Consider the following 114,030-nt stretch of genomic DNA (forward strand, 5'->3'; position numbering starts at 1 on the left):
GGCGACGTCCGCACGCTCTACTTCCGGAACGGCGACCTCGGTGCCACCGCCGCCCACCACGTGGCCGGCGGCGTGGGCGCCGTCGTCCTCTCCTTCACCAGCCCCTGCCTGGACCACCCCGAAGACCACCGGATGGTCCGCTCCGAACAGGACCCCGAGTACGGGATGAACAGCCAGTATTACGACGACGGCGCCTGACTGTCATCCCCTTCCTGTGGCGCGCCTGAACCTCCCATACCCTCCCGTAAACAGAACACGCGGGAAAATAGGCGTGAGTCTCCCCACTTAACCGGGTAACCTTCCTCACTTAATCCATGTGCTATACGCGCGCAGGCGGCCTAATTCCTGCTCTTGCTAGCGTCTAGAGTTGCCCTCACCCGGCGAAGACAACAGCGAGACCGCAACCAGCACTCCTACGATGCGAGGTACGAGACCGATATGAGTACGCCGCCCGAAACCGGCGAGCCCACGCTCGACGACGAACACAGTAAGCGCCCGGCGCCCGGATCCGCCCCGCCGGAGCCTCCCCCCGGCACCGCCGCCGCACCCGAGCCGCGGACACGGGTCAACTGGACCGTCTTCATCGGCTCCGCGGCAGGTGTCCTCGGCATCGCGCTGTGGGCCATCCTCGACCGAGAGTCCGCAGACGCGGTGATCGGAACCGCCGTCGCATGGGTGGGCGAGACCTTCGGCTGGTGGTACTCGCTGATCGTCGTTGCGGTCCTGGCCTTCGTCCTCTTCGTGGCCGTCTCCCGCGTGGGCAAGACCCGGCTGGGGCCGGACCATTCACGCCCCACCTTCAACATCTTCACGTGGACCGCGATGCTCTTCGCCGCGGGCATCGGCATCGACCTGATGTTCTTCTCGGTCGCGGAGCCGGTCACCCAGTACCTGGCTCCGCCCACGGGCGACGGCTCCACCGTAGAGGCCGCCCGGCAGGCCGTGGTCTGGACCTTGTTCCACTACGGCATCCTCGGCTGGGGTCTCTACGCCCTGATGGGGCTGGCCCTAGGCTACTTCGCCTTCCGGCACAACCTGCCGCTGAGCATTCGCTCGGCGCTCTACCCGATCCTGGGCAAGCGCATCCACGGACCGGTGGGCCACGCCGTCGATATTGCCGCCATGCTCGGCACCATCTTCGGCATTGCCACCAGCCTGGGCATCGGCGTCGCACAGCTCAATTACGGCCTGAGCTTCCAGTTCGGCATCCCGGAAAACACGGTGGTGCAGATCGCCCTGATCGCCGTCGCGGTGCTGATGGCGACGATTTCGGTGCTCACCGGGATTGAAAAGGGCATCCGCCGGCTGTCCGAACTCAACGTCGTCCTGGCGATCTCCCTGATGGTCTTCATCCTGATCACCGGTTCCACCCGCTACCTGCTGGACGGGATCGTGACCAACATCGGCGACACGCTCTCCCGCTTCCCGTCGATGGCCCTGGACACCTTCGCCTACGACCGGCCGGGCGACTGGCTGAACGGCTGGACGCTGTTCTTCTGGGCCTGGTGGATCGCCTGGGCGCCCTTCGTGGGCCTGTTCCTGGCGCGCATCTCACGGGGACGCACGCTGCGCGAGTTCGTCATCGGCGTGCTGGTGGTGCCGTTCGCGTTCATCCTGCTGTGGATCTCGATCTTCGGCAACAGCGCCCTTGAGATCGTGATGAGCGGCAACACCGCCTTCGGCGAGGTGGCCATGAGCCAGCCGGAGCGCGCCTTCTACGGTCTGCTGGAGCAGTACCCGATGGCCCCGCTCAGCGCCGCGATCGCCACCTTTACCGGGCTGCTGTTCTACGTCACCAGCGCCGACTCGGGTGCCCTCGTGATGAGCAACTTCACCTCATACCTCAAGGACGCCGATTCCGACGGCCCCAAGTGGCTGCGCGTTTTCTGGTCCGTCGCCACCGGCCTGCTGACCCTGGCGATGCTGCTGGTGGGCGGGGTGCCCACGCTGCAGAGCGCCACCGTGATCATGGGCCTGCCGTTCTCGGTGGTGCTGGTCTTCATCATGCTGGGCCTGTACAAGGCGCTGCGGCTGGAGACCGCACTGGCGGACAGTTACCAGGCCGGCCTGCACGCCGTGCTCAACTCCCGCACCAACGTGCCGCACGGGGCTGACGGCCGGCGCGGCTGGCGCCAGCGCCTGGCGCGGGCCATGAACTACCCGGGCCGCCGGCAGGCCCAGCGCTTCGTGTCCGAGGTCGCCGTTCCCGCGCTGTCCGACGTCCGCGCCGACCTCGCCGCCCGCGGATTGGAAGCCACGCTGAAGACCAGCACCGTGGAGGCCTTCGGGATCGACACCGCCGACCTCTGCGTGGAGCTCGACGGCGAACGCACCTTCAAGTACCAGATCTACCCGGTGCAGAACGACGTCCCGTCCTACGCGCGCTCCTCCGCCGCCGGCGGCAAGTACTACCGGATCGAGGTGTTCTCGCTCGAGGGCAGCCACGGCTACGACCTCATGGGCTACAGCAAGGACGAGGTCATCGCGGACGTGCTGGACCACTACGAGGTGCACCTCGAGTTCCTGCACCAGCACCGCGCCACCCTGCCCTACAGCACCGCCGCGGAAAACGTTCCGCCCAAGGCGGACTGGGAAACCGACTACGACACCGTCGACGAACCCGTCGCCGCACTTCCGAAGGAGACACCATGACCACAACCGCCTCCACCTTGTTCATCAACGGCGCCTGGGAGCCGGCCGCCTCCGGCGCCACCCGCGAGATCCGCAACCCGGCCGACGGCCAGGTCGTCGCCACCGTGTCCGAGGCCGGCCGGGCCGACACCGAACGCGCCATCGCCGCGGCCCGCGCCGCCTTCGACTCCGGCGTCTGGGCGGCCGTCCCGGCGCCGGAGCGCGGCGACTTCCTGCTCAAGGTGGCCGCCGGGCTGCGCGAGCGCCGCGAGGAGTTCGCCCGCGCCGAGTCGCTGGACACCGGCAAGCGGATCATCGAAAGCCGCATCGACATGGACGACATCGCCGCCTGCTTCGAGTACTTCGGCAAGATCGCCTCGCAGCAGGCCGGCCGCGTAGTCGACGCCGGGGACCCCGCCGTCGTCAGCCGGATCGTCCACGAGCCGGTGGGCGTCTGCGGCATGATCACGCCCTGGAACTATCCGCTGCTGCAGGCCGCGTGGAAGATCGCGCCCGCGCTGGCCGCCGGCTGCACCTTCGTGCTCAAGCCCGCCGAGCTCACCCCGTCCACGGCCATCCTGACCATGGAACTGCTCAAGGACCTGGGCCTGCCCGACGGCGTGGCGAATCTGGTCACCGGCGCCGGCGCGGAGGCGGGCGCACCGCTCTCCGAGCACCCCGACATCGACCTGGTCTCCTTCACCGGCGGCCTGGTGACCGGCAAGGTAGTGGCGGCGGCCGCCGCCGGCACCGTGAAGAAGGTGGCACTGGAGCTCGGCGGCAAGAACCCGAACGTGGTGTTCGCCGACGCGGACTTCGACGTCGCCGTCGACAACGCGCTGAACGCGGCCTTCGTCCACTCCGGGCAGGTCTGCTCCGCCGGCGCGCGCCTGCTGGTCGAGGAATCAATCGCGGAGCGCTTCGTGGACGAGCTGGTCCGCCGTGCCGAGGGCATCCGCCTGGGCGGTCCGTTCGACGAGGCCGCGGAAACTGGGCCGCTGATTTCGGCCGCACACCGGGAGAAGGTTGACGCCTACGTGAAGCGCGGCGTGCAGGAGGGCGCGCGGCTGCGCTGCGGCGGCGCCGCCCCCGAGGGCTCCGAGTACGACGACGGCTTCTACTACCTGCCCACCGTCCTGGACCGGGTGGAGCGGGGGATGTCCGTGGTGGTGGACGAAGCTTTCGGCCCGGTGGTGACCGTGGAGACGTTCCGCGACGAGGACGAGGCAGTGGCCACCGCCAACGACACGATCTACGGCCTGGCCGGAGCCGTCTGGACCCAGGACGCCGGCAAGGCCCAGCGCGTGGCCGGCCGACTGCGCCACGGCACCATCTGGATCAACGACTTCCACCCCTACCTCCCGCAGGCCGAATGGGGCGGCTTCGGCCAGTCCGGCGTCGGCCGCGAACTCGGCCCCACGGGTTTGGCCGAGTACCAGGAAGCCAAGCACATCTACCAGAACACCAGCCCGCAGGTGACCGGCTGGTTCGCTGACCACGGCAAGGAGAACTGATGCACATCGACAACGTTGAGAATCTCATCGACCGGGAATTCGACTACATCGTCGTCGGCGGGGGATCCGCCGGCGCAGCCGTCGCCGCCCGCCTGAGCGAAGACCCCGCGATGTCCGTGGCGCTGGTCGAGGCCGGCCCGGACGACCGCGGCGTGCCCGAGGTCCTGCAGCTGGACCGCTGGATGGAGCTGCTCGAATCCGGCTACGACTGGGACTACCCGATCGAGCCGCAGGAGAACGGCAACTCGTTCATGCGCCACTCCCGGGCGAAGGTCATGGGCGGCTGCTCCAGCCACAACTCCTGCATCGCCTTCTGGGCCCCCCGCGAGGACCTGGACGAGTGGGAGTCCAGGCACGGCGTAGCCGGCTGGAACGCCGAGGCCGCCTACCCGCTGTACAAGCGGCTGGAGACCAACGAGGACGCCGGACCGGACGCCCCGCACCACGGCGACTCCGGCCCCGTGCACGTCATTAACGTCCCGCCGGCCGACCCGACCGGCGTCGCCCTGCTGGACGCCTGCGAACAGGCCGGCATCCCGCGGGCCAAGTTCAACGACGGCACCACCGTGGTCAACGGCGCCAACTTCTTCCAGATCAACAGCCGCTCCGATGGCACCCGCTCCTCCAGCTCGGTGTCCTACATCCACCCCATCATGGAGCGCGAGAACTTCACCCTGCTGACCGGCCTGCGCGCCCGCCAGCTGGTGTTCGACGCGGAGAAGCGCTGCACCGGCGTGGACATCGTGGACTCGGCCTTCGGCCGGACGCACCGGCTGTCCGTGCGGCGCGAGGTCGTGCTGTCCACAGGCGCCATCGATTCGCCGAAGCTGCTGATGCTCTCCGGCATCGGCCCGGCCGCTCACTTGGCCGAGCACGGCATCGAAATCCTGGTCGATTCCCCCGGCGTCGGCGAACACCTGCAGGACCACCCCGAGGGCGTGGTCCAGTTCGAGGCGAAGCAGCCCATGGTTGAGACTTCCACCCAGTGGTGGGAGATCGGCATCTTCACGCCCACCGAGGAGGGCCTGGACCGGCCGGACCTGATGATGCACTACGGTTCGGTGCCGTTCGACATGAACACCCTGCGGCACGGCTACCCCACCACGGAGAACGGCTTCAGCCTGACCCCGAACGTCACGCACGCCCGTTCACGCGGCACCGTCCGGCTGCGCAGCCGCGACTTCCGCGACAAGCCCATGGTCGATCCCCGGTACTTCACCGACCCCGAGGGCCACGACATGCGCGTGATGGTCGCCGGCATCCGCAAGGCCCGCGAGATTGCCGCGCAGCCGGCCATGGCCGAGTGGGCCGGCCGGGAACTGTCACCGGGCATCGAAGCGCAGACGGACGAAGAGCTGCAGGACTACATCCGCAAGACGCACAACACCGTCTACCATCCGGTCGGCACCGTGCGCATGGGCCCGGACGACGACGCCATGTCGCCGCTTGACTCCGAGCTGCGGGTCAAGGGCGTCACCGGCCTGCGCGTCGCCGACGCGTCGGTCATGCCCGAGCACGTGACGGTCAACCCGAACCTTACCGTCATGATGATCGGCGAACGCTGCGCTGACCTCATCCGCGGCAGCTTTGCTGCGGAAACAACGACGGCGGCAGCCGGCTCCGGCGCGGCGCACGCCTGATCGGTGGCGCAGCGAGGGTGGCGGAAGCGAACACTGCTTCCGCCACCCTCTGGTTTGTGACAGCTGTCCCAAGTTCTACGACTGAGGATCAAGCTGGTGTTCGACAGCACAAGCCTTTTGATTGCTCTTGCTACCCGCTATGAGGCGAGAGGAATTCGAGTCGATTACCGTTGTTGTCCCACAGGTAGAACCGGCGCATTCCAGGGAAGTTGTCATCCCAGTCGGGAGCATGCCCATGAGCTTCTATCCGCCGGGCCAGTGCGTCGATGTCCTGCACGAGGATCCCGGGATGCGCCTTCCGCTGAGGACGGAAATTCTCCTCGACTCCTAGATGAATCTCTAAGTTATCGGCGCGCACCCACAGCCCACCACGCGCAGCCAAAATCGGTGGCTTTTGAACCTCCGTGAGCCCAAGGACTTCCACGTAAAACTTTCGGCAATCATCCTCACCACCCGGCGGCAGTGCGAGCTGAATGTGGTGTATTCCGAAACCAAAGTCGGTGGCTCGAGGTATTGCCTCGTATGGTTCAGTGACCATGCACCTCTTCTCCCGCGGTACGCGTTGTCCCCTTGAACTTACCGCGGTCGGAGGAACCACCCATCAAGGAGCACCGCGAATATCTGCGGTGAAATACCGGACCGCAGCAGGTTCACTTGAGGAACTTGGACATCCGCCGGTCCGCCAGCAGCTTCCCGCCGGTCTGGCAGCTGGGGCAATACTGCAACGAGGAATCCGCGAAGGACACTTCCCGGACCGTGTCCCCGCACACCGGGCAGGGCTCGCCGGTTCGGGCGTGCACGCGCATGGCCTTTCGCTTGGAATCCTTCAGCTCGCTGGCCGGACGGCCGGAGGCGTGGTCAATCGCCGACTCGAGCACCTGGTGCATCGCCCAAAACAACCGCTCCACGTCCTCGGTGTCCAGCTTTGAGGCGTTGGCAAACGGGGAGAGTTTCGCCGCGTGCAGGATTTCGTCGCTGTACGCGTTCCCGATGCCCGCAATGGCCGACTGGTCCCGCAGCAGCCCCTTGATCTGGCCCGAGTGCGAGGCGAGCATGCGCGCAAAAGCCGCGTGGTCGACGTCGAGCGCGTCAGGTCCCAGCCGGGCGATACCCGGCACATCCATCGGGTCCTTGACCACGTAGGCGGCCAGCGATTTCTTGGTTCCGGCTTCGGTCAGGTCGAACCCGGGCTGACCGGCGCCATCGGCGGCGACGAACCGCACGCGCAGCGCGATGGGACCTTTGCCGGGCCGCAGGGGTTCGGGCTTCAGCGCATCCGACCAGCGGAGCCACCCGGCCTTGGCCAGATGCATCACCAGGTGCGTCTGCCCTGCGGTGATGACGATGAACTTGCCGCGCCGCGTCACCGCGGACACCGGCTCGGCTGCCATCATCTCCGGCGGCACGTCCGCCGTCTTCAACACGGAAAAGGACAGCACCTCCACCTTGGCCACCTGGGCCGGCGGGGCGCCGGGCGGGATGAGCTTCAGCCGCAGGAAGTCGACGAGTCCCTGCACTTCGGGCATCTCGGGCATGCCCTAACGATAACGGAAGCTTGCTCCTATGACCGAGCGGATTGCTCCCGGCCTATTCCCGACTCGATGATCATGCGGGCAGCCTTGCGGGCATGCGTGACCGGATCGGCCGGGGCTCCCCGCAACATGCTGCTGAGGACACCGTTGTAAAGCAGCAGCAGCACGGAGGCGACGGCGTCCGGGTCGGGGCACCCGGCTTCCCGCGCCAGCCGCGCCAGCCGCTCGGTGACCATCCGCGTGTCCTGGCGAATCAGGGCGAAGACCGGGTCCTCCTGTCCGTCCTTCGGGGCGGGGCGTTCCGACGCCGTGGCCAGGAAACTGCACCACTGGGTCGGGTTCGCTGCCGCACGGAAGGACTCGACGGCATCGAAAACCGCGAGCAGCCTTGCCTCCGCGGATGTAGCGGCCGCTACGGCGTCGTCCCAGTGCTGGGTCCAGGCCTCGAGTCGGCGGGAAAGTACCTCGCGCAGGAGGTTGTCCTTGGCACCGAAGTGCTTGTATAGGGTCACGATCGCCACCCCGGCCGATGCGGCTACGCGGTCCACGCCCGTGACGGCAATGCCTTCTTGAAAGAAGTGCATTTCGGCGGCATTCAGGATGCGGTCCCGGGTAGTCAGGAGGTCAGACATGGGGCTAGTATAACGGTCGTTATGGCGTAACGGGCGCTATGGTAGGAGGTGCCGAGGCATAGGCAGGACCATGGTGGGTCGCCGAGCCGGCTCCGGCCTTGGCGTGGCGCTAGCCGGAATGCTGTTGATCGCCGCCACCTATGGCATGGCCCGGTTCGGGGTCGGCCTCTTCGCCCCGCTCTTGGCCGCGCAGCGGCCGGAACTTACCGAGGTACTGGGATGGGCGGCGGCAGCGCAGTTCACCTCCTATTCAGTGGCCGCCGTGGCGGCCGCCCGATTCGTCGACCGCGCTCCTCGGGTCGGCATCCTTCTCGCCGGAGGCACTGCGACCCTGGGCTGCTTGGGGGTGGCTGTTGCCTCATCTCCGGGCATGTTCGTGGCGGCTGTCTTCGTCGGCGGCATGGGCGGGGGCTTCGCCTCACCCGCATTGGTGCCGGTTATTGACGCGCTCGTTGCACACCGCACCAGTGCGACAGCGCAGTCCCTGGTGAACTCCGGAACGGCGGTCGGGGTGGTGGGAGCTGGCATAGTCGCCTCGGTGGCCGCTTCGATTGCCGGGGCATGGGTGCTCATGGCGCTGGTCTGCGCGGCGGCGGCGGTCGCGGCGTGGTATCCCGTCCGGGCACGGGCGGATCTTGGCACCTCTGCCCGCCCAGCCTGCGCGCCGGCTTCGAGCCCCGAACGCCGTCATGGCCCGTGGCATCTTCTCGTCGTCCCCGCCGGGGCCGCGGTCATTGCAGGCGCCGGCTCGGCCTTGGTCTGGACGTTTGGGCCGTTGCTGGTTACGGATGCCGGTTCCGTTGCTGCCGCTCGGGTCGGATGGCTGTGGATCGCCTTGGGTCTGGGCGGGGTCCTCGGCATACTCACCGGGGCTTTGGTCCGGCGCATGGGCATGCGGGCCGCATGGTGCTTCTTCGCCATTGTCCTGGCCCTCGCCAGTTCAGGGGTCTCAATATCGGTAGCCTCCGGCAGCGCTTGGGTCGCTTATGCCGGCATGGCCGTATTCGGTGCCGGCTACATGAGCCTGTCCGGCGTGCTCATCCTCTGGGCGCGCAGCGTGTGGCCCGGCAGTGCGGGAGCAGGGACTTCGTGGCTCTTTATCGCGCTGGCCATTGGACAGGCGCTGGGGTCGGCCGGCTTTGGACTGGCCTATGGGGCCTTGTCCCCCGTTGTTCTGGCGGCCCTGGCCGCGGGCCTCCTCGTCCTGGGCGGCATGACCGGACTAGCCCGGATGCGCGACTACGCTGGGAGATCCGCATCCGCACGGATCTCCTAGCGGACGCCCTGTAGGTCCCGAAGCCCCCTCAACGGGCAGCATCGGTTCCAACCAGCTGCAAGTCCGGCGGCCTGGAGCCGCCAACTGTTGTCAGTCGGCGAGCTCGACAACCTCGAACTCGAGCAGCTCTGACCCACTGGCCACCGGGGTCTTCGAGCCGTGATCGCGTGCCGCACGGTTGTCGCGCCAGTTCTCGAAATCCTCACGCGTTGCCCACTGGGTGTACACGAAGTAGCGGTCTTCGCCCGCGACGGGACGCAGCAGCTGGAAGCCCTCGAACCCCGGAGCAGAGTCGACGGCGTGCTTGCGTGCGGCGAAGCGCGCCTCCAATTCGGTGCCCGAGCCTTCGGGGACCTTGAGCGCGTTAATGACAACGATGGACACGATGCTGTTCCTTTCGGGTCCGAACCGCCCGGACCATCACGCGTCCACGCTATCGCGTCCGGGCCGTCTTGTTGCCGCACATGCGCAGGTTACCGCTGCTGCCGACCAGGGCGGGCTTCAGGAAGCCCGGAAACCGCTCGTTGGATTTAGTGATTCGCTGCACATAGGCTGCGTCCAAGGGCATGACGCCGGGCCGGCGCGGCCGGTCACCAGGACTGACCGCCTGGTTCGCGGAGTTTGAGGAGCAGGCGAGTGACGGGCAAGAAGAAGACGGTTCTCGAGGCGACGCTGGAGATGTTCCGCGCACACGGGATAACCACGATTTTCGGCAATCCCGGGTCGAACGAGCTTCCGTTCCTCGCCGGCCTGGGCGGGGACTTCGACTTCGTCCTTGGTTTGCACGAGCAGGTGGTCGTCGGCATGGCGGAGGGCTACGCGCGTGCCACGGGCCGGCCGGCGCTGGTGAACCTGCATGCCGCCTCCGGGTCGGGCAACGCCATGGGCGCCCTGACCAACGCCCATTACGGGCACATCCCGATGGTCATCCTCGCCGGCCAGCAGGTCCGCCGCACCGTCGGCCAGGAGGTGATGCTCGCCAGCGCCGACGCCTCGGCCCTGCCGGCACCGCTGGTCAAGTACTCGCACGAGCCGCTGGCCGCCGCCGACGTGCCGCGCACCCTGTCCCAGGCCGTATTCGAAACCTGCACCCAGCCGCGCGGACCGGTCTACGTCTCGGTCCCCCTCGATGACTGGGCCGAGCCCGCCCTCGACGACGACGCACTGCTCACCGACCGCTCGGTCGCCACCGCCGGCGGCCTCACCGAAGACCTGGCCCGGGAACTGATCGCCGCGATCGACGGCGCGAAGAACCCGGCCCTGGTCGTCGGCCCGCAGGTAGACGCGGCAGCGGTCGAGGACCCGGGCGTGTTCGATGCCGTGGTGGCCTTGGCGGAGAAGGCCGACGCCTCCGTCTACGTCGCCCCTTCCCCCTCCCGGGGCCCGTTCCCGACCACCCACCCGAACTTTGAGGCGGTCCTGGTCCCGGGCATCAAGTCCGTGCGCGACCGGCTCGCCGGCCACGACGTCGTGCTCGTCCTCGGCGCCGCCGTCTTCAGGTACCACCGCTGGGAGCCGAGCAACTATCTCGAAGAAGGAACCCGCATCATCCACCTCACGCAGGACCCGCGCGAGGCGACCCGGGCACCGTTCGGCCGGTCCGTCGTCGCCGACGTGGCAGGCGCAGCCAAAACCCTGGCCCACGGCGTGAGGGACCGGGGCAGGCGGCGCGGCGAACCCGGCTCCCGGCAACTGCCCGCGGCCAAGACCTCCCCGGACGGCATGACCGGCACCGAAATCCTTGAAGTCCTCAACACCCACGTCAGCGACTCCGTCGCCTACGTCAACGAAACCACTACCCTGGACCTGGACTACCTCGAACGCATCGCGATCGACCGGCCGGGCATGTATCACTTCCCGGCCTCCGGCGGCCTGGGCTTCGGGCTGCCCGCGGCCGTGGGCATGTCCCTGGGCGACCCGGAGAAGACGATCGTCGCGACCGTGGGCGACGGCTCCGCGAACTACGGCATCACCGCCCTCTACACCGCGGCGGAACGGCAGACACGGACCGTGTTCGTCATCGTCAACAACTCCGGCTACGGCGCCCTCGCCGGCTTCGCCCAGCGCATGGGCGTGCCCGACGTACCCGGCCTCAAGCTCGGCGGCATCGACTTCGTCTCCATCGCCGAGGGCTACGGCGTCCCCGCCGAACACACCAGCACCCGCGAAGAATTCGAAGCCGCCTACCAAAAAGCACTCACCGCCAGCGGCCCGGTCCTCATCGACGCTCACGTGGTCGCCGGCTGACCTCCCGTCGGCCGGGCTACTGTCGGTCGGTCTACTGTCGGCCGCCTACTGTCGGTGGGTCTACTTCAGTTCGATCTCGACGAACACAAAGACGTCGTCGGACTCATTGACAACGTTGTGTTCGCTGCCAGCCTTGCGCGTGTAGGAAACGCCCGCGGTCAGCTGGCTGGCCGATGCCCCCTCGCTGGTCTCCAAGGTGAGGGAACCGGTGCTCATGGGGACCACGACATAGTCCACCGGATGCACATGCCAACCGGTTTCCGCGCCGGGAGGAAACCGCCACTCCGTGACCGTCACCCGGTCGTTGTCGATCTGCACGGTGGCCACCGCGGGCGGGCGTCCGCCTGCCGTCTGTGGGGCCACGAAACCGGCCTGCACGTCGCGTTGCATGTTTCTCCCTCGGTCAGGAAATGGTTGTCCGTGGCCACCATATCCGGCGCCTCGGCCATCCTGCAGCAGCGCTCCAGGACGGTGCCCCTCCCCTGGCCAAAACAGGGTAGGCCAGCCTCTACCGAACGGACTTTTGAGCTTCTACCATTTTCTCTACTGCTCCATTGCGGGGAAGGAGGGGTGTGGGAACCATCGTCCGGGAATGCTCCCCAACGCCCCGCCCGAAGGCTGCGCGCGGATGCATCCGTCACCTGGATTTCCCGCATAACGCATCATGTGGCCCTTTCGACGAAACAGGTTTGAACAGGTCGATTTCGACGAGCTGATGGCGTCTGCCCGCCGTCCGAAGAAGAAGCTCCGGCGTCGGCGTCTCGACTTGTGGCTGGTCAGCGTTGCCGTCGCGGCCTTTGGGGCCGGCGCGCTCGTCGCACCGGCGGCGGTCGGCGTGTCCGCCGTCGGCAATTCCGTCCTGGACATGTGGCAAGAGCTGCCGACCGATCTGCCGATGGAGCGCCCGCTGCCGCAGCACACCGTCCTGCTGGACAAGGACGGTAAGGAATTCGCCCGGCTCTACAGTGAGAACCGGATCGACGTTGAGCTGGACCAGGTTTCGGAGGCCTTCAAGGAGACCCTGATCAGCACGGAGGATGCCCGCTTCTACGAACACCGCGGAGTCGATCCCCTCGGCATCACCCGCGCGCTGATCAACAACGTCACCAGCAACGACGTTCAGGGAGCTTCCACCATTACCCAGCAACTGGTGCAGAACATCCTGGTCAACCATGCCCGCAATGAAGAGGAAGACAAGGTCGCCGTCGGCGATACCTATAACGCCAAGCTCCGCGAGATGAAGTATGCCGTCGCCCTGGAAAAGCAGCTGCCCAAGGACGAGATCCTCACGCGCTACCTGAACGCGGTCTATTTCGGCAACCGGGCCTACGGCGTCGAGGCCGCCGCCCGCGTTTACTTCAGCACGACGGCGGCGAAACTCGACCACGCGCAATCCGCCCTCTTGGTCGGCCTGCTCAAGGCGCCGGCCGCGTACGACCCGTTCACCCAGCCGGATGCCGCCAGCGCGCGGCGGAACACCGTGGTCAAGGTGCTGGAACAGGAGGGAGTCCTGTCCGCCCGCGAGGCGCAGACCGTCCGCGAGGCCCCGCTTGGGGTCAAGCGCGGCTCCGTGCCGTCCAGCTGCGGCGGGTCCAAGTATCCGTTCTACTGCGAGGTCGTCCGGGAAGAAATCCTGAGCAACCCGGCCTTCGGCAAGACGCCCGACGCCCGGCAGGAGCGCTTCTACGTAGGCGGGCTGAGGCTGACAACGGCGCTAGACCGGAAGGCTGCCGACGCAGCCCAAAAGGCAGTCGAGCGGGCGCTCGGCAACGACAACCGCGCAGCCCTGGGAACCGCCATCGTGCAGCCGGGCACCGGTCATGTAGTCGCCATCGCGCAGAACCGGGTTTGGGGCAAGGGGGACGGCAAGACCCAGGTTGTCTACGCCAAGCACGCCTTCCAGGTCGGTTCGGCAATGAAGCCGATCGTGCTCGCCGCCGCGCTCCAGCAGGGCATCCCCACGTCCCAAAAGTTCCGGGCCGACGGCCCCTACCGCTCGCGCAGCCTGGACAATCCGCGGGGCGGGTACATCAACTACGACAACGAGGACTACGGCGTCATCAATGCGTACCAGGCTATCCGCGCCTCGGTGAACATCTACTTCATCCGCCTCGTGGAGCGCGTCGGCGTCGTCAATGCCGCCAAGATGGCCAACACCCTGGGCATCACCTCTATCGACCCCGAGAAGCTGGGCGGCAGGGAAGGCTCCATCGCCCTCGGTGCCTACGAAGTCACCCCGCTGGAAATGGCCAACGCCTACGCCGCCTTCATGAGTGACGGCACGGTGTGCAACCCGGTCACGGTCATCAAGGCAGTCCGGACCGACACCGATGAAGAGCTGCCGGTGCCGGACCCCGGCTGCCGCGACGCCATCGATCCGAAGGTCGCGGACACCGTCGCGGACGTGCTCAAGGAGCCCTTCAACCCGAGGGGCACTCTGGGACCGCGCATTGAGCTCGAGGGCAACCGGGAAGCCGGCGCCAAGACCGGAACGACGAACGACTTCGCGGCCAACTGGATTGTGGGCGGAACTCCCCAGCTCATGACCGCCGTCTGGCTCGGTGATCCCCGCGGCGGGGCGGAGTACCCGCTCACCCGTCTCACGGCCTACGGCAACACCTACACAGACCTGACCGGCTCTGAAGTCGCCGCCCCGGTCTGGAAGGAAACCATGGAGGGCGCGCTCAAGGGCGAAAAGAAAGTCCCGCTGCCCGAGGCCCACCGTTCGATGACCAAATGAACCCTGTTGCAGGCCTCCGCGGTCAGCGCTCCCTTGGCCGCGGGGCTATCCTGTCGAGCCGATCGCGCAGCTCCGGAAAACCAACCGACACCGTCACCCACAGCGCTTGCTCATCGACGCGGTCGCAGTGGTGCACGATGAAGTCCCTGTTCCTGGCCGCCTGCCGCCAAAGCGAATCGGAAAAGGTCACGGAATCCGCGGTAACGAGCCTCTTGCACAGGTTTCCGACACGGTTGCACAAAGCCTCAAAGGCCAGACGAAGCGCTGGATCGGAGTCGAACGCTTCGCGGCCCCGGTTCACGAGCTCAGCCGCCAGATCCAGGTTGACCACCAGGTCTGCCAGCCTCGTTGCGTGCGATCGTGAAGGTCTGTCACAATGGCACAGCTTCAGCCAGGATCGTCGCGTCGCGACGAGGATCAAGCCCACGGCGGGAGAGGACATCCACCCGGCGGGATACCAGTTGCTCCATATCCTCGGCGAACTGCGCCAAATCGAACGGACTTGCGGCATCCTGCGGATCGACCAGTAGATCCAGGTCGCTGTCCGGCTTTTCTTCCCCGCGGGCGGTCGACCCGAAGACGGCGACAGCTTCAATTCGGTTAAGCGTGGCTAGACGGGAAATCAACCGGCGACGCTGCTTGAGGAAATCGAGCATCGGCATCGATTCGCCGCCCAGGCCGGCGCCCATGCTGCGGTAGAGGCGGATCGGCACAATCGCGGCATCAGCTTTTCGATGGGGTCCAACCAGTACGGGGCGCGCACCCGGGACCGTTCGGAAGTGCCGCAACGTTGCCGGCAAGGCGGCGCGAGCCTCAGCTACGGTCAGGACGTCAGCGTCCGGCTGACCATTCAGCTGTTTGCAGCAGCCTTCAGGTCATTCCGCATAAGGCCAGCCTAGTTTCGGCAGTGGAAGATGAACATAAATCTGTACATCCTTCAACGCGCGGCGCATTGTCGCGAACTTGTCGGAGAGGCTCCGGCCGCCGAAGCTAGGCAACATCGCGTCCTGCATCACCCGCGGGCTCGCCCCTCGGACCCTAAGGCAGGACTCGGATCACCGCGTCCGATGCATCTGCAGCCCCTCGAGCAGCGTATTGATGCCGAAGAGGAACGCTTCGCCGTTAGTGTCGGAATCAGGGCCCGGTTCCAGCAGGCCGGATCGGGCAAGCTCGGCCCGGGTCTGCTCCTCCGCCACCGCGCCGAGGATGTAGTGCGTCAGGCTCTTCGCCCCCCAGCGCGCGTGCAGCTCGCTCAGTCCACTCTCAGCCAAGAGCGCGGTCATCCCATGCAGCGGGGTGAGGGACTCCGGCGCCAGCGCCTGCGCGAGGGAAACGACGTCCGAGCCGTCGCGCACGGCAAGGAGCGCCGCGCGCAGATCCTGCGCGGACCGCCGCACGGCACCCTCCGGGTCGCCGCCGGCGTCACCCACTTCTACTGGCTCCAGGATTCGCTCGGCCAACACCACCAGCAGTTCCTGCTTGTTCTTAATATGCCAATACAGCGCTCCGGGCTGCACGCCGAGATCGCGCGCAAGCCTGCGCATCGAGAGATCGGCCAGACCGTACGAGCGCAAAATTTCCAAGGCCGTATCGACAATCTTCTGGCGCGTCAGGGCCACGTCGGCCTCCGTCCTCTCCGTCTCCAGCCGATGTCACGTTATCGCGTCCATCATGCACCATCCTTGACAACCACTCCGGCCGCATCCACTATTGAACGGTGTTCAATTCCTTCCAAGATCTGGCCGACCGGCAGCTGGCCGGCGGCACCCTGACGCGCGACGATGCGCGTGCCATCCTCGCTTCCGACGATTCACAGCTGCTGCAGCTGACGGCGGCAGCAGCGACGCTGAGGCGGGCCCACTTCGGCAATACCGTCAAGGTGAACTACCTGGTGAACCTCAAGTCGGGCCTCTGCCCGGAGGACTGCACCTACTGCTCGCAGCGCCTGGGTTCGGCCGCCGAAATCCTCAAGTACACCTGGCTCAAACCGGAAGAGGCCGCCGAACAGGCCGCCAGCGGCATCCGCGCCGGCGCCTCCCGGGTCTGCCTCGTGGCCAGCGGCAAGGGCCCAACGGACCGGGACGTGGATCGAGTGGCCAACATGGTCGCCGGACTCAAGGACGAGCATCCGCAGGTGGAGGTCTGCGCCTGCCTGGGCATCCTCAAGGACGGGCAGGCAGACAAGCTCAAGGCCGCCGGAGTGGACGCCTACAACCACAACCTGAACACCAGCGAATCCAACTACGCCGACATCTGCACCACCCACGAATACGCGGACCGCGTTCGCACTGTCAACCATGCCAAGGACGCCGGCCTCTCCCCCTGCTCCGGCCTGATCGTGGGAATGGGCGAGAGCAACGAAGAGCTGATCGACGCGGTCTTCGCCCTGCGCGAGCTGGAGACCGACTCGATCCCGGTTAACTTCCTGATGCCCTTCGAGGGCACCCCCCTGGAGGGCACCTGGCTGCTCACCCCTGCACACTGCCTGCGGATCCTGGCGCTGGTGCGCTTCGCCTGCCCTCCCACCGAACTGCGGATGGCCGGCGGCCGCGAGATGCACCTGCGCTCGCTACAGCCGCTGGCCCTGCACGTGGCCAACTCGCTCTTCCTCGGCGACTACCTGACCAGCGAGGGCCAGGCCGCGAAGGCGGACCTGGAGATGATTGCCGACGCCGGCTTCACTGTTCTGGCTCCCGCCGGCCCGGTGCCCGCTGCGGCCGCTGACGACGACGGCGCACCGACAGAGATTTCCATCCGGCGCCGCGGCGCGGGGACGGAGCTTGCCCCCAATGCCTGAGGCAGCGCTGTCCGGCGCTGCGCTGCTTGCGCGTGACCGCGGCCTGCTCTGGCACCCGTACGCCCCGCTGGACGGCCCCACGCCTTACGCGGTTGCCGCCGCGGACGGCGTGCGGCTGCAGTTGGAAGCCGCGGACGGGGCGCGCTTCGAGGCGGTCGATGCCATGAGCTCTTGGTGGTCCGCCATCCACGGCTACCGGCATCCGGCCCTCGACGACGCAGTACGCCGCCAAGTGGAGCGGTTCAGCCACGTGATGTTCGGCGGCCTCACGCACGAGCCTGCCGTCCGGCTGGCCGAGCAGCTGGCGGAGCTGGCCCCAGATCCGCTGCGGCACGTGTTCTTCGCGGACTCCGGTTCGGTCTCGGTGGAGGTCGCGCTGAAGCTGGCCATCCAGTACCAGGCCGCAGCCGGGCGGCAGGGCCGGCACGCGTTCCTGGCCCTGCGCGGCGGCTACCACGGGGACACCTTCGGTGCGATGAGCGTGTGCGATCCGGTGGACGGCATGCACTCGGCCTTCCCATCCCTGCCGGTCCAGCATTTCCTGCCCCGGCCGCCGGCCGCGCGGCTGGACGGCGGCGGCAGCCTGGACTCCGACGACGCAGCGGTTGCCGCCTGGACCGCGGAATTGGAGGCCGCCGTCGCCCGGCACGGGCACGAGCTGGCCGGAATCATTGTGGAACCAGTGTTGCAGGGAGCCGGCGGAATGCACGCCTACCCGCCCGAATGCCTGCAGGCCCTGCGCCGGGTGGCCGACGCGCACGGGCTACTGCTCGTCTTCGACGAAATCGCTACCGGCTTCGGCCGCACCGGCAAGCTCTTCGCCGGCGAATGGGCAGGGGTGGTCCCGGACGTCATGTGCGTGGGCAAGGCCCTCACCGGCGGCTACCTGACCCTGGCCGCGGTGCTGTGCTCCACGACGGTCGCGGAAGTCATCACCGCCTCCGAATTCCGGGCCCTACTGCACGGGCCGACCTTTATGGCCAACCCGCTGGCATGCGCGGCGGCCTTGTCCTCGCTTCAGCTGCTGGAAAGCGCCGGTTGGCAGGAGCAGGTGCGAGGCGTCGAAGCCGGCCTGCGCGCGTCCCTGGCCTCGGCATCCGGCCTCGGGTCCGTCCGGGACGTGCGGGTGCTCGGCGCCGTCGGCGTCGTCGAACTTCACGACGCGGTGGACATCCCGGCCGTGACCCGCGCGGCCCTGGCGCACGGGGTCTGGGTGCGCCCGTTCCGCAACCTCGTCTACACCATGCCGCCATATATCTGCACGCCGGCTGACGTGGCGGCGATCGGCGCCGGCATTAGTGCCGCCGTTGAAGAGGTGCATGGCTGATGGGCTCCATGCAGGACTGGCTCGCCGCCCAGGCCCGAGTGCGCGCCCGGCGCGGCATCATCCGGCACACGGTACCGCGGACCGGCACCGTGCTCGACCTGGCCTCCAACGATTATCTGGGCCTGGCCGCGGACCCCCGGTTGCAGGCCGCCGCCGTCGCCGCCGTCGAACGTTACGGCACCGGCGCCCGCGCTTCCCGCGTGGTCACCGGCACGCACGCTGTGCACGAGGAGCTCGAGGCCGAGTTGTCCGCGCTCACCGGCCGCCGCGCGGCGCTGGCCTTCTCCAGCGGCTACGCCGCGAACCTGGGCATCCTCACCGCTCTCGGCGGCCCCGGAACCCTGCTTCTGACCGACGAGCACATCCACGCCTCGCTGATCGACGCCGCCCGGCTCTCCCGCTCCCCGGTCGAGGTCTTCCCGCACGGCGACCTGGATGCCTTGGAGCAGCGGCTGGCCGCGCGCAGCCAGCCGCGCGCCGTCGTCGTGATCGAATCGATCTACTCGGTGCTCGGGGACGCCGCCGACGTGTCCGGAGTTGCGCAACTATGCGCCGACCACGACGCGCTGCTGGTGGTGGACGAGGCACACGGGATCGGCGTTGCCGGCCACGGCCGCGGCGCCGTATACGCCGCGGGGCTGGCCGGAGCGGAGCATGTGGCGGTTACCGCCACGCTGTCCAAGGCCCTGGGCAGCCAGGGCGGGGCCGTACTCGGCTCCCCGGCGCTGCGCGAGCATCTGGTCAATACCGCGCGGAGCTTCATTTTCGACACCGGGCTGGCCCCGGCCGCGGCCGCTGCTGCCGCGCAGGCCTGCCGCATCATTGCCCACGAGCCGGAGCGCGTGGCCGCCGTCGGCCGCAACGCGGCGCTGATCGCCGCCGGTTTGGGCATCGAGCAGGCTGATGGCGCGGTGCAGTCCGTGCCCGCCGGCTCACCGCGGTGCGCCGCGGAACTGGCCGCCAGGCTGGAGGACGCCGGCGTGCTGGTCGGCTGCTTCCGTCCGCCGAGTGTGCCGGACGGGATCTCGCGGCTGAGGCTGACCGCCCGCGCGGACCTGGCCCCGGAGCAGTTGCGGAACGTCACCGACCTTATTAATACGCTGCTGTCCCAAATGGAGGTGCCCGCGTGAGCGAGGGCACGAGCTATCAGGTCATCAGGGACCCCGAGCAGGTCCGCCAGGTGCTGCGCCGGGTGGATGATTTCCTGCCCACCAACGCCTTGACCTCGGTGGTGCCGCTGAGCCCTGCGGCTCTGCGGATCCTGAGCCGCAGCCGGTTCGCCCTGCCGCCGGTGCTGGCCTCGGCCACCGGGGAGCTGCACCGGACGGTGCGTTCGGTGGTAGCAGGGTTCTTCACCCCCGCCAAGGTCGCCGCGATCGGCCCGCGGGTGCGCGAGCTAACGCGCAAACATGCCGAAGCCGCCGCCGCGGAGATCGCGCACGGCCCGGTGGACCTTGCCCGGGCTGTTGGCGCCCACATTCCGCCGGTGATCATGCAGGAACTGACCGGCTTCCAACTGCCGGATCTGGAAGTGCTCAAGCGCTGGAGCCGGGATTCACTGGAACTTTTCTGGGGCTGGCCGGATCCGCAGCGTCAGGTGGAACTCGCCGAAACCGCCGCCGAGTTCTACGCCTGGCTGCGGGCCGAGGTCGTCGCCAGCCACGGGCGCGACAACCTCTTCGGCGCACTGCACGCGGCCGGGCTCCGGACCGCCGAGGTCTGCTCGCTGGGCTACTTCCTGCTCATCGCCGGGCAGGAAACCACCGCGCTGCTGATCGGCACAGCCTTGTACCGGGCGCTGCAGGATCCCGCTTGCTGGCAATCGCTGGCCTCCGGCGGCACCGGATCAACGCTGGTGCGCCGGGTGCTGGCCGAGGAACCGTCCGTGCACACCTGGCGCCGGGCCGTCCCGCGCGATACCGTCCTGAACGGCAAGGCGCTGCCCGCCGGATCCGAAATCCTGCTGGAACTGGCCGGCCACCACCCGCCCGATGCTGGCCCCACGGCCTACTCGCTGGCCTTCGGCTACGGGCTGCACCGCTGTCTGGGGGCGAGGCTTGCCGAACTCGAAACCGTCCTGGCCCTGGAGGAAACAGCCCGCGCCTTGCCTGATATACGGCTGATTGGGCCGGAACCGGACTGGCTGCGGCTGTTGTCCTTCCAGGCGCCCCTGTCCGTCACGGTGGAAGCCGCGTCACCGGAAAGGAGCAACCGGTGAGGCACCCTGACGCGGGCCTGCCCGCCCTGCCCCGGATCCTGTTCGTGACCGGCACGGATACCGGCGTGGGCAAAACGATGACGACGGCGGCGCTTGCGGCGGCGTTGTCGGCGGGTTCCCGCGCGGCTTCCGCGCGCAGCGGCCGCCCCTCGGTCGCGGTCTATAAACCCGTCCAAACGGGGGTTTTGGAGGAGGAGGCCGGGGACATCGAGGAAGTCCGCCGGCTGGCCGGGATCGACCACGTCTTAGAAGGCGCCCGGCTCCGGTTACCGATGGCCCCGGTCGCCGCAGCCGCCCGGGAGGGCGCTCCCCTCCCAAGACCTGTGAAGCACACCGAGACCATCCGGAGGCTAGCCGAGGATTTCGATCACGTGCTGGTGGAGGGGGCCGGCGGACTGCTCGTTGAACTCGAACCGGGTTTTTGCCTCGCGGATCTGGCTGCTGGCTTCATCGACGGGACATCGACGGCCGGCGCCGGCGACAGCCAGCGAACGGCGGGCATCGTCGTCGTGTGCCGCAGCGGACTGGGGACGTTGAACCACACCCTGCTGACCCTCGAGGCGCTGCAGCGCCGGTCGCTTCCCGTCGCGGGGCTGGTGATCGGTGCCTGGCCGCAGGAGCCCACCGACATTGAGTTGGACAACCAGCGGTACCTGAGCGATCTTCCCGTCCCGTTTCTGGGGATGGTCCCTGCGGGAGCCTCGGCGCTGCATCCGCAAGAATTCCGCGCCCTGGCTTCCGGATGGTTCGGCGGACCGGACTTGGCCTAAACATCTCCACCCGGCGGTGCGCCATCGCGGCCGAGTGCTCGGCGTTGCGGTCCAGCACGGCCAGCACGTGCTCGGCCAGTTCCAGCGTGGGGCAGCGTCAGGAGTACTGGATCTGCGCCACCCGCGCCGGCAGGTTGTCCGCCGTCGCCTGCGCGGAGCCTAGGATCGCGTCCGAGCGGCTTCAGGCATCGAGGCTGCAGCCCAGACGTACAACTGGGAGTTCCGTTGCTCTTGTAGTCCCCGGTGCTGCAGGTTCGGAGCGATAAGCCCGAGCGTCAGACAGCTATTTGGGCCGGGCGGCGAGGGCTTCGGCGAGCGCGCTGGCAGAGGCTTTGCTGCTGTCGATGCGCCAGTCTGTTTCCTTGTTGTAGTGGAACCAGACCAGGGCCGTGATGTCGGGCTGCTGGGACAGGTAGTAGACAAGGTCCTTGTTCCAGGCTGCCTTGGAGCCGCCCTCTTCCGCGGAGGCTGTTTCGGCGATGAGGATGGGCTTGCCCGGGGCCAGTGACCGGAGCTGTCCGAGGCCGTCGGCGAAAAGCGCCCACGGCGGGGTCCAGGTGCTCCACGCTGCGGAGGTTCCCCAGTTGTAGCCGTCCAGGGCAACCGCGTCCACGTAGCCCGCGCCGGGGTAAAGCCCGTCCAGGAGCGTTGATCCGGCGTAGGGGACGTTCGGGTTCCACACCCAGGTGATGTTCTGGGCGCCGGTGGAAGAGACGACGTCGTAAACGTGCCGCCAAGCGGCGGCATAGTCACCCGCCGTGTTGCCGTTGATTCCTTCGGACCAGGGGTACCAGTTGCCGTTCATCTCATGGCCGAAGCGCAGCATCACGGGATGGCCCCACCGGGCCAGAGCCGTGCCCCACTCGCGGAGGTAGGGGTCGAAGTCTCCGGCGGTGATCCGGTCCAGGGAGTAGGCGGGCTGTTCGGTGCCGCCGCCCCAGGTCCAGGGCTCCCAGGTGAGCAGGGTAACCGCACCTCGGGTGCGGACCGCTTCCAGTTCCGCGATGGGCGGGGCTTGGTTGAAGTCCTTGTAGGAGAGGATGATCGACGGGGCTTCGCCGACCAGGGCGGCGGCCGCGTCAATTTCGGCGGAGGCCAGCGGTCCGCCCGGCGTTCCCAGACCGAAGCGAAGCGGCGCCTTGCTGATCGATGGCGCGGTGGGGGCCGGAGACTGCTGGGGCGGCGCCGGTTCCTCCTGCGTCACCGAGGGGCTGCTGTAGGTGAGCGTGAAGGGAGCCGATGCGCGGGTGGCCCCGGCTTTAGCCTCGATCAAGACAGTTGCCTGCTCGGCCGCAGGGATCACCAGCGTGGTACGGAAGTATCCGGAGGCACTGGAGGCGAAGGCGACAGGCTCCGTTCCTCCGGTGATCGTTCCGGACGACTTTTTGGGAAATCCCGTTCCGGTGACCGTTACCGAAGTTCCTGCCGGCCCCGACGAGGAGCTGAGCGTAATCGTGGCGGTGGCTGCCTGCGCGGGGGCAACGCCTCCGGCCATCAGCGCGAGTGCGACCAGGACCGGAAAAATCAAAACGTTTAACGCCAGACGCATGGGAGGACTCTCTAGTGAAAGAAGGCGAGATAGGGAAGAGCAGTGGCGGAACTATCTACGGCACGTGCGGCGCAACACTATCCGAACCGATCGAGGCGGATCAAATGCCCCGCGCGGTACATAAGTCGACACCATTCCCGCCCCGGAATTTGGGGGCCCACGGTCGTCTATTCCCTACGAAGCGCGACGACGGTGATGTCGTCGTCGTGTCCCTTCATGCCGGCGAAGGCAACGGCCCGGTCAACCAGCTCCGCCGGCGGCATCGCGACGATCCCGGCGGCAACGGCCTGCTCGAGCGTTTCTTCCAAGGTCGCAAAGAAATCGAGGAAACCGTCTGACACCACCACCAAAGTCTCTCCCGGTTCCAAGACCGTGCTGTGGACCTCCCACTGCTGGCCGGGTAGCGCTCTCAGGGGAGGCCCGGAACGGTGCAGCCGGCGGTATCCGCCGGCGCTGAAGATGAAGGCCAACCCGTGGCCGGCGTCCACGTAGTCAATGGCTCCGCTCGACGGTTCGAGGCGGGCCGAAAAAACAGTGCCGAAAGAGCCCGTGTCGGAAAGCAACTGTTCCGAGGCGGCCGCCGCCCGGTGGATCGCCTGCTTTTGGTCGCCGAACTGCGCCGCGCCCACCAGGGTCGCTCGAAGTGACGCGGCAATGAGGGCGGCTGGGATCCCCTTGCCCATCACGTCAGCCACGTGAAGCTGGAGCTTTCCATCCGGCAGGCTGTGCCAGGTGAAGAAGTCACCGCCCAAGGTGCGGGACGGCACGCATCGGCCGGCCAGCTGGTATCCGGGAAGATTCGGGACGGTATGCGGCAGGAGTACGCGCTGTACTTCGGCCGCGTGGTCCAGCTCCCGCTGCAGCTCCAACTCCTGCTCGACCCAGCGCCCCATCTCAGCCAGGGCCTGGGCTTCTTTGTCACTGAGGAGTCTCGGCTTGGTATCCAGGATGCACAGGGAGCCGACAGGTTCCCCGCCTGACGCCCTCAGCGGCTGCCCTGCGTAGAAGCGGATATTAGGATCCGATGCAACGAACCGGTAGTCGCTGAACCGCTCATCGACCGACGCGTCGGGCACTACGAGGACATCGCCTTTTTGGACGGTATACCAGCACATCGCTTCATCGAGCGGCGTGTTTTCCAGACCCGGCAAACCGGCTTCCGCCTTGGTCCATTGCCGGTCTATGTCGATGAAGTTCATGGCTACCATCGGCACATCAAAGACAGCCCGTGCTGCACGGACAATCCGGTCAAAACGCTCCTCACGAGGGGTATCGAGGATGTTCAGGGCCTGGAGAGCGTCGGCGCGGGCGGCGTCGGTCACGGGGGTTGAGCTTGTCGGCATGCCCCACATCCTAGTCATGGCACCCTGCTTCTGAGAGTCAGCTACCTCTTCAATCCCTGCGTCTGCCCCACCAGGTGTCACACATAGTGCAAAGGCACGGGAATAGCCGTGCCAGCGCCGCTGGCATCAGAGCCGGGGCGGAAAAGTCGCATAGATTATCACGACGGCGATGCCCGCCTTCGTTTTGCACGGCCACGTCCGGGCACGGCCCGTCCCAGCAAAAGCGCAGCTTTTGGAAAGCAGCGACAGTCTTTCGGCAGATTAGCCGCAAGGTTGGCTTTTGCGTCATGTGCGCTCGTTACTTTCGAAAGGTGGCTGGCGCTGGGCCAGCTATCTCATCCGAATACGGAGTAAGAATGACTGCAATTCGCAAGATCGCTGCTGGCTTCCTCGCCGCCGGCCTCCTGGTTGGTGGAAGCGCCACCGCCGCATCCGCCGCTGACCTTGAGCCCGTCGCCACCGGGCCAGTTGTCACTGAGTCAGCCCCCCTCACCAAGGCCGACGTCGCAGCAGCAAAGGCTGCCTTCAAGGACGCGCAAATCGGGGCCCAGACCGCTGAGAAGCAGGCCCGTGCCACCGCTGCCGCCGAGCTGAAGTCGCTGTCCAAGAAGGCGAAGCTCGCCAAGGGCAAGGCTGTGAAGGCTGCGCAACTGGAGGTCAAGAACCTGCGTGCAGCCCAGGCCGCTGCGCTGAAGAAACTACGCGCCGAGAACCGAGTGATCGTCGGCGAGGCCCGCGCCGCCTACCAGGCCATCGCTGCCGCCTACGAGGCGCAGCTGGTTGCCGCGCAGCCGGTTATCGAAGCACCCGTCGTTGAAGAGCCGGTTGTCGAAGCACCCGTTGCTGAGCAGCCAGCCGCCTAACGTCGCAGCGCGTAAGGATGGGTGCCGCCCGGCTCGGGGCGGCACCCATTCTTGCTCTCACCTGCTCTAGCGTCTGGGATGGTGGGCCGGCTCTTCCCCCGAGGTCCCGCTTGATTACCGTCCTAACCGGCCGGGCGCCGCCGGAAAGGTCAACGACTGCTGCTACCTTTCTGGAGGAAATGATGGGACTTAACTCCCCCCACGCATACAGATGATCGGGCCGTCGTGCCCAACCCTGATAGCGGCCTGTCCTCCCCGGTGTCAGGCGCAGGCCTCGGCTCCGCAGCGGCATGGAAGTGCTTTCCTCCTACATCGGGTTGACGGGCTTCATCCTCCTGTGGCTGGGCCACCGCTTCATCACTAAGTCCAAGGTCGTGCCACTGCTCGAGACGGATCTCGCAGCACCCAAGGACCTCGAGGATGAACCTGCGGGTGAGGACGAACCTGCCGGCGCTACCCGGTAACCTCCAGGAATGCGAAAGGCGCCCGGCCTGCTGGTGCAGAGCCGGGCGCCGTTGCGTAGTAACGAGTCTGGGGCTACCCGGCCGCCGGGGCGAGGGACGGGGCAGCCGCGGCGATGGGGGTCTCCGGCTGCCGGCCCTGCAGGCAGGCGATGATATTCCGGGCAGGCAGCGGCACGTATTCGCGCAGCGAGACGTTGCTGCGGTACGCCGCGTGAGGCGTGAGATCGCCGACGGGTGGACCACCAGCGGATGGTCGGCCGGGGCCGGTTCCTCCGCCAGGACGTCCAGCATGGCCCCGGCGATGTGGCCGGAGTCCAGGGCGGCGCAGAGCGCCTGTTCGTCGACGAGGGCGCCGCGCGACACGTTCACCACTTAGCTGCCCGCCGGCAGGACGGCGAGCTTCTCGGCGTCGAGCAGGTTCCGGGTTTCCTTGGTGAGCGGAGCGTGCAGGCTGACCACGTTCGACGCCGCCAGGACCTCGGCGAGCTCGCTCCGGCGCACGTCCGCCGGAGGAGGCGGCAGCTAATGCGCGAAGGGCGCCCGGTTTGCTGATGCAGACCAGGCGCCGTGGCGTGAGCCACGCTGTCCGAACAGCTCGGCTTAAAGTGCCTGCGGGTGCCACGTCCTTTCGCCAGCTTCGGCACCGAAACCGGTGCCTTCGGCCGGGGCATAGTCGGGCCAGGCGAGGCCGGTGGGCGGCATGAAGTCGGCGGGCAGCAGGGCTTCGGTGAGGTCCTCGGCCTTGCGCTGCTTGAACTCCTCCGCTGCCGAGGCCAACAGCTCGGGCGACGTCAGCATATCCACGAAGGTGCCGGCGATGGTCTTGCCGGCCACCTCGATGGTCGGGTCGATGGCGGCGGGGATGCCGCCGAGGGCGTTCATGACCCAGCCGGGGTAGGCGCCCTTGCCTGGGGCCGGCTTCAGTGCGGGGCGGGAGATGTAGAACCGGACGGTCGGCGCGTAGTGCGTCATCTCCACGTAGTCGTCGCTAGTCCAGTTCTTCTGCCACGGGGCCAGTTGTTTACGCAGTGCCTCCTCCGCGTCCTGCGGGGAGATCAGCGATTCGCACTCGTCCAGGAACGGCTTCTCCATCGGCTCGATCCCCAGACCGGACTGGATCTGGCGCGCGGCGGCCACGGCGTCGTCGTCATAAGACGGCGCCCCGACCTCTCTGAGGTTGTTGTACAGCGCCTGCGCCAGCGCGTGGTTGGTAATCCCGGGGCGGTTGCGGGCCACCCAGGTGGTCTCCACCCGGCAGTGTGCCATCGCGGCAGCGTGCTCGGCATTGCGGTCCAGCACGGCAAGGACGTGCTCGGCCATCTCCAGCGTGGGGCAGCGCCAGGAGTACTGGATCTGCGCGATCCGCGCCGGCAGGTTGTCCGCCGTCGCCTGCCCGGAGCCGAGGATCGCGTCGGAGAGGCTCCAGCCGCCGAAGCTGGGCAGCATGGCGTCCTGCATCACCCGCGAGCTGGTGTACATCTGCATCAGCGCCACGTTCGCGCCCGGGGCGCGGGCCGCGGAGTGCGACGCCGGGATCGGCGAGTTCGGGTTGGCCGAGAGCTGCCAGGTCTCCGGCTCGTCGCAGACGAACGAGTAGACCTTGGAGTAGTAGCTGCCGCACTGGGTGTCCCAGCGGGCGGTGTTGCACAGCGGCAGCATGTAGAAGGGGTGGAAGCTGACAATCGCATCCACGCCGTCGTAGTAGCCGCGCAGCCCGTGCACCACCTTCGAGCCCTGTACCTTCTCGGCCGGTTCGCCGGTGTAGCGCAGGGTACCGGCGATGCCGTGGACCTCCATGGCGTGCTTGGTCCCGAGCAGGCCGGCCAACGTGGAGATGCCCAGCGCCGAGTGCGGGTCGGTGTGGCCGGGGGCGAAGGAGCTCAGCCCGTCGCGCGGAGTCTCCTCGGTGGAGGCGGCCTGGCAGTTGCCGGGCACGGCGTCGTACTCGGCGTAGGTCAGCAGCACCGGCCCGCCGCTCCCCTGCGTCCACTCGGCGTTGAACGCGGTGGGCATCCCGCCGCTGCCCTCTTCCACCTCGAAGCCCTCGACGCGCAGCCGCTGCACATACCAAGCGGCCGAGCGGTATTCGCGCCAGGCCGGTTCGGCGAGCTCCCAGATGTGCCGGTGCCACTCGGAGAGCCGGTCCATGTTGGCGTCGATCCACTCCCGCGCGGTCGCCTTGGCGTCGGCGGCGAGGCCTGCGGGGACGGTTGCAACGGCTGCTTTCCGGGTGGTGCTCACTGGTGTTCCTTTCGGGCGCTGCTTCTCATGGTGCTGCTACGCAATGAGGGAGGACGACGGCGGTGCTTGCCCTCAGAGTGCGGTGCGCACCTTGGCTGCCGGGCATCGGAGCGGCTTATCCGGCGGCCGAGACACTTGTCGGGAGCACCGGACGCTATCGACCGGTGGGGAGTTTCGCTTAATCTGTTTGGCGCCAACCTGCGGTCCGCGCCACACTAGGAGACGCGGGCCAGGAAGCTGCGCGTTCGTTCATGCTGCGGATGCAGCAGCACGTCGTCGGGCGTTCCCATCTCCACGATGACGCCGTTATCCATGAAGGCGACGACGTCCGCCACTTCACGTGCAAAGCCCATCTCATGCGTCACCACGATCATGGTCATACCGGCACGCGCGAGTTTCTTCATGACCTCCAGCACCTCTCCCACGAGCTCGGGATCCAATGCGGAGGTAGGTTCGTCGAAAAGCATGACGTCCGGGTCCATGGAGAGTGCACGGGCAATGGCTACACGCTGCTGCTGGCCGCCGGAAAGCTGGGATGGGAAGTTTTCGGCTTTGTCCGCCAAACCTACTGTGCCCAACAGATCGCGGGCCTTGGCCTCGGCTTGGGCCCGCGGCGTCTTGAGAAGCTTCAGCGGGCCGTGCATGACGTTTTCGAGAGCAGTCATGTGGCCGAAAAGGTTGAAGTTTTGGAAAACCATGCCGATCTTGGAACGGCGCTTGTTGATCTCGGCCTGCCGCGCTTCCACCAGTTGGTCGCCTTTGACGTCGTAGCCGATCATGCGGCCGTCGACCAGAATGGCGCCCGCATTGGTCATCTCCAGATGATTGACACACCGCAGGAGGGTGGATTTGCCGGAACCTGATGGCCCAATCAGGCAGACCACCTGCTGCGGCTGAACCTTGAGATTGATTCCCTTGAGCACCTCCACGTCGCCGAAGCTCTTGTGCACGTTGAGGAATTCGACTGTTGCCATCAGCGGGCTGCCTTTCCGGCAACGAGGAAGTTGCCTTTGGAATAGCGCTTTTCCAGCTTGCCCTGGAAGTAGGACAGGATGGTTGTCAGCAGGAGGTACCAGATGCTGGCGACGATCAGCAAGGGGATCTGACGCAGGTTCTGGGCATAAATCTGCTGGGCGTTGTAAAGCAGATCACCTACGCCGATAACGATGACCAGCGACGTAGTTTTGAGCATCGAGATCACGTTGTTTCCTACGGGCGGGATGATGACCTTCATGGCCTGCGGGATGACGACGTACCAGAGCGTAGCCATTTTGCTGAAGCCCATGGACCGGCTGGCCTCGGTCTGACCCTGCGGCACGCTGAGCAGCCCGGCGCGGACGATCTCCGCCATGTAGGCGCCCTCGTTAAGGCCGAGGCCGAGGATAGCTGCGGTCATGAGTGAGATGACGTCGTTGGTGTTCCATTCGATGAAATTCGGACCAATGAAGGGGATCCCAATGCCGATGGTGGGAAACAGTGCCGCGGCGAAGCCCCAGAACAACAGTTGGACCAGCAGGGGAGTTCCACGGAAGAACCACACGTAGGCCCCGGCGACACCGGCGATCAGCCAGTTGTCGCTCATCCGCATCACCGCCACCAGCAACCCGACGACGAAACCGATGAGCATGGCGATGAAGGTCAGCTGCAATGTAGTCGCCAGGCCGCCGAGGATACGCGTGTCGAAGAAGTAGCGCGCCACGACGTCCCATCCGAAACCCGGGTTGGTGACAAGCGTTATGGCTGCAATGAGCAAACAAAGTCCGACGACGATGATTGCCACCAGCTGCCCCGGGCGCTTCCGTCGCAGCACGGGCCTGCCGCTGAGTGCGAGATAGTCGACTGCCGGGCCCGGGGAGGCATCGGCCGGAAGCTTCCTTGTTCGTTCCGTGCTCATGGCGCCTGAGACCTGGCCTTTCTTGTGTGTCCGGATCACTAGGAGGGGTTGATTTCGGACTTTTCCACGGCTGTGTTGCCCAGGTTCCAAGCGTCAAGGATGTCCGCGTAGGTGCCGTCGGCAATCAACGAGTCGATGGCGGCCTGGAAAGCGTCCGCCAGCTCCTCGTCTTTCTTGTTCACAACGACTCCGGCCAGCGTCGGTTCGACAAGAATGTCCTCGACCGCCATGAAAACGTCGGGCTGCAACTGGGAATAGTAGGCGACCAGCGCAACGTCAGCCGCCATTGCGGCGGCGCGGCCGGTAGCCACTGCTTGGTTCACGTTGTCCTGCTGCGGCAGCACCAGCTCGGTAATCTCTTCCTTGCCTGCGCTCTTGCATTCCGCCTGGAAGTCGGGCAATACGTTGAGCGCCTGGGTGGTGCCCGTTTGGGCGGCTACCGTCTTCCCGCAGAGGTCCAGCACTCCCGCGATGTCGTCCGGGTTGTCCTTCTTGACCATGACAGAAGTGCCACTCTGCATGTAACTCACCATGGTGACCAGCTCCTGCCGTTCCGGCGTGATGGAGAAGGCAGCCCAGGACGCGTCGTATCGGCCTGCCTGGATGCCAGCGAGGATGCCGTTGAAGTCACCCTTGTTGATGGTGATGTCCAGCCCCATCTTCTTGGCGACGGCCAAGGCCATGTCCGGTTCGAGGCCGACGATGTTGCCCGCATCGTCCGTGAAGTCAATCGGCGCGTAGGTCGGGTCGGTGACCAGGTCCATGGTCCCCCGGTCTTTGAGGTCCTGCGGAACCAATGCGCTCACGGCAGGGTCTTCCTGCACCGCTTGGGCGGTATCCTGCCCGCCCTCCCCCAGGATGGGTTCCGCAGCCGTGCTCGGGCCTTCGCCGTCAGTTGTTGCCGTGCTCTCGGTGTTGGTGCAGGCCGTGACGCCGGCCAAGAGTGAGAGGGCGGCGACCGTTAGGCAGGAATTCCTGAAGATCGTATGCATGATGTGCCTTCCATAGGCGGAATGAGTTGAGCAGTGTTGATAACTTCAATATGTTGCACTTATTATTGAAGTGACGCACATCACTGTCAAGGGTCGATCGAAAAGTTGCGCGGTGCGGGACTGGCACCAGCAGAAGTACAGGCAAGAGGAGTGCACCAGTGGGATCCAGAAAGAAGCATGCTGTTACAGAGGAAGCGATCGCAGAGCGCCGACTTGCCATCGTCAATCACACGGCTGCCATCATTTCCTCCTGCGGAGTAGACGGCTGTTCCTTTGCGGCGGTTTCCGAAGCTTCGGGCTTCAGCATCGGCATGATCCAGCATTACTTCCGCACGCGGGAACGCCTCATTCTGGCGTCCATCGATCATCGAATCCGCGAATCCGAGGAGGAGTGGCGCGAAATTGCGGCGCGTGGAACCAACGCCCTGGCCAAAATCCGGGATCTATTGACCTTCTCAGTGGAAGGCGACAAATCGTTCGCTGACGCGTGGGGATTCTGGCTCGAGCTCTATGCGGCATCACACAAGGACCCGGTGATGCGGCGGGAAGTCAATACGCTTCTTGAGCTGTGGCGGAAGTTCTTCTTGGATGTCTTGCAGGAAGCAGCAGCCGAAGGCAGCATCAAGCTGGTGCATGAGCCCGAGGACACGGCGCAACTCCTGCTCGCCGTGGTCGACGGCCTCGCTGTCCAGACTGTCAACGGCACCTACGGCAGCAGCCCCGAAAATATGCGCAGGCTCCTCTTTCGCTTCGCATCGTCTGAACTCGGGGTCGATACCTCCAGCTGGGAACCAGCAGCTTCGACCAGGGGCTGACGAACGCGCCACCAACGATTTTCCAAAAGATCAAAGCCAGTGGAACGAGGAAGTTTATGACTACCAGCTCCTTTACGTCTTCAACCGGAGTGTCGGCCCTGTTCGCCGCTCGTGCCTCCGGTTATAAACCGTCGCCGGTGCGCGAGGTCTTCGACCTCTCAATGCAACCCGGGATGATCTCGCTGGCAGGCGGCAATCCGGATCTCAGCGTCCTGCCGCTAGCTGGGATCGCGGACACGGCAGCAGAGTTGCTTCGCGTTCAGGGCCTTGAGGCGCTCCAGTACGGCGGAGGCGGGGGTACCGAGGAACTACAGCAGCTCGTTTGTTTGGTCATGCAGGCCGAAGGCAACAGTGCTCGGCCAACAAATGTGCAGATCACCGCAGGATCCCAGATGGCGCTTGAACTACTGGTCAAACTGTTCTGCGATCCCGGCGACGTAATCCTCGCGGAGGGGCCCACCTATGTAGGCGCCATCAGCGTCTTTGATGGACTCCAAGCGTCAGTAGCGCACGTCCCTATGGACAGTGACGGCTTGATCCCCGCCGAGCTGGAGCGGAAGATCGATGAGCTCATGCTCGAGGACAAGCGCATTAAGTTGTTGTACACCATCCCCAACTTCCATAACCCTTCGGGAGTCACCCTTGCCGCCGGCCGCAGGGCTGAGGTGGTCCGCATTTGCAGGGATGCCGGCATCGCCATCATTGAAGATAACCCCTACGGCATGCTCAGCTTCGATGGCCGGCACCTGCCAAGCCTTCATCAATTGGATCCGGACAACGTGTTCTACCTCGGCTCCTTTTCAAAAACCTTCTCGCCAGGAATTCGCTTGGGATGGGCAGTAGTGCCTGATGATGTGCGCCGACAATTGCAGCTGGCTTCAGAAGCGACCACCATCTGCCCCTCGGTCCTCAGCCAAATGCTCGTTGAGGAGTACCTGACGCGGACTGATTGGCGACAAACTTTGGACAACGCGGTGGGCCTCTACCGGGACCGCTGCGCCACCACGATGGAAGCTTTGGCCGATTTCATGCCCCCAGGCACTAATTGGACTGTACCTACTGGCGGTTTCTTCACCTGGGTGACCCTGCCGCCTGGCATTTCCGGTGAGGACGTCATGCACCGGGCAGTCGCCCATCAGGTTGTTTTTGTTCCGGGCAGCGCCTTCTATTCGGACGGGTCAGGCAACAACCAACTGCGCATAGCGTTCTCGTTTGAGACGCCGGAACGGCTGCGCGAGGCAATCCGCCGCCTGGGCATCGCCATTAATGAATGTCTCTGAGGCGCCCCGCCATGACCACGGTAGAGACCTTTAAGAAGCGCGCTGAGTCGGCAATAATTCAGAGGCTGAATCGGATTGTGGACTTTAGTCATCGGCTGCATGGGAACCCGGAGCTTGGCCTCGAGGAGGTAAAGGCCTCCGCCTGGTTGGTCGATGAGCTGGAAGCAGTCGCCCAGTCACGCGTGCAGCATGGCTTGGGCGAACTACCGACAGCAGTCCGGGCCGAGGCCGGCTCAGGAGAGCTCGTTCTCACCATCTGCGCCGAGTATGATGCGTTGCCCGGCATCGGCCACGCCTGCGGACACAACATCATCGCAGCGGCAGCACTAGGAGCGTTTACAGGGCTGGCGCCGCTGGCGGACGAGCTCGGCATCACCGTCCGGCTGCTTGGAACGCCCGCTGAAGAGACTGTGGGCGGCAAGATCATCCTGCTAAAGCAAGGCGACTTCGACGGCACGCATGCTGCCATGATGGTTCACCCGTACGCGCAGGATGAGTTAGCGATGCGGCCGTACGCATGCTCCGGGTACACGGCTACTTTCAGCGGACAAAGCGCTCATGCCTCGGCGGCGCCCTACGATGGCGTGAACGCGCTGGATGCCATAACCATCGCCCTCACGGCCATAGGCCTCGCCCGGCAGCAGTTGCAGCCGGACCAACAAATTCACGGCTACGTTATCAACGCCGGTTCGGCGCCGAATGTCATACCGGACCTGGCTACCGGGGAATGGATGGTCCGTGCCGAGTCGATGGAGTCACTGCAACAGGTAACAAATGTCCTGCACCGATGCCTCGAGGCAGGAGCGGTGGCAACAGGGAGTCGGCTAACGATTGACCAGGTAGGTCACGACTTCGACAGCCTGCAGACCGACGACGACTTGGCCGGTTTTTACCGCGCCAATGCCGGGATGCTGGGCAGAATCCCTGCCGAGGCCACTGTCTTGGGCGGGTCAACGGACATGGGTAACGTGTCGCAGTGCTACCCGACAATCCATCCCATGATCGGACTCGGCGACGATTGCCCGCCTATTCATAGTGCTAATTTCGCGGACTTTGCTGCATCCCGGGCGGGAGATCTCGCAGTGCGCGACGGCGCCCTCGCCCTGGCATGGACCTGTATCGATCTGGCCACGGACGTCGACCAGCGGCACCGTCTTCTCAAGCGCTCCGCCGCGGGAGACATTGGGCGATAAAGCACTCGAATTAGCTCTACAGCCGCGCAGCGACCCAGGCGGTCGAGTGTTGCGCGGCGCGAATTGACGGGGCAGCTAATGTCCCACCCTCGAATACACCACCAAAGCGAGACCCGTGTGCCTGCCCCTACATAATGCGCGAACGGCGCCCGGCCTGCTGATGCAGACCGGGCGCCGTTGTGTGTTCAGCGAGCCTGGAGTTACCCGGCCGCCTGGGCGAGGGACAGGGATGCCGCGGCGATCGGGGTCTCCGGCTGCCGGCCCTGAAGGCAGGCGATGATGTTCCGGGCCGGCAGCGCCACGTATTCGCGCAGCGAGACGTTGCTGCGGTACGCCGCGTGGGGCGTGACGATCGCCGACGGGTGGACCACCAGCGGATGGTCGGCCGGGGCCGGTTCCTCCGAGAGCACGTCCAGCATGGCCCCGGCGATGTGGCCGGAGTCCAGGGCGGCACAGAGCGCCTGTTCGTCGACGAGCGCGCCGCGCGACACGTTCACCACATAGCTGCCCGCCGGCAGGATGGCGAGGTTCCCGGCGTCGAGCAGGTTCCGGGTTTCTTCGGTGAGCGGAGTGTGCAGGCTGACCACGTTCGACGCCGCCAGAACCTCGGCGAGCTCGCCGCGGCGCACGTCCGCCGGCCAGGCCTCGTCGGGAACGAAGGGGTCGTAGGCGATGACGGACCCGAAGACCGGGGCCGCGAGGCCCGCCAGGTACTGGGCGATGCGCCCGAACCCGACGAGTCCCAGGGTCAGCTCGCTGATCCGCGGCGGCACCGGGATCCCCTCCCCCGTCCAGTCCCCGCGCCGGGTGGCCGCCTGGGAGCGCGGGAGCTCGCGGATGAGCGAGAGCATGCCCGCGAAGGCGTGCGTGGCTACGTCGCGGGTGGCCACCGAAGGCACGTTGCACACCGTGATGTTCCGGGCGGCCGCCGCCTCCAGGTCGACCATGTCGAAGCCCGCCGACATGGTGGCAACGGCCTTCAGGTTCGGCATCGCGGCGATCATCTCGGCGTCCAAGGTGGCGTAGCCGAGGATGATCCCCTCGCACCCCGCCGCGGCGTCGAGGATGGCGCCGCGGTCCCGGGTGTTGAGGTATTGCGCCTCGATGCCGGCCTCGGCCAGCAGCTCCAGGGCGACGGAGTAGTCGAGGTCCTCGGCGTCGGTGATCACGACGCGCGGGTTTCCCGTCATGCCTCGCCGTCCTGCGCGAACAGCTGCGCGGGGACATGGATGAGCTGAACTCCGCCGTCGGCCAGCGCCTGGCGGATGGCCGGCGCCAGCTCGGCGGCGTCGTGGATCCGCCGGCCGGTGCCGCCGAAGGCGGTGGCCAGGGCGGCCCAGTCCGGCTGCACGAGCTCCACGCCCACGGGCTCGATGCCGCGGTCCAGCTCGTTCTGGCGGATCTCGCCGTAGCCGCCGTTGTCGGCGCACACCACCACCAGGTCCAGCCGCTGTTCGACGGCGGTGACGAGTTCCTGTACCGCAAACATCAGCGCGCCGTCGCCCACAACGCAGACCACCGGGCGGTCCGGCGCGCCGATGCGGGCGCCGATCGACGCCGGCAGCCCGTAGCCGAGCGTGGCGTAGGCCGGGGTGTAGAGCAGCGAGTGCGGCTGGTCCTGCGGCACGAAGCTGGCCGTGCCCAGGTAGGTGGCCTGGGAGGAGTCGCCGCCGATAATGGTCGACGCCGGCACGGCGGCCGCCACCTGTTCGGCCAGCGCTGCGAACTCCGGGGACAGCGCCCGGGCGGCGTCGCGCAACCCCGGACGCAGCCGCGCCGCGCGGTCGGCGCCGCTCTCCGCCCGCGGCGGCACACCGCCGTCGGGCTGGTCCTGCAGGGCGGCGAGCAGTTGGGGCACGACGGCGGCGCTGTCACCGACCAGCGGAACGTCGGCCGCGATGTTCTTGGCCATCTGACCGGGCAGGATGTCCACCCGGATCACCGTGCCGCTGGGCTGCAGCTGGTTGAACCACAGTTCGGCCTCGCCGACCTTGGAACCGATGACCAGCAGGACGTCGGCCTCCTCGCAGAGCTGCTGCGCGGCGGGAAGCCGGATGTCCGAGCCCAGCGAGAGCGGATGCGACTCCGGGATGGCGCCCTTGCCGTTGAGCGTGGTCACCACGGGGGCGTCCAGCACTTCGGCCAGCTGCAGCAGGTTGCTGCCGGCACGCAGCGAACCGCCGCCGGCCAGCAGCACCGGCCGGCGCGACTCGGCCAGCAGCTGGGCGGCATGCCGGATGGCCTGGGCGGACGCTCCCGCCGGCTCCCGCTGGGGCGAAGCCTGCAACAGATCCGCCGGGCAGTCGCTCGGGCCCTCGAGCACGTTGAGCGGTACCTCGATGTGCACCGGCCGCGGGCGCCCGTAGCGGAAGAGTTCGAAGGCGTCGTGGATGCCCTGCACCGCCTCGGTGGCGGAGGTGACGCGGCGCGACCATTCGACGATCGCGCCGACGGCCGCCGTGGCGTCCTTCGTCTCGTGCAGCGAGCCGATGTCGGCAAACTCTTCGCCCTCGGGCACGCCCGGCGAGAGGATGATCAGCGGCCGGGACTCGCAATAGGCGGTGCCCGCGGCGGAGAGCGCATTGAGCAGGCCGGGCCCCGACGTCGTAATGACGACGCCGGGCAGGCCGGTCTGCTGTGCCCAGCCGTCGGCGGCGTAGCCGGCACCCTGTTCGTGCCGGGTGGTCACCGGGCGGATGCCCAGCGGCGCCAAGTGGCGGTAGAACTCCAGGTTGTGCGTGCCGGGGATGCCGAAGATGGTGTCGATGCCGTAGTTCCGCAGGACCGTCATGACGGCCAGGCCGGTGTTATCGGCGACGACCCCCTCGGGCAGCGTGACGGTGGGGGTGGCCGTCGGGTTGTGCTCAGACATGCTGGACCTCTTCCGTGCGGAGTACAGGACGGTCGGCCGCGAAGCGCTGGATGCCGTCCACCCAGGTTTCCAAAACCTGGATGTCGGAGATCTCGGCGGCGTCCACTGCCAGCGGGTCGCCGGCCAGGACCACGAAGTCGGCCCGTTTGCCCGCGGTCAGCGAGCCGAGGTCGTCCTCGCGGCCCAGCGTGTGGGCGGCGTTGATCGTGTGTGCCGCCAGCGCCTGGTGCGCGGTGATGAGCAGCGAGTCCGAACCGAGCCGGACGCCGGAGCGGGTGATGCGGTTGGTGGCGGCCTGGATGGCTTCGAGCGGCTTGGGCTCGGCCACGGGGGCATCGGAACTGATGGTCACCGGCACGCCGGCTGCCACGAACTCGCCCAGCGGGTTGAAGCGCTCGCCCGGGGTGCCGACGGCTTCCTTCACGCCCTCGCCCCAGTTGTAGTAGTGCTGCGGCTGGTTCACGGGGTGGATGCCCGCGGCGGCCATCCGGTCGATCTGCTCCAGCGTGGGCAGTCCGCAGTGTTCGATCCGGTGCCGGGCATCGGTGTCGGGACGTTCCTCCTGCGCGGCCTCGATGGCCGAGATGACCATCTCCAGGGCCGTCGGGGACTGCGCGTGGGTGGCGGTCTGCAGGCCCAGCCGGTGCGCCTTGGAAATCAGGGCGGCGTAGTCGGCCGGGTCGTGGTAGAGCTGCCCGGTGCGGCAGGGGTCCCCGACGTAGCCGTCCGGGAAGTATGCGGTCCAGCCGCCCAAGGTGCCGTCGGCGTAGAACTTGAAGCCTGCGAAGCTGAGCCGCGCGTTGCCGAACTGGCCGTGCAGGCCCATCTCCGCGGCCTCGTCCAGCAGGTGCGAGAGCAGGTACATGCTGACCCTGAACTTGAGCTGGTTTTCCTCCGCCATGCGCAAGTACATGTCGAACTCGCGCCGGGACACCTGGGCGTCGCCGATGGTGGTGACGCCGCCGGCCAGGAAGTTCTCCTGGGCGATCTGCAGCTGGCGCAGGTGCTCCTCGGAGGCGTCGGCGAGGTGGAAGTTCGGGCCGTGGTGGCCGATCTTCACGCCCTCGAGCCCGGTGAGGATGTTGCAGGCGGCGTCGGAGAGCTCGCCAGTCAGCTCACCCGAAGCGTCGCGGAAGAACTCGCCGCCGGCCGGGTTGGGGGTGTCCTTGGTGACGCCGTGCAGCTCGAAGGTGTAGGAGTTCACCACGCCGCCGTGCCCGGAGGCGTTCATCAGGTACACCTCGCGGTCGGTGGCGACCTCGTCGAGCTCCTGCCGGGTGGGGTGGCGGCCCTCCACCAGGTTGGTGTGCTCGTAGCCGAAGCCGCGCACGGGCAGGCCGTTGGGGGTCTCGGCCGCCCGTTCCTTCAGCAGCGCCACGATCTCGGGGATGCTGCCGGCGCGTTCCGGCCCGCAGTCCACCCAGGTCTTCAGCTGCCCGTACATCAGCGGGTGCGCGTGCGCGTCGATGAAGCCCGGCACGATGGTGGCCCCGCCGGCGTTGTGTTCCTTCGGGTCGGGCAGGCCGAGGTTGACGGCGGCGGCGCGGCACTGTGCCTCGGTGCCCACGGCGAGCAGGTAGCCGTCGTGCACGAGCATGGCCTCCGCCGTCGGGCGCTCCTCATCCATGGTGTGGATGGTTGCGGCCGTGATCAGCTGTGGGATGAAGCTGGTCGCGGGAGCGTCGAATGTCTTGAGTTTCCTCACCGGAAGGCCTCCAGGTTGGTGTTGCTGTTGTTCGTGTGTGCTGCGTCGGCGCCTTCGGCTAAGTCGGCGTCGTCGTATTCGTCCTCGTCGCGGTGCTGGGGAGCGATCGCCAGGCAGACGATGCTCAGCACGCCCATGGCGCCGAACATGATGAGGACGGGCCAGATACTGCCGGTGCTGCTGTACAGGAAGGTCGCGGTCAGCGGCGAGAGGGCCGCCCAGATGGCGTTGGCCATCCCGTAGGCCAGCGAGATGCTGGTGTAGCGGGCCTGCGCCCGGAACAGCTGGGACAGGATGGTCGCGGTCGGCGCGTAGGTGGCGGTCATGACCAGGCGCATCGCGGCGAACGCCAGGAAGATCAGCCATTCGGGCCCGGTGGACATCAGCAGGAACTGCGGGACGATGAGCACAATCGAGCCCACCAGGCCCACGAACATGACCCGCTTGCGGCCCCACCGATCGCCCAGCCAGGCGACGCCCAGGGTGCAGATGAGCTCGACCAGGGCGGCCACGGACAGCGCGTTGAGGATCATGGTTTCGCTCAGGCCAACCGACGGGTCGGTGCCGTAGGCGGTGGCGAAGGTGGTGGCCAGGTAGTAGCCGCCGGTGGAGATGGGCAGCAGGCCGATGCCGATCAGGATCGGCTTCCAGTTGGTGACCAGCGCGTGCTTCAGCGGCAGGGTCTGGACCTTGCCTTCGACCTTCTCCTCGAAGACCGGGGATTCCTCCACCCGGTAGCGGACCCAGAAGCCCACGCCGATCAGCACCACGGAGAGCAGGAACGGGATGCGCCAGCCGCCGTCCACCAGGAACGTGTCGCTGATCCCGGACAGGTAGGCGAAGATCAGGGTGGCGCCCAGCGCGCCGGCCGGGTTGCCCAGCTGCGCGAAGCCGCCGTAGAAGGTCTTGTGCTTCTCCGGCGCGTGCTCCACCGCCATCAGGACGGCGCCGCCCCACTCGCCGCCCACGGCCAGGCCCTGCAGTGCGCGGAGCACCACCAGCATGACGGCGGCCCAGGAGCCGATGTTCTCGTGGGTGGGCAGCAGGCCCACAAACACGGTGGACAGGCCCATGATCAGCAGCGTGATCACCAGCGAGGGCCTCCGGCCGAACTTGTCGCCGATGTGGCCGAAGATGATGCCGCCCAGCGGGCGCATGAAGAACCCGACCGCGTAGGTGGCGAAGGCGGCGGCGATGCCGGTCATCCGGTCCGCTTCCGGGAAGAAGAGCGGGCCGAACACCAGGGCCGCGGCCGTGGCGTAGATGTAGAAGTCGTACCACTCAATGGCGGTGCCGACGAAGGCCGCGAATCCGGCGCGGCGGGCCCGGGCGTGGCTGAACTGCGGCCGGGCTGCTGATGTGTGAGACATGGTCTTCCACCTTAAGGTGTGGGCATGAGTGCCGTTGTGATCTCTGCGACTGTAGGGCCTAAATCACAATCCAACAAGAGCACAAATGTTGCGTTACGGACCCCTGAATTCACTTCTGCTCCTGTTCCCGCCCAGGATCCTGCCGAAAGCGCTTGCTTGTGCGCTGTATCACTGGATAATTGACGACGGCGGTGCTCACTTGGGAGGTTAAGGAAACTTTGGCGGACCACGTCGAAATGATCGACACAAAACTCGTCCGCGCCCTCCAGCAGGAGGGCCGGGCCAGCTACCAGGAACTGGCGCGCGAACTCGGCCTGCCGCGGGCGACGGTCTCCGCCCGGCTGCGGGAGCTGCTGGACAGCCATACGGTCCGGGTGGTGGCCGCGGTGGATCCGGCGTTCCTCGGCCAGCACGTGATCGCCCACGTCTCCGTGGTGGCCTCCGGTCCGGTGCGGCATATTGCCCAGCGGCTGGCGGAATGGTCGGAGGCGGTACTGGTTTCCGCGGTCGGCGGCACCCATGACCTGATTGCCGAGATCCGAGTGTCGACCCACGACGAACTGCACGCCGTACTCACCCAGCTCCGCGAACACCCCAACGTCGCCTACATCGACACGCTGGTCTACACCCGCGTGGTCAAGGGCCTCTTCATCTCGCAGTACGCAGGCGAGGTAACCATCGACGGCGTGGACACACAGCTCATCGAGATCCTGCAGCAGGACGGCCGGACCAGTTACCGGGATTTGGCCGCCGCCGTGGGGCTCACGCCCACCGCCGTGCGCTCCCGGGTGCAGCGGCTGCTGGACGCCCGCATCATCCGGATCAGCGCGGTGGAGTCCCGCGGCGCCGGCGGCCGCCAGCTCTCCATGGGCGTGGGCATGAATCTCTCAGGCGACAACGACGCCGTCCTCGAGCTCCTGCGCAGCTCATCGCACGTGGAGTTCGTCGCGCAAACCGTCGGGCGCTTCGACGCCATCGCCACCCTGGCCGCCCAGTCTCCCCGCGACCTCCTCGCCCAACTCGAAGAAATCCGCAGCCTCCCCGCCGTCAGCCGCACCGACTCCTGGCTCCACCTCGAGGTCGTTAAGGAGGACTACGCTCGGCGGATTTCCTGAATTCCGTGATTACTTCGTTGCCGTTGGGTCGGCCGCTATTTCAGGTTTGGACTACCAGATAGCCTTGCCTGCGTCTTCTCATGCCGCCGCGCGGCGCGTTCAGCAGCCTGTCGGAGCAGGACGGCCAATCCTTCGTCATCGGTCCGCGAAGCTTCAAGAATGAACTTCTCAATGACTGCCTCCAAGCGACGAAGACGGTCACGCAACGTGAAAATCGATGGGGTGAAATCATTGGACCCTACCGTGCAGGTGTATTCGCCTTCTGCGTTACGTGCTGTGAGGAGCCAAGTATCCCATTCCTGCTCTACAGCACTGACTACCGACCCGGCGGGCAGCCGGAGGACGGTCTTCCCACTGCCACCAGCTGGCAGCGACGCACAGGAGAATTCCAATTCCCTATCGGTCATGTCCTTAAAACCTGGGAATTTTGTACCTGCTCGTTGCCTGGCCGCAGACTTCGTCTGAAATTCTGCCTCCTTGACGACGTTGGCCGCAATTTCCGCAGCGGCGTCTTCGTAGCTGAACCACTTGGGCTTCCTAGTGCGCTTATCGGAAGCACCAGCAGTCCATGCTGGTAGATAGTCCGTACCGTACTTCTCCGTATAGAAAGACATACCAAATGTGATTTTCTTGGCAGAAGACGCCCACCCCTTCTCGTAGGCGTCGCGGATTGAGATGTGATGATCCAATTGAGTGCCTCCGGGTGATCTAAAATGTCTTGTCCGAAACTCCGAAGCTCATCCGTTCCGTGTTTGATCTGAGGTCGCTTCGGGCTCTCCTCTGGAGTCCATAGCCGCCAACCTGTTCAAAGTTTCTTCAACTATCGGTCTGCGCATGTCACGCCCATAGAAGCTGACAACGATTTCCATCAGATGTTCCGCACTTTTCTCGACCAGAGCGCGTTCCACCGGTGTCAGCGAATCCTGCTGTGCTTTTTTAACGCGGCTAGTCAGATGTGGACCAGGGAGTGGTGTCGTCGACTGAACGTCCTCACTCCCATTCACCTGAGTTTTGGCTTGCCGGGCCTGTGGCGTGGCTTCAGGTCGTGGTGCTTGTTCGGGCTCTGGATTGTCGATGACGGTCGCCTTCGGAAATCCATCCTTTATGACCTGAGGAATGTCCCCCGCTGGGCACAAGATATCAAGCCTCGATGTTGTTCGTGTGAGTGCTATGTAAAGAAGTCTGATCCCGTTGTCTTGATCGAGGATGGACTGTGGATCCACCACGATCACCGAGTCGAATTCCAGCCCCTTGGAATCTTCCGGCGTAACCAGGTTGATCGAGCTACCCAACTGACCAGCACTTGAGTCACTCCACTTAAGGTCTTCCGTACCGAATGCCTCTTGGATTTCCTCCCAGAGTCCTTTCGGTGCGACAACGCCCACAAACCTCCCCTTAGAACTGTGATGGCTGGCAACCTTGGCGACCTCGATCGCCAGCTGCTGCCGTGTCACGTCGAACAATTCAGGAGCGGCGTTGGCTTGGCGCACGACTGTCGGTGGTCGCAGACCAGGAGCGGCCAAGGGCAATAGCCGGCCGGCAACATCGAAGACTTCTTTCGGCACTCGGTATCCATGACGAAGCTCTTCAACGACTACCGGGAGCCTTGACTTCAGCGCTTCCGCTACCTCTTCCCAGTTCTCACGGGCGAATGGCCCAGTCGACTGGGCCACGTCACCAACCAACGTCATGGACCCGGTCCTCGACCGGCGTCGCAGAGCGAACAGCTGCATCGGCGTAAGGTCTTGGGCCTCGTCAATGACGATATGTCCCCACAGGTCCGAACTACCTGACATGTGGTCTTCCGCTTCGTCGATCAGAGCAAGGTCCGCAATCGTCCAGGGCTCGTCAGACATCTTCTGCGCCGCACTTCTATACAACAGTTCGATCTGTTCACTGCTGAGGTAGGCTGCTGCAGCGCTGCGCAAACGCTGCTTAGATCCGAGAAGTTCTCGAATGAATTGGGCGCTGCTGAGGCGGGGCCACACTCTGTCCACGGCGGCGTCGACAGACACAGGGTCAAGGCTGTCGCTTATTGGTTGCCCTGTTCGCAATCCGATGGCCGTTGCGCAGTGACTAAGCAGGCGATCCTTAAAGGCATCTCGCGCCTGTCCGTATGGCTGCCATCTCAACTGCTCAACGTCGTCCGCCAATACCTCTGGCATGACGCTAACAGTAACTGAGGAATTTCGGCGCTTAACCCGTAACGGAGAGGCGGGAACCTTAATGCGCTCTTTCAAGCCTTGCGCAATGACGTCGGCCATCTCTGCTGCGCCTTTGACACGTGCCACCGCGTCGGGTTCCGCAGCTCGCACCGGAAGGTCACCGGCAAGCAACTCTTGGATCGACGTCTGTTGGACTCGTTGGTCCCCGAGAGAAGGCAGGACTTGCTGAATGTACTTAGTAAAGGCAGGGTTGGGTCCCACTACCAACATGTCCTCCGCGGGAAGCTCATCACGGTACGTGTAGAGCAGCCAAGACGCTCGGTGCAGAGCAACCGCTGTCTTGCCCGTGCCTGGTCCACCTTGAATGATGAGGAGCTGATCCTTATCAGCACGTATCAATTTGTCCTGCGCGGCCTGAATAGTACGGACAATGTCTTGCATTTGACCGGTGCGGCCCGCATCAAGGCTTTGCAGAAGGACGTCGTCGGTCCGGATTTCTTCATCCAGACTCTGGATTTTCTCAACGAGATCAGCAAATACCTTGTCGCTGAAGGCGTCCACGTGATTTCGCGTCGTCGCGAAGTCTCGCTTCCGCGCGACGCCGAGGCTGTCCTCTGTGGTCGACTGGTAGAACCGTTCTGCCATCTTCGCTTGCCAGCTAATGACCAGCTTGTCGCTCTTGTCATCGCTGACGGCAACCTTGCCAACGTAGTAAGTCTCTCCGTCATCAAGATCCATGCGCCCGAAGGCTACCGGGTCATCTGAGCCCAGTCGCGCCTTGGACTCAACGTGGCGCTTCATAGCCCGTCGCTCGGGGCCGGTTCCTACTGTCCAATCACTCGGATTATCGGACGACAAGGAAAGATCGTAGACAGCCCGAGCCTTATCAAAATGGCTTTGCTCACGGGATAGCTCCTGCGTGTACGTATCCTCAACCATGGCTCCCCCAGAGGTTCATCTGAACGGCGACACCATCGACGCCTGAATCGAAATATGATTTCACTCTAAAAGACGCCTACGACAGTCAAGATTTGTGACACGTCCTCAACCTGCTTCGTTAACTAAGCCTCGAAAAAAGCACGATGGAGGACCCAGCCCTGACACCGAGCTCACCGCCGATTTCCAAAGGGTCTCTCTCCCTGAGAGCGACGTGCCTGTGCTAGGTCAATTGCTATGTTTAAGTCATGCCCATATCCGTCACTGACTTGTTCCTTCAAGCAGGCGCAACACCCAGCGGCGTTGTTCGTTGGGGCGAACGAGTACCGATGGATCAGCCCGGGCTCTACTGTGTCGCCCAAACACCAGACCCCGACGCTGAAGCGGTCGATGCGTCCGCATATCTACCCTCGGCTTCAGCCTACGCGTCCCTAATGACGGTGCGAGCGCACCTTTCTGTCGACGGCAAACGGGCCGAACCCGCAACTCTAGCTGCGAGATTAGCGGCGTTTTGGATCCCGAACGATCCTGTTCTATATGTCGGCCTGGCTGGAAGCTCACTGCGAAGCCGTATTAGCCAGTACTACTCCACCCGCCTCGGTGCTCGATCGCCACATGCCGGCGGCTGGTGGCTGAAGACGTTGGCAAATCTCGAAGACTTGTACGTTTACTTCGCTGCGAGTGATAACGTCGACCGCCGAGAACAGGCGATGTTGCAGGCGTATTCTGCGGCTGTGCTCCCCGAGCACCGGGCCGCATTATTCGATACAGAACGCGTCGCCCCCTTCGCCAATGTGGCAGTTTCCAAAGGGGTGTACAAGCGCCACGGTCTGTTGCACTACAAGTCGGACCCAGAAGACTTGACGAAAAACGACACGATCAAATCGGTGGGCACGGCTGCGGCGCCTGCCCCGCTGCCTGTATTCCCCAATAGCTACAAAGACCCCGACTTCGATGCGGTCGTGCGCAGCCAGCCGGTCACCGACATGGACAGGACCCGCAGCAACCTCAGAATTCCGTCCTCCTCGAAGCATGCCTTCCCTTCCACAAACGCTCGAGTTTCCGTTGTAATTGATGGCGTTCGTCGAGACGTTGCGTGGAGACCCAACGGTTCCCGATCCGGCACTCTTGGCATCGGCGTAGAGAATATGCGGAGCCTTCGAGAACGAGGCGAACGAATTCCGATTGGGATAGCGAGCGATACTTACTATCTACTTCGCAAGTAGATCTCGGCGCCGGCCGACCATGTCGCCGATGTACCCGAAGATGACGACGCCCAGCGGCCGCACCAGGAATCCCACCGCGAAGGTGGCGAAGGCCGCGGCGATGCCGGCCAGCCGGTCCGCCTCCGGGAAGAAGAGCGGGCCGAACACCAGAGCCGCAGCCGTGGCGTGGATTCGGCCGGTTATGCCCATTGAGGGCACATGGAGGCCGCTGCATACCTCAAGCTGTCCCCTAAAGGCGCCCGCTCTCTGGCTCGCAGCGGCATGTTCGCGGTTCTAATTCTGGCCGTGTTTCCAATCACGGGTGTTGTCTCGAAGCGCCAACGCGAGCGGACGGATGGTCAAGTTAACCCAGTGCCGCACGACACTCACATCTAGACCCGTACCAGGAGGCGGATCAGGGGCCGACCGACATTTGCGGGGACCAAGCCCTTCCGGTTTTCAGGAGCGGAGCCTTGTCGACCAACAAAATCGGACTGGACGTTGAGGACTTGGAGAGGAGTTCGGCGCCGCGCCGGTCCAATTCCGTGTAGCCCAGCTCGTCGATGCTGAGCAGGTGGACGGGGCCGCAGCGGGATCCTGTCGAACCCGCACCTCCATGCAGGAAACCTGCCAAGCAATCGCGAACCGTAATCGGTGAACGTGAACGATGTACGGAAGTCCTATCAGCTCAGTCTTCAAGCCCATGAATTAGCCTCGGAGCGACATAAGTCCGCGTGCCTAGGCATCGATATTGAGGCGGCCTCCATTGAAGCGCACTTCGGTCTTCACGCAGTTTACGACCTGCACGAGGCCTATTTCAGGCGCCGAAGGATTAACGTATTGGCGGAGAAGGACAAGATTCTTGGCGCGACTCATGGGTACGCCGTCGGGGCCCTGGCGCTTGCTCGTGGAGAGCGAACACATGAGTTGGTCACCTTTGCCAGCATGGGCGGCTTTGGAGACCTCCCATTTGGCATGGGCCCCTTCAGCCCGGGCTGGACCTGGAAGACACACACGTGGAGCAGTGACAAATTCTAGGATCGCGCAGCTTGGTACAAGTCGCGCGTGAGTCAGCGCTTCCTCTGGGTACCTCTGGATGAAGCCTGGGGGTGGTTCAGTGAGCACGCTGACGACGAGACGGATCGAGAGAAACTATTCCAACGACTCGACATAGAACAGCCACTTGTCTGGCCCTAGATCAGCTCAAATGCCTTTCTCTGGGTCTTTCGCTGGCCAAGAGTATCCAGCAGGAACTCAGCGATCGTTAAGTGCTGTTCAATGCCAGCCGTGCGTGCGCCTCCGTGGCAATGCTTGCTGTCGTGCGCCCATGACCAGTTCCGATCTCATTCCGGAACTCGGCGATGGCCTGCACCGTCGTAGTCAGTGTCCGGAAAATCTTCTGAACAGTCTGGCTTGCTTTGCTGCTGCCTTTAACGCTCTCTGCGTTAATTTTTAGGGCCTCTCCTACTTTTCTGTACAGGTCCGGTACATCGTCCTTGGCAGGGTATACAACTCGTTCCTGCTCTAGGATCAGCTTGAACAGGCTCTCAAGGAGTTCCTTGGATGATGCGATTGCACTGGCCGGATCATTGGCAATGCTCTTCTTGATTCGGTCCAGATGTTCGTGCAGGACACCTGATTCGGTCAGGAGCGGTTGACAGGCGATCGCTTTTGGTATGTCACCGTGGAAGCTACCGCGGACCTTGACCTTATATACCGGTTGCCCCTTGGCTTCGCCATCGGCCACCAGGTGGAACCCATGGTCGTGGAGAATGTTGTTGTAGATGCCGACGATATGTGAGCCTTGCTCAGCAACCCGGACTAGGGGGTGGACAGTCATCTCCAGAAATTGGATGAATATTCCATCGGTTCCCCATCGGACGTTGAATCTCGGATCTGTGAACACGTAGTCGTCGTCCCAGTCATGCGGGTTGCGTACCCGGTGCTGCTGGATGTCCTGATCGGCATTCTTGAATCCAGTGTCGTCGCTCCGAATCTCATTCCGATTGAAAATGCGACTCAGGAAGTCCGGCTCACTGAGCCACCCCGACCAAGCTATGGACCCAAGCTGGTACGAATCAATGATATTGCGTCTTGTGGTGTCGGTGATTTTGTTTCTCACGCAGCGGCTGCCTTCTCTTCAACTAAGGCGCCTACTCGGAGCCCTCTCACTTCAATTCTAGGCGGGCCAGCCAATCGAGAGCGATGCGGGTCTGCCCTGGCTTTTTGTTGACTCAGGGTCTCAGGCCGCCGTGGGCGTGTCCTGTTTTTTGTTTCAGGCGTGAGTTTCCGCAGCCGTCTTTGCCGTCGCCGACTGTGGCCGAGCCCCTGTTTCGCCAGCGGACACGGCAGGAATTGTTCGCGGATGCCAGCCCGGACGATACAGTTTCGAACTATGAATGTGAATACCCTGTACAAGGACCTAATGTTCTCCGTGCTGCGTCTCGTTACTACACACGAGGACGGAGATGGCAATACGGGAACCTGCGTGATCGTCGACTTGGAGTCGGCGTCTGGGGCGATCACACCCGTACTTGTCACTAATAAACATGTCGTCGATGACGCCATCGAGATTTCCGTACACCTGCCGGCGAGCGAAGGGGCAAGAAAGGTCGCTCTAGGCGACACTGTCAAAGTACAAATGCAGCTTGAAGGCGAACGCTTCTTCTCGCCGACCGGTGACGTTGACATCGCGATAATACCCTTCGGTGCCGTTTTGCGAGATTTCGAGCATCAGTTTCCAGGCTACAAGCCCTTCTGGCGCGCTCTGCCGGTCTCAGAGTTTCCCTCAGATGAAGAATATGCATCACTTGATGCACTCGAGGAGGTCTTCTTTATAGGATTTCCCGACGGCCGCTGGGACTCGGTGAATAAAACGCCGATAATTCGGCGGGGAGTCACGGCAACCCCAGCAACGCTCGACTTTGATGGAAAGCCGGAATTCCTGATCGATGCAAGCGTCTTTCCGGGCAGCAGTGGGAGCCCCTTGTTTGTGGCGCGAACGGAGACGATTCTGCGTGATTCCAAATTGATCAGTCGGCAGTGTGCACTGTTCGCCGGAATTGTCACACAGTCTCACAACCGGCAAAACCGCATAAATGTGTTTGATACTGATTATGCGATAGATGAATCACTCGATCTGGGGGTAGTGACGAATGTTTCTGCGATCAAGCAAGTGATAAGTGGCTTCTGTGAATATGCGAAGCTGCAACGACCAAAATTTCGCACCACGTCCTTGGGCACATCGAAATAGATATGCGCGTCAGCACCGCAGAGCAGAGCATGGATGGGCAGAAGCATGCGCTATTGGCTGCTGGAGTGAAGGATCGCCCTCGGCAACTGTTCTGGGATCACGGCGTCAGCGGATCCAAGGCCAAGCAACCGGGCTGGACGCCTGTGTAGCCAGGCTCACCCCCATACCGGTTCACGCTGTCAGCTCCAATCAGCGGCGTGCTTAAGATCAAGTCGTCCTAGTAGCTCCGGCGAAAGGTTCAAACGTTCATCATGACTTAAACGGCTCTGTGACTTGAATATGCATTTATGACTGTAAACAGCGGCCAGCGGGGGGGGGGGGGACGCTCATGACGAAGCCGACGAAATACCAGCCGATCCTCTTCCGGACCGGCTGACAAGTTATCCCACCTGCGCGCCGGGAACGCCCAGCAGTTCCGAGGGCTTCCCGTTCCAGGAAACGACGAGTTCGTCCCGCGCCCGCGTCGCGGCCACGTAAAGCAACGAGCGCTCCTGCAGAAGCGCGTCGGCACGTTCGGCCTCGCCGAGGTCCTTGAGCGCCCACTGCATGGGCATCTGGGAGTCGCCCACACCGAAGAGGATGACCTTCGCGAATTCCATGCCCTTAGCCCGGTGCATGGTCATGACTGCAGGCTCACCGGTATGGACCGCCTTGTCCCCGGTCACCTTCTGCGCACGGACGCCGCGCTCCATCAGGCCGCTGACCACGAGGTCCACCTGCTTTCCGGACCGGACCAACACGCCGATGTTCTCGGCACCGAGCTCCTCTTCCGACGTCCACCCCTTGATCAAGCCGGCCGCGCTGTCCAGTTCCTGGGACAGCGAGGGCTCGCCTGCGAGCTTGGGCGCGGGCCCGCTCCGTGCCGACCGGTAGTCGGACGAATCCTCCTCGGCATATTCGAGGTCGGTGAACGGAACCCCGGAGAGGAGCCCGACGGCGTAGGCGAGGTTCTGCGCCGTCGTGCGGTAGTTGAGCGTGAGGCGACGCGACCGCCCGACGATCTGGATCCCGAACCGGCTCAACGGAACCTTCTGGCCGTAGATTCGCTGATGGGAATCCTCGGCGATGAAGAGGTCGTTGGCACCGGGAGCAACGAGGGCGCGCAGCAGGAGCCAGTGGCCGGCGTGGAAATCCTGGGCCTCGTCCGCGATCACGTGGTCGAACGGGCGCGCCGGCTCGTCGTTTCGATTCCGGTCAACCTGCGTGGCGCGGACGTCCAGCACCGCGGCAGCGAGCGCCGAGAGTTCGGGGTAGCTCACAGAGCCCTTGGCCCGGCAGATCCGCCGGTAGGCCTCGATGACTTTCCACACCTCGACGCGCTTAATCCGGTTCAGCGCAGTGCCGCGTCCGGCTCGAGAAGCCATCAGGTATCCGTCACGGTCCGTGACCGTGTTCGCGAGAACGATTGAGAGGTACTCCTGGCTTAGGAACGCGGGATTGGCCAGCGTCGGCTCCAGCTTGTGGTCGACCTGATCAAGAGCCTCGGCCCACCCGTCCGTCCCATTGGTCCGGCTCATGGTGGCGGCCTCCGGCGTCCCCAGCACTCGTCCGGAGGCAGCGGACTGCTCCTCGGCGGACGCCTTGGCCCACACCTGGGCGGCGACCGAGTCGATGCCGGTCACGGTCACGGATGTCTCGCCGATCTTGTCGCTCTGCTTGAGCCCGGGGTCGAGGCGGCCGAGATTCTGGGCCAGGTTGTCGGCAAGGGTCTTCGTGTACGTGGTCAGGAGGATCCGCTCGTGCGGATACTGCTCGGCAAGGTGCCGAGCACGGTGGATCGCCACGACGGTCTTGCCCGTCCCCGCGCCGCCGGACAGCCGGAACGCCCCGCTGCGGTCCTTGGTGGCGTACTGCTCCTGCGCCGGGTGCAGGAACACGAGCCAGTCCTGGAAGCTCTCGTTGTCGATCACGTACTTGAGGTCCTCAGACCCCTCCGCGTAGGTGAACTCGAGCTTCGAGGCCGGATGCTCGAGCGCCGCGACGAGCTTTTCGTCCTCGGACTTGGTCGGATCATCGACGTACTCGCCGATCCCAAGGTCTTCTTTGACCTCGGCGAGCGACTTGCCCCCGTCCAGGTCGATCAGGACAAGCCCCTGCCACTCCGGGACGGACTCGTCCGTGACAATCGCCTCGAATGCCTCCAGCGAAGGGGCCTCGATGGCCGCGGCGCTGGTTCGCCCGGGGATGCCGAGTTCGTCGAGGAGGTACGACGGCGTATACCCGGCCCTTTTGAGCCCGTTCTCGTAGGCTGGGGTCGCCTTGCCGGCGGGATGCACGACGGCGGCGGCCGGCTGGGGTGCCGACGCCTCCGCGGGCTCGCTGATCATCTCTGCTATGCCGCTGACCGGGTTGACGGCGAGGATGCTCGTCTGCGCCTTCTTAATCGCCTCGTCGTGGTTGAACGTCCCGGCATAGATGTAATGCGGCTCAAGTCCGGCGTTGAGCTTGAAGAGAACCGCGCGGTACTGCTGGTCTACCCGCCCCGTGCGTGCACGCGAGTCCTTGTACGTCTTCATCGGCTCGATGTGGAGGCCTGGCGAGGTGTCGTTCTCCTGTAGCTTGAAGAGGAAGTCGAGGACCTTGGCTTTGAGGGAACCGTCAACCTTGTTGGCCCCTTTCATAAGGGTTACCGATGCCATCAGCCGTTCTCCTTCACTTTGGACGCCCATCCATTCAATCACCCTTCCCACGGGGCACGAGGACGGACCGCGGGTCGCGTGCGAGAACTGTCAGTTCGGGATGCTAGCGTCATCTGTGCACTGCTGATGAGCCGGTCATCACCTCACCCGCCAATCAACGTGCCTTTTAGCATCGTGACGAGATATTGGAGGCGCCCTCGATGGTCGCGGCCCAGGAGACCACTCTCCAGAAGATCCTCGAGGGAACTTCACAATACGTCGTACCGCTTTACCAGAGGCCTTACCAGTGGGGCTCCGACAACTTCAAAGAACTGTGGCAAGACGTCGGGCAGTTGGCCGACGATCTCCGCGACGATCCGGAGGCGACCCATTTCCTGGGGTCCGTGGTCCTGGCCCCTCTCCCTGCGGGCGTTGCCGGTGGGGTGACCCGGTACCTGGTGGTCGACGGCCAACAGAGGCTCACGACTCTTACGCTGCTGCTCGCGGCCATCCGAGACCATCTCCGCAACACCGCTACGTCGTCTCGGGAAGGCGACAGGATCCACAATCAGCTGCTGACCAACCAGTACTCCGACGATCCGTTCTTCATCAAGCTGCTGCCCACGCAGTCGGACCGGAAGTCATATGCCGAAGTAATTGAAGGCTCCGTGTCCGCGGGCGGCGATGACCGGATCGGTGATGCCTACCGCTTCTTCCGCACGCGGCTCGCTGACTCTGCCGCCGACTCCGCAGAGCTCGACGCTCTTCAGATCGCACGAGCGGTCACGACGGGGCTGTCGGTCGTCTCGATCTCGACCCATCCCGGCGACAATGTCCACCGCATTTTCCAGTCGCTGAATAACACCGGCCTCAAGCTGACGCAGGGCGACCTGTTGCGCAACTACATCTTCATGCGTCTCCCGCATCGCGGCGAGGAAGTGTACAAGCGCTTCTGGCTGCCGCTGCAGGAGAGCCTTGTCGACAACGAACGGATCGAAACCCTCTTCTGGCTTGATCTGCTGCACACGAAACCGACGGCCAAGCAGACCCAGACCTTCGTGGGCCAGCAGGCACGGCTGGAGAAGCTGCAGACGGAACAGGAGATGGTCGACGAGGTCGAGCGGTTCGCCCGGCTCGGCCGTCTCTACCATCTGATCCTCCATCCCAACGCCGAGACCGACCCGGACGTCCGGGAGAGGCTCCGACGGCTCGCGGAATGGGACTCGGTTACCCCGGCCTCGCTCATCCTCCACCTTCTCGTCCTCCGCGACGAGGGCCACGCGACATCGCAGCAGATGGCACGCGCGCTTCTCTCTATCGAGTCGCTTTTCGTCCGTAGATTCCTCGTGGGGCGGGCCACGCAGGGACTCAACCGGCTGTTCCCGGCGGCCGTCCAGGAACTGGACAGGAACAGGCCGGTCGACGAGGCTCTTCGCGAGTACCTGTCCGTAGGCAGGAAGCACTATGCGTCCGACGAGGTTCTGAGGGAAGCCATCCAGACCGCGCCTCTCTATACAAACGGCAGGGCGGCCCAGCGGAAGACCCTCCTGTTGTGGACCGAGCGGCTGCTCGGTTCGAAAGAGACGGTCGACCCGAAGTCGCTCACCATCGAACACGTGATGCCGCAGACACTCTCACCCGAATGGCGTGCCGAACTCGCAGCCCGATATGGGGCCGACCAGGTGGATGACATCCACGACAGGCTTGTCCACACGCTCGGCAACCTCACCCTCACCGGTTACAACGAGAGCCTGGGGAACAGTACATTCGATAAGAAGCGCTCCACTTTGGGCGCGAGCAGCATCCGGATGAACCACGAGATCGCAGGATATGCGGCATGGGGTCCGGATGAGATCCGTAGCCGCGGCGAACATCTTGCCAACATGATCGTCTCGACGTGGCCCGGTCCGATCGCGAACCGGAGCGCCCAAGTCGAGGAGAACCCCCTGTGGGAACTCCTCAAGAGGATTATGCTCCTGCTGCCGAGCGGGCACTGGACGACCTATGGAGACTTGGCAAGGGTCCTCGGAACCGCAGCGCAGCCGCTGGGCCAAAAGATAGCCACGATGAATCCGGCTCCAAATGCTCATCGTGTTCTCAACGCCGCAGGAGAAGTCGCGGCAAACTTCGCATGGAACGAAGAGGGAATGGGCCAGCCCCGGATCATTCTGGAGGCCGAGGGGGTCGCTTTTTCCGACGCCGGGAGGGCTAACCCTGATCTGCGGCTCTCCGAGGAGCGCCTCGAGGACCTGCGCCGCATCGCCGAGGATGACTTCGGGCTGGACGACTGACGTCTCGCCGGACGCAGGGCATGTGCGGAGAGTTGCCGCTGCGCACATGCCCCGGGTGCGGCCTCAGCCGTTTTCCTTCATCCCCAGCGCCATCTGGATCTCAGTGAGATTAAGGGCAACCCGCTTCCAGCCGGCCGGAAGCCCGCCGCGCCCGTCCGGGCTGACTGCAAGGACCACGCCGTGGTCGGGCCACGCGATGTCGAGCGGAGTACCGTCTTCGATTTCATAGCCGAGCTCCGGCAGCGGCAGGCCGTCCACTTCGGCGAGCACTCGCAACGCTTCCTTCTCGGCGGCCGTCGCGTACTCCATCAACTCCTGCCACTGCGGCGGAACATGCGCCCCCGGCGCGCCGGGCTCCACGAGTATCTGCGCCTGCGGATGCGTCACGGTCACGGCGCCGATGACGGGCGGCAAACGCTTGAACCCTAAGAGGTTGCTCAGGCGCAGCCATTCCCGCCAGGAAGCTTTGTAGTCCGCCTGTACCACGGCCTCGTCGCGCCCGTCGAGCAGCAGCACGACGGCGGCGCTCGCCAGATCGGGCGAGGCCAGGTTCGCGGCACATCGCAGGGGGCCCGCTGAGTACATCCAGGCTCGTCCGGGACCAAACGCGGGGGTCTTGCCTGCGTCATCCAGGTTCGTCTGGACGAACTCGGGCAGTCCCGCAATTGATCCCCCGAACACCTGGGACTTGCCCATCATGAGCATGGGAACGGCGTCGGAGAGATCGGCCCATGCGTCCACGTGCGGCTCCCGGATCCACTGCCACAGTTGGCTCACGGCATCTGCCTGGATCGCGCGCACCAATGCAGGTTTGAGCGGCTTCTTCCCGCCCTGCACGAGGTTCGCCGCCTTGTCCGTGAACCACGGCGGCGGGACGGCCGCCCGTTCCCCGGAGAACGCCTCGATGTCCTCCCACGTCACGGCCCACGGCACCACGCCGGCGGTCCGCAGGGCCTCTCGCTTGGCGGCGTCGTCGCCCACACGGTTGTGCTCCGGCGACGCGTGGAACACGTAGCCGTCCGTGTAGATCGCGATTTTAGGAATGTTCGGGTCCGCTGTAGAGAGGACGAAGTCCGGCCGCGTGCCTCGGATGTCGACCTGCGGCTCGAGCCACCACAGGTGCTTGGCACCGGGCAGCCGGAACTCGATCTTGTCCGCGCGCAGGCCCGGAGTGACCTTGATATGGGCGCCTGCCGCGGAGAGCCGGCCCTCAAGAGCGTTGCGGAACTTGACCTCGAGATGCGATTCAAGCGCCGGAGCCGGGGGCGGCACCTTCGTGACCTTCCACGCTGTGAAGGCAGGGCCGTCGTCGTCCGGCGTCCCGTCCCGGCCGGCGAGGATGCTGCGCAGGAGCCGCTCGGCAGTCACGCGGGCCACTTTCTCAACCTGCCACGGCGGCGCGAAGGGCAGCAGGCAGCGGTGGCAGGCCAGCCGGTTTTCGTCCCGGCACTCGCAGTTCCGCACTACGTCCCACGCGGCGTGCAGGAGGTTCCAGACCTTCTCCGGCTCGGCAAACTCTGCAAGGTAGCCAGTGCCGCCGGGAACCTTGTCGTGCAAGAGCAGCGAGACGACGGACCCACCGTCGGCAGGCTCGTTAACCGGCACGGCCGTGATGTGGTCGGGGGAACCTCCGATCACCTCGCGCAGGCCGAGGAGCAGTGCAGCGGTCAGGCTCGGCAGGGCGAAGTCATCACCTGTGACCCGTCCCGCCGGGAGACGGAGGGCTACTCCCTGCGTGGAGAGGACCCGGGCCAGGGCCACCCCGGCCGCGTGCTCGTCACTCGACTTTCGGTACTTGCACCAGAAGCGGTGCTCCTCGGGATTGTTCGCCCGTGCGGAAGAATCGAGCTTCCCGCAGTACGAGCAGACCCGGAACAGCGGTGCCTTCGATTCGTTGCCCGCGATGGTGCGCGACGGCGCATTGGCCGAGGCACGTCCAAGGTTAAGCCACCGCAGCTGAACCCGGTTGGCGTATTTGGCGCCGAACTCGAAGTCCTCGAGGAACCACTCCTTGGTGACGTGTTTGGGGTCAATGTCCGCCGCGAGCACCGTATTGAAGCGCTCTTTGACCCGCTGGTCACTGCGGTCGCCGATGGCCACCTCGTCGCGGCGCACCTCGGCAGAGACGTTCTTCATGACCACGACGTCGAACTGCTGGCTCACGTCCGCGATGCCGCCGAGCTTGCAGCGGCCGCATGCCTTGACTGCCCCAGAGCCGGCGACGTCGGTGTGAATCCACCCGCAGTCAGGGCAAGCCTGCCAGCGCTGGATGTGGCTCTGCTGCGGGCCAAGGTCGACAGCGTCGATCTTGACCTCCAGGCCGCGGGAGTAAAACGTCGCGCCGGGTGCGAGCTCATTGATTGCGATGGCGGCACCGCGCTGGAGCGAGATGGTCTCGGTGACGTAGTCCTGGGTCTCGACCTCCTGCCACGTGACCCCGATGTCGAGGTTCACCGAATCGTCCAAGAGCGTGTAGTTCGGCAGGAGCCCGTACTTCTCGAGCACGGAGATCCAGTACTCGCCCCGGAGGGCGAAGAGCTGCCCGCGCAGCATCTTCTGCGTGGCTGCCGCGGCTTTGGGCGCCCGCTTGTCCTCGTCGGTCGCAGCGTTGGACTCCGCTCGGGCCGTCAGCTCGGGCAGCGTCTTCTCGATGTCGTCGATGCGGGCCTTGAGCTCGTCGCAGTCGTCGGCCCACAGCCGTGCCGCCCGGACCACGTGCTCGGCGAGCTCGCTCGATCCGTTTACACGCGGCGTAGCCCATTCCCGCAACCGGGCCACGCTCGCCTGGGCGAGCAGCCGGCCGAACTGGCCGAGGAACTGCCCGAGGTACTCATCCGCTTTCAAGTGCGCCACCGCGATGAGGTCCCCAAGGAAGGTTCCGGGCCCGTCTCCTCCGAGCGCGCCCGCCGCCTTGCGGGGGTGCGGGCGGCCGGCGTCGCGCGCGAAGCGGTCCACGAGGTGGGCGAGGTACTGCCGCTGCAGGATCTCCTCGGCGTCGAGGAACGTGGCCGGCGGCCGGACCTGCCCGTTGATCACGGACAGCGGGTCGTGGAGCTTGGGCAGGTGCTCGCCGCGTCCGCGGGCGTAGGCGAGGATGAGCGAATTGCCCGTCAGGCGGCCGGCGCGGCCCACACGCTGCAGGTACGAGGCCACTGACGTGGGGAGCGAGGCGAGCATGACGCAGGAGAGGTCGCCAATGTCGATGCCCATCTCGAGCGTCGGCGTCGCGACCAAAACGTTGGGTGACTGCGGCGTCTGCACCGATGCTTTGAACTCGTTTTCGACGCGCACCCGCTCGTCATCGGGCAGCAGCGACGTATGCTCCTTCGCGACCACGCGCTTGGGCTCACGTGTCGCATACAGCTTGAGGTAGAAGTTCTGCTCCTCCGGCTGCCGCGTGAGCCGACCCGGGCATCGCACGTACAGGCAATGCCCGCCGTCAAGCTGGTCGACAACGGTCGCGGAGCCCGGCGTGACCGCCCGGCACACCGAGCACGCCAGGAAGTGGCGGCCCGCACCTAGGTCCACCCCGGCCGGTGCCTGCAGGAGGATCCGGTCGGACGGGAGAGCGTAGATTGTGGCGCCGTCCTTGGCCTGCACGGTCTCGAGCACCCCCTGGCCGGCGAGCTGCCCAAACAGCGCCTTGGCCACGAACGTCGCGTCGGCCTTGGGAATGTTCAGGCAGGCCGCCGTCCAGCTCGTGTACCAGCTCTGGGCCTGCGCAATCGCGTCCATGTGGCCGGACTCGCCGCCGCCAAGCCGAGGGAACGCAGGCTTCGATCGGCCTGCGGGGAAGGCGGGCATCCCCTCGCTGCGGCGCCGTCCGCCCCACACCTTCCAACGCTGGGCTTTCTCCCCCGCCTCGACCATGTAGTCGTTGAGCCACTGGTGGCGGATTCCGCCTCGTGTGCGGACGCGTTCGGCGACGCCGCGCACCCAGGCGAGCAGCGCACCGTCGTCCGTGAGCTGGTCTTCGACGCCAAGGGCGCCGGGCATCGCCTCCAGTGCGGCGCGGGCGGCAGAGAGCATCGCGGCGGGCGACCCGGCGTCGACCTCGGCGACGATACTGCCGGTCAGCTCGAGCGTGCGGCCGAGGCGGGCCTGCAGGCCGAACTCGAGGGAAGCGTCGAAGAGGACCCGCTTGGCCGCATTCCGGGAGGCGCGCAGCCGCTCCTGGGCGGTTGCCTCCGGGTCCCAGTAGGCGCGGAACTGCGGCCGGTCGGCGTAGTCCGGGGCGATGAGCTGGTACTTGCGGACCGGCGTCGTGGCGTCGGTGAGGGCAGCGTCCACGAGCTGCTGGAGGGTGGCCGCTCCCCCGCCCGGCGCTGCAACCTCGAGGGCGCGGCGGAAGGCGGAACGAAGGGTGAGGATGTGCGAACGGGCCTGCACAAAGCCGGCGCGGTGGGCGGCGTCCTGGACGCTGTCGGTGAAGACGAGGGACTTCTTCTCGCCGGCATCGAGACCGTCGGCTCCGAAGAGATTGGAGATGCTCACCGAGAGCATGGTGGCGATGGCGCTGCCGAGGAAGCGGATGGCGTCGTCGGTCTGGCAGGCGGGGCAGACCTCGCGCTTGGAGTCATCGTCGGCGTCCTGGCCGCGGAGCATGAGGACGGGAACGATGCGGCTCTCGTGCGCCTCGGCGGTGTCCTCGGCGGGCGGGTCGTGGAGGATGACGCGGTTGACGGTGTCGAGCCAGACGAGGCTGTCGGCGATCTCGCCCTTCTCGGCGCGGAGGGCGTCCTCGTTGGCGGCGTGGATGAGCGCACGGAAGCGGGGGTTGCCGGTGGCCTGCTCGCGGCGGATCTTAGAGTCGTCGTTCTCGAGGTCCGTTCCGGTGGGGCCGAGCACGGCGCCCCAGCCGGAGCGACCGCAGTGGCGGCAGTAGAGCGCGGGGAGGTAGAGAGTCTGGTCGGTGTGGGGGCCGTCATCCCCCCAGCGGTAGTGGTGCTCGCCATCCACAGACTTGTCGAGGCGGGAGAGCTCGCGGACCCAGAGGTGGGCCTCAACGGAGATGGCGTCACGGTTGGGCTCGGGGACCGACCGGACGTGGCTGAGCAGGGCCAGAAAGTGGGCCATAAACTCAGTGTGCCGCTCGGCGAGCGTCGCACGACGGCGCGGCCCGCCCGAAATGTTGAACTCGCCGAGGACGCGCTTGGCAAGGTCGGCGAGCCCGACGGCGTCGCCCGCCTGTTCCAGGACGGCGCGGGTGAGTGGGTGGCGGCGGAGGGCGTCAAGCAGGTCCGCGGGCTGCCCGCCGAAGAGGAGCTGCGAGGCGCGCTCGACGATGACGGCGTTTGGGTCGTCAGCGCCCGCGCCGAGCGCCGCTTCGATGCCCTTTGTGGTGTCTTCGATTCCAGCGGCGATCCGGGCCATCTCCGTAACTGGTTCGACGTCGAAGTCCTTGCACCATGTCTCAATGCTGAGGCGGGACTCTGTGACGACCGCGTCGTCGGGGAAGGCCTCGCCGAAGACGGTCTCGGCGAAACGGAGCATGGGCTCCGATTCGCCCTTGGCGCCGAGTGTGGCCGAGGTGGCGACGGGGGTGATGCGGCCGAGCGAACGTGTCCGGTCTTCTTCAGTGGGCCCGTGAGGGACGGTGCCGAGGTCGTCTGGCCAGTAGCTCTTGAGGGCGAGGCCGAGGCGGCGGAGGAGCATGGCGACGTCGGTGCCCTGGGCGCCGTCGTAGGTGTGGAACTCGTCGAGGACCACGTACTGGAGCGACGTGGCCGACTGCTCCCAGATCGATGCGTCCTCGCTGCGGAGCAGGAGCATGTCCAACATCTTGTAGTTAGTCAGGAGGATGTCCGGCGCCTCGCTGCGGAAGATCTCGCGGGTGTTGATGAGCCCGGCGGCCGAGACCTTAGTTCGCTTCTGCCCGTCCTTCTGGCCTGTGTAGATGCCCGCCGTGATGCCGCCGAGCTCGGGGTTTTCGGCGAGCAGGCGGGCCAGGCGCTGAGCCTGGTCATTCGCAAGGGCGTTCATCGGGTAGAGGATGAGCGCCTTCATGCCGGTGATGCCCGCGGCCTTGGCCCGAAGCACGTGGTCGATGATCGGGTACACGAAGGACTCGGTCTTACCGGAGCCCGTGCCGGTGGTGACCAGTGTGGGCTCCGGTCGGCGGAAGGTGCCGGTTGAAACCGTATCCGCCACGGTGGGAGAGCTTGTCGAAACCACATCTGGCTTCGAGCTCAGCCGCTCGAACGCACGGGCCTGATGCCCGTAAGGCACGAACCCCTTATACCAGTCAAGGCTGTCCCGCCACCCGTCGGCGGCAGGTTCAAAAGGCAGCCGCAACCGAACGAACGGCCCCTTGAAGATCCCGTCGTCCGAGTCCTTAAGGAAGCCCTGCAAACCGGTCCGCGCGTCCCGATCAGTTAATGCAAACGTTGTAGACAGATAGTCAATCAGCCCGGTCTGAAGATCCTCGACCTGATGCGTGGGGAGGAGGACCGCCATCAGTCCTTCTCCGCCAGCAGCTTCTCGAAGTAAGCATAAGCCTTGCGCATGTCCTCTTCCCGGTCGTACGAGACGAACGGGAACTCAAACAGGTACTCGGCCCCGCTCTGCGGATGAGTCCGTGTAGACGTCAATCCCACGTCATCGCCCATCCGTCTACGAAGTTCCCTGGCGAGCTGGGAGGGAAGCTGTCTCCCGTGTACATCAAACATCTTGGCTGCTTCGTACCCATAAAGGACCGGAAATTGTGTGCGATAAATCGTGCATAGTTCATCGATCGATACGTTCAAGGCCAGCGCCGAAAGAACATCCAGCTCAATCTCAGCTAGCCTCCGGAGTGCATCGTTGGTCAAGGCACAGCCGGGTACCCATCCTCCATCGCCGGACCGCGCATCCACGGCCACTCCAGACCGTCCCACCGCTTCCCCTACCGGTACCACGGCGGTGGAATTTTGGGAAATACAATCATTCCACAATCCAGAGTACGCCACCGTCAAGCAGTTTAATCGAAGAACGCGGTCAATCATTTCTGGAGCCAGCCCGAAGTGACGTTCGAATGGCAACCTAGAGAATACTCCGGGGAGAATGTGGGACTTTGGAGAAGAGCGAATCATGAAATCCGCGAGGATGGAACTTGCGAACGCTGCCATGAGCGCCAGGGTTCCAGCGTCTTCATGCGGAACCCCGACAGCCTGAACTGTTCCTAGATGGGTTGCACCAGGCGGGATAATAGACGGGACAAATGTACGTTCACCCGTGTTAGGAGCCATACTCCTCCAAGCGATACGATAATAGTCCATTGGGGAAGCGGGTTTTTGGCCGACCACCCAAGAGCCGTAGCGCTTACGGAATTCTGCGTTCGAAACCATGGGCTTCCAACAGGTGATAGGAATTTCCGATGAATCCAATTGAGATACGTCAAGCGACGTCCAATCGCGCTGATGTTTCATGGTCTTATTAGGCGTCTTGTAGAAGGGGTTAGCCAGATAGAAGTGTGGGCCTTGAACGATGACTTCGCCCCAGTCGTCTGGCCGCCCCCACCGAACATCAATGGTGCCCTTCTTCCGATCCTCGCGCTCATGCCAACCCGCTGAGAATAACGGACTCACAGCCCCCATGCGGGAGCGTTGAGAGAGATTCTCGAGTACTCGGTAGATGGACTTGCTCGCCGCATACAGCATTGGGACCCGGATGCTTGGCCCGTCGAACTCAAGAACCTCGCACCATTCCTCAAGGCGCCCGTCATCAACATGAATGATTCGTGACGAGTGAGGACGCTGATCCCAGCTTCCTTCAGCATTTTTTATCCCAGGCTCAGGCCCTGCGCCATCGTGCCTGAAAGAAGCAGAGGCCGTGTCGGGATGATATAGGCTACTCGCATTCAGGAATGAAACACGGTCCCTCGCGCTTGAATAAATGTTCACGCCAAAGCGCTTCTGATTCTGGATCTCAAATAGACCGAGTTCATTTATGAACTGGAAGTGCCGTCGCAACCTCCGATATGTCTCGGCTCGAAGAAGATCCGCCCTTTCATCAGTGAAATGGGTCTCGAGATGTATTAAGGCAACGACTCCTCGCACCCTGCTTATGCGCCAATTTTCGGACATGAAGCACCGATAGAGGTCAGTCTGGCTACCCGCCAGTAGTGGATAATTTGTGATGTCAGACAGGAATTCCGACATTACCACGGGGTGGGATGCGGCTTCGGTGTAGAAATCTTCAATGCCCGGAAGTGCGAGCGTCTGACTTCTCTTCTGAAGCAGCTCCACCTGGGAAGATTTATCTCTAAGCTGCCACCAAGGATCACCCTCTGCCAGAAGCGCAGACTCGTCCACAATCGTCCTCCGCCATGGAGGATTCCCAACTTGTAGATCGAACCCACCCCGTCCGAAGACCGGGGCAACGTCCAGTTCCCAGTGGAAGAAGCCGTTATCGGCAGCGAGCCGCTGGCAGGTCTCAAGCCAGCTGTGGTCGTTCAGAACCGCGGCAACTTCGCGGACATTGGAGAGTGCGGCGTCGAAGGACTCGAGTGTGTCGAGTTCGGCCCACGAGGCCTGCGACATGGCCGTCGTCTGCCCGGCCGTGTGCCCGTACTTCCGCACGTCAGGACCAGCACCCGCCGGTGTACCGAGGACACCTTCCAAGGCATCGAGCCACTCGTCCATGGTCGGGGGCTTGGACCCCTGGGTTGCCCGCTCCGTCAACGGCCAGAACCATAGGGCGTTCCAGGCATCCATTACGAGCCGCAGACGGCGGTAGGAATTGTTGGGGTCGGCGAGGAATGTCTCGATCTCTGCCCGAGAGACAGATGCAGTTTCGAGAGGCTCAATTGCGTGAGCAGTAGCCTTGCCAAAGTAGTCGATGTCCCGACGGGACTTCGCCTCGGCGATCTCCAGGCGGCGAAGCGTTAGCTTCCAGAGCGCCTCGACGCGACGGGAGAGGTTGCGGAGGCGATCGATCTGCTGCTTCGTGGGTTTCAGCCGAACCGATTTGCGCCAAACCCTGAGCCCTTTCTGGGCATCGCCCGCGAGATCCTTGACTTCCTTGGCGTCCGACGCCGCGCCCCAGCCCATGGCCGGCAAGAGGAAGTGGTGGATCCGGCCGACCACGGCGGGGTCGTCGGCGTCGTCTGCCAGGGCGGCGACCAGCCCGGTGACGGGAGCGTCCTGCGGAGTCGAGGTGAGCCACGACTTGTCCTTGACCTCCGCCACCGAATAGGTTGCGCGTCGGGCACCGATGAGCGAGTTGCCGCGGCGCAGGTGTAGGCCGAACCAGGGAGCTTGCAGGCCGGCGACCATCGTATCGAGCCACAGGGAGACTTCGGCGAGCTCGACCGCCGTCGCGTTCAGGTCCACACCGTGCACCTGGTGCAGGGCGATCTGCGCCTTTACCTTCTGTAGCTCGAGCGGGTACTCGTCGGCCGGAATCCGGACGTCCAACTCCTTCTGCTTCCGCTCGAGGTACTCGGCGGCGAGCTGTCGCACGGCCTCGATGGCGAACGCACCGGAGCCGAGGGCGGGCTCGCAGACGGTGAGCTTGAGGATGTCGTCCGCCGGCGTCGTCGTGCCGTCCTGGTCGAGGAGCTCCTCGAGGGCCTGCGAGACGACGAACTTCGTCAGGACTTCGGGCGTGTAGTAGGAGGCCGACTGCTGCCGTTCGCGGCCGGCGAGGCGGAAGACGAAGGTGCCTTTCTCGTGGAGGACCGGCTTCGGCTGTCCGGTGAACTCATCCTGGGTCATAACGAAGTGCTTGGCCTCGATCTCGGCGGACCGGGTCACCGGGACGACCCAGGATCCCTTGGACGAGTCACCGTCCTTCGCGACCTCGTGGAGGTCCTCTTGCGCGATGAAGCCCGTGTACGACATGAGGCCCTCGTATACGGCGCCGAGCTGGTTGACGCCGAGCTCGGCGTAAGAGATGAAGCCGCGGTCCTTGCCGCGAGCCTCCTTGCTCAACAGGAGGTGCTCGAGGACCTTCTGGAGCGGGGCGTTGCCGAGCTTGACCTTGTCAATGTCCTGCGTAGCGGCCGGGGAGAAGAGGTCCGCCTCGAGGTTCTCGAAGGTGAGCGCGTCGTCGGCGTCCGCGGGCCGGTGGCCCCTGTTCACGAGGGTAAAAAGGAGGTGGAGGGAGTCGTAGAGGTGGGTGCCGCGCTTGGCCTTCTCAGAGGTGATCGGGTTCAGGACGAGTTCGCGGATACGGTCCAGGCCGTAGCCCTGGTCGTACTGCTCGTCGCCCACCGGAATGACGCCCATCTCCGGCGACGCCTCTGCGTACAGGAGGAACAGGATCCGGTAGAGGAACCGCAAGGACTGGCGTGCGAGCGACTGGCCGTCCACGCAGTCGTTCGACATCCTGACAGCCGTGCGGCGGGCCAGGACGTCGTTGGCGATGATTTCGATGGAGAGACGGATGCCCTCACGGAGGTCCTTCGAGACGCCCACGGTGTGCTTGATCGAGGACTCGATGACGCCGTTCCACCAAATCTGCTCGCTCGCGTCCGGGTGGAGCGAGTCCCGCCCGAAAACGGCGAGGAAGCGGTCCAGCTCACCCCCGCGCTTGGTGTCGTTGCGTTCGACGGCGAGCAGCGCGTCCGTTGCCAAGTATCGTCCCTCGGGCCACCGCTCTCGCTCGGTGAGAACGAGCCAGCGGCCGGCCATGAGGACGATGAACTGGGGAGCCTCGTCGGTCTGGTAGAGCTCGGAAATGAGCTTGCCGGCCGAGTAGTTCGCCTCCTTGTCGTCCACGAGCGGCTTCTGGAGGAGGTCTCCGCGGTCCTTGGCAAGGGCGTCCTCGAGCGAATCGGCGGGCTGGGCCTCGAGGAAGAGGACGTCATTGTTGGGGGTGGACCAGACGTTGTGAGCGAGCAGCTCGGCGCCGCTGCGCTCGGCCTTGAACGTCGTGCTCGGGCCATGGAAGCCAAGGGCTTCGCGCAGCTCGCGGCAGACGCGCGGAGCGCTTTCCGGCTCCTCGCCTAGGGCGCCGAGGTCGATCTGCAGCTGGCCGCGGGCCTTGCGGAACCGGTCCAGCGGCGACTCGTGCCCCTCTTTGGATGTCTCGTCCCACTGCTTGCGGAGCTTGAGCACGTCGGACTGGAAGGACTCGCCAGCCTTGGTGGTGTCCGTGGTGAAGAAGTGCTCGCTGACGAAGTCCTCGCCGACGACGAACGAATCGAACGAGGGCATCTCAGCGCTCTCCTTCCGCGGGGGTGTTGAGGGGGACGACGATGAGAAGCGGCCGCACAAGGCGGCGGTCCGGGGCAAGGGAGGAGACGATCTCCTGTTCCTGGGCTACTCTCGCGCGGTTGTCCTTCAAACGGCTTGCGCTCAGCCCAGGCATGTGGGTTTGGCCGTTGATCTCGCTCCACGCGTCAGCTCGGCTGTGCCATTCATCCAGCCGCTGGTCGGCGGCCTGTACGGCCGCGTTGAACGTGATGTCGAGCGAGCCGTTGGTGTTCTTGACGGCGCGGACGATGTACGGCTGGTAGGCCGCAGCGTTTGCGACCGGGCCAGAGTTCCTGGACTTCTCCGTGAAACCGACCTCGCGGAGGTAGTCGGCGAGGCTGCCGATCTGCTCGGGGATGCACAGCTCGCCGCCCTGCGTGGCGAAGAAGGCCTGGGAGATGACCTGTCCGCGGCGGTTCATGAGTGTGCCCATGAGCAGGACGCTGGGCTCCTCGACGTCGGCGCGGACCACGGGGACCTCGTTGCCCGCCATGGAGGCGAGGGCCCTGTCGCTGGCCCATTCGAGGACGGGGTGCAGCGGGCCGAGGAAGTGCGCCTCGGGCCACGTTGTGGCCTTCTCCCCCTTGGCGGGGATGGCGTTCTTGGCGGCGTCGAGCTCGTGCTGGCCCTTGTCCAGGCTGGTGGCGAGCTTGAGCTTCTCGGTGACCTTGCGGTCGGCGAGGTAGCCCTGCGGCAGGTGCGCAAGCCGCTGCTGAAGGTCGCGCGGCGGCTCGAGCTCGGCGACCTGGTGCTGGGTGTAGACCTTCCAGCTCACTCCTCCCCCGGCGCCGTTCGCGGGCGGTTCCTCGGGGTGGTTGTCAAACGCCTCGTGGAGGGCGTCGTCGAGGTACTCGAGTTCGCTCGAGTAGAGCCCGGCGCCGGCGTCGGTCGGGACGCGGGGCACGCCGGCGCCGTCGTCCGCGGTGAGCTGCTCGAAGAAGCTGTCGAAATCGTCGAAGAGGCCGCCCTCGGTGTGGCCCGGGTCGAGGACGTCCTCCACGGTGCGCACCACTTGATCCTCGAACTTCTTGCCGGCGAGGACCTCCAGGATCGCGTCCTCCTCGGCCTTGACGCTGTGCTGGCCCATGAGGGAGCCGACGTCGTTGAGGGCGCCGTGGGCCTCCTGCTCGCGTTCCATGAGGCGGGTGAGGACCCTGAGATCGCCAGCAAACTTCTCGTGGTTAGGGTGCAGGAGGAGTGTGGTGATCTGGGGGCTCTTCTTCTGGCCGTAACGGTCGATGCGTCCGTTGCGCTGCTCGATGCGGATGAGCGACCACGGGATGTCGAAGTGGATGAGGTGGTGGCACTGGCTGTGCAAGTTCACGCCCTCGGAGGCGACGTCGCCGGTCACGAGGACGCGGATGGGCGAGGCCTCCTGTTTGAAGCTCTCGACGATCTCCTGCTGCTCGACGTCGCTTAGCCCTCCGTGGAGGATGCGGACGTTCTCCGGCTTGAGGCCCAGGTCCTTGGGCAGGTGCTTCTGGAGCCACAGGAGGGTGGGGACGCGCTCGGCGAAGACGACGGCGCGCAGGTCCGACTTGGGGCCGACGCCGATGTGCTTGAGGTACCGGGTGAGCTCCTGGTACTTGGCGGATTCCTTGGTGAGGGAGGCTTCCGTGAGTTCTTTGAGGTTCTGGAGGGCCTCGTGCTCCTTATGCTCGGCGGGGAGCCTGGGGTCTGCGACCTTGCGCAGGCGCTCCTTGACGGTTTCGAGCAGGGCTGCCGGGCTCGAGAGGAAAGCCTTGGCGAGGGTCCAGGGGAAGAGCGAGCTGGTGGCGCCGGAGTACGGGCTCGAGCCGCTCTGGGGGTAGAGCCAGGTATCGGCGATCTCCTCGGCGACGGCGTCTTCCGCGGGGCTCGCGGGGATGAGGCGGTTATCCGGGTCGAGGCGTTCCGCCCAGTTGGCGCCGACCTCGTTGGCCACCTCGGGGCTGTGGCGGTGGCGGCGGATGATGAGGCGCTGGATGTCCTTCGCCTCGAAGCTGCCGTCCGGGCGGACCGCGGTGGGGTCGAGGAGGCGGATAAGCTCGGCGAATGATTCCTGCTTGCCGTTGTGCGGGGTGGCCGAGGCGAGGATGAGGGCCTCGGTGTTGGGGGCCAGGATGCGGGCGAGCTCGTTGTTGAGGGTGCCGGCGTTGGTGAGGTTGTGGGACTCGTCGATCACGACGGCGTCCCAGCGGATCTTCTGCAGGTGCGCCTTGTAGCGGGCGGACTTGAGAGTGTCGATCGAGATGATGGCACGCTTGAAGTAGGTGAAGGGGTTTCGCGTGGCCGGGAGGGTTTGGCGAACCTTCTGGATGCCGGCCGAATCGAGTCGCACGAACGGGAGGGCGAAGCGGCACCAGAGCTCGTGCTGCATCTGCTCCAGGACGTGCCGTGGAGTGACGATGAGGACGCGTTCGGCTCTTCCCCGGCGGGCGAGCTCACTGAGGACCATGCCGATCTCGAGGGTCTTGCCGAGGCCTACGGCATCCGCGATGAGGATCCGGGGGCGGACGTTGCTTGGGTCCAACGCCCGGGCGACGGCGATGCGCTGGTACTCGAGCTTGTCCGCGAGCATTCGCGTCGAGACGGTGAGGCCATCGTGGTCTTGAGGGATGGGAGTCTTACGGAGGGTGGACTCAAGCCAAAGCCTTGCGCGGCGGTAGTTGAAGCTTGCGTCCGCGACGGGAATGGCTCTGGACGGATCGACCACGTGAATGTTGTCAAGGCTCTCGTAGAAGGCCGCGGTCGTGTCGCGGACGAGCTCGCTGAGGCCGCGGACCCTGAGGAGGAGACCGTCGCCGGTCTGCTCGACGCTGGTGACGAGCCATTCCTCGTCCCGCACATGGACGATTGAGCCCGGTGCGACGTTCAAGCCTGTGTCTGTTGTCTCCTCCGTTGCCGCCGCTGACACCCATATACTCCTTGCTCCGCTGCTCTCCCCAATACACACCCCACACGAGGCAGCTGTGGCGCGAGGGGCTAGTGAACATCTAATCACCCAGTTGTCCAAGGTGACGAAATTGTGCCCGGGGCCGGACCACCTGTCGCCTAACCCATCGAATCAAGATCCGCAATCCTGAACTGCGCCAACTAGGCCGGCCTTCGCCAACTAATTAGTCTCGTTTCGCCAACTATCGAGCGAACCGCCAACTAACCTCAGGCCTCACGCTTAACCCCTGTAACTTTCGGACGTCCCGACGGCTCTAGGCTGCCGGGGGTCCGATGGCTTAGGCTAGTCACGACTATGTCGCGAGTACGTTTTCAAAAGTCGCGCAAACTCTGCAAAGTCGCGACGAGGCGTTCACGTCTTGCTGCCCAGCCCCATCCGTGGTCTGTTTTTGGCAAGACGATCAAAGCACACGCTTTCCGGCCGCTCGCATAGACTCAGCGAGCATCGCCTTGCATCGTTCGCCAGGTTTTGCCGACCAGCCGGTTAGTCCATGAATCGAAAAGCCAATAACAGCGCCCACTGCGCCAAAGCTTTCGCCGGCTTTGGACCGCCCTGACATTATGCATGAGACGCGAGGAATTGGTATACCTCAGTCTCGTCGACGCCAGGAAAAGCGCCGGGTGGCAGGGCAGCGAGTAAGTGGGAGTTGGCGCGGGCGCTGGGCCAGGCGTGGCCGGCCCATTGGGTGGCGAGGTCGACAGGTGGGCGGCGGCAGCAGGATTCGTCGGGGCAGTTGGAGACGGAGCGCTCGGTGGTGTCGCGGCCGCGGAACCACTTCACTTCCTTGTAGGGGATGCCGATGCTGAGCGAGTACTCCCCCGACGAGTGCCGCTCAGTGATGGCGGTGCACCAAAAGGTGCCGGCCTTGGTGTCCGTGTACTGGTTGAAGGCGCGGAACTTATCCGACACGTCGAACACGGCCCGAGAGGTCCAGTGGCGGCAGACTGGCTGGCCTTCGATGGCGCCGGTGTGGTCTGCGGGGAAGTTGACGCCGTCGTTCTCGTAGGCCTTGTGGATGATGCCGGAGACGTGGACCTTCTGGAAGTGGCAGGTGATGCCCAGGTGGTGGGTGGCCAGGTTGGTGAAGCGGTGGGCGGCGGTCTCGTAGGAGACGCTGAAGGCGTCGCGCAGGTCCTCGATGGCCAGTTCCTTGGCGGCCTTGGCCTTCTGCAGGAAGTCAACGGTGGCATGCTCCGGCATCAGGAGGGCGGCGGCGAAGTAGTTGGTGTACACGCGTTGGCGCAGGAAGTCAGCGTAGTCCGTGGGCGTCTGGTGTCCCAGCACGTAATGGCCCACGGCCTGCAGCAGCACCGACCGGGGGTCGTGTTCGGACCGGTGCCCCTGGGTCAGGTAAATTCTGTTGTTCTTCAAATCCGTCACGGACCGGGTGGAATGCGGCAGGTCGTTGACGTACTGCAGGCTGAAACCGAGGTGTTCGGCGATGTCCGCGGCCACGTGGTGGGACAGCGGGCCACCCTTGAAACCGACCGCCTTGAGCAGTTCCTGCGCCTGGGCCTCGAGGTCCTCGTAGTGGTTGTTCCGGGCCCGCATTTCCGCCCGCAGCTCCGTGTTGGCCCGGCGGGCTTCTTCCGGGGTGGCGGCCTGCTCGTCCAGCCGGCGTTCCAGCTCGTGCTGCAGCCCGACCAGGGACTCCAGCACGTCCAGGGGAAGCCGTGAGCTGACGCGGACTTTCGGCAGTCCGAGCGACTCGTACAGCGGCCCGCGCTGGTAGCGTTCCAGCTCGATTTCCAGCGCTGCCCGGCGGCTGGGCGGCTCGGCTCCGAGCAGCTGGTCGATGCCCACACCCAGCGCCTTGCCGAGCGCCTGGAGCATTCCGAGCTTGGGCTCGCGCTTGCCGTTCTCGATCAGCGAGAGCTGCGAGGGCGCGGCGCCGACGGCGGCACCGAGATCGTCCAGGGTCATGCCCTGGGCCTTACGCAGGTGCCGCACCCGCCGGCCCAGGCTGATGACGTCGATTTCGGGCTCGGCGGAGGCACCGCCGTCGTGCTTGGCGGGACGATTCCAGCTGGTGGTTGTCATTTCTTGAGAATACGAGAAGAACTGCAAATCTTTCCAGCATTTTCCATGGATTACGTGTTGCAGAGTGCGGAATAGTCGGTTTCACGAAGGATTTGGCCCGGACCGATCACCGAAGATCGGAACCCGCCGGACCCGACACCGAACAGGAGACAGCAATGACTGCATCATTTGAGCCGGCCCCGATGAACGCTGAGGAAGCGGCCAAGGCACTGGAGCTCGAGTGGGCCGCCGATTCCCGCTGGGAGGGCATCACTCGCGACTACACCGCAGCGGATGTCGTCCGCCTCCGCGGCCGGGTCCAGGAAGAGCACACGCTGGCCAAGCGCGGCGCGCAGAAGCTGTGGAAGCAGTTGACCGAGGAGGCCGCCGAGGGCAGCTACACCAACGCGCTCGGCGCCCTGACCGGCAACCAGGCGGTGCAGCAGGTCAAGGCCGGGCTGCGCGCCATCTACCTCTCCGGCTGGCAGGTGGCCGCCGACGCCAACCTCTCCGGCCACACCTACCCGGACCAGTCGCTGTACCCGGCGAACTCGGTGCCGCAGGTGGTCCGCCGGATCAACAACGCGCTGCTGCGGGCCGACCAGATCGAGTTCTCCGAGGGCATCCAGACCGTTGAGGACTGGCTGGTGCCGATCGTGGCCGACGCCGAGGCCGGCTTCGGCGGCCCGCTGAACGCCTACGAGCTGATGAAGTCAATGATCGCCGCCGGCGCCTCCGGCGTGCACTGGGAGGACCAGCTGGCCAGCGAGAAGAAGTGCGGCCACCTGGGCGGCAAGGTGCTGATCCCCACCGCGCAGCACATCCGCACGCTGAACGCGGCCCGGCTGGCTGCCGACGTGGCCGGCACGCCGTCGGTCATCATTGCCCGCACCGATGCCGAGGCGGCCACGCTGATCACCTCCGACGTGGACGAGCGCGACGCCGAGTTCATCACCGGCGAGCGCACCCCGGAGGGCTTCTACAAGGTCCGCAACGGGATTGAGCCCTGCATCGCCCGGGCCATGGCCTACGCCCCGTACTCGGACCTGATCTGGATGGAGACCGGCACCCCGGACCTGGAGCTGGCCCGCAAGTTCGCGGAGGCGGTCAAGGCCGAGTTCCCGGACCAGATGCTCTCCTACAACTGCTCGCCGTCCTTCAACTGGAAGAAGCACCTGGACGATGCGACGATCGCCAAGTTCCAGCGCGAGCTCGGGGCGATGGGCTTCACCTTCCAGTTCATCACCCTGGCCGGCTTCCACGCCCTGAACTACTCGATGTTCGACCTGGCCCACGGCTACGCCCGCAACGGGATGAGCGCCTACGTGGACCTGCAGGAGCGCGAATTCGGCGCCGAAGACCGCGGCTACACCGCAACCAAGCACCAGCGCGAAGTGGGCACCGGCTACTTCGACACCATCTCCACTGCCCTCAACCCCAACGGCAGCACCCTGGCACTGGTCGGCTCCACCGAAGAGGGCCAGTTCCACTAACCAGCTACACCACGACGGCGGTGCTCGCCTTCAAGGGCACCTGACCACAAGCGCCACTTCCGGCGCTCAGGTGAGCACCGCCGTCGTACTTGGATTCTTGAGGAGTGAATGAGCGATGAACGATCCGATTACCTTGAACGGGATTACGTTGACGGCCCCGCCGGTGCGCCGGCAGGAGGAAGTGCTGACGCCGCAGGCGCTGGAGTTCGTGGCCCGGCTGCACCAGGCCACCGCGGCCCGGCGGCGGGAGCTGCTGGTCCAGCGGGAGAGCCGGCGCCGGTCGATCGCCCGCGGGCACGACCCGAAGTTCCTGCCCGGCACCCGGCACATCCGCGAGGATTCCTCGTGGAAGGTCGCTCCCCCGGCACCCGGGCTGGAGGACCGCCGGGTGGAGATCACCGGGCCTGTGGAGAAGAAGATGACCATCAACGCGCTGAACTCCGGCGCGAAGGTGTGGCTGGCGGACCTGGAGGACTCCTCCACGCCCAGCTGGTCCAACGTGGTCAACGGGCAGCTGAACCTGACCGACGTGCTGGAGCGGCGGATCGACTTCGTCTCCGAGACCGGCAAGGAATACAAGCTGACCGGGCAGACGCTGACCGACCTGCCCACCATCGTGGTTCGGCCGCGCGGCTGGCACCTGCCGGAGAAACACATGCTGATCGGCGGCGAACCGGTGGCCGGCGGCATCGTGGACTTCGGGCTGTACTTCTTCCACAACGCGCAGCGGCTGATCGCCCAGGGCCGCGGGCCGTACTTCTACCTGCCGAAGATCGAGTCGCACCTGGAAGCCCGGCTGTGGAACGACGTGTTCATCCTGGCACAGGACCTGCTGGGCATCCCGCAGGGCACCATCCGCGCCACCGTGCTGATCGAGACCATCACGGCCGCGTTCGAGATGGAGGAGATCCTGTACGAGCTGCGCGAGCACGCCTCCGGGCTGAACGCCGGCCGCTGGGACTACATCTTCTCGGTGATCAAGAACTTCCGCGCCCGCGGGCCGCGGTTCGTGCTGCCGGACCGGACGAAGGTGACCATGACGGCGCCGTTCATGCGCTCCTACACCGAGCAGCTGGTGCGCGCCTGCCACCGCCGCGGCGCCATGGCCATCGGCGGGATGGCCGCGTTCATCCCCAGCCGCCGCGACCCGGAGGCCAACGCCATCGCCATGGAGAAGGTGCACGCGGACAAGACCCGCGAGGCCTCCGACGGGTTCGACGGCTCCTGGGTGGCGCACCCGGACCTGGTGCCGGTCTGCCGCGAGGTGTTCGACGGCGTGCTGGGTGAACGGCCGAACCAGCTGGACCGCCAGCGCGAGGACGTGGTTCCCGACGACGCCGCCCTGCTGAACGTCGCCGGCACCGAGGGCTCCATCACCGAGACCGGCATCCGCACCAACCTGGAAGTCGGCATCCAGTACATCGAGTCCTGGCTGCGCGGCAACGGCGCGGTGGCCATCCACAACCTGATGGAGGACGCCGCGACGGCGGAGATCTCCCGCTCGCAGATCTGGCAGTGGATCCACGCCCACGCCGTGACCGACGACGGCGAGATCATCACCCGCGAATGGGTCCGCGAACTGCTCGAGGAAGAGTTCGCCGCCCTGCCGCGGTTCGACGGCGACCGGTTCGACGACGCCCGCGAGATCTTCGAAGAGGTTGCCCTGGGCGAAGAGTTCCCGGCCTTCCTGACGATCCCCGCCTACCAGAACTACCTGCTGGAGAAGCCGTCGTCGGTCAGGGAGCCGGCCGCCGCCTGATCCGTCCGGCGGCGGGCCGGGGTCAATAGCCAGCCCCCGATCCGCCGCCGGCACCAAGACTTTCCGCAGGGCCGCAAGGTCCACGCATCTTTCGCCACAAGCAGCCCGATGGTCGGGCGGGCCGGCGGCCCTGCGGAAGCACAGTGAAACGAAACGCCGGGTGCGGCTCTAAGTTCAGAGCTGCACCCGGCGTTTTGCATGTTCCGAGTTGATCACCCGAGCCCATGTAGTGGTGTGCTCACGAGCCGAGCGTGGAGGACCACCCATCCGAGTCCTAGCTGGCGGGGTCGTAGTGAAAAGCCCGCACCTCCTGCGCGCAACGGCAAGCGACTGCGATCTTCGCGGCCCACTCCAGGGCTGCATCATACGAGGGCAGCTCCAGCACCGAGTAGCCCCCTTCGAGCTGCTTCGTCTGCGGGTAGGTGCCCTCGCTCACGGTCCCATCGCCGTCGACCATGACGGGCGGGATGCTCTCATCGATGCCGCCGCCGAACACCCAGACGCCGGCGTCCTTCGCCTTCTGAACGACCGCGTGCGATGCATCCGAAACGGCCGGCAACTCTTCCTCCGGAACGTCCATGGCGGCACTCGGAAACGAGATCAAATACTTTGTCATCGCGTCGACTCCTTCTTCGCAGCACGGGGATCACCTGCATCCTTGCGGACGCCACCGTTCCGCACAAGGATCTGCGCGATCCCGCGGGATGCTGTTGCCCGCAGAATTCGCTCGACCTGATCGAATCGCTGGCCTCCCCGGCCCATACCGGCTGACGCGCGTGGGGCTTCATCGCGCCCAATACGGTCAGTAGCGGCGCATAGGCTCCTTGTATGGGTTGGTTCTCAGACGCTGTCGAGGCGATCTTGCACTGGCTAAAACCAGGGGCTGATATCTTCCTGCCTTACGCACCGCTCTTGCTCCCACTGGTTGGTTTCCTTGCAGCGCTGGCGGCCCTCGCCACCGTACGGCAACGGACACGCGCCGATGCCAGCGACGAATGGTGGAAACGCGTGCAATTCGCACTCGGCAAATCTGAATCTGACTCGCTGAAAACTCAGGCCATCGGCACGAAAATGCTCGATCACCTTACTGAAAATTCCCGAATTGCGCACAAACCATGGACGTGGCGCAGACGCTGGAGGGTAACCAGTCGGGACTTGGAGATGATCAGTTCCGTCCTGAAGTTCGATGCCTTTCCCGGGCACGAAGCGAAAGCTAACCTTAAGAGAGAAGACTTGGAGGCTGATGATGTCAACGAGCGAGCGGCAGACAGTCCAAGGCAAGAGCCAGAAGACCACTTCGCCGACCATGGCGAACGAGGAGTCTCTGGAGCGTCAGGTGCGCCAGATGAAGGCCGCGCTGATCGTGAAGCTGGACAAGAAGACCGGCAAGAAGACCGATGACTACATCGTGCGCGTCGCCGAAGGGAAAGTTAGCTAAGCATTCTGCGCCGGGACGGACGGGGCGGGGCCGGTCCTGGCTGCGCGACCGGTTCTGACAGCGGGGAGCACCAGCCGTACTTGTCAGCGCAAGCGGCTGACAAGATGCGCCCAGCTAGATGTCGTCCTCGTGCGCCGCTCCGCCTTCGCCTTCCCAGGTTTCCAGACGCTGGATCTTGGTGGCGTTGAACTTGCGGCGGACACCGTACCCGCCGTGGTCGTCGTCCTCGATGAAGACGACGCCGAACTGCTCCAAGGCACGGCGCAATTGCCAGTTCTGCTCCGGAGTCAGTGCCTGGTTGCCCTTCTCAAAGTCGCGCACCTGTTTCTTGTCCAGACCGGCTGCCTTGCCGATCACCTTGGACGAGACCTGAGTAAGTGCGCGGGCCGCACGTGCAAGATCTGAAGGAATGATCATCGATGACTTACTCATGGCCTGATCATCCCAGTCTTTGAGAAAAGATGCAGCCGCCGTTTCCGTTTTCCGGAACGCCACCTCCTGTGTTGAGCAAATACCGAACACACAAATAACCCGATGTCCTAAGCCACATCAACCGATGCATGCCGTAGGTTGGAGCCATGATCCCGCTGCAAGCTCCGGATCCGCTCGAGGTTGTGGTCCGCAACGACGCCCATGATGTCTGGGATGTCCTCGCGTCCCTCGGTCCGCTGGCTATCCTCTTGGCTGCCCTCATCGCCGCTTACATAGGCTGGCGCAGCATGCGGGCTCAGGCCGAGGCCGATCGTCGTGCTCAGTGGTGGGCGAGAGCGGAGTGGGCGTTGGATGCGTCCATGTCGCCCAGCATGGACCGCAAGGTCGTCGGGCTCGGCGTGTTGGCGCTCCTCGCCGAAAGCAATCTCGCCGGCGAAGAAGAGGCGAGGATCCTCCAGGTCGCTTCAACCGACGTTTTGGTTCAAAAGGTCACGGCTCTTGAGGACGTGGAGATCGAGCCGCCGTCCCCTATAGCTACTGAGAATTCCCAGCAGGAGCACATCAGAGTTCAAGCGGCCAAGCTGCGTGTAGTGACAGACAAGAAGCAAGGGCACCAGACCCCCGAGTGGATCGTAAAGCTGGCTCAAACTTCGACCTAGTCCGCGGTCATGGCACAATGACGGCAGACTAAGCCCGGAGGAAATGCATGACAACCCACGATCAAACGACTTCAGAAACGCAGCAAAAGCCGAAAAGCTACCTGGAGTGGAAATTCTCCAGCGGCGGCAAGGTCTTTCCCGATGTGCTCGGCATTGCCTTCATCTTTCTGTTCATCACCCTTTTCAATATGGCCGGCAACGGTTTTTGGATGAACCTTGGCGGTGCCATCCTCATCGGCTTGGCCCTCGATGCCGTCGAGTACCAGCACGAGGTACACCGGAGGCCCGCCGGCCGGAAAACCGTTGTGTTGTGGCAGGTGCTGGCTGCGCTTGCCGTGACCATTTTGTACATCAGCCTGATCCAGCTGGCCCGCTAGCGCTCCCCTGCCGGCCGGGGACCCGCTGAACGGCGGCGCTCAGGCGAGCGCCGCCGTCGTTGTTTGCTAACTCCGAAACAAGCAAGCTTCGCGTTGCGGCATTGATGCGCAGCCAATTACGTATTACGATATCGTTATGAGTACAGGCGAGGCGATCAACGGTGTGCCGGTCTCCGAGGAGCAAATCGCGGAATGGGCAGCCGAGGCCGAGGCTGGGTACAACGTCGACGCATTGAAGAAGCGCGGCCGCGGACGGCCGGGGCGGGGCGCGAAGCCCTCGCAGGTCGTCGCCCTCCGCCTCACGTCGGAAGAACTCGCCGCTATCGATGACCGGGCGGCGCGTGAAGGGAAGACGCGTTCCGACGTCATCCGTGAAGCTCTGGCCGCGTACGCTGCGTGAAGGTTCACGATTCAGCACTCAAGCACGGCATCCTCCCTGTGGATGCGATTCAAGCTGCGACGTGGGCGCTCTGGATCGAGGAGCTCGACGAAGAGAGCCCCGCGCGCCAGCTTCGGCTCGGATTCGACACGCAGGGTCGCCTGCTGGAGACGGTCGTGCTCGTGTTCGACAGTGGCAACGAACTCGTCATCCATGCCATGAAGGCGCGGCCCGGAATGCTCGATCTTCTCCCGTAGGTGCCCTCCCACGATCGACCACCCTCTGCCCGTCACCATAAAGCCGGTGGCCGGCCTCGACACCCCTGGCACTGTGGCGAGCGCCGCCGTCGTTGTTTATTAGCTCCGGAAGAGGCCGCTGTAGGCGTTGAGGGCCGGCTGGCCGCCGAGGTGGGCGTAGAGCACGGTGCTCTCGGCCGGGATCTGCTTGCTGCCGACCAGGTCGATCAGGGCGGCCATGGATTTTCCTTCGTAGACCGGGTCGGTGATCATGGCTTCGAGCGAGGCGCTCAGCCGCATGGCTTCCAGCGTGGACTCGACCGGGATGCCGTAGAGGTCGCCGGCCCAGCCTTTCAGCACGGTGATTTCGTCGTCGTGCAGTTCCCGCTCGAGCCCGATGAGCTGCGCCGTGTTGCGGGCGATGCGGCCGACCTGGTCGCGGGTCTTGGACAGGGTGGCGGAGGCGTCGATGCCGAGCACGCGGCGCGGCCGGCCGCCGGCGTCCTGCAGGGCGGCGAACCCGGCGATCATGCCGGCGTGGGTGGAGCCGGTGACGGTGCAGACCACGATGGTGTCGAAGAAGGCGCCGAGTTCCTTCTCCTGCTGCTGCACCTCGTAGGCCCAGTTGGCGAAGCCCAGCCCGCCGAGCCTGTGCTCAGAGGCGCCGGCCGGGATGGCGTAGGGCTTGCCGCCGGCCGCCTCGACCTCGGCGATGGCGTTCTGCCAGGAGTCACGGATGCCGATGTCGAAGCCGGCCGGGTCGAGCCGCACGTCAGCCCCCATGAGCCGGGAGAGCAGGATGTTGCCGACGCGGTCGGTGAGCGGGTCCGGCCAGTCCACCCAGTTCTCCTGCACCAGCAGGGCCTTGAGTCCGAGGGTCGCGGCCACTGCCGCCACCTGCCGGGTGTGGTTGGACTGGAAGCCGCCGATGGACACGATGGTGTCCGCGCCCTCGGCGAGGATGTCCGGGACGATGTACTCAAGCTTGCGGGTCTTATTGCCGCCGTAGGCCAGGCCGGAATTCACGTCCTCCCGCTTGGCCCAGATCTGCGCGCCGCCCAAATGTTTGCTGAGTCGGGGCAGGCGGTGGACCGGGCTGGGGCCGAAGGTGAGCGGGTAACGGTCGAAATCCGTGATGGCCATGTAGTCCCCGTTCTGCCACCTGCCGGCTGCCGTTTACCGTGCTGCGTCGGCGTTTTCGGGACCGGTGATGTTGACCATCCAGCTCACGCCGAACTTGTCCGTGAGCTGTCCGTAGTAGTCACCCCACGGCGCCTTATCCAGCGGCATCTCGACGGTCGCGCCGTCGCTCAGGCCCTCCCAATAGGTCCGCAATTTGGCCTCGTCGGCCGGGTCCTCTCCGCTGGAGCTGAGACATATGGAGCCGTTTCCGGACGAGGGCATCTCGGGCGGCGCGTCCGCGGCCATCAGCAGGAAGCCGCGGTCCACGAACACCGACGAGTGCATGATGTTTGCGCCGGTCTCGGGGTTCTCGTCGCCCATTCCCTCGGCGTAGGTCATCTTTTGCAGCTCACCGCCGAACACGGAGTGATAGAACTCAATCGCCTCCGCCGCGTTGCCGCTGAACTGCAGGTAGGGGTTAAGGTCCAGTGCCATGGGTCTGCCTTCCTTAGTGGATGCGGCGCGTTCCGTGCCGCGTTCATTCTTGCGCCTTGAACCGCGCGCGGGAAGGGGGGGCGGGCCACGGCTGCACCTGACCTTAAAGTGGAACGTCCAACCTCGGACCGTTCATCGTGCTCCGCACTTTTGCCGCGAGGTTATGGTCAGTACGTCCGCTCGACGCCGAACTCCAGCGGGGGCAGCGCGGCTCGACGACGGACCAGGTCCTGGGCGTGGGCAGCCAGCCGCCGGTCCTCATCGGAACGCAGCACCAGCTGCGGAACCTTGGCGGCGTGGCCGGCGTCGTCCCGGGTGACGAAGACGGTCATGCACTGAGTGGTGTCCCGCCAGTCGCCGCCGCGCGGGTCGCGTGCCCGAACGTGGACAGCGATGTGCATGGAGTGCGGTCCGGTGTAAATCATCCGCGCGGAGAGTTCCACCAGGTCCCCGATGTGGACCGGGTTCAGGAAGTGAATGCCGCCGGAGTAGACCGCCACGGCGTCGGCACCGCACCAGCCCATGGCACAAGCCCTGGCCACCTCGTCGATCCAGCGCATCACGATCCCGCCGTGGGCATGGCCGCCCCAGTTCACGTCCGTGGGGGCGGCGAGGAAACGGAAGCTTTCGGAGGGCGTCGTCCCCGCATCTGTGTAAGCCTGGGCGCTCATCACCTCGCGAATCTCGCGCCCGGCCTCCAGCCGGCCGGCGACCCCGCGGGCCAGCCGCTCCGACGCGTCGTCGGTCGGCGCCCACGCCGGTACTGGCCGGGGCCGCCGCTGCTCGTCCATGGCGACGAACACAAGGATGCAGTCCATGGCGGGCCGGAACTGCCGCGAGCGCACATCCGCGGCGTCGACGGTAACAACCACCTGCATGCTGGAACGGCCGGTGTGCGCGATGCGGGCGCTGACCTCGATCAGGTCGCCGTTGTGGATCGGCCGGGTGAAGTGCACATTGCCGACGTACGCGGTGACGCAGTAGCCGCCCGAGTACCCCACGGCGCATGCGTACCCGGCCTTGTCGATCCATTCCAGGACCCTCCCGGCCTGCACCGTGGTCCCGTCGGCCGCGACGTCGGTGGGCGCGGCGAGGAAGCGCAGCGTGATCGAATCTTCCATGGCGCCCATCGTAGCTCGCGTTCAGGTGGCCGCCATTGCCGGCTCGGACATGGCGGGCGCTGAGGACAGGGGCTGGCTGCAGAGAGGACGCGAAACGGAAAACGTCCGCTCCCCGGAGACCCGGGAAGCGGACGTTATTCGAGGCTGGGAGCGGGCTCCGCTAGCGCTGGCCGGCCAGGGCGTCCTCGCGCCCGGCGAGGGCCGCCTTCTCCTCGGCGACCTTGGCGTCGTGGGCGGCGCGGATGGCGGTGTGCTCCGGGTTGCGGCGCAGCCACAGGTAGCCGATGCCGAGCGCGACGAACCAGACCGGGGTGAACAGCAGGGCCGCCAACGTGTCCGGCTGGGTGGTCAGCGCCCACAGGATGAAGGCGAAGAAGGCCATGACCACGTAGGGCATGAACGAGCCGCCCGGCATCTTGAACTTGCTGGCCTCGTGCAGCTGCGGCCGGCGGCGGCGGTACACGATGTAGCTCACCAGGATGATGGTCCAGACGAACATGAAGCAGAGCGCCGAGACGGTGGTGACCATGGTGAACGCCTCGGAAACGCTGCCCTCCGCGTAGAGCAGGACCACGCCGGCGAGCAGGAACATGCAGGAGAACAGCAGCGCGCTGCGCGGCACACCGCGGCTGGAGAGCTTGCCGAAGCGCTTCGGAGCATCCCCCTCCAGCGAGAGGCCGTAGATCATGCGCGACGTCGAGTAGATCCCCGAGTTTGCCGACGACGTCGCCGAAGTGAGCACCACGAAGTTCACGACGCCGGCCGCACCGACGAGGCCGGCGAGGGCGAACATGCCCACGAACGGGGATTCGTCGGCGTTGAAATTCGTCCACGGCTGGACTGCCATCAGGATGATGAGGGCGCCTACGTAGAAAATCAGGATGCGGATCGGGATGGAGTTCACCGCCCGCGGCAGGTTCTTTTCCGGGTCCTTAGTCTCGGCGGCGGTGGTGCCGACCAGTTCGATTCCGACGAACGCGAACACGGCGATCTGGAAGCCGGCCACGAAGCCCATGAAGCCGGTGGGGAACATTCCGCCGTGCTCCCACAGGTTCCCGAAGGAGGCGCGGGCGCCGTCGTGCTCGAAGCCGGTGATGATCATGACCAGCCCGACGACGATCAGGGCCATGATGGCGACGATCTTGATCAGCGCGAACCAGAATTCGGTTTCACCGAAGGCCCGCACGGTGGGCAGGTTCAGCGCGAGCAGCAGCAGGATGCAGGCGAGCGCCGGGATCCACAGCGGCAGGTCCGGCCACCAGAACGCCACGTAGTGGGCGATCGCGACGACGTCGGCGATGCCGGTGACCACCCAGCAGAACCAATACGTCCAGCCGGTGAAGAACGCCGCCCACGGCCCCAGGATGTCGCCGGCGAAGTCGCCGAAGTTCTTGTACTCGGTGTTGCTCAGCAACAGCTCGCCCATCGCCCGCATGACGAAGAAGAGCATGAAGCCGATGATCATGTACACGAAGATGACCGAGGGGCCGGCGACGGAAATCGTCTTGCCCGAGCCCATGAAGAGCCCGGTACCGATCGCGCCGCCGATGGCGATCAACTGGATGTGACGGTTGGACAAGGACCGCTGGAGGTGCGGTTCGTTGGTGGTGCTCGCGGTGCTCATGTGTTCCTTAGGGTGGGACTGCGCATCTGCGGAAGTTTCCGTTTGGACGGCCGGGCAATGGCTCCATCGCCATCCGGTCAGGCCGATTGCAGGCTCCCCTCGCCCGTACGGGCTGGCTGGTGAGCTACGCCACGAAAACCTATCCGGCGCGCCTCCCGCGGGTCAAATCGAGCACCACGTATTGCGGGTCCACTCCGGTGTAGGCATTTTCCAGTCCGGCCGATTCACCAGGCCGAGGCAAGAATCAGCGGCTGCTGGCCCGACAGCGAGCAGGTCAGGGTCAGGGCTGTGCCCGGCCGCTCGCCGGAACCCGGGGTGCGGTAGACGGTCAGCGTGAGCGGGCTGGCGTCGATGGTGGTGACGCCGCCCTCGGTGGTGGGCACCGCCGTCGTCGTGGTGGGAACGATGCCGCCGGGACCGCCGCTGCCGCGCACCGGGAGGGCGCCGGTCGCCGGCTCGAGCTTCCCGGCCACGTCGCGGAACACCTCCGCGCCGGCACCGCCCTGGATGATGACCGTGGCCAGCGCGGCGGCATAGACCGGGTCGGCGCAGGCGTCGTAGATCCAGCGGTCACCGAGCACCGAGTGGTCCATGGTCCCGGCAAGGAACCGTTCGGCGCCGGGCAAGGGCGCGCCGCGGTAGGTCAACGGGACATGCAGCACCGGACCGCCGCCGGCCCGGACCAGGTGGGTTTCCATGCCGACTTCCCCGTCCGGATCGTCGAAGCGGAAGGCACCAAGGTGCTCCAGCTCGGCGGCGTCTGCCCCGAGTTCCCGGAACCACGGCTGCCCCGGCAACCACGCGGCCAAAAGCTCAAGCTTGGTGGGTTTCAGCACTGCGTCGTAGATGATGGCCATGTTCGTAGCCTACGACGCCGGGGCGTCGCCCGGATGGTGCCACCGTCGGCGCGCAGGACGAAGGCCGGGTGCGGCTCCCGTAGCAGGAGCCACACCCGGCCTCTAACCTTCCGGAACTAGGAGGCGGTGACCTGCCAGAGGTGGTCGTCGGGGTCGGCGAAGACGGCCGAGTAACCCCACGGCTGCCGGCCAGGTTCCATGACGACTTTCGCCCCGGCCTGGCGAGCCGCGTCGATTGTCGCGTCCACCTCCTTTGGCGAGGCGACCGGCAGGCCCAGCAGGCATTCCGTCTGGTCGCCGGTGGCCATCGGCCGGTTGGCGGTGACCCAGCCGAAGCCTCCGTGCGGAACAAACATCAGCCGCAGGCCGGCGTTCACCTCGAACTGCAGGGGCTCGGGGATGCCGTCGTCGGCGGGTTCACCGACGGCAGCCAGGCCGAGTGCCCGGTAGAAATCGAACGATGTGCGGCGGTCCGCCGTCGGCAAAGCCAGGACGGCGGGCTGGCCGGATGGCACGAGTGACACGGGTGCTCCTTCCGCTCGCGAAATGTACGGGTTCAGGCGGACGCGGGCTCGGCGAGGATGGCGTCGATCTGGCCTATGGCCCCCTGCACGCCCTCGACCATCCCCATCTCGAGCATCTTTTCCAGCTGCTCCGCGGACTCAAACCTGGACTCGGTGGTCATCCGGGTGCGGCCGTCGATGGATTCCAGCGTCACGGTGGCGTAGGTGGTGCCCATGTCCGCCACCGGCTCGCCGTCGTCGTCGGCAAACCCGTCCTCGAAGGCCAGCCGGTGCGGGGCCTCGATCGCGGTGATTTTCCACCAGCCGCCGGATGTCTCGCCGTCCGGACCGGTCATGTAGTAGTTGGCTCTGCCGCCGGGAGAGAACTCGTGCTTGTCGAAAGTGGCGGGCCACTCGGGCGGTCCCCACCAGCGTTCCAACTGGCGCGGATCTGCCCAGAGCTGCCAGACCCGCTCGACGGGTGCGTCGAACTCGGCCACGATGGTGAATGTCAGGCCCTCGAGGTCCTGTTTGGTGTCGGTAATCGGCATGTCGGTGTCCTTCCTATCCCTTGGCGAGAATGTCCTGGATCCGGTCAACGCGTTGGCGCCAGAGCATCTCGTATTCGTCGAGCAGGCGACGCGCTCTCCGCACTCCTTCAGGATGAGGCCGCACCATCTGCTCCCTTCCGCGCTTCTCCTTAACCACCAGGGAAGCCCGTTCCAAGACCGCGACGTGTTTCTGTACCGCGGCGAAACTCATCCTGTACCCCGCCGCCAGACCCGACACCGAGAACTCGCCGGTGAGTACCCGGGCGACGATGTCGCGGCGGGTAGCGTCGGCGAGCGCCTGGAAGAGGCGGTCCAACTCGAGGTCACTGACTTGATCTACAACCATTTGGTTGCAGGTTAGTCCTGCTTTGGACATAGGGTCAAGGGTTTGGCGTAGATTCTCTTGCGGACGTCGGAGCACGGCTCGCCGAGTCCGGCTCAACGCCCGACTCGGCGAGCCCACCGCGGACCGGAGCAGCCTCTCCCCTATGCAGCTTCAGGTCCCCGGCTGCCCTGCCGTTTCAGGCGCGGGTGCTTCGGCTGTCGTCGCGGATCTGTCCGACGAGCTCTTCCAGCATGTCCTCGAGCGTCACAATGCCGTACGGGCGGCCGGAGCCGTCGATGGCAAGCGCCAGGTGTGCCCCTTCGCGCTGCATGCGGTGCAACGAGGAACGCAGCGCAGCGTTCAGGTTCACCTGCGGCAGGGCGCGGACCAGGCTGGCCGGCAACGGCCGGTTCCTGGCCGTGGCGTCGAGCTTGAGCAGGTCCTTGACGTGGACGTATCCGTCCAGTTCCCCTGTGGCGGACTGAACCGGGAAGCGGGAAAAGCCGTTGGCGGCAACCTGTTCGATCTGCTCCGGGGTGCATCCGGACAGAAGGGTGGTGACCTTGCTGAGCGGGATCACGATGCTCTCGACCGACCGTTCTTCGAACGTCAGGGCGCCGAGCAGGAGCCGTTCATCCTGCTTGTCCAGCAGCCCGCCCTCGCGTGATTCCTCCACCAGGCCTGCCACCTCGTCGCGGGTGAAGGTGCTGGCGACCTCGTTCTTGGGTTCCACCTTGAACAGGCGCAGAATCCCGTTGCCGATGGCATTCATACACCACAGCAGCGGTTGCAGGATGCGTACGACGACGACGAGCACCGGGCCCAGGACGAAGGCCATCCGCTCAGGTCCGGCCAAGGCAATGTTCTTCGGCACCATCTCGGCGAGGACCACGTGCAGGAACGTCACGACGCTCAAGGCAATGGCGTAGGCGATCGGGTCGATCAAGGCGGCCGGGACTCCCCAGGCGCTGAAGGGCCCTTCGAGGGCGTAAACCACCATGGGTTTCGTGACGTAGCCCAGCGCCAGAGAGCAGACGGTGATGCCCAACTGCGCGCCGGCCATCATGAGCGAGACGTTCTCGATGGCCCACAGGGTCATCTTGGCGGCCCGTCCGCCTTGTTCTGCCCGGGGCTCGATAATGCTTCGGCGCGCGGCGATGAGGGAGAACTCGGCGCCGACGAAGAAGAAGTTCGCGGCGAGCAGGACGATGGTCAGGATGATTCCGGTGGCATCCATTTAGCGGCCCTCTTCTTCGGTTCCAAGGGGCGTGGCGGTGGCCAGGAGCTTCGAAATCCTTGCACCGTCCATCTCCTCGACGCGCAGCTCGATTTTGGCTGCCGGGTGGCCATGGGACTGCTCCGTCGCCAACTCGACGGTGTCTCCGGCCTCGGCGATACGGCCCAGATGGAGGGTAAACAGGCCGGCGATGGTGTCGTACTCGGTGCCGTCCGGAATGGCGTGACCCAAGATCTCTGTCGCCTCATCGGGGCGCAGCGCGCCGTCGAGACGCCACACACCGAAGGGCAGCCGTTCACTACTGCCGTCGTCGGGGTCGTGTTCGTCCAAGACTTCACCCACGAGCTCCTCGACGAGGTCCTCCAAGGTGATCAGACCAGCGACGTCACCGGTCTCATCGATCAAAATCGCCATCTGGAGGCCGCCGGCCCGCAGCGTGTCCATCAGGTCGTCGAGTTCAACGGTGTCCGGGATCAGCGTAGGGGCATCCATGATCTCGGTGACGGTACGGCGGCCGCGGTCGGGAAAGGGCACGGCCAGGCCGCGCCGGATATGCACGATACCCAGCACCTCATGGGAACCGGGCTCCATGACGGGGAAGCGTGAGTGGCCGCTGGCAGCGGCGATGTCGAGCATCTCCTGAACGCTCTGATCGGGGGCGACAGAAACTATCCGCGTTCGGGTAGTCATGGCGTCGTGGCCACGGCGGGCCCCGAACGCGAACGACCGGCGGACCAGTTCGGCGGTCTCCACCGGCAGTACGCCCTGCCGGGCCGAATGGCGCACCAGAACGGTCAGCTCCTCGGCGGAACGGGCGGACGCGAGTTCTTCCTGCGGCTCAATGCCCATCGCCCGGACCAGTTTGTTGGCCGTGCCATTGAAGAACACGAGCAGTGGCTTGGTCGCGGCACTGAATCCGCGCTGGAAGCCTGAAACGGCGCGTGCGGTGGCCAGTGGTTTGGCGATCGCCAGGTTCTTCGGAACCAACTCGCCGAAGACCATGGTCAAGACCGTTGCCAGAACCAAGGCGATAGTGATGGAAACGGAGCGGGCTGCCGGCTCCGCCAGCCCTGCATCCATGAGCGGGCCCAATACGAGGACGGCAATCGCCGGTTCGGCGAGGAAGCCGATGCCGAGGTTGGTCAGCGTGATGCCCAATTGGGCGCCGGACAGCTGGGTGGACAGCGTGTTCATCGCCTTCAAGACACCGACGGATTTCTTGTCGCCGGCGGCTGCGGCGTCCCTGACCGCGTTGCGGTTGACCGTGATCAGGGAGAACTCGGCCGCAACGAACAAGCCACAGCCAGCTATCAGGAGGAGGCCACCGAGGATCGACATTAGTTCCACTTACAAACACCCCCTGCTGCGTTTCTCGGAGTATTTTCGAGGGTCAGCAGGGGGCATGGACTATGCCCCGGACTGTCACCGGGAGTGGACATCAGATCCTCTCAAGATCAAAGACAGAAAAAGTCCGCGACCTGACGTCGTGGACAGCATAATTCTGCCATTGCCGACCCGTCCACTGCAAAAGGACCGTACCCTTCCGACCGTCGAAGCGGGGTGCGGGTGGAACCGGCGGTGGCCCGCGCAGGTTGCGGGCGGGGCGTAGAATTGATTGGCCGCATTTTCTGACCGGCCGTCTCCCTCCAGCAAGGTAGTTTCTCCGATGCCGCAATTCGCGTCCGCGCTCGCGCGTGGCCTGACTGTCCGCCACATCCGCTTCATGGCCCTCGGCTCCGCGATCGGTACCGGCCTGTTCTACGGCTCGGCCGCAGCGATCCAGGCCGCCGGCCCGGCCGTGCTGCTGGCCTACGCCATCGGCGGCGCCGCGGTGTTCCTGGTCATGCGGGCGCTGGGCGAGATGGCCGTGCGGCACCCGGTCTCCGGGTCGTTCGGCCAGTACGCCAGCCGCTACCTGGGGCCGTTCGCCGGCTTCATCACCGGCTGGACGTTCGCGTTCGAGATGGCCATTGTGGCGATCGCGGACGTGACGGCGTTCGGCATCTACATGGGCTTCTGGTTCCCCGAGGTGCCGCGCTGGATCTGGATCCTCGCCGTCGTGTTCTTCATCGCCGCCCTCAACCTGGTCAGGGTCAGGGTGTTCGGCGAGACCGAGTTCTGGCTGTCGCTGGTCAAGGTCGCGGCGATCATCGCGATGATTGCCGGCGGCGCCGCGATCATCATCTTCGGCTTCGGGCTGCCGGACGGCGCCAACCCGGGACTGGAGACCATGCTGGGCTCCGGCGGCTTCTTCGCCAACGGGTTCTGGGGGCTGCTGGCCTCCTTCTCCATTGTGATGTTCGCCTTCGGCGGAATCGAGACCATCGGCATCACCGCCGGCGAGGCCAAGAACCCGAAGAAGGCGATCCCCGGCGCGATCAACACGGTGCCGGTGCGGATCCTGCTCTTCTACGTCTGCACGCTGGCTGTGCTGATGATGATCTCCCCGTGGGACCGGATCGACGGTTCCACCAGCCCCTTCGTGCAGATCTTCGACATGCTGGGCATCCCGGCGGCCGCGCACATCCTCAACGCCGTGGTGATCACCGCCGCCATTTCCGCCATCAACTCCGACACGTTCGGCGCCGGGCGGATGATGTACGGGCTGGCCGAGCAGGGCCACGCGCCGAAGGCCTTCGCGAAGATTTCCCGCCACGGGGTGCCGTGGATGACGGTGGCGACGATGGCCGCGGTGCTGCTGGCCGGCGTCGTGCTCAATGCGCTCCTGCCGGAGTCCCTGTTCCTGATCGTTGCGTCGATCGCGACGTTCGCCACCGTGTGGGTCTGGCTGATGATCCTGCTCTCCCACATCGCGATGAAGCGGGAGATTGCGCGGAAGGCGCTGCCGGCGTCGGAATTCCCGGTGCCGTTCTGGCCCGTCGCGTCCTACCTGGCGCTGGGCTTCATGGTGTTCATCGTGGTGCTGCTGGGCATCATGCCGGACACCCGGGTGGCGCTGCTGGTGGGCTGTGCGTGGATCGCCCTGCTGTTCGTGGCCTACCGGTTCGGCATCAAGGGTGCCGGGCGGCGCCGCGCGGAACTGGTGGACGAGACCGGAGCGGACGTGGGCGCGGAACCGTCGCGGACGCCGGCGGAGCAGTAACTCAGGCCCCGATGACCAGGGAGCGAGGGGCGGCCTGCTCGGGGAACAGGTAGGCGCTGATGGCGTGCGCGATCTTGCGGCCGCCCTGGACGGAGGGCTCAATCGGATTTGCGTAATCGTCGTCTTCGGGACAGATGAGCCTCAGGTCCACCAGCGCCAGCCCCCGGGAGAAGACGGCCCGGGTGATGTGGTCGTTGAACAGGGCGGCGGCCGCCCTGATGATCCGCTGGTCGGGGCCTGAGGGCGGGGTGTCGTAGATGGTGCAGGCTGCCGTCGGCAGCCCCGTTGCCGCCACCGCATCGAGCATCGCGGCATAGCCGGCGCCGAACTTATCCTGGGCATCGGCGAACATGGCCAAGGCCTCGGCCGCCCACACGGCCGGTTCGTTGAGCAGGTAGGCGAATCCCAGGGCGTCGTTCCCGCCGACGCTGATTACCAGGTGCGTGGCGTCCCGCGGGAGGGAGCGGAGCTGCCCGGCGACCCCGCTGATGACGGCGCCGTCGAGAGCCAGGAGCGTGGCCTGCCACCCGCGCGGCAGCAGCCCCCGAAGCTGCGTCACGACGTCGGGACCCCCGGCAACATAGGCCGCGTTGTCGAACACCGAATCGCCGAGCAGCACAACGTGGCCGGTGCCGCCTGGTGCGTCAGATGCCATGTCGCCCTCCTGATCCAGGGTCGATGAGGGTTTTCGAGTCGGCGGGCAGGTATTTGGGCCGGCGAGCAGGCACTCGCCGGTGAGCACACTTTATCCCCCGTCCGGCCTCAGCCGAAGGGGCGTCCCCTCCTTTCGTTTTCGGGATCAGCCGCGAGCCGGATCGCGCGGAATAGGCGGCCCGCACTCTTTGTTGACGTGTCCATGAAGATTGAGATCTGGTCCGACATTGCCTGCCCCTGGTGCTTCATCGGCAAGCGCCGCTTCGAGACGGCCCTGGAGGGCTTCGAACACAAGGACCAGGTCGACGTCGAATGGCGCAGCTACCAGCTGGACCCCACGCTGCCGGAGCACTATGACGGCACCGAGACCGAGTACTTGTCCCGGATCAAGGGCATGCCCCAGGACCAGGTCAAGCAGATGTTCGGCCACGTCACGGCGCAGGCCGCCGGCGAGGGCCTGAACTACGACTTCGACTCCGTGGTGGTGGCCAACAGCTTCACCGCCCACCGCTTCCTGCACCTGGCCAAGGAGCACGGGGTGATGGACCGGGCCAAGGAAGCCCTGCTGTCCGGCCATTTCGAGCAGGGCAAAGACATTGGCGACGCCGAGTACCTGGTGGGCATCGGCGTCGAACTGGGCCTTCCCGAAGCGGAGATGCGCGAAACGCTGGCGGGCGACCGCTTTGCCGCGGAGGTCCGCGCCGACATCGCCGAGGCCCGCGCGCTCGGCGTGAACGGGGTGCCGTTCTTCGTGCTGGACCGCAAGTACGGGATCTCCGGGGCGCAGCCGGCCGAAGCGTTCGCGCAGGCGATCCGGCAGGCGTGGAACGAGCGCAGCCCGTTGACCGTGCTGCCGCAGTCGAAGACCGACGACGGCGCCGTGTGCGGCCCGGACGGCTGCAACTGACCTGACCGACCGGAACCGGCGGGCTGCTTCCCGGAGCGGCCCGCCGGTTTTCTGTTGTACTACGACGGAGGGTTGCCGGGCGGGCCGTCGAGCACAGTAGGAACATACTCGAGCAGCTGGAGCCGGCCGTCGAAGATCCTGCTGTCCACCATCTCGAGCGAGACGTCCGGGTAGCCGTCGTAGATCCGCTCCCGGCCGGTGCGGCCCGTGATGACCGGGAAGACGACCAGCCGGAACCTGTCCACGAGGCCAGCGGTCAGCAGGGATCGGCACAGGCTGAGGCTGCCGAGGGTGCTGAGCGGTCCGGTTACGGTCCGTTTCATCTCCGCCACGGCCTCGACGGCGTCCCCGGTGACCAGTTCCGAGTTCGGCCAGGTCAGCGGTGCCGGCAGGGTGGAGGAGAAGACGACCTTGGGCACGGCGGCCAGGCCGATCAGGCTGGCGCCCTCCTCCTCGGAGAATTCCGATCCCCCGGCCGCGGCCTCCTCGGACATGCCGGACATCAGCCGGTAGGTGTTCGCGCCCATGAGGAAGGTATAGTCCTTCTCCCCCTCCTGCTCGAGCCAGGCCAGGTACTCCGGGCCCTCCAGCCCCCACCAGCCGGGCCAGCCCTCGGCCGAGGCGTACCCGTCCAGGGAGATGATCAGGTCGACCATCAGTTCCGCCGTTTGCGTCTGCGCAGTGGCCTCGCCCATCGCCTGCTCCCCGACCGCCACCGAGGTCCGTTGACCGACCGGGCCCGGGTCTGTTGACTGATCCGTTGTCTGACCGGGCCTCCCTACGCCGCTGGTCCCCTGGCGGCGCTGGCGGACATGCTACTCCCGAAGCGATGGGTTGTTGAAGGGTTCGCGGGGGCCAATGCCCAGAGTTCCCCGTGTCGAAGCTCATATCGCTGCCCACCGGCGTGAAACAGGGACCCGCAGTAGAGTGAAAAGGCTTGGCACCTCGTCGCCGAGGATTCTGCCACGGACCCTTTTGCATCGCCTGGCGGCACACGACGTCCCGCGATGGTCCGCTTCCCTTAACTGTGGCGACCGCCGTCCCCTGGACGACCGCGGCGAAGCACCCTTGGCTGCGCACCTGCGGTTCCTCCGCGTGTGCAGGTGCATGTACTGGCAATGGCTGGCTGAGGCTTCGGCCCGATTTAGAGAGGACTGATAGCGGGATGGATCAGCAACCGACGAGGCTGTGGACCAAGAACTTTATTCTGGCCATCGTCGTCAACCTGTTCATCTCCCTGGTCTTCTACATGCTGATGACCACCATGGCGCTCTACGCCGTGGACCGGTTCCAGGCCTCCGACACCGCCGCCGGTTTCACGTCCAGCGCGTTCGTGCTCGGTTCGGTCATCGCGCGGATCTTCGCGGGCCGGTTGCTGGACGTGGTGGGCCGCCGGAAGATGATCCTGGTGACCATGGCGGTGTTCGTGGCCGCCTCGCTGCTGTACATTCCCACCGGTTCACTGGCCTGGCTGCTGGTGCTCCGCATCGTGCACGGCATGGCCTTCGGTGCGGGCACCACCGCGGTGGCGGCCTCGGCCCAGACCCTCATCCCCCACACCCGGCGCGGCGAGGGAACCGGGTACTTTGGCCTGTCCACCACGCTCTCGACGGCGGTGGGCCCGTTCGTGGGCGTGCTGCTGGCGGGGCTGGGCAACTACGACGTCATGTTCTACTTCTGCGCCGCCTCCTCCGTGGTTGCCCTGGTGGTGGCCCTGTTCCTGCGGGTGCCGGAGCTGCCCGCGGCGAGGCGGTCCGGCCGGTTCCGGATGAGCCTGAGCGATATTTTCGAGACGGCCGCCCTGCCCATCTCCTGCATCATCCTGCTGGCCGGGGCCTCCTACTCCGGCATCCTGATCTTCCTGACCTCCTACGCGGAGTCGCGGGGCTCCACCGCCGCGGCCAGCGTCTTCTTCCTGGTCTACGCCGGGGCGGTGCTGGTCTCCCGCCTGTTCGCCGGCCGGATCCAGGACCGCCGCGGCGACAACAGCGTCATGTACCCCACCCTGATTTCCTTCGTGCTGGGGTTGGCGCTGCTGATCCCGGACCCCACCCCCCTGACCATCATCGGCTCGGCGGTCTTCAGCGGCATCGGCTTCGGCACCGTCATGTCCGGCGCGCAGGCGATTGCGGTGAAGGTGTCGCCGTCCATCCGCATCGGCACGGCCACCTCCACCTTCTTCCTGATGCTCGACGTCGGCTCCGGGCTCGGACCCATCATCCTGGGCACGCTGGTTCCGGTTCTCGACTACCCGGGCATGTACGCCCTGCTGGCCGTGGTGATGGTGCTGACCACCGTGCTCTACTACTTCGCGCACGGCCGCCGGAAGGGTGCCGCCGGCGCCGTCGGCGCCTAAACGACCCCTCGCGGCGGTGCGGCGGGCGCCAACGCGAGGCACCGCCGTCGTACTGGAAGCGCTATTCCTCCGCCGGTTCGCTGGGGGTGGGCGACAGCCGCGGGCAGCTCAGCGTCCCCGGTGTCTGGTCCACCCGGTTGGCCGGCACGAGTTCCTTGTAGCCGGCGCCGACCACCACGTCGACGCTGTCGTCGGTGCGGTCGTCGGCCACGTATTCCGAGTCAGGGATGTTCCGCTGCAGATTGAAGGCGTTGGCTTCGCCGGCCTTGCCCGACACGACCACGGCGCTCATCCCGTAGATGCTCAAGGTCTTGTTGCCGACGGAGCCGATGTCGTAGCCGCGGTCGGACAACGCGGCGGCCACCTTGCTGCCCAGGCCCTCCAGCTGCGTGCCGTTGTAGACGTTAAGCCGGAACGAACCGTTGTCCGGGTAGTCGTAGGTGCCGGTCGGGCAGGTGACCGGTTCCGGGGGCGGCGGCGGACCCCAGCCGGGGACCTTCAGATCGCCGCGGGCGACGGCGAGGGCCGCGAGCACCGCGGCGATGACCAGGCCGACCAGCAGCACCAACACCACTCCGTGCAGGATCCGCCGGTGGTAAATGTGCGGCTTCTCCACATTGCCGTCGTCGACGAAGACGCGGTCAAGATCCTCTTCGGTGATGACGCGCTGGCCCTGCCAGCTCAGTATCTGCTTGGGCTTGCGTCGGGGTGGCGGCGGAACGCTGGTTTCAGTCATCGACCACCAGGACCCTGGCATGCAGCACGGCCCTCTGGTGGAGCGCCGTGCGGACCGCGCGGTGCAGCCCGTCTTCCAGATAAAGGTTCCCCTGCCACTGCACCACGTGCGGGAACAGGTCCCCGAAGAACGTGGAGTCCTCGGCCAGCAGGGCATCGAGGTTAAGCGTTGACTTGGTGGTGATCAGCTCGTCCAGGCGCACTTGGCGCGGCGGCACCTCGGCCCAATCCTTGGGGCTGACGTGGCCATGTTCGGGGTAGGGGCGGCTGTCGCCCACGGCTTTGAAGATCACGAACCCAGCCTAAGGAAGTCGGCCCACGAAGGAAACGTGCGCCCCAGCGTGCCGCGGACCCGTAGCCAAAAGGTTACTGTCCGCGGGGCGCACGTGTTGGGGTGTCTGACGCTTCCGGCCCGGCAGGCCGCGGTGCCTGGCGCCTACCGCATGGGAGGCCGCGGTGTCTGGCCACCTCCCGCCGGTCAGGCCGCGGTGATGGGCACTTCGCGGACGCCCACGGTCTCGCCGGTGATCCAGTCCTCCCACTCGACCCGCAGCCGGTACTCCCCCGGCCCTGGCGGATGCAGCATCACGTCGTACCGCTCGGCCGCGCCGAAGGCCAGCACGTCGGTCATGAGCGGGTATCCGGCCTCCCGGCAGGTCGGTGACGGCGCACCCGGTACGGAGGTGTCACGGAACGGCCGGCCGTCGTGGGCGACCAGCTCGGCCATCCGCATGGGCTTCCCGTCCACGGCCGTAAAGTACATGCGGTTGGGAAGGTAGTTGGCGTTCAGGATGCGCAGCAGCGTTGGCTTCTTCTCTCCGCCGGCCACGTTCGCCCGCAGCGCCGACAGGCTCCAGACCCGGTTGTCGCCGGAGCGCCGGCGGATCAGCTCCCCGCCCATCAGGTAGAAGTGCTTGGGCTCGTACCGATTCAACCCCACGTCCTCCCCGGACAGCCCGGCGGCGTGGTGCATTTCGTGCCAGCGCGGATCCACCGAGTACGGAATCAGCATGGACTCGGTGTCGATGTCGTACTCCGGCCCGTCCACGAACGCCCGCCGCGCTCCCGGCGTCACCGGGTAGTCGGGGTGCACCACCGGATCCACGATCACGGGGCCGAACATCCCCATCTGCGCGTGCAGCACGGTGTTGACGTGGCAGTGGTAGAAGTAGGTGCCGGCCGCGCCGTAGTTGGGATCTCCGGGCCGGCCCGGTTCCGGCGCCCACTGGTACGTGTACGTGCCGCCGATCTCGAATGAGGTGTGGCCGACGCCGTCGTTGCGCGGGTCAGGTTCCAGCCCGTGCCAGTGGATAGTGTGCGGCCCCATCGAGGGATGTACGGTGGCGTGGAAGATCTGCCCTTCCAACGGCCGGATCAACGGGCCGGGAAAGCCGCGGCCCGACTCCCACGAGTCAAAGCTCCACATCTCGAACTGCGCGCCGTCGTCGAACCGCAAGTCCCGGTTGAAGACCTCCAGGTAAACAGACGAATGCGGCGTCTGCCGGAACTCGGTGACCGGGCGGTCCAGATCCAACTGGTCGGAGCTGAAGTCCACCTGGCTCCGGAAGCGGTGGCGCGGGCGGTCGTCGTCGCTGGTGGGACGCGGGCTCGGCGTCGGTCCGGTGGGCTGGGTCGGTTCCGCGGTGGGGGACGACGTCGGTGCCTCCGTTGGCTCGTTCGTGGGCTTCGGCGTCGGTGCGGCGGTGGGATTGTCAGTGGGCGAGGTGGTCGGTTCAACCGTGGGCGCCGCCGTCGCCGTGGGACGGGGCGTCGGCGACGGCTTCGGGTTCGCGGTGGGCCTTGGGGAAGCGGTCGGCTTCGGCGTCGCGGTCCCTTTCGGTTTCGGCGCCGCGGTCGGTTTCGGTTTCGGCGTCGCGCTGGGTGTGGACCTGCCACCGCCCTTGCGGTTGTCCGCCGTCTTCTTGTTCCGTTGTTCGGCTTCCCGCTTCTTCCGGTCCTCCTCGCGCCGACGGGCAGCTTCCTCCTGCTTCCGCTCGGACTCGGCCCGCTTGCGCTGCTCTTCGGCCCGTTTCGCGGCTTGGTTATCGGAGCGCAAGGGGACTCTCAGGTTGCTCATCATCCCTCCCCGGGAATCGGTGCCTTCAGGTTCCAGTGCGCCACCAGCCCGCCCGGATACATCCCGCCCGCGGCGGTTTGCGAGGGCTCCGCGTGGCAGTGCATCGGGTACTCCCAGTCGGTGGTCCGGGCGAACCACACCGGATCGAGGGCATCCGGCGGCCGCTTGACCGGCATGATGCAGTCCTTCCGGTCCATCGGTTGCAGCTCCACCACGTCCTCCCACTGCTGCAGCACCACGTGGCCGTGCTTGTCCACGTACCCGTCGCGCCGCGGCCAGTGGTAGTTGTTCCGCCGCACGGTCCACAGGTGGTTCCCGTGGAAGTGGATCTGGTGGTACACGATTCCGGGGTTGATCAGCCGCACCAACTGGCCGCCGCGGAGGGTGCCGGCGGTGGTGCCTTCGCCAAACTGGCGCACATCGAGCTGTCGCGGATATCCGGAGACCAAGGTTTCCTCGTCGCTGGCCAGGTTGAGCGCCTCGTTCCGGGTCATCGCCAGCGACTCGTAGCCGCTGCGCCCGTTGAGCGTGAAGTACCGCGGCACCGCCTTGGTCTGCAGCGGGTCAACGGTGCCGCCGGCGGCCTCGATGGCAGCCCAGTTCGACTCCACCGCGTGGCAGATCCACACCCACTGCCGTTCGAAGCTGGCCCTGCCGGGCGTGATGTCCCACTGGTGCACGGGATCCATCACCACGAGCGCGCCGAAGAGCCCGAGGGTCCGCTCGACCGGCGCGTTGGTCGGATCGCTGTAGATGTACGATCCGGGCGGCGGGCAGGGCAGCTCCAGCAGTGCGCTCTCGCCGGGCGCAATCGGACCGGTCCGGACGTCCGCGTGGTCTGGTCCGACGTCGTGCAGGACAAACTCATGGTCCTTGGCCAGCCGGTTGTGCACGCGGAAGCGCAGCGTCGAACCGACCTCGGCGATGATGGTGCGTGCGGGGAAGTAGCTGGCCCAGTAGTTGCGGCGGATGAAGTACTGCCCGGGGTTCGCCGGGTCCGGGCCGTACGGCTGCGGGGTGCCGCGCGGCGGCAGCGCCGCCCCCAGCGGATAGCTCCGCGACTCCACCAGCCGCCCGTCGGCGGTGAACACCTTGGGCGTCACGGCCAGGCTCGGCGAGGCGTCCCGCAGTCCGGTGGGCCGGTCGCCGAAACCGCGGTGGTAGACCAGCGAGTCGTCCACCATCTTCAGGTAGCCCTCGTTGATGTACAGGTCCAGCACGCCAGGGATGGGCACGACGGCGGAGCGCCGGGTTCGGGCGGGCCGCACCCCTGCCACTGGCACAGCGGCCGCTGCCTGTGCCGCGGCGGCGCTGCCCGTCCCGCCGAGGGCAAGCGCGCCGAGTCCGACTGCCGCCCCGTACTTTAGGAAATCCCAGCGCCCGACGTGGGCTTTCCCCGCACTGTCCTGGCCCACGCTGTCCCGGCCCACGCTGTCTTGGCCCGCGCTGTCCTGACCCAAGGCGCCGCGGTACGGCTCCGGCACGTGCTCAGTCATGATGGCCGCCCTCGTCCAGCCACCCGGGCCTGGGCGCCACGCGCGGCAGGTCAAGCTGCAACGGCGCCGAGTGCAGCCACGGATCCGTGAACTCCGCGGAGAAGCTCTGCGCGTCCGCCGGCACCAGGAAGCTGATCCAGAAGCGTTCGGCGCTGACGGGCGGCAGCGCCACGGCGTCCCCCGAGTCCCGGTTGGTCACCGTCGGACCGCCGTCGCCGACCCTCAGCCGCAGCTGTCCGGGGGCGAACAGCACCTCGCCCTCCGAAGCGTTCTGCACCTCCAGCTCCACCAGCAGGTGGTCACCCCACGTCATGTTCGCCGGCTGCGGCGCCGCCGCCACGATGGGGCCGTGACCGGCGTGCCCGGATCCAGCCGGGTCAGTGCCCCGACCTGCAGCGGCGCCGTCCGCTGCCCGCCGCCCCGCCTCGGAGGACTCCGCGCCCGTGGCGGGAACACCGCCGTCGTACGCCAACCGATGCTGGCGCTCCGCGGACACCAGCTTCACCCTCCCGAAGGACGTTTCCACGCCTCCCGGACCCAGGCTGCCCGCCCGCAGGTGGCTGGCCGAGAGCAGGCCTGCGCCCGCCGCCACGCCGGCGACGCCGGCTCCAACAAGTACCCCAAAAACACGGCGCGAAAGGCCGGACGGCAGGCTCGCGCTGCTGTCCGGCCCCGGCACGACCGCGCTATCCCCATAGAGCGTCGTCATTGCTTTACCGCTTCCCATCCCCATGCCTGTAGGCACTCATTCTTGCCGGGCGGGCTTGGGAAAAACTGGTGGGATGCAAACCGCCGTGCCGCCCCGTCATACTGGGACCATGAGCCTCACAGCCGGTCTCCCTGCCCGCCCGGGCCAGCCGCCCATCGGCTTGCTGCTGGACGTCGACGGCCCGGTTTCCTCGCCGGTGACGCGCACGGTGCCTTCCGGCATCATCCACTCGCTGCTGGTGATGGCCAAACGCGGCTGGCCGATCGTGTTCAACACCGGACGGTCGGACCAGTTCATCCGGGAGCAGGTGATGGAGCCGATGCTGGCCGTCGGGATGCCGCCGGGGGTGCGCTGCTATGCGGTGTGCGAAAAGGGCGCCGTCTGGTTCAGCTTCACCGCGGCCGGCCCGGGCACCATCCATGTGGACCATTCGCTGGCCCCACCGCAGGAGTTCGCCGCCGAGGTGCGCAAGCTGGTCAACTCCGGCTACTCCAGCCACATGTTCTTCGACGAAACCAAGCGGGCCATGGTCTCCGTGGAGCAGGTGGTGGGAACGGAAAACCGGGAGTACCGCCGGGTGCAGGAAAAGTTCGACGCCGAGGTCCTGGCTCTGATGGGCCGGTTCGGCATGGGTGCCACCCGCCTGGACCAGCACCTGCCGGACAGCGACGACCGGATTGACTACCGGGTGGACCCGAACATCATCGCCACCGACATCGAATCGGTGCAGCTGGGCAAGGACCTGGGCGCCGAGCGGGCGTTGGAAATGCTGGCCGCGGACGGTGTGGTGCCGCACGCCTGGCGGACGATGGGCGATTCGCGCACCGACTACGCGATGTCCGACCTGCTGCACCACAACGGGCATGCGGTGCTGCACGTGGATGTCCGCCCCGACGACGGGGTCCCGCAGAAGCCGTACCCGGTGCTGACCGCGGCGCACTTGGGCTTCCCGAAGGCCGTGCATGAGGAGGCCGGCGCGGCGTTCCTGCGGACCTGGGCGGCGATCGCGCAGACGCTGTAGGGGCGTAACACGGCGAAATACGGGGCGCATTCCACGCCCATTTCCCTCGCGAGTCAAGCAAAACTTCGCGGCTGCAGCAAAACGTAACGTCCGTAACAATTGACTCTGAGCCCGGTGCTAGTCTGCCTACCATGAACGCACTTCAGGGGAGCATTCCAGTACTCGACATGAGCACCGCCCGGTTGGCGGACGGCAGCTTCAACCCGGACTTCATCGACCAGCTGCGCGACGCCGCGCACCGCGTCGGGTTCTTCCAGATCACCGGCTACGGCGCGGCCGAGGGCCAGGTGGCGGAGCTCTTCGACGCGATCAAGCGCTTCTTCGAGCTGCCGCTGGAAGAGCGGCTGAAGCTGGACAACCGAAACTCCCCGCATTTCCGCGGCTACACCCGCATGGGCACCGAGCGGACGCAGGGCCGCGCCGACGCCCGCGAGCAGCTGGACTACTCGCCCGAGAGCGAGCCGGTCGCCGACTACCCCGAGGACCAGAAGTACTGGCTGCTCCGCGGCCCGAACCAGTGGCCGGATGCCGTTCAGCCGGACCTGCGCGAGAAGGCCATGGCTTGGGCCGAGCTGATGTCCACGGTGGGCCATGACCTGCTCTCGGCCATCGGCGTCGGGCTGGGCCTGCCGGAAGACTACTTCGACGAGCCGTTCGCCGGCACCCCGCACTGGATGGGCAAGCTGGTCCACTACGTGGGCGGCGTGGTGGAGGAGGCCGGCGACCAGGGCGTGGGCGTGCACGCCGACTACGGCTTCGTCACCCTGCTGCTGCAGGACATGGTCGGCGGGCTGGAAGTGCGGCCGCCGGAGTCAGACGAGTGGCTGCCGGTCGAGCCGATCGAGGGTGCCCTGGTGGTGAACCTGGGCGAAATGCTGGAGGTGGCCACCGACGGCTACATCACCGCCACCGTCCACCGCGTGCAGGCTCCGCCGCCCGGCGTGGACCGCTACTCCGTGCCGTTCTTCTGGTCGCCGCGCCTGGATGCCGTGATCGACCCGGTCCCGCTGCCCGACGAGCTCAAGGCCAGCTCCCGCGGCCGCACCGACGACCCGACCAACCCGATGCTCTCCAGCTTCGGCGCCAACATGCTCAAGGGCCGGCTGCGCGCCCACCCGGACGTGACCGAGAAGTTCTACCCGGAGCTGCTCGCCAAGAAGTAAGCGGGCAACCTCGCCGGGGGTCCGGGTTTCCCTGGCTCCGGGGCTTCGGTGCTGCGAGTCTTCTCTCCGGGAGGGCTCGGGCTTCCGGGTCCGGGTCTCCGGCTGCGGGGCTTCCGCGCCTCCAAGGCTCCGGACCCCCGAGCTTCCGCGCATCCGGGCTGCTTGCCCCGATGGTGTGTGCGACGTTCGACGTCGCACACACCATTCTTCGTGGTGCAGGCTCTGCTCACCCCGTGCGCGGCCGTTCCCGCTCGCCCATAATGGGCTGTGTGGCGAACATCCTGACCCGCTGGCGCGACGAACTGCGCGGCACATTTTCCGGCCAGAGCGACACGATCCCGCAGTGGGAGCTGGACCTGGAGAACGGCGACGATGCGGGCTACTTCGCGCCGGATTCCGCGGTCTGGACGGTCCACCGCTCGATGACCACCCTGGTGGCGGGCATCCGCTCGCTGCTCACACAGACGCTACACCCTGGGGCGTTGGCCGGTGTTGATGATTTCTCCGCGTACCGTGCTGCTCCGCTAGCCCGGCTGGCCAACACCATCCGGTGGATCTTCACCGTGACCTACGGCGACACTGCCGCGGCCAGGTCTGCCTGCGACTTGGTGCTGCAACTGCACGAACGTGTCCGCGGCACGTACACTGACTCGGTCGGCGAGCAACGGCCGTACTACGCGAATGATCCGCATCTGCTGCGCTGGGTGCACCTGACCTTTACCGATGCTTTTGTGACTTCCTATCTCACGTACGGCAGGCGGTTGCCCGGCGGTCCCGACCGTTACGTCGCCGAATGGGCCAAGGCCGGCGAACTCATGCAGATTGCTGACCCGCCCCGCACCTTCGCCGAACTGCGCGGTCAGCTGGACAGTTACCGGCCGGAACTCACCGCCTCGGCCGCCATGCAGGAAACAGTAGGGTTCGTCCGCCATCCACCCTTGCCCCGCTCCCAACGGCTGGGCTACAGCGTCCTGTTCGCCGCCGCCGTCGAAACCCTGCCCGAGGATCACCGCCGACTACTGGGGCTGCGGCCAAGCACTCCGCTGCCGCTGCGGGTCCTGATCAAGCCCGCCACCTGGCTGGTGCTCGGCGTCGTCCGGCTGGGCCTGAGCAAGACCGGGCCGAGCGAGTCCGCCGCGCGCCGCCGCCTCGCCCGGCTCCGGCAGCAGGACTGACGGCGCGACTCACGGGACGCAACTGTCCACGTTTAGAACGGCCATCGAATAAACCCGCAGGTCAGGGGCCTGTCGTTCTCCAAAACGTGGACAGTTAGGCCTAAACATGGACAAAAGCTGACTGATGTAGCCACCCCAACGCATCGCACGGCTCCGGCGCTTGCTCCATCCGTGCACTCATCCACTGCCGCGCATCCTTGCCGGAGCGGAAAGTCATTCTGTAGACTTTCCGTTATGGAAAATAACTTCGACGGGCGCCCGTCGGTCGAGGAGGCCGCCGCCAGCCTCCGCTACTTGGCTTCCGACCGTCAGGCACTGGCCGACGGCGTGCAGGTTCCCAAAACACTGCTGGCCGCACTCGGGGGCGTGGCGGCCTGGTGGGTGGCAGGAGCCGCGACAGCCACCCCCGGGGAGAACTACGAACCCCCGGCTTCCGGCTGGTTGGGGCTGGTCGCCGTTCTAGTGATTGTTCACCTGATCCGCCGCGAAACCGGAATCCGATTCCGCAAGATGGGCCCACGCGCCGTAATGGCTGGGATCGCGGTCCTCTTGGTTTGCCTAACCCTGTTCTCGGTCTCACTCGGTCTGGTTTCCTTGGGCGCCGGCTGGGCCGTGGCGCTGGCTAGCCTGTCCGCCTTCGGCCTGGTTACTTGGCTCGCAGGAATTGTCTACCGCTCGGCCCTGGATCAGCTGCGTCGTGATTAGGGCCCGGTTCGATGACGTCATCCACGCGCCGGTACGGTTACGGATTTGTGGAGTGCTGCGGCCTGTGGAGCAGATGGACTTTGCTGTGCTGCGTGACACGCTGGACGTCTCGGACGCCACCCTCTCGAAGCACCTGAAGACCCTCGTCGAGGCCAGATACGTCAGCCTGACCAAGGCCGCATCGGCGGCGCGCAAGGATGCCCGCCGCCTGACTTGGGTGACTCTCACCCCAGTCGGGCGGAACGCCTTCGACGGGCACGTGCGTGCACTGAGGGAAATAGTAGGCACTGCCGACTGAACGCGGCGTGCAACGTGACGCAACCGCCTCACGACCATGAACATCTATTCGCACGTCACGTCGACTATGCAGCCGGTGCTCTGGACAGGCTGGGTCAGCTGCTTTCCTCTCGCAATTGCAGAGGTCGTTGCTTGCGAGGCAAAACGAAAGCGGCCCTGCCTAGATCTTCTCTAGTCAGAGCCGCTTTCTTGCTGGCGGAGGATGGGGGATTTGAACCCCCGAGGGCGTGAACCCAACACGCGTTCCAGGCGTGCGCCATAGGCCGCTAGGCGAATCCTCCAGATGTTTGCTCACAAGAGCAGATACCAGAGTACCCGAAAGCGGCCCTATGTGCCGAATCGGGCGGGAGCCGAGGGGCTGAGACACAGGAGTTCAAGGAGCTGGAGCTCGGGAGTCCACGGGGCTGCGGCGCGGGAGTCCGGGGAGCTCGGTCGCGCGCTGCCAAGGGGCTAGGCATGGGAATCCAAGGGGCTGGGGCACGGAAGTCCAGGGAGCCGGGGCGCGAGCCTCCCGGGGGCCGAGGCCTCCAAGCGGCTGGTGCACCGGAGCCCAGGAATCTGGGGCGCGGGAGTCCAAGGACCTCGGTAGCAGGACTCCAGGGGCCGAGGCTGGGCGATCAAAGCTCTCCGGAGACATCCGCCGTCCGCTCCGGGACGGGCTCAAAAGTTGAATCCGAGACCGGGCGGGCACCTCCGCCCTTTAGCTCTGGAAGGCTGCGACCGGCAGTGGCAAACTTACGCCATGGGTGAGGTGAAGGGCTGGGGGCAGGCCCTTTTCCAAGGGGACTGAACAACATGGCCACCGGTACAGAGTCAGCGGCAGGCAGCGTGCCACCGGCACACATCTTGGACTGGCTGCTGGCCGGGGATGCGTCAATCCGGTTCCAGACCCTGCGCGATCTCTGTGACGCGCCGGAAGGCGAAGTGGCGGAAGCGCAGAGCCAAATCGCCGGCTCCGGCTGGGGCGCGCTGCTGCTGCAGGCCCAAGACCCGGACGGCAGTTGGGGCGGCGGCCTCTACAACCCCAAGTGGACCTCCACCATGTTCACCTTGCTGTTGCTGCACTGGCTCGGGCTGCCACCGGGGCACCCGCAGGCCGTGGCCGGCTGCCGTAGGCTGCTGGACGGGGCAGAGTACTTCGACGGCGGGCTGACCTTCGGCAGGCATCAGGACCGGGCCGAGAACTGCATCACTGCCATGGCCGTGCTGGTCGGCGCCGAGTTGGGCCGGCGGCTCGACGGCGATCCGCGGATCGACAAGGCAGTGTCCTGGTTGCTGGCCGAGGAACTGGACGACGGCGGCTGGAACTGCGAGGCCCACAGCTCACGGGCCAAGCACGCCTCGTTCCACACCACCATCAGCACGTTGGAGGCGCTGGCGGCCTACCGCCACAGCGGCGGCTCGATCAGGGTCGACGTTGCCGAGGCCCGCGGCCGCGAATTCCTGCTGATGCACTCGCTCTACCGGTCACACCGGACCGGGGCCGTGGCGCATCCTTCGCTGTCCCAGTTCCGGTTCCCGCCGCAGTGGCACTACGACATCCTGCGCGGCCTGGAGTACTTCCGGGCCGAGGGCTGCCCGCACGATGACCGGATGACGCCCGCCATCAAAGTAGTGGCCCACGGACGGCGCAGCCCCGGCAACTGGGGCGGGTACCGCCCGTATCCGGGGCGGATGTGGTTCCGCTGGACGGCCGAGGACATCGGCCGTTGGGCCACGCTGCGATGCTCCCGCGTGCTGCGCTGGTGGGATGCTCCCGACGCCGCCCCCAACACCGCCGTCGGCTCCCCGACGAGCCCCGGCGGTGATTTCGGGCCGCCGCCTGAAGTCGGGTAGACTGTTCGTCGGCCCCTCATGCGGTGTCATCCTGTGAACTCCCCCAGGACCGGAAGGTAGCAAGGGTAAGCGGGCTCTGTCAGGTGCATGAGGGGTCTTTACTTACCCCCATGCCGCCTATCCCCAGCCCGGCCGCTTCGGCGTGCACGGGCCCAGTTTCAACCGATAGGGTTTGATCGTGAGTACAGCCCTTTACCGTCGCTACCGCCCGGACACTTTCGCGGACGTTATCGGGCAGGAACACGTAACCCACCCGCTGATGGCGGCGCTGCAGAAGAACCGCGTCAATCACGCGTACCTGTTCTCCGGCCCGCGCGGCTGCGGCAAGACCACCTCGGCCCGCATCCTGGCCCGCTGCCTGAACTGCGCCGAGGGTCCCACGCCCACCCCCTGCGGCACCTGCGACTCCTGCGTTGAACTCGGCCGCGGCGGACCCGGCAGCCTTGACGTCATCGAGATCGACGCCGCGTCCCACGGCGGCGTGGACGACGCCCGCGACCTGCGCGAGCGGGCCACTTTCGCCCCGGTGCGCGACCGCTACAAGATCTTCATCATCGACGAGGCCCACATGGTCACGTCGGCCGGCTTTAACGCCCTGCTCAAGATCGTCGAAGAGCCGCCGGAACACATCAAGTTCATCTTCGCCACCACGGAGCCGGACAAGGTCATCGGCACCATCCGCTCCCGGACGCACCACTATCCTTTCCGGCTGGTCCCGCCGGAACCGCTGATGCAGTACCTGGAACTGCTGTGCCGGCAGGAGAACGTTCCGGTGGCCCCGGGCGTCCTCTCGCTGGTGATCCGGGCCGGCGGCGGCTCGGTCCGCGACTCGCTCTCCGTGCTGGACCAGCTGATGGCCGGCGCCGGACCGGACGGGCTGGACTACGAACTGGCCGTTTCCCTGCTCGGCTACACCCACGCCTCCCTGCTGGACGACGTCGTCGACGCCTTCGCCGCGGGTGACGCCTCCACCGTGTTCAGCGCCGTGGACCGCGTGGTACAGACGGGCCACGATCCGCGCCGCTTCGTCGAGGACCTGCTCGAGCGCTTCCGCGACCTGATCATCGTGCGCGCCATGCCGGAAAGCGCCCACGCGATCCTGCGCGGCGTCCCGGAGGACCAGATCGCCCGGATGCAGACCCAGGCCAACCAGCTGGGCGCGTCCGAACTCTCCCGGGCCGCGGACATCACCAACCAGGCGCTGACCGAGATGACGGGCGCGACCTCCCCCCGCCTGCACCTTGAACTGCTGTGCGCACGAATCCTGCTGCCTGCCGCCGACCAGGGCGAGCAGGGCGTCGCGGCACGGGTGGACCGGATCGAGCGCCGGCTCAGCTACGGCGGGGCCCCGGTTCCCTCCCCGGCAGTTGGCCAAGGGCAGGCGCCCGCCGTGCATGCCGCCACGGAGCCCCCGCTCTCCGGGCCCGAGGCTGCGCGCGCCGCGCTCCGGGGATCCAACGCCCAGAAGGCCGAGCCCGCCCGCCCGGACGCCGAGCGCCTCACTCCCCCGCGGGTGAGCACCACCGACTGGCCCCGGGAAGACCAGCAGGGTACCGCTGCTCCCTCCGCCAACAACTCCCAGCCCGCAGGCCAGCCTGCCCAACAGCACGACGGCGGAGCTCCCGCTGGCTCCGGGGGTACGGCACCTGCGGCGGCCGGAACCTCCGGATCTCCGGATGCGGCTGGCGCCGCGGCCGGCTCCGCGGCCCAAGCATCTTCCGCCCAGGCGCCTTCCGCTCCGGCAGCTGACGCCGATTCCAACCGTCCGACCGTCCCGTCGTCGGTGTTCGGAAACCCGCGGGACGGCGGCAGGCAGGACGCCGGCGTGCAGGTCACGTCCGACGCGGCCGGTCCGCAGGAAGCTGCTGGCGGCTCCTCGGGCGAAAGCTCGGCCGACTGGGGTGGCAGCTGGGGCGCCATGCCGGAGCTGGCTCCGGCGCCCGAAGCCCGGCGACCCGCTCAGCCGGCTGGAAGCCAGGCTCCTGCATCGGGCCAGCAGGCTCAATCTACCCGGACCACGGCAGCGCCGGCAGCAGCATCCGACCAGCGGCCGCAGGCACAGGGCCAGTCCCCGGCGCAGCAGCCCGGAACGCAGCGGCAGACACAGGAAGCACCGCAGGCTCCGGCGCGACCGGAACCAGTCACACCACGGGCGCAGGCCCCGGCCCAGCAGCAGCCACCGGCACGGCCCGAACCGGTTGCACCACAGGCCCAGGCGCCGGCCCAGCAGTCTCCGGCGCGCCCCGAACAGGCCGCGCCACCGGCGCAGGCTCCGCGCCAGAGCCAAACCGGCCCGCAGGCCTCCGGGCAGATCGAAATGATCCGCCGCGCCTGGCCGGAGATCCTGAACACGCTCAGCGGCATCCGCAAGGTGACGTGGATGAACGTCAGCACCAATGCCTCGCCGCTCAGCCTCGACGGCACGGCGCTGACGCTCGGTTTCAAGAACCAAGGTTCTGCCACCAACTTCAACAATGGTGACCACGCGGACAACGTGCGCCAGGCCATCCAGCAAGTGCTCGGGATTGACCTGCAGATCCAAACCGTCGAAGACGCGTCGGTGACAGCGGGTGAGTCAAACCCAAAAGTACCTACTAGCCGGCCGCAGCCGGCAGACGGAGGTTGGTCCGCCAACACCGCTACGGTAGGTGCGCCCGCGCCGGTTTCGGAACCGGTTGGGCAAGCCATCCATCAGCAGCCTGCACCTGCCGCTGCCGGGATGACCGGCTCCACGGCCAGCCCGGGCTATGCGCCTTCTGTGCCTTCTGTGCCTTCTGTGCCTTCTGTGCCTTCTGCGCCTTCGGCTGGACCGGCGATGCCGGCTGCCCCGGCCGCCCCGGCCGCTCCGGCCGTCTCCGCGTCCGGCTTCTCGGGTAGTTCTGCATTGTCGGGGGGATCGGGCGTGTCCCCTGCTTCGGCTGTTTCCAATCCGTCTGCGCCCAGCGGGGTCTCCGCGCCTACGGGCCTTTCAGCAGCAAGCGGGATGTCGGCGGCCACGGCCGCTTCAGCCCCCAGCGGCATGTCCGCGGGCTCAAGCTTGTCGGCTCCCACGGCGGCTTCAGCCCCCAGTGGTACGTCCGCGACCACCGCCGCGTCAGGGGCATCAGCCTCAAGCGGCATGTCCGCAGCCACCGCCGCGTCAGGGGCATCAGCCTCAAGCGGCATGTCCGCAGCCACCGCCGCGTCAGCGCCGTCTGCCGAATCACCGAACAGTGCCTCCGGCAATGGCCAGCGACCGCCGGCCCTGCCCGGGGAAAAGCCGGTGTTTGCAAAATTGGCCGAGCGGATGGCGGCCCCGGGGGCTCCAACCGCTGTCCCCGTGGCGGCCGGTGCGCCATCGGCCTCGAACCACTCCGGCCCGGCGCTGGCCGGCTTCCCCGCCCCCGCAGCTCCTGCAGCTCCAGCAGCGGTGCCCGCGGCCGCCGTCCAACCAAACAGCCAGGCCACCGGCCCCCTGTCGGCGCAACCAAGCACGTCCGCCCCCTCCGCCCCGGCGCAGCCGTCTCCGTACGACGACATCCCGTACGCCAACGACGAACCGCCTGCCGAGGAATGGGAGACGACGCCGGACCGGCACATGGCCGGGCAAAAACGCAGCCGCTACCAGCAGTTGCTGGACCAGGCGAAGGCCACGCAGGCGACATCGGCCGCCGCGGCGCCGTCCCCGGCAGCCCGTGACCTAAACTTGAAATACGTCGAGGACATCCCGAGCGAAGACGACGAGGCCATCGAAGATTCCGGACTGGTGGGCCGCGCTGCCATTGAAAGGCTCCTCGGCGGACGCCTGATCGAAGAACGAAGCCTCGACGGTTCCTAACCGCCCGCGGAGATTGAAGGTTCAGTGTACGAAGGTGCTGTCCAGGAGCTGATCGACGAGCTCGGCCGCTTGCCTGGAATCGGCCCGAAGTCCGCCCAGCGAATCGCGTTCCACATTCTGGAGTCCGATCCGGCCGACATGAAGCGGCTCGTTGACGCCGTGACCCACGTCAAGGAGCGGGTGAAGTTCTGCTCCATCTGCGGGAACGTCTCCGAACAGGACACCTGCAACATTTGCCGCGACCCCCGCCGGGATCCGACGGCTATCTGCGTGGTGGAAGAGTCCAAGGACGTCATCGCAATCGAGCGGACCCGTTCCTTCAAGGGCCGCTACCACGTGCTCGGCGGTGCCATCAATCCAATCGGCGGCGTCGGCCCGGAGCAACTGCGCATCCGTGAGCTGCTCAGCCGCCTCTCGGACGGGCAGATCGAGGAAATCATCATCGCCACCGACCCGAACCTGGAAGGCGAGGCGACGGCGACCTATCTGGGCCGGATGCTCAAGACCATCGGCATCCCCGTCAGCCGCCTGGCGTCCGGCCTGCCGGTCGGAGGCGACCTCGAGTACGCGGACGAGGTTACCCTGGGCCGCGCGTTCGAGGGCCGCCGCGCCCTCACCTGACACCCGCCCGGCACCGTCGTCGTTATTACCCTGACCAGTCATACTGCCCGCCCGCATTCTCCGCCGCACCCACTGCGGCGCTAGAATGGCGGTTGCCGCGCGGTGCGCAGCCGGGACCCGCGGCAGCAATCCATGAGCCCGGCGGCGCGCCCCGAGCGGCCGCGGTCCGGGCCCCAACCCAGGAGTTGTTTAGAGAACACATGAGCCTGATAGTGCAGAAGTTTGGCGGTTCCTCAGTATCGGACGCGGAGGGGATCAAACGCGTGGCACAACGCGTCGTCGACACCCAGGCCGCCGGCAACCAAGTTGTCGTCGTCGTGTCTGCCATGGGAGATACCACCGACGAACTGCTTGACCTGGCCGACCAAGTCTCCTCCAACAGCAGCGCCCGCGAAATGGACATGCTGCTGTCCGCCGGCGAACGCATCTCCATGTCGCTGCTGGCCATGGCCATCCAGGAGTTCGGCTCCAAGGCCCAGTCCTTCACCGGCAGCCAGGCCGGCATGGTCACCGACGCCATCCACGGCAGGGCACGCATCATCGACGTGTCGCCGCACCGGGTGATGACGACCATCGAAAAGGGCGAGATCGCCATCGTGGCCGGCTTCCAGGGCATCAGCCGGGAGAGCAACGACATCACCACGCTTGGCCGCGGCGGTTCCGACACGACCGCGGTGGCGCTGGCGGCCGCTCTGGGCGCCGACGTCTGCGAAATCTACACCGACGTCGACGGCATCTATACCGCCGATCCGCGGGTGGTGCACAGCGCCCGGAAGATCGATACCATCTCCAGCGAGGAGATGCTGGAAATGGCGGCCTCCGGCTCCAAGATCCTGCACCTGCGCTGCGTCGAGTATGCGCGCCGCTTCGGCGTGAAGCTGCACGTGCGCTCGTCCTTCAGCACGAACGAGGGCACCTGGGTACTGCCCAACCCCGACGACAAGATCAAGATTCAAGAGGGAGAACCCTTGGAACAGCCCATCATCTCCGGCGTTGCCCACGACCGCTCCGAAGCCAAGGTGACCATCCTGGGCGTGCCCGACATCCCCGGCAAGGCCGCGGAAATCTTTGGCATCGTGGCCGGCGCGCACTCGAACATCGACATGATCGTGCAGAACATCTCCACCCGCGGTACCGGCAAGACGGACATTTCCTTCACGCTGCCCATGGTGGAGGGCAAGGAAGCGCTCGAAGCGCTCAACGCCGCCCAGGACGTGGTGGGCTTCGAGGGCATTCTCTACAACGAGAACGTCGGGAAGCTCTCGCTGATTGGCGCGGGCATGCGCTCCAACCCCGGCGTCTCCTACAAGTTCTTCGAAGCCCTGCACAAGGCCGGCGTGAACGTGGACATGATCTCCACCTCCGAGATCCGCATCTCGATTGTCACGCACGCCGATCTGCTGGACACCGCGGTCCGCGCGGTGCACGCGGCCTTCGACCTGGACACCGATGAGGAAGCCACGGTCTACGGCGGCACCGGCCGCTGACGCCGTACGGGAGGAATCGGGAAGGGGCTGTCAGCAGTTAGCTAACGGCCCCTTCGTCGTGTGTCAGGCCTTGCGCGGCCTGCGGTATGCGTAGGCGTGCCCGGGCCCGCGCTCCACTTCGATCTCTGCCAGTTGTTCCTCCGACGCCTTCTCGGCCGCGTCGTGCCGGTGCACCACCGGGGAGTCAGACTCGATCCGATCGGCAGGGCCCCAGACCTTCGCGGCCTTCTCCGTGGCGCGCATAAAGCGGTCCATGAAACGCCCATTTCCAGCCATCTGAATCACCTTCTTGCTCAGAAGAATCCGTGGCATCAGTTTAACGAGGACCGGTACGCAAGAACAGAGCGCGGCTAGGCCGGCTTCTTCGGCACGATGTAGGTGCTGCCGTCCGCCCGCGTGACCGTTTCCCACTGCGACGCCTCGGCCTCGCGCTGCTTGAGCAGGGCCTTGTTCTCCTCGGTCATGGGATGGTCCACGCCGCTCTTCTGGGCCGGGCCGAAGACGATGCGGAACTTGCCGGTCGCCCGCATGAACGCGTTGACGCGGGACTTCTTCTCGGCCATGTGCGTGATCCTTCTTCCGGTGCCCGGTGGACTCTGCGGGCGCTCAACCCCAGAATAGGGCATGAACAATTAACGCAAGAACTAATGGAGAGTGATGGCCGTGACAGTGACAGCGGGGACGACGGACGACCTGCTGCTGGAGCACCAGCTGTGCTTCGCGCTGTCGGTGGCATCGCGCAGCGTGGTGGCCTCCTACAAGCCGGTGCTGGAAAAGCTGGGCCTCACGCATCCGCAGTACCTGGTGATGCTGGCGCTGTGGGAGCAGAGCCCGCGGATGGTCAAGGATCTGTCCGAGGCGCTGCAGCAGGAACCGGCCACCCTGTCCCCCATGCTCAAACGGCTGGAGCAGGCCGGGCTGGTGACCCGGGAGCGCGTGGAAGGCAACGAGCGGGCGCTGGCCGTAGGCCTGACCGACGCCGGAGAGGCGCTGCGGGAGGGGGCCCTGGCCGTGCCAGGCACCATGCTGGCGCGTCTAGGGCTTGAACGGGAGCAGTTGCGCGAGCTGAACGCCTCGATGCATGCGCTGATCAAGGCCGCGCGGGCAGCCACAGACTAGCGCCGAGGCACGGTACTGCCGGTAGATGCGGCGGGAGGGTGGCCGGTGGACGTTTCCACCGGCCACCCTCCCGCTTGTTCAGGTGTTGTCAGCGGCCAGGACCGCGTGTGCCGTTAGCGACCCGAGCGCTGCCCGGGCTGCGGCGAGGCGCTGCCGTCGACTATCACAGCGGCACCTTCACTTGCCGGCGCCTGCGCCGCGGCCCCGTTGCCGGAGACGTTGACCGTCACCGCCGTGGAGGAGCCCTCGCCGAACTTCACCAGGCCAACCCAGCTGCCGGCGGTCAGGCCAGACCAGGTGGCGGTTACCGTGCCGGTCTCGCCGTTGGCCAACTCCAGCGGATCCGGGCTGACCGCCAGGTTGCCGGCGTCACCGCTCAGCGCCACCGTGTCGATGGTCCCCTTGCTCGCCTTGCCGTCCGGGCTGCTGTACAGGTGCGCGATGGCATAGTAGGTGCCCGGCGCCGGATTGTTGATGACCAGGGACTCGCTGGCCGAGGCCGTGGCCGCAGAGATCACGGTCCCCGCCGGAGTGAAGACGTACAGATCCCAGTCTGCCCCCGGGTCGGCCGCGGTGATGGAGAACTGCGCCAGCGTGGCACCTGCCGGCACCGCCTGCGGGGCATAACCGGTGCTGCCGTTGGAACCGATCACGGCGGGCTGGCCGGGAACCTTCTCCACCTGGGTGGCGTTGGCCTTGGCCAGGCCCTCGACCGCCAGGTCGATCGGCGAGTTGGTGCCCGAGGTGACCTCGATCGAGCCGGTGCCGTCACCGCCGTCGGAAGCGAACGCCACGCTGGCGGGTGCCACCGCGGTGACCGGCCGGACGGCGATGGGTGAGGCAACCACGTGCTGCCCGCCGCCCCGGGCGCCGGGCTTGCCGGCCTTGCCCTCTTCGGTCCAGACCAGCTCGCCCATGGTGAACTGATCCAGCGGCGCGTCCGCGTTCTCGAAGGTGACCTTGAACGTGCGTTCCTGGCCGGCCTTCTTGAAGGTCAGCTTCGCGGGCGAGACCTTCACGTTCACGCCCGGCAGGTCCACGTCCGCCGTGTAGGTGCCGGGCTCCAGGGCGGTGAGCGTGCGCTCCACGGTGACCTGGCCGGCCAGCTTCCCGAGGGCGAACGACGGAACGTTGACGTCCTTGGATTCGACGGTGTCCCGCTTCTTCAGGCCCAGGTCCACGCCGGTGCCCTGGATGAAGCCCAGCCAGTCGCTGACATCGGCGTCGTAGGCCAGGCCGGGATCGCCCATGCGCGCGGTATCCACGTGGCCGGCGCCGGTGGCGAAGCGGTCTTCGTTCACCGAACCGTCCTCGGTGACCAGGTCGCCGGCGGTGGTCATCATCGCCGACTTCACGGTGGCCGGGGACCACTTCGGGTTCTTGGCCAGCAGCAGCGCGCCGAGGCCGGCCACGTGCGGTGCGGCCATCGAGGTACCGGACATGAAGCCGCTGGTCTCGCCGCCAACCACCGGGGAAACGCCGGCGAGCACGTTCACGCCGGGGGCCGCAACGTCCGGCTTCAACAGGTTCGAGTCCGCCGCGGTGGACGGACCGCGCGAGGAGAACTCGGCGACCTGCGGGACCGGGCTCTGGGGCAGTCCCGTGGTGTCACGGTCGCGCAGCGCCGCGGTCAGCGACGGATCTGCCGCAACCTTCTCCTTGATGGACGGGTCGTCGATGTGCACGGTGGGGACGGCATGCAGGTCCAGGTCGAGCGACCCGGGCGCCACGTTGACCAGCACCATGCCGACACCGCCGGCCTGCTCGACGGCCACCGACTTGTCCGCGCGGGCGATCACGCCGCGGTCGCAGATGACGATCTTGCCGTCGACCTTGGCCGGATCGAGCTTGCCGGGGTAGCACAACCGTGCCTCGTCCCCGGTGGCCCCGGCCGCCCCCGCCTGGGCGGAAAGGATCAGCGCCGTCTGCGGAACCTCGCGGTTCATGATGGACGTGCCGCGGTATTTGGTGCCGTCCGAGAGTTCAACGGTGCCCTGCAGTTCGTTGGAGAACGTGCTGGCGGCCACCGTGGTCACCCAGGGCGCGCTGTGGTTGACGGTGGCGGGGGCCGGGCCCGAGTTGCCGGCGGAGGCGGAGACGAAGATGCCCACTTCGGCCGCGCTCAGGAACGCCACTGACACCGGGTCCAGCACCGAGTTGTTGTTGCCGGAGATGGAGTAGTTCAGCACGTCCACGCCGTCGAGGATGGCCTGCTCGATCGCGGACACGGAGGCCGAGGTGTAGCAGCCGCCGGTGGCGGCGTCGTTGTCCTCCCAGCAGATCTTGTAGACGGCGACTTTGGCGGCCGGAGCCACGCCGTTGCCGGTGCCGAAGTCGCGGCCGTCCACCGTCTGCGTCACGCCGCTGTTGCCGGCGGCCGTCGTGGCGGTGTGGGTGCCATGGCTGGAGATGTCCAGCGGGGAGATGGACTCCTGCGGGTGCCTGTCTTCCGGCGGGACGTAGGCCAGGAAGTCGTCGGCGTAGTAGCGGGCGCTGAGCACCTTGGAGTTGCATTCGGAGCCGTCGAAGCCGGAGCCTTCCTGGCCCGGCTGGCATTCGCCCAGGAACGTGCTGCCGTCCGCCTTGAGCATGGCGATCCTGCCGTCCGGCGTCAGGTAGGGTTCGCCGACCTTGGCCTTGCCGCTCAGCGGCTTGACCTCCTCGCCGGCCAGGAAATCGCTGTCCGGGTAGTAGCCGGTGTCGATCACGCCGACCACGGTTCCCTTGCCGGCGTTCTGTGCGCCGCCATACTGTTCGGCCCAGACGCCGTTGCCGCCGGGCAGGTCCAGGAAATCGGTGCTGGAGTAGTCCGGGTGGTGCTGCTCGTCCGGAGCTACCGCCGCCACGCCCGTCTTCTTGGCCAGCTCGGCTGCCTGCAGCCCGGTCAGCTCCGCCGCGAAGCCGTTCACCGCCGTCGTAAAGCTCTTCCCGATCTTCACGCCCTCGGAGGCAGCGACGTCGTTCTGCTGCTCCTGCAGGTGTGCCCGGTACTTCTTGGCGTTGGCGCTGTTTGCGTTCAGCTTTTCGCCGGGCGCGGGCTTGGTTGCCGCGATGCCGGACACGCCGCCCTCATAGGTGGCCAGCGGATCGCCGGAAAGCATCACGATGTAGCGGCCGTCCTCGTAGACGGCCTGCTGCCCGTCAGGATTCGAGATGATGGTGCGGGCAAGGTCGGCGGGTGCGGCCGCGGCCGGGCCGGCAAGCCCGGAGAGGATCAGCGGTATCCCCAGTGCGAGTGCTGCGGCAGAGCGCAATCCCTGCCGGTGCACAAAGCTGCTGCTTTGCTGTGTCATGAGAAGGAAATGCCTTTCATCCGGTGGACCCGACCGCTTTGGCCGGCCCGCAGACGCAGCCGAATGCCTATCCTGCGGGCCGTACGGCCCGCAGGGTATTGGATTTCCCCGGCGTGCGACGCCGGCCCCATCCCCAACTGTGACAACAGCCACATTGGTGCGTCTGTGGGATCAAAGTACCGCACCGGGAGGTCTGAAAGAACCGTTTCACCCTAGTTTTCTGTGCCGCGGCGGAAATCTCCTGCGGGTACTTCCCTGCCGAGGCCGGCGGTGCTATAAGCCGGGTGCCAATCTGCCCCGGCGGCTGGAACAATGGAACCATGGCGCCGCAGGTTCTCCTCGACCGGCTCCGGGTGCTCGAACCGGAGCAGTGGCTGGCGCGCGCCCGGGCCCACCGCGAGCGCGCCCGGCGCTACTCCCAGCCGTATCTGCAACGCCGCTCGGCCGGGCTGAAACACCCGGTGGAAGACTTCCTCTTCACCTATTACAGCCTCAAGCCGGGTCAGCTGGTGCGCTGGCATCCCGGCGCGGGCGTGGTGCTGACCGGCGCCGACGCCGGCGAGCGCCACGGGTGGAAGTTCTACCGGACGCTGACCGCCGCGGAGTGCCGCACGGCGGGTGTGGAGCACGACGCCGGTGCCGTCACCTTCGACGCGGAAGCTTTCCTTGCGGCGCGGGGAACCGCGGTGGCGTTCTCGCGGGAAATCCTGGCCGGTGCGGCGTCGCGGCCGGCCCGGTTCGGCTGCTTCGGGCTGCACGAGTGGGCCATGGCCTACAAGTCACGGCTTAACGGCGTCCGCCACGACTACCTGGACCTGCGGCTCGGCGCCGATGGAACGGACCATGTGGTGGACAGCAGCCGGATCAACTGCTCGCACTTCGATGCTTTCCGGTTCTACACGCCGCAGGCCGTACCGCTGAACACGCTGCGGCCCACCCGCGAAAACCAGCGGCAGATGGAACAGCCCGGCTGCCTGCACGCCAACATGGACCTGTACAAGTGGGCGTACAAGCTGGCCCCGGCGCTGCCCAGCGAACTGGTGATGGACTGCTTCGAGCTGTCTTGGCGGATCCGCGAGCTGGACATGCGGGCCTCGCCCTACGACCTCTCGGGCTGGGGCTACGAACCGGTCAGGATCGAGACCACCGAGGGCCGCGCGCAGTACGTGGCGGCCCAGCGGGCGTTTGCCGACGAGGCCCAGGCGCTGCGCCTGCGGCTCCTGGAAGCGCTT

The 114,030-nt window shown here is 66.0% G+C and carries 93 protein-coding genes, 1 tRNA gene, 1 other RNA gene and 2 pseudogenes (2 of these 97 only partly in view); 44 read left to right on the plus strand and 53 right to left on the minus strand.

Annotation, left to right across the window (positions count from 1 at the left end; all coding sequences use genetic code 11):
• The 4 genes from AC5RUK_RS09925 to AC5RUK_RS09940 form a co-directional block, all read left to right on the plus strand.
• Positions 1 to 198, plus strand: partial view of a hypothetical protein gene (locus AC5RUK_RS09925; RefSeq protein ID WP_494152060.1) — the 3' portion only. Its footprint begins 441 nt before the window's first position; only the last 198 of its 639 coding nucleotides appear in the window; the start codon falls outside the window, past its left edge; its stop codon occupies positions 196 to 198.
• Positions 199 to 438: 240 nt separating this feature from the next.
• Positions 439 to 2,652 carry a choline BCCT transporter BetT gene (gene betT / locus AC5RUK_RS09930; protein WP_494152061.1) on the plus strand — a complete coding sequence of 738 codons (2,214 nt, stop codon included), beginning with the start codon at positions 439 to 441 and terminating at the stop codon, positions 2,650 to 2,652.
• Positions 2,649 to 4,145, plus strand: a complete 1,497-nt coding sequence (locus AC5RUK_RS09935; RefSeq protein ID WP_494152062.1) for an aldehyde dehydrogenase family protein — start codon at positions 2,649 to 2,651, stop codon at positions 4,143 to 4,145. The genes betT and AC5RUK_RS09935 overlap by 4 nt, the downstream gene beginning before the upstream one ends.
• The gene (locus AC5RUK_RS09940) at positions 4,145 to 5,785 is read left to right on the plus strand and encodes a GMC family oxidoreductase (RefSeq protein ID WP_494152063.1); all 1,641 of its coding nucleotides are present in this window, start codon (positions 4,145 to 4,147) and stop codon (positions 5,783 to 5,785) included. The genes AC5RUK_RS09935 and AC5RUK_RS09940 overlap by 1 nt, the downstream gene beginning before the upstream one ends.
• Before the next feature lie 130 nt (positions 5,786 to 5,915).
• On the opposite strand, the gene AC5RUK_RS09945 is transcribed toward AC5RUK_RS09940, so the two are convergent.
• The 3 genes from AC5RUK_RS09945 to AC5RUK_RS09955 all read right to left on the minus strand — a co-directional run bounded on the left by AC5RUK_RS09945 (position 5,916) and on the right by AC5RUK_RS09955 (position 7,949).
• On the minus strand, positions 5,916 to 6,323 hold the full coding sequence (locus AC5RUK_RS09945) for a VOC family protein (RefSeq protein WP_494152064.1): 408 nt from the start codon (positions 6,321 to 6,323) through the stop codon (positions 5,916 to 5,918).
• A 112-nt stretch (positions 6,324 to 6,435) separates the two neighbouring features.
• The gene (locus AC5RUK_RS09950) at positions 6,436 to 7,320 is read right to left on the minus strand and encodes a DNA-formamidopyrimidine glycosylase family protein (RefSeq protein ID WP_494152065.1); all 885 of its coding nucleotides are present in this window, start codon (positions 7,318 to 7,320) and stop codon (positions 6,436 to 6,438) included.
• Positions 7,321 to 7,346: 26 nt separating this feature from the next.
• Positions 7,347 to 7,949, minus strand: a complete 603-nt coding sequence (locus AC5RUK_RS09955) for a TetR/AcrR family transcriptional regulator (protein WP_494152066.1) — start codon at positions 7,947 to 7,949, stop codon at positions 7,347 to 7,349.
• Positions 7,950 to 8,019: 70 nt separating this feature from the next.
• Here AC5RUK_RS09955 and AC5RUK_RS09960 point away from each other — a divergent pair, with 70 nt between their 5' ends.
• Positions 8,020 to 9,225, plus strand: a complete 1,206-nt coding sequence (locus tag AC5RUK_RS09960; RefSeq protein ID WP_494152067.1) for an MFS transporter — start codon at positions 8,020 to 8,022, stop codon at positions 9,223 to 9,225.
• 90 nt (positions 9,226 to 9,315) lie between these two features.
• Here AC5RUK_RS09960 and AC5RUK_RS09965 read toward each other — a convergent pair whose 3' ends face one another.
• Positions 9,316 to 9,609: an antibiotic biosynthesis monooxygenase family protein gene (locus tag AC5RUK_RS09965; RefSeq protein ID WP_494152068.1), complete on the minus strand. Its 294-nt coding sequence runs from the start codon at positions 9,607 to 9,609 to the stop codon at positions 9,316 to 9,318.
• Between the two features lie 252 nt (positions 9,610 to 9,861).
• Between AC5RUK_RS09965 and mdlC the strand changes: the two genes are divergently transcribed.
• A complete protein-coding gene (gene mdlC, locus AC5RUK_RS09970; protein WP_494152069.1) occupies positions 9,862 to 11,472 on the plus strand; it encodes a benzoylformate decarboxylase in 1,611 nt (536 codons plus the stop codon).
• Positions 11,473 to 11,532: 60 nt separating this feature from the next.
• Here the strand turns inward: mdlC and AC5RUK_RS09975 are convergent, their stop codons facing one another.
• Positions 11,533 to 11,862, minus strand: coding sequence for a cupin domain-containing protein (locus AC5RUK_RS09975; RefSeq protein WP_494152070.1), 330 nt, complete (start codon positions 11,860 to 11,862; stop codon positions 11,533 to 11,535).
• 325 nt (positions 11,863 to 12,187) lie between these two features.
• Here AC5RUK_RS09975 and AC5RUK_RS09980 point away from each other — a divergent pair, with 325 nt between their 5' ends.
• Complete coding sequence (locus AC5RUK_RS09980; RefSeq protein ID WP_494152071.1) at positions 12,188 to 14,212, plus strand: transglycosylase domain-containing protein; 2,025 nt, start codon at positions 12,188 to 12,190, stop codon at positions 14,210 to 14,212.
• A gap of 22 nt (positions 14,213 to 14,234) precedes the next feature.
• Here the strand turns inward: AC5RUK_RS09980 and AC5RUK_RS09985 are convergent, their stop codons facing one another.
• From AC5RUK_RS09985 to AC5RUK_RS09995, 3 genes are all read right to left on the minus strand, one after another.
• A complete protein-coding gene (locus AC5RUK_RS09985; protein ID WP_494152072.1) occupies positions 14,235 to 14,543 on the minus strand; it encodes a HepT-like ribonuclease domain-containing protein in 309 nt (102 codons plus the stop codon).
• A 40-nt stretch (positions 14,544 to 14,583) separates the two neighbouring features.
• The gene (locus AC5RUK_RS09990) at positions 14,584 to 14,925 is read right to left on the minus strand and encodes a nucleotidyltransferase family protein (protein ID WP_494152073.1); all 342 of its coding nucleotides are present in this window, start codon (positions 14,923 to 14,925) and stop codon (positions 14,584 to 14,586) included.
• Positions 14,926 to 15,267: 342 nt separating this feature from the next.
• Positions 15,268 to 15,831: a TetR/AcrR family transcriptional regulator C-terminal domain-containing protein gene (locus AC5RUK_RS09995; RefSeq protein WP_494152074.1), complete on the minus strand. Its 564-nt coding sequence runs from the start codon at positions 15,829 to 15,831 to the stop codon at positions 15,268 to 15,270.
• Positions 15,832 to 15,929: 98 nt separating this feature from the next.
• Between AC5RUK_RS09995 and bioB the strand changes: the two genes are divergently transcribed.
• The 5 genes from bioB to bioD are packed head-to-tail and all read left to right on the plus strand — an operon-like array spanning position 15,930 to position 21,324.
• Positions 15,930 to 17,009: a biotin synthase BioB gene (gene bioB, locus AC5RUK_RS10000; RefSeq protein WP_494106811.1), complete on the plus strand. Its 1,080-nt coding sequence runs from the start codon at positions 15,930 to 15,932 to the stop codon at positions 17,007 to 17,009.
• On the plus strand, positions 17,002 to 18,336 hold the full coding sequence (locus AC5RUK_RS10005) for an adenosylmethionine--8-amino-7-oxononanoate transaminase (protein WP_494152075.1): 1,335 nt from the start codon (positions 17,002 to 17,004) through the stop codon (positions 18,334 to 18,336). The genes bioB and AC5RUK_RS10005 overlap by 8 nt, the downstream gene beginning before the upstream one ends.
• Positions 18,336 to 19,466, plus strand: coding sequence for an 8-amino-7-oxononanoate synthase (locus tag AC5RUK_RS10010; protein WP_494152076.1), 1,131 nt, complete (start codon positions 18,336 to 18,338; stop codon positions 19,464 to 19,466). The genes AC5RUK_RS10005 and AC5RUK_RS10010 overlap by 1 nt, the downstream gene beginning before the upstream one ends.
• The gene (locus AC5RUK_RS10015; protein WP_494152077.1) at positions 19,463 to 20,554 is read left to right on the plus strand and encodes a cytochrome P450; all 1,092 of its coding nucleotides are present in this window, start codon (positions 19,463 to 19,465) and stop codon (positions 20,552 to 20,554) included. Before AC5RUK_RS10010 ends, AC5RUK_RS10015 begins: the two co-directional genes overlap by 4 nt.
• Positions 20,551 to 21,324, plus strand: a complete 774-nt coding sequence (bioD, locus tag AC5RUK_RS10020) for a dethiobiotin synthase (RefSeq protein WP_494152078.1) — start codon at positions 20,551 to 20,553, stop codon at positions 21,322 to 21,324. Before AC5RUK_RS10015 ends, bioD begins: the two co-directional genes overlap by 4 nt.
• Before the next feature lie 283 nt (positions 21,325 to 21,607).
• On the opposite strand, the gene AC5RUK_RS10025 is transcribed toward bioD, so the two are convergent.
• Entirely contained in the window at positions 21,608 to 22,873 is a 1,266-nt protein-coding gene (locus tag AC5RUK_RS10025) for a glycosyl hydrolase (RefSeq protein WP_494152079.1), read from the minus strand.
• A 167-nt stretch (positions 22,874 to 23,040) separates the two neighbouring features.
• The gene (locus AC5RUK_RS10030; RefSeq protein ID WP_494152080.1) at positions 23,041 to 24,216 is read right to left on the minus strand and encodes a PP2C family protein-serine/threonine phosphatase; all 1,176 of its coding nucleotides are present in this window, start codon (positions 24,214 to 24,216) and stop codon (positions 23,041 to 23,043) included.
• Positions 24,217 to 24,572: 356 nt separating this feature from the next.
• On the opposite strand from AC5RUK_RS10030, the gene AC5RUK_RS10035 reads away from it, so the two are divergent.
• Both AC5RUK_RS10035 and AC5RUK_RS10040 read left to right on the plus strand, forming a co-directional pair.
• Complete coding sequence (locus AC5RUK_RS10035; RefSeq protein WP_494152081.1) at positions 24,573 to 25,079, plus strand: hypothetical protein; 507 nt, start codon at positions 24,573 to 24,575, stop codon at positions 25,077 to 25,079.
• 290 nt (positions 25,080 to 25,369) lie between these two features.
• Positions 25,370 to 25,543, plus strand: a complete 174-nt coding sequence (locus AC5RUK_RS10040; RefSeq protein WP_494152283.1) for a hypothetical protein — start codon at positions 25,370 to 25,372, stop codon at positions 25,541 to 25,543.
• 234 nt (positions 25,544 to 25,777) lie between these two features.
• Here AC5RUK_RS10040 and AC5RUK_RS10045 read toward each other — a convergent pair.
• The 6 genes and pseudogenes from AC5RUK_RS10045 to AC5RUK_RS10070 all read right to left on the minus strand — a co-directional run.
• Positions 25,778 to 25,915: pseudogene (locus tag AC5RUK_RS10045) on the minus strand (NAD(P)-dependent oxidoreductase); the annotation flags it as partial.
• Positions 25,916 to 26,044: an NAD(P)-dependent oxidoreductase gene (locus AC5RUK_RS10050; RefSeq protein WP_494152082.1), complete on the minus strand. Its 129-nt coding sequence runs from the start codon at positions 26,042 to 26,044 to the stop codon at positions 25,916 to 25,918.
• Positions 26,045 to 26,143: 99 nt separating this feature from the next.
• Positions 26,144 to 27,784 carry a zinc-binding metallopeptidase family protein gene (locus AC5RUK_RS10055; RefSeq protein ID WP_494152083.1) on the minus strand — a complete coding sequence of 547 codons (1,641 nt, stop codon included), beginning with the start codon at positions 27,782 to 27,784 and terminating at the stop codon, positions 26,144 to 26,146.
• A 215-nt stretch (positions 27,785 to 27,999) separates the two neighbouring features.
• Positions 28,000 to 28,758, minus strand: a complete 759-nt coding sequence (locus tag AC5RUK_RS10060) for an amino acid ABC transporter ATP-binding protein (protein ID WP_493988655.1) — start codon at positions 28,756 to 28,758, stop codon at positions 28,000 to 28,002.
• Positions 28,758 to 29,678, minus strand: a complete 921-nt coding sequence (locus tag AC5RUK_RS10065; RefSeq protein WP_494152084.1) for an amino acid ABC transporter permease — start codon at positions 29,676 to 29,678, stop codon at positions 28,758 to 28,760. Before AC5RUK_RS10065 ends, AC5RUK_RS10060 begins: the two co-directional genes overlap by 1 nt.
• 38 nt (positions 29,679 to 29,716) lie before the next feature.
• Positions 29,717 to 30,670, minus strand: a complete 954-nt coding sequence (locus tag AC5RUK_RS10070) for an ABC transporter substrate-binding protein (RefSeq protein WP_494152085.1) — start codon at positions 30,668 to 30,670, stop codon at positions 29,717 to 29,719.
• A gap of 158 nt (positions 30,671 to 30,828) precedes the next feature.
• Here AC5RUK_RS10070 and AC5RUK_RS10075 point away from each other — a divergent pair, with 158 nt between their 5' ends.
• From AC5RUK_RS10075 to AC5RUK_RS10085, 3 genes are read left to right on the plus strand one after another with little or no spacing between them, the layout of a single operon-like run.
• Positions 30,829 to 31,485 carry a TetR/AcrR family transcriptional regulator gene (locus tag AC5RUK_RS10075; RefSeq protein ID WP_494152086.1) on the plus strand — a complete coding sequence of 219 codons (657 nt, stop codon included), beginning with the start codon at positions 30,829 to 30,831 and terminating at the stop codon, positions 31,483 to 31,485.
• A gap of 56 nt (positions 31,486 to 31,541) precedes the next feature.
• Positions 31,542 to 32,765 (plus strand): aminotransferase-like domain-containing protein, encoded by a 1,224-nt coding sequence (locus AC5RUK_RS10080; protein ID WP_494152087.1) that lies wholly within the window; start codon positions 31,542 to 31,544, stop codon positions 32,763 to 32,765.
• A gap of 11 nt (positions 32,766 to 32,776) precedes the next feature.
• Entirely contained in the window at positions 32,777 to 33,958 is a 1,182-nt protein-coding gene (locus tag AC5RUK_RS10085; protein ID WP_494152088.1) for a M20 family metallopeptidase, read from the plus strand.
• A 200-nt stretch (positions 33,959 to 34,158) separates the two neighbouring features.
• Here AC5RUK_RS10085 and AC5RUK_RS10090 read toward each other — a convergent pair whose 3' ends face one another.
• Genes AC5RUK_RS10090 through AC5RUK_RS10105 form a run of 4 tightly spaced genes read right to left on the minus strand, consistent with a single transcriptional unit; the run spans position 34,159 to position 39,905 of the window.
• Positions 34,159 to 35,148 (minus strand): C-terminal binding protein, encoded by a 990-nt coding sequence (locus AC5RUK_RS10090; RefSeq protein ID WP_494152089.1) that lies wholly within the window; start codon positions 35,146 to 35,148, stop codon positions 34,159 to 34,161.
• A complete protein-coding gene (locus AC5RUK_RS10095; RefSeq protein ID WP_494152090.1) occupies positions 35,145 to 36,830 on the minus strand; it encodes a thiamine pyrophosphate-binding protein in 1,686 nt (561 codons plus the stop codon). Before AC5RUK_RS10095 ends, AC5RUK_RS10090 begins: the two co-directional genes overlap by 4 nt.
• Entirely contained in the window at positions 36,823 to 38,535 is a 1,713-nt protein-coding gene (locus AC5RUK_RS10100) for an amidohydrolase (protein WP_494152091.1), read from the minus strand. Before AC5RUK_RS10100 ends, AC5RUK_RS10095 begins: the two co-directional genes overlap by 8 nt.
• Entirely contained in the window at positions 38,532 to 39,905 is a 1,374-nt protein-coding gene (locus AC5RUK_RS10105) for an MFS transporter (RefSeq protein WP_493988646.1), read from the minus strand. The genes AC5RUK_RS10100 and AC5RUK_RS10105 overlap by 4 nt, the downstream gene beginning before the upstream one ends.
• Before the next feature lie 179 nt (positions 39,906 to 40,084).
• Between AC5RUK_RS10105 and AC5RUK_RS10110 the strand changes: the two genes are divergently transcribed.
• Entirely contained in the window at positions 40,085 to 41,020 is a 936-nt protein-coding gene (locus tag AC5RUK_RS10110; protein WP_494152092.1) for an Lrp/AsnC family transcriptional regulator, read from the plus strand.
• A gap of 35 nt (positions 41,021 to 41,055) precedes the next feature.
• Here AC5RUK_RS10110 and AC5RUK_RS10115 read toward each other — a convergent pair whose 3' ends face one another.
• Entirely contained in the window at positions 41,056 to 41,709 is a 654-nt protein-coding gene (locus AC5RUK_RS10115) for a hypothetical protein (RefSeq protein WP_494152093.1), read from the minus strand.
• Positions 41,710 to 41,757: 48 nt separating this feature from the next.
• Positions 41,758 to 44,124 (minus strand): HelD family protein, encoded by a 2,367-nt coding sequence (locus AC5RUK_RS10120; protein ID WP_494152094.1) that lies wholly within the window; start codon positions 44,122 to 44,124, stop codon positions 41,758 to 41,760.
• A 245-nt stretch (positions 44,125 to 44,369) separates the two neighbouring features.
• On the opposite strand from AC5RUK_RS10120, the gene AC5RUK_RS10125 reads away from it, so the two are divergent.
• Positions 44,370 to 45,347 (plus strand): hypothetical protein, encoded by a 978-nt coding sequence (locus tag AC5RUK_RS10125; protein WP_494152095.1) that lies wholly within the window; start codon positions 44,370 to 44,372, stop codon positions 45,345 to 45,347.
• On the opposite strand, the gene AC5RUK_RS10130 is transcribed toward AC5RUK_RS10125, so the two are convergent.
• From AC5RUK_RS10130 to AC5RUK_RS10140, 3 genes and pseudogenes are all read right to left on the minus strand, one after another.
• Positions 45,333 to 45,536, minus strand: coding sequence for a hypothetical protein (locus AC5RUK_RS10130; RefSeq protein WP_494152096.1), 204 nt, complete (start codon positions 45,534 to 45,536; stop codon positions 45,333 to 45,335). The genes AC5RUK_RS10125 and AC5RUK_RS10130 overlap by 15 nt on opposite strands.
• 304 nt (positions 45,537 to 45,840) lie before the next feature.
• Positions 45,841 to 45,927, minus strand: a pseudogene (locus tag AC5RUK_RS10135) (IS21-like element helper ATPase IstB); the annotation flags it as partial.
• 663 nt (positions 45,928 to 46,590) lie between these two features.
• A complete protein-coding gene (locus AC5RUK_RS10140; RefSeq protein WP_494152097.1) occupies positions 46,591 to 47,448 on the minus strand; it encodes an abortive infection family protein in 858 nt (285 codons plus the stop codon).
• A 273-nt stretch (positions 47,449 to 47,721) separates the two neighbouring features.
• Here AC5RUK_RS10140 and AC5RUK_RS10145 point away from each other — a divergent pair, with 273 nt between their 5' ends.
• Both AC5RUK_RS10145 and AC5RUK_RS10150 read left to right on the plus strand, forming a co-directional pair.
• Positions 47,722 to 48,579 carry a S1 family peptidase gene (locus tag AC5RUK_RS10145; RefSeq protein ID WP_494152098.1) on the plus strand — a complete coding sequence of 286 codons (858 nt, stop codon included), beginning with the start codon at positions 47,722 to 47,724 and terminating at the stop codon, positions 48,577 to 48,579.
• Between the two features lie 2 nt (positions 48,580 to 48,581).
• Complete coding sequence (locus AC5RUK_RS10150; RefSeq protein WP_494152099.1) at positions 48,582 to 48,728, plus strand: recombinase family protein; 147 nt, start codon at positions 48,582 to 48,584, stop codon at positions 48,726 to 48,728.
• A 231-nt stretch (positions 48,729 to 48,959) separates the two neighbouring features.
• Here AC5RUK_RS10150 and AC5RUK_RS10155 read toward each other — a convergent pair whose 3' ends face one another.
• The gene (locus AC5RUK_RS10155) at positions 48,960 to 51,218 is read right to left on the minus strand and encodes a 3'-5' exonuclease (RefSeq protein WP_494152100.1); all 2,259 of its coding nucleotides are present in this window, start codon (positions 51,216 to 51,218) and stop codon (positions 48,960 to 48,962) included.
• A 200-nt stretch (positions 51,219 to 51,418) separates the two neighbouring features.
• Between AC5RUK_RS10155 and AC5RUK_RS10160 the strand changes: the two genes are divergently transcribed.
• Positions 51,419 to 53,488, plus strand: a complete 2,070-nt coding sequence (locus AC5RUK_RS10160) for a GmrSD restriction endonuclease domain-containing protein (protein WP_494152101.1) — start codon at positions 51,419 to 51,421, stop codon at positions 53,486 to 53,488.
• Between the two features lie 63 nt (positions 53,489 to 53,551).
• Here AC5RUK_RS10160 and AC5RUK_RS10165 read toward each other — a convergent pair whose 3' ends face one another.
• From AC5RUK_RS10165 to AC5RUK_RS10180, 4 genes are all read right to left on the minus strand, one after another.
• On the minus strand, positions 53,552 to 59,944 hold the full coding sequence (locus tag AC5RUK_RS10165; RefSeq protein WP_494152102.1) for a DEAD/DEAH box helicase: 6,393 nt from the start codon (positions 59,942 to 59,944) through the stop codon (positions 53,552 to 53,554).
• Positions 59,944 to 64,626: an Eco57I restriction-modification methylase domain-containing protein gene (locus AC5RUK_RS10170; protein WP_494152103.1), complete on the minus strand. Its 4,683-nt coding sequence runs from the start codon at positions 64,624 to 64,626 to the stop codon at positions 59,944 to 59,946. The genes AC5RUK_RS10165 and AC5RUK_RS10170 overlap by 1 nt, the downstream gene beginning before the upstream one ends.
• Position 64,627: 1 nt before the next feature.
• On the minus strand, positions 64,628 to 67,561 hold the full coding sequence (locus AC5RUK_RS10175) for a helicase-related protein (RefSeq protein ID WP_494152104.1): 2,934 nt from the start codon (positions 67,559 to 67,561) through the stop codon (positions 64,628 to 64,630).
• A 597-nt stretch (positions 67,562 to 68,158) separates the two neighbouring features.
• The gene (locus AC5RUK_RS10180; RefSeq protein ID WP_494152105.1) at positions 68,159 to 69,667 is read right to left on the minus strand and encodes a helix-turn-helix domain-containing protein; all 1,509 of its coding nucleotides are present in this window, start codon (positions 69,665 to 69,667) and stop codon (positions 68,159 to 68,161) included.
• Positions 69,668 to 69,795: 128 nt separating this feature from the next.
• On the opposite strand from AC5RUK_RS10180, the gene aceA reads away from it, so the two are divergent.
• Complete coding sequence (gene aceA, locus AC5RUK_RS10185; protein WP_494152106.1) at positions 69,796 to 71,112, plus strand: isocitrate lyase; 1,317 nt, start codon at positions 69,796 to 69,798, stop codon at positions 71,110 to 71,112.
• Positions 71,113 to 71,227: 115 nt separating this feature from the next.
• A complete protein-coding gene (aceB, locus tag AC5RUK_RS10190; protein ID WP_494152107.1) occupies positions 71,228 to 72,871 on the plus strand; it encodes a malate synthase A in 1,644 nt (547 codons plus the stop codon).
• Between the two features lie 274 nt (positions 72,872 to 73,145).
• Here the strand turns inward: aceB and AC5RUK_RS10195 are convergent, their stop codons facing one another.
• Entirely contained in the window at positions 73,146 to 73,487 is a 342-nt protein-coding gene (locus AC5RUK_RS10195; RefSeq protein ID WP_494152108.1) for a YciI family protein, read from the minus strand.
• Positions 73,488 to 74,114: 627 nt separating this feature from the next.
• Here AC5RUK_RS10195 and AC5RUK_RS10200 point away from each other — a divergent pair.
• Entirely contained in the window at positions 74,115 to 74,309 is a 195-nt protein-coding gene (locus tag AC5RUK_RS10200) for a hypothetical protein (RefSeq protein WP_494106844.1), read from the plus strand.
• Between the two features lie 114 nt (positions 74,310 to 74,423).
• Here the strand turns inward: AC5RUK_RS10200 and AC5RUK_RS10205 are convergent, their stop codons facing one another.
• Complete coding sequence (locus tag AC5RUK_RS10205) at positions 74,424 to 74,741, minus strand: XRE family transcriptional regulator (RefSeq protein ID WP_494152109.1); 318 nt, start codon at positions 74,739 to 74,741, stop codon at positions 74,424 to 74,426.
• 146 nt (positions 74,742 to 74,887) lie between these two features.
• On the opposite strand from AC5RUK_RS10205, the gene AC5RUK_RS10210 reads away from it, so the two are divergent.
• The 4 genes from AC5RUK_RS10210 to AC5RUK_RS10225 all read left to right on the plus strand — a co-directional run bounded on the left by AC5RUK_RS10210 (position 74,888) and on the right by AC5RUK_RS10225 (position 76,413).
• Complete coding sequence (locus tag AC5RUK_RS10210; protein ID WP_494152110.1) at positions 74,888 to 75,400, plus strand: hypothetical protein; 513 nt, start codon at positions 74,888 to 74,890, stop codon at positions 75,398 to 75,400.
• 47 nt (positions 75,401 to 75,447) lie between these two features.
• Complete coding sequence (locus AC5RUK_RS10215; RefSeq protein ID WP_494152111.1) at positions 75,448 to 75,777, plus strand: hypothetical protein; 330 nt, start codon at positions 75,448 to 75,450, stop codon at positions 75,775 to 75,777.
• A gap of 136 nt (positions 75,778 to 75,913) precedes the next feature.
• On the plus strand, positions 75,914 to 76,177 hold the full coding sequence (locus AC5RUK_RS10220; RefSeq protein ID WP_494106848.1) for a ribbon-helix-helix domain-containing protein: 264 nt from the start codon (positions 75,914 to 75,916) through the stop codon (positions 76,175 to 76,177).
• Positions 76,174 to 76,413: a toxin gene (locus tag AC5RUK_RS10225; RefSeq protein WP_494152112.1), complete on the plus strand. Its 240-nt coding sequence runs from the start codon at positions 76,174 to 76,176 to the stop codon at positions 76,411 to 76,413. The genes AC5RUK_RS10220 and AC5RUK_RS10225 overlap by 4 nt, the downstream gene beginning before the upstream one ends.
• 99 nt (positions 76,414 to 76,512) lie before the next feature.
• Here the strand turns inward: AC5RUK_RS10225 and AC5RUK_RS10230 are convergent, their stop codons facing one another.
• From AC5RUK_RS10230 to AC5RUK_RS10275, 10 genes are all read right to left on the minus strand, one after another.
• Positions 76,513 to 77,535, minus strand: coding sequence for a 1-aminocyclopropane-1-carboxylate deaminase (locus AC5RUK_RS10230; RefSeq protein WP_494152113.1), 1,023 nt, complete (start codon positions 77,533 to 77,535; stop codon positions 76,513 to 76,515).
• 33 nt (positions 77,536 to 77,568) lie between these two features.
• Positions 77,569 to 78,009: a VOC family protein gene (locus tag AC5RUK_RS10235; RefSeq protein WP_494152114.1), complete on the minus strand. Its 441-nt coding sequence runs from the start codon at positions 78,007 to 78,009 to the stop codon at positions 77,569 to 77,571.
• A gap of 167 nt (positions 78,010 to 78,176) precedes the next feature.
• A complete protein-coding gene (locus AC5RUK_RS10240) occupies positions 78,177 to 79,130 on the minus strand; it encodes an acyl-CoA thioesterase (RefSeq protein ID WP_494152115.1) in 954 nt (317 codons plus the stop codon).
• A 160-nt stretch (positions 79,131 to 79,290) separates the two neighbouring features.
• On the minus strand, positions 79,291 to 80,754 hold the full coding sequence (cycA, locus tag AC5RUK_RS10245) for a D-serine/D-alanine/glycine transporter (RefSeq protein WP_494152116.1): 1,464 nt from the start codon (positions 80,752 to 80,754) through the stop codon (positions 79,291 to 79,293).
• 224 nt (positions 80,755 to 80,978) lie between these two features.
• Positions 80,979 to 81,611: a CG0192-related protein gene (locus AC5RUK_RS10250; protein ID WP_494152117.1), complete on the minus strand. Its 633-nt coding sequence runs from the start codon at positions 81,609 to 81,611 to the stop codon at positions 80,979 to 80,981.
• Positions 81,612 to 81,727: 116 nt separating this feature from the next.
• Positions 81,728 to 82,135 carry a VOC family protein gene (locus AC5RUK_RS10255; protein ID WP_494152118.1) on the minus strand — a complete coding sequence of 136 codons (408 nt, stop codon included), beginning with the start codon at positions 82,133 to 82,135 and terminating at the stop codon, positions 81,728 to 81,730.
• Between the two features lie 32 nt (positions 82,136 to 82,167).
• Positions 82,168 to 82,665, minus strand: a complete 498-nt coding sequence (locus AC5RUK_RS10260) for an SRPBCC family protein (RefSeq protein WP_494152119.1) — start codon at positions 82,663 to 82,665, stop codon at positions 82,168 to 82,170.
• A gap of 13 nt (positions 82,666 to 82,678) precedes the next feature.
• Positions 82,679 to 83,011 carry an ArsR/SmtB family transcription factor gene (locus AC5RUK_RS10265; protein WP_493988624.1) on the minus strand — a complete coding sequence of 111 codons (333 nt, stop codon included), beginning with the start codon at positions 83,009 to 83,011 and terminating at the stop codon, positions 82,679 to 82,681.
• A 175-nt stretch (positions 83,012 to 83,186) separates the two neighbouring features.
• Entirely contained in the window at positions 83,187 to 84,227 is a 1,041-nt protein-coding gene (locus tag AC5RUK_RS10270) for a hemolysin family protein (RefSeq protein ID WP_494152120.1), read from the minus strand.
• Complete coding sequence (locus AC5RUK_RS10275; protein WP_493988613.1) at positions 84,228 to 85,574, minus strand: hemolysin family protein; 1,347 nt, start codon at positions 85,572 to 85,574, stop codon at positions 84,228 to 84,230. It abuts the gene before it with no gap.
• A 319-nt stretch (positions 85,575 to 85,893) separates the two neighbouring features.
• Between AC5RUK_RS10275 and AC5RUK_RS10280 the strand changes: the two genes are divergently transcribed.
• A complete protein-coding gene (locus AC5RUK_RS10280) occupies positions 85,894 to 87,330 on the plus strand; it encodes an amino acid permease (RefSeq protein ID WP_494152121.1) in 1,437 nt (478 codons plus the stop codon).
• A 1-nt stretch (position 87,331) separates the two neighbouring features.
• Here the strand turns inward: AC5RUK_RS10280 and AC5RUK_RS10285 are convergent, their stop codons facing one another.
• Positions 87,332 to 87,985: a GDSL-type esterase/lipase family protein gene (locus AC5RUK_RS10285; RefSeq protein WP_494152122.1), complete on the minus strand. Its 654-nt coding sequence runs from the start codon at positions 87,983 to 87,985 to the stop codon at positions 87,332 to 87,334.
• A 201-nt stretch (positions 87,986 to 88,186) separates the two neighbouring features.
• Between AC5RUK_RS10285 and AC5RUK_RS10290 the strand changes: the two genes are divergently transcribed.
• The gene (locus AC5RUK_RS10290) at positions 88,187 to 88,891 is read left to right on the plus strand and encodes a DsbA family oxidoreductase (protein ID WP_494152274.1); all 705 of its coding nucleotides are present in this window, start codon (positions 88,187 to 88,189) and stop codon (positions 88,889 to 88,891) included.
• 59 nt (positions 88,892 to 88,950) lie between these two features.
• On the opposite strand, the gene AC5RUK_RS10295 is transcribed toward AC5RUK_RS10290, so the two are convergent.
• Positions 88,951 to 89,586, minus strand: coding sequence for a dihydrofolate reductase family protein (locus AC5RUK_RS10295; RefSeq protein ID WP_494152123.1), 636 nt, complete (start codon positions 89,584 to 89,586; stop codon positions 88,951 to 88,953).
• A 470-nt stretch (positions 89,587 to 90,056) separates the two neighbouring features.
• Here AC5RUK_RS10295 and AC5RUK_RS10300 point away from each other — a divergent pair, with 470 nt between their 5' ends.
• On the plus strand, positions 90,057 to 91,247 hold the full coding sequence (locus AC5RUK_RS10300; RefSeq protein ID WP_494152124.1) for an MFS transporter: 1,191 nt from the start codon (positions 90,057 to 90,059) through the stop codon (positions 91,245 to 91,247).
• 61 nt (positions 91,248 to 91,308) lie between these two features.
• Here AC5RUK_RS10300 and AC5RUK_RS10305 read toward each other — a convergent pair whose 3' ends face one another.
• From AC5RUK_RS10305 to AC5RUK_RS10325, 5 genes are all read right to left on the minus strand, one after another.
• A complete protein-coding gene (locus tag AC5RUK_RS10305) occupies positions 91,309 to 91,983 on the minus strand; it encodes a LytR C-terminal domain-containing protein (protein ID WP_494152125.1) in 675 nt (224 codons plus the stop codon).
• A complete protein-coding gene (locus tag AC5RUK_RS10310; RefSeq protein WP_493977152.1) occupies positions 91,976 to 92,275 on the minus strand; it encodes a type II toxin-antitoxin system VapB family antitoxin in 300 nt (99 codons plus the stop codon). The genes AC5RUK_RS10305 and AC5RUK_RS10310 overlap by 8 nt, the downstream gene beginning before the upstream one ends.
• A 185-nt stretch (positions 92,276 to 92,460) precedes the next feature.
• On the minus strand, positions 92,461 to 94,059 hold the full coding sequence (locus tag AC5RUK_RS10315; RefSeq protein ID WP_494152126.1) for a multicopper oxidase domain-containing protein: 1,599 nt from the start codon (positions 94,057 to 94,059) through the stop codon (positions 92,461 to 92,463).
• The gene (locus AC5RUK_RS10320; RefSeq protein WP_494152127.1) at positions 94,059 to 95,555 is read right to left on the minus strand and encodes a cupredoxin domain-containing protein; all 1,497 of its coding nucleotides are present in this window, start codon (positions 95,553 to 95,555) and stop codon (positions 94,059 to 94,061) included. The genes AC5RUK_RS10315 and AC5RUK_RS10320 overlap by 1 nt, the downstream gene beginning before the upstream one ends.
• A complete protein-coding gene (locus AC5RUK_RS10325; protein WP_494152128.1) occupies positions 95,548 to 96,264 on the minus strand; it encodes a hypothetical protein in 717 nt (238 codons plus the stop codon). Before AC5RUK_RS10325 ends, AC5RUK_RS10320 begins: the two co-directional genes overlap by 8 nt.
• A gap of 109 nt (positions 96,265 to 96,373) precedes the next feature.
• Between AC5RUK_RS10325 and AC5RUK_RS10330 the strand changes: the two genes are divergently transcribed.
• From AC5RUK_RS10330 to AC5RUK_RS10350, 5 genes are all read left to right on the plus strand, one after another.
• Positions 96,374 to 97,285, plus strand: coding sequence for a hypothetical protein (locus tag AC5RUK_RS10330; protein WP_494152129.1), 912 nt, complete (start codon positions 96,374 to 96,376; stop codon positions 97,283 to 97,285).
• A gap of 131 nt (positions 97,286 to 97,416) precedes the next feature.
• Positions 97,417 to 98,448 carry an isopenicillin N synthase family dioxygenase gene (locus AC5RUK_RS10335; protein ID WP_494106866.1) on the plus strand — a complete coding sequence of 344 codons (1,032 nt, stop codon included), beginning with the start codon at positions 97,417 to 97,419 and terminating at the stop codon, positions 98,446 to 98,448.
• A gap of 260 nt (positions 98,449 to 98,708) precedes the next feature.
• Positions 98,709 to 99,623 carry an oxygenase MpaB family protein gene (locus tag AC5RUK_RS10340; RefSeq protein WP_494152275.1) on the plus strand — a complete coding sequence of 305 codons (915 nt, stop codon included), beginning with the start codon at positions 98,709 to 98,711 and terminating at the stop codon, positions 99,621 to 99,623.
• 234 nt (positions 99,624 to 99,857) lie between these two features.
• Positions 99,858 to 100,328, plus strand: coding sequence for a hypothetical protein (locus AC5RUK_RS10345; RefSeq protein WP_494152130.1), 471 nt, complete (start codon positions 99,858 to 99,860; stop codon positions 100,326 to 100,328).
• A complete protein-coding gene (locus AC5RUK_RS10350; RefSeq protein ID WP_493988599.1) occupies positions 100,321 to 100,626 on the plus strand; it encodes a transcriptional regulator in 306 nt (101 codons plus the stop codon). The genes AC5RUK_RS10345 and AC5RUK_RS10350 overlap by 8 nt, the downstream gene beginning before the upstream one ends.
• Positions 100,627 to 100,818: 192 nt before the next feature.
• Here AC5RUK_RS10350 and AC5RUK_RS10355 read toward each other — a convergent pair.
• Positions 100,819 to 100,906: transfer RNA gene (locus AC5RUK_RS10355), tRNA-Ser, on the minus strand.
• 514 nt (positions 100,907 to 101,420) lie between these two features.
• Between AC5RUK_RS10355 and AC5RUK_RS10360 the strand changes: the two genes are divergently transcribed.
• The 5 genes from AC5RUK_RS10360 (at position 101,421) to AC5RUK_RS10380 (ending at position 108,386) form a co-directional block, all read left to right on the plus strand.
• Positions 101,421 to 102,461: a hypothetical protein gene (locus tag AC5RUK_RS10360; protein ID WP_494152131.1), complete on the plus strand. Its 1,041-nt coding sequence runs from the start codon at positions 101,421 to 101,423 to the stop codon at positions 102,459 to 102,461.
• Positions 102,462 to 102,468: 7 nt separating this feature from the next.
• An RNA gene (ffs, locus tag AC5RUK_RS10365) (signal recognition particle sRNA small type) lies at positions 102,469 to 102,564 on the plus strand.
• 75 nt (positions 102,565 to 102,639) lie between these two features.
• On the plus strand, positions 102,640 to 106,278 hold the full coding sequence (locus AC5RUK_RS10370; RefSeq protein ID WP_494152132.1) for a DNA polymerase III subunit gamma and tau: 3,639 nt from the start codon (positions 102,640 to 102,642) through the stop codon (positions 106,276 to 106,278).
• A gap of 24 nt (positions 106,279 to 106,302) precedes the next feature.
• On the plus strand, positions 106,303 to 106,899 hold the full coding sequence (gene recR / locus AC5RUK_RS10375; RefSeq protein ID WP_493988596.1) for a recombination mediator RecR: 597 nt from the start codon (positions 106,303 to 106,305) through the stop codon (positions 106,897 to 106,899).
• 200 nt (positions 106,900 to 107,099) lie between these two features.
• On the plus strand, positions 107,100 to 108,386 hold the full coding sequence (locus AC5RUK_RS10380; protein WP_493988595.1) for an aspartate kinase: 1,287 nt from the start codon (positions 107,100 to 107,102) through the stop codon (positions 108,384 to 108,386).
• 63 nt (positions 108,387 to 108,449) lie between these two features.
• Here AC5RUK_RS10380 and AC5RUK_RS10385 read toward each other — a convergent pair whose 3' ends face one another.
• Together AC5RUK_RS10385 and AC5RUK_RS10390 are read right to left on the minus strand one after the other, a co-directional pair.
• Positions 108,450 to 108,662, minus strand: a complete 213-nt coding sequence (locus AC5RUK_RS10385; protein ID WP_494111121.1) for a hypothetical protein — start codon at positions 108,660 to 108,662, stop codon at positions 108,450 to 108,452.
• 74 nt (positions 108,663 to 108,736) lie between these two features.
• A complete protein-coding gene (locus AC5RUK_RS10390) occupies positions 108,737 to 108,949 on the minus strand; it encodes a hypothetical protein (RefSeq protein WP_493988593.1) in 213 nt (70 codons plus the stop codon).
• 94 nt (positions 108,950 to 109,043) lie between these two features.
• Here AC5RUK_RS10390 and AC5RUK_RS10395 point away from each other — a divergent pair, with 94 nt between their 5' ends.
• A complete protein-coding gene (locus AC5RUK_RS10395; RefSeq protein ID WP_494152133.1) occupies positions 109,044 to 109,505 on the plus strand; it encodes a MarR family winged helix-turn-helix transcriptional regulator in 462 nt (153 codons plus the stop codon).
• 113 nt (positions 109,506 to 109,618) lie between these two features.
• On the opposite strand, the gene AC5RUK_RS10400 is transcribed toward AC5RUK_RS10395, so the two are convergent.
• Positions 109,619 to 112,798, minus strand: coding sequence for a S8 family peptidase (locus AC5RUK_RS10400; protein WP_494152134.1), 3,180 nt, complete (start codon positions 112,796 to 112,798; stop codon positions 109,619 to 109,621).
• 320 nt (positions 112,799 to 113,118) lie between these two features.
• Here AC5RUK_RS10400 and AC5RUK_RS10405 point away from each other — a divergent pair, with 320 nt between their 5' ends.
• Positions 113,119 to 114,030 carry the 5' portion of a 3-methyladenine DNA glycosylase gene (locus AC5RUK_RS10405; RefSeq protein ID WP_494152135.1) on the plus strand. 111 nt of this gene lie beyond the right edge of the window, so the window shows 912 of its 1,023 coding nt (coding positions 1-912); its start codon is at positions 113,119 to 113,121; its stop codon lies off the right edge, out of view.

The organism is Arthrobacter sp. Y3223065 (genome assembly GCF_059090885.1).

What these genes read in the sequence shown, in the direction of transcription:
- betT (WP_494152061.1), top strand. Translation starts at nt 439, where the DNA reads ATGAGTACGCCGCCCGAAACCGGCGAGCCCACGCTCGACGACGAACAC.
- AC5RUK_RS09935 (WP_494152062.1), top strand. Translation starts at nt 2,649, where the DNA reads ATGACCACAACCGCCTCCACCTTGTTCATCAACGGCGCCTGGGAGCCG.
- AC5RUK_RS09940 (WP_494152063.1), top strand. Translation starts at nt 4,145, where the DNA reads ATGCACATCGACAACGTTGAGAATCTCATCGACCGGGAATTCGACTAC.
- AC5RUK_RS09945 (WP_494152064.1), bottom strand. Translation starts at nt 6,323, where the DNA reads ATGGTCACTGAACCATACGAGGCAATACCTCGAGCCACCGACTTTGGT.
- AC5RUK_RS09950 (WP_494152065.1), bottom strand. Translation starts at nt 7,320, where the DNA reads ATGCCCGAGATGCCCGAAGTGCAGGGACTCGTCGACTTCCTGCGGCTG.
- AC5RUK_RS09955 (WP_494152066.1), bottom strand. Translation starts at nt 7,949, where the DNA reads ATGTCTGACCTCCTGACTACCCGGGACCGCATCCTGAATGCCGCCGAA.
- AC5RUK_RS09960 (WP_494152067.1), top strand. Translation starts at nt 8,020, where the DNA reads ATGGTGGGTCGCCGAGCCGGCTCCGGCCTTGGCGTGGCGCTAGCCGGA.
- AC5RUK_RS09975 (WP_494152070.1), bottom strand. Translation starts at nt 11,862, where the DNA reads ATGCAACGCGACGTGCAGGCCGGTTTCGTGGCCCCACAGACGGCAGGC.
- AC5RUK_RS09980 (WP_494152071.1), top strand. Translation starts at nt 12,188, where the DNA reads ATGGCGTCTGCCCGCCGTCCGAAGAAGAAGCTCCGGCGTCGGCGTCTC.
- AC5RUK_RS10005 (WP_494152075.1), top strand. Translation starts at nt 17,002, where the DNA reads ATGCCTGAGGCAGCGCTGTCCGGCGCTGCGCTGCTTGCGCGTGACCGC.
- AC5RUK_RS10010 (WP_494152076.1), top strand. Translation starts at nt 18,336, where the DNA reads ATGGGCTCCATGCAGGACTGGCTCGCCGCCCAGGCCCGAGTGCGCGCC.
- AC5RUK_RS10025 (WP_494152079.1), bottom strand. Translation starts at nt 22,873, where the DNA reads ATGCGTCTGGCGTTAAACGTTTTGATTTTTCCGGTCCTGGTCGCACTC.
- AC5RUK_RS10030 (WP_494152080.1), bottom strand. Translation starts at nt 24,216, where the DNA reads ATGCCGACAAGCTCAACCCCCGTGACCGACGCCGCCCGCGCCGACGCT.
- AC5RUK_RS10035 (WP_494152081.1), top strand. Translation starts at nt 24,573, where the DNA reads ATGACTGCAATTCGCAAGATCGCTGCTGGCTTCCTCGCCGCCGGCCTC.
- AC5RUK_RS10040 (WP_494152283.1), top strand. Translation starts at nt 25,370, where the DNA reads ATGGAAGTGCTTTCCTCCTACATCGGGTTGACGGGCTTCATCCTCCTG.
- AC5RUK_RS10060 (WP_493988655.1), bottom strand. Translation starts at nt 28,758, where the DNA reads ATGGCAACAGTCGAATTCCTCAACGTGCACAAGAGCTTCGGCGACGTG.
- AC5RUK_RS10065 (WP_494152084.1), bottom strand. Translation starts at nt 29,678, where the DNA reads ATGAGCACGGAACGAACAAGGAAGCTTCCGGCCGATGCCTCCCCGGGC.
- AC5RUK_RS10070 (WP_494152085.1), bottom strand. Translation starts at nt 30,670, where the DNA reads ATGCATACGATCTTCAGGAATTCCTGCCTAACGGTCGCCGCCCTCTCA.
- AC5RUK_RS10080 (WP_494152087.1), top strand. Translation starts at nt 31,542, where the DNA reads ATGACTACCAGCTCCTTTACGTCTTCAACCGGAGTGTCGGCCCTGTTC.
- AC5RUK_RS10085 (WP_494152088.1), top strand. Translation starts at nt 32,777, where the DNA reads ATGACCACGGTAGAGACCTTTAAGAAGCGCGCTGAGTCGGCAATAATT.
- AC5RUK_RS10090 (WP_494152089.1), bottom strand. Translation starts at nt 35,148, where the DNA reads ATGACGGGAAACCCGCGCGTCGTGATCACCGACGCCGAGGACCTCGAC.
- AC5RUK_RS10095 (WP_494152090.1), bottom strand. Translation starts at nt 36,830, where the DNA reads ATGTCTGAGCACAACCCGACGGCCACCCCCACCGTCACGCTGCCCGAG.
- AC5RUK_RS10105 (WP_493988646.1), bottom strand. Translation starts at nt 39,905, where the DNA reads ATGTCTCACACATCAGCAGCCCGGCCGCAGTTCAGCCACGCCCGGGCC.
- AC5RUK_RS10120 (WP_494152094.1), bottom strand. Translation starts at nt 44,124, where the DNA reads ATGGTTGAGGATACGTACACGCAGGAGCTATCCCGTGAGCAAAGCCAT.
- AC5RUK_RS10125 (WP_494152095.1), top strand. Translation starts at nt 44,370, where the DNA reads ATGCCCATATCCGTCACTGACTTGTTCCTTCAAGCAGGCGCAACACCC.
- AC5RUK_RS10130 (WP_494152096.1), bottom strand. Translation starts at nt 45,536, where the DNA reads ATGGGCATAACCGGCCGAATCCACGCCACGGCTGCGGCTCTGGTGTTC.
- AC5RUK_RS10145 (WP_494152098.1), top strand. Translation starts at nt 47,722, where the DNA reads ATGAATGTGAATACCCTGTACAAGGACCTAATGTTCTCCGTGCTGCGT.
- AC5RUK_RS10150 (WP_494152099.1), top strand. Translation starts at nt 48,582, where the DNA reads ATGCGCGTCAGCACCGCAGAGCAGAGCATGGATGGGCAGAAGCATGCG.
- AC5RUK_RS10155 (WP_494152100.1), bottom strand. Translation starts at nt 51,218, where the DNA reads ATGGCATCGGTAACCCTTATGAAAGGGGCCAACAAGGTTGACGGTTCC.
- AC5RUK_RS10160 (WP_494152101.1), top strand. Translation starts at nt 51,419, where the DNA reads ATGGTCGCGGCCCAGGAGACCACTCTCCAGAAGATCCTCGAGGGAACT.
- AC5RUK_RS10165 (WP_494152102.1), bottom strand. Translation starts at nt 59,944, where the DNA reads ATGGCGGTCCTCCTCCCCACGCATCAGGTCGAGGATCTTCAGACCGGG.
- AC5RUK_RS10170 (WP_494152103.1), bottom strand. Translation starts at nt 64,626, where the DNA reads ATGCCCTCGTTCGATTCGTTCGTCGTCGGCGAGGACTTCGTCAGCGAG.
- aceA (WP_494152106.1), top strand. Translation starts at nt 69,796, where the DNA reads ATGACTGCATCATTTGAGCCGGCCCCGATGAACGCTGAGGAAGCGGCC.
- aceB (WP_494152107.1), top strand. Translation starts at nt 71,228, where the DNA reads ATGAACGATCCGATTACCTTGAACGGGATTACGTTGACGGCCCCGCCG.
- AC5RUK_RS10195 (WP_494152108.1), bottom strand. Translation starts at nt 73,487, where the DNA reads ATGACAAAGTATTTGATCTCGTTTCCGAGTGCCGCCATGGACGTTCCG.
- AC5RUK_RS10200 (WP_494106844.1), top strand. Translation starts at nt 74,115, where the DNA reads ATGATGTCAACGAGCGAGCGGCAGACAGTCCAAGGCAAGAGCCAGAAG.
- AC5RUK_RS10205 (WP_494152109.1), bottom strand. Translation starts at nt 74,741, where the DNA reads ATGAGTAAGTCATCGATGATCATTCCTTCAGATCTTGCACGTGCGGCC.
- AC5RUK_RS10210 (WP_494152110.1), top strand. Translation starts at nt 74,888, where the DNA reads ATGATCCCGCTGCAAGCTCCGGATCCGCTCGAGGTTGTGGTCCGCAAC.
- AC5RUK_RS10215 (WP_494152111.1), top strand. Translation starts at nt 75,448, where the DNA reads ATGACAACCCACGATCAAACGACTTCAGAAACGCAGCAAAAGCCGAAA.
- AC5RUK_RS10220 (WP_494106848.1), top strand. Translation starts at nt 75,914, where the DNA reads ATGAGTACAGGCGAGGCGATCAACGGTGTGCCGGTCTCCGAGGAGCAA.
- AC5RUK_RS10230 (WP_494152113.1), bottom strand. Translation starts at nt 77,535, where the DNA reads ATGGCCATCACGGATTTCGACCGTTACCCGCTCACCTTCGGCCCCAGC.
- AC5RUK_RS10235 (WP_494152114.1), bottom strand. Translation starts at nt 78,009, where the DNA reads ATGGCACTGGACCTTAACCCCTACCTGCAGTTCAGCGGCAACGCGGCG.
- AC5RUK_RS10240 (WP_494152115.1), bottom strand. Translation starts at nt 79,130, where the DNA reads ATGGAAGATTCGATCACGCTGCGCTTCCTCGCCGCGCCCACCGACGTC.
- cycA (WP_494152116.1), bottom strand. Translation starts at nt 80,754, where the DNA reads ATGAGCACCGCGAGCACCACCAACGAACCGCACCTCCAGCGGTCCTTG.
- AC5RUK_RS10250 (WP_494152117.1), bottom strand. Translation starts at nt 81,611, where the DNA reads ATGGCCATCATCTACGACGCAGTGCTGAAACCCACCAAGCTTGAGCTT.
- AC5RUK_RS10260 (WP_494152119.1), bottom strand. Translation starts at nt 82,665, where the DNA reads ATGCCGATTACCGACACCAAACAGGACCTCGAGGGCCTGACATTCACC.
- AC5RUK_RS10265 (WP_493988624.1), bottom strand. Translation starts at nt 83,011, where the DNA reads ATGGTTGTAGATCAAGTCAGTGACCTCGAGTTGGACCGCCTCTTCCAG.
- AC5RUK_RS10270 (WP_494152120.1), bottom strand. Translation starts at nt 84,227, where the DNA reads ATGGATGCCACCGGAATCATCCTGACCATCGTCCTGCTCGCCGCGAAC.
- AC5RUK_RS10280 (WP_494152121.1), top strand. Translation starts at nt 85,894, where the DNA reads ATGCCGCAATTCGCGTCCGCGCTCGCGCGTGGCCTGACTGTCCGCCAC.
- AC5RUK_RS10285 (WP_494152122.1), bottom strand. Translation starts at nt 87,985, where the DNA reads ATGGCATCTGACGCACCAGGCGGCACCGGCCACGTTGTGCTGCTCGGC.
- AC5RUK_RS10290 (WP_494152274.1), top strand. Translation starts at nt 88,187, where the DNA reads ATGAAGATTGAGATCTGGTCCGACATTGCCTGCCCCTGGTGCTTCATC.
- AC5RUK_RS10295 (WP_494152123.1), bottom strand. Translation starts at nt 89,586, where the DNA reads ATGGGCGAGGCCACTGCGCAGACGCAAACGGCGGAACTGATGGTCGAC.
- AC5RUK_RS10300 (WP_494152124.1), top strand. Translation starts at nt 90,057, where the DNA reads ATGGATCAGCAACCGACGAGGCTGTGGACCAAGAACTTTATTCTGGCC.
- AC5RUK_RS10305 (WP_494152125.1), bottom strand. Translation starts at nt 91,983, where the DNA reads ATGACTGAAACCAGCGTTCCGCCGCCACCCCGACGCAAGCCCAAGCAG.
- AC5RUK_RS10315 (WP_494152126.1), bottom strand. Translation starts at nt 94,059, where the DNA reads ATGAGCAACCTGAGAGTCCCCTTGCGCTCCGATAACCAAGCCGCGAAA.
- AC5RUK_RS10320 (WP_494152127.1), bottom strand. Translation starts at nt 95,555, where the DNA reads ATGACTGAGCACGTGCCGGAGCCGTACCGCGGCGCCTTGGGTCAGGAC.
- AC5RUK_RS10325 (WP_494152128.1), bottom strand. Translation starts at nt 96,264, where the DNA reads ATGACGACGCTCTATGGGGATAGCGCGGTCGTGCCGGGGCCGGACAGC.
- AC5RUK_RS10330 (WP_494152129.1), top strand. Translation starts at nt 96,374, where the DNA reads ATGAGCCTCACAGCCGGTCTCCCTGCCCGCCCGGGCCAGCCGCCCATC.
- AC5RUK_RS10335 (WP_494106866.1), top strand. Translation starts at nt 97,417, where the DNA reads ATGAACGCACTTCAGGGGAGCATTCCAGTACTCGACATGAGCACCGCC.
- AC5RUK_RS10340 (WP_494152275.1), top strand. Translation starts at nt 98,709, where the DNA reads ATGGGCTGTGTGGCGAACATCCTGACCCGCTGGCGCGACGAACTGCGC.
- AC5RUK_RS10345 (WP_494152130.1), top strand. Translation starts at nt 99,858, where the DNA reads ATGGAAAATAACTTCGACGGGCGCCCGTCGGTCGAGGAGGCCGCCGCC.
- AC5RUK_RS10360 (WP_494152131.1), top strand. Translation starts at nt 101,421, where the DNA reads ATGGCCACCGGTACAGAGTCAGCGGCAGGCAGCGTGCCACCGGCACAC.
- AC5RUK_RS10380 (WP_493988595.1), top strand. Translation starts at nt 107,100, where the DNA reads ATGAGCCTGATAGTGCAGAAGTTTGGCGGTTCCTCAGTATCGGACGCG.
- AC5RUK_RS10385 (WP_494111121.1), bottom strand. Translation starts at nt 108,662, where the DNA reads ATGGCTGGAAATGGGCGTTTCATGGACCGCTTTATGCGCGCCACGGAG.
- AC5RUK_RS10390 (WP_493988593.1), bottom strand. Translation starts at nt 108,949, where the DNA reads ATGGCCGAGAAGAAGTCCCGCGTCAACGCGTTCATGCGGGCGACCGGC.
- AC5RUK_RS10395 (WP_494152133.1), top strand. Translation starts at nt 109,044, where the DNA reads ATGGCCGTGACAGTGACAGCGGGGACGACGGACGACCTGCTGCTGGAG.
- AC5RUK_RS10400 (WP_494152134.1), bottom strand. Translation starts at nt 112,798, where the DNA reads ATGACACAGCAAAGCAGCAGCTTTGTGCACCGGCAGGGATTGCGCTCT.